Below are 109,270 nucleotides of genomic sequence, written 5' to 3' on the forward strand. Positions count from 1 at the left end.
GCGATGCACCGCATCTGACGCCGTGCGCTGATCCACCGGGGATTTACGGGACAGCCCTTAGCCCCGGTCGTCGGGCGCGGCCGGGGCCGGGGGTGCCGGGGAGGTCGCGATGCGGGGGAGGGCGTAGGGGTGGTGGGCGGCCAGCCAGGTGATCAGCCGCTCGCGGACGGCGCACCGCAGTGTCCAGAGGTCGTCGGCGTCCTTGGCCGTGACCACGCCGCGGACCTGGACGGTGTGCGGTGTGGTGTCCGTCACGGCCAGGCCGCCGCCGCGGCCGTCCCACTCGGGCAGTTCCGCGAGGATCTCCCCGAACCGCTCCCGCATCAGGTCCAGGGGCGCGCTGTGGTCCAGGTGCCAGAAGACCGTGCCGGTCATCTGGGCCCCGCCGCGCGACCAGTTCTCGTACGGCTTGCTCGTGAAATACGACACAGGCATCGTGATGCGGCGCTCGTCCCACGTGCGGACGGTCAGGAAGGTCAGCGTGATTTCCTCGACCCTGCCCCACTCCTTGTCGACGACCACGGTGTCCCCGATGCGGACGGTGTCGCCGAAGGCGATCTGGAGCCCGGCGAAGAGGTTGCTCAGCGAGGACTGGGCGGCGATGCCCGCCACGATGCCGAGGACGCCCGCGGAGGCCAGCACCGAGGCGCCGACCGCACGCATCGGGGGGAAGGTGAGCAGCATCGCCGCCGCGGCGACCACGACCACCATCGCCGTGACCACCCGCTGGATCAGCGTGACCTGGGTGCGCACCCGGCGGACCCGCGCCTCGTCCGCGGTCGCCGCGGCGTAGCGCGCGTACGCGGAGTCGACGGCGGCCGTCGCGATGCGCACCGCCAGCCAGGCCGCCGAGGCGATGAGCACCAGGGTGAGGAAGCGGCCGACGCCGACTGCATGGTCGGGCAGGATGCCCGCCCGGCGGTAGGAGCCTCTGAGCAGGGAGGTGCACAGCACCACCTGGAAGGGGAGCCGGCAGCGGCGCAGCAGTTCCCACAGCGGGGTCTCGGGGTGCCGGGCGTCGGCCCGGCGCAGCAGCAGGTCGAGCAGCCAGCCCGCGATCAGGGTGGCGACCAGCACGCCGCCGACGACCGTCACGGGGCGCAGGAAGTTCTCCGTCTCCATGGGGACGAACGTAGCGGGAAGCCGGGGCGCACCGGGGCCGGCGGCGGCTGGCACGATGGAGGCATGAACATCATGCTTTTCCACTCGACGTACGGGATGCGGCCCGCGGTGCACGCGGCGGCCGACCGGCTGCGCGCGGCCGGTCACCAGGTCCAGGTGCCGGACCTCTTCGAGGGGCGCACCTTCGAGACCGTCGAGGAGGGCATGGCCCACCAGGAGGAGATCGGCCGTGACGAGCTGCTGAAGCGGGCGGTGCTGGCCTCGGCCCCCCACTCCGACGAGGGCCTGGTCTACGCGGGCTTCTCCTTCGGCGGTTCCCTCGCCCAGCACCTGGCGCTGGCCGACGAGAAGGCGCGCGGACTGCTCCTCCTGCACGGGACGGCGGACCTGGAGGACAGCGCCTCGGTGGACGGGCTCCCGGTGCAGCTGCACATCGCCGACCCCGACCCCTTCGAGCCGCACGACTGGTTGACGGCCTGGTACCTGCGGATGCAGCGGGCCGGCGCGGACGTCGAGGTGCACAGCTACCCGGGCGCCGGGCACCTGTTCACCGACCCGGACCTCGACGACCACGACGCCGAGGCCGCGGAGCAGGCCTGGAAGGCCGCGATCGGCTTCCTCGACAGCCTGTAGCCGCGCGGTGCCCGCCCGAGCGGAAGGGCCCGGCCCGGCGGATGCCGGGCCGGGCCCTCCTCGTCGCTGGGGTCAGCCCGCCCGGTAGGCGGTCCAGTTGCTGCTCATGCGGGCCACCTGGCCGGCGGTGAACTGGTACATGCAGGAGTCGTACGTGTAGTCCATGAAGTTGCGGATCGGGTCCGCGCCCGGCTTGCTGGCGCAGCTGTCGCGACCGGTCGGGCACTCGTAGGCGGCGCTCTTCTCGGCCGGGGTGTCGGCGACGTAGTCGCCGTTGCCGTTACAGCCGCCCTGGAAGGTGTGGTACAGCCCGAGCCAGTGGCCGACCTCGTGGGTGGCGGTGTCGCCCTCGTTGTAGTTGGCGGAGGAGCCGCCGGGCAGCGAGCTGTCGAGCACGACAACGCCGTCCATCTTGGGGCTGGAGGCGTAGGAGGTCGGGAAGGTCGCCCAACCCAGCAGGCCGCCGGAGAGCTTGGCGGTGTAGAAGTTGAGCGCGCCCGGGCCGCCCTTGCGCAGGGTGTTCTTCATGTCCTTCTCGGCCTGGGAGCCGGAGGCCAGGTTGTACCAGGAGGCGTTGTCCGTGTAGTCGGTCGACGCCAGGGTGAACTGGAAGTTCGTGTTGACGTTGCCGGTGCCCTGGCCGCCGTAGGCCGCGTTGAGGACCGCGAGCTGCTTGCTGACGTCGGTGGACGTGAGCTTGCCGGTGGTGCCGGAGTGGATGACGTGGAAGTACACCGGGATGTTCACGACGGCCTCGGCCGCGGCGAGGCTGCGCTGCGGCTGGTTCTTGAGGGCCTTGTCCAGCTTCGCCTTGAGGTCGGCGTCCATGGCCTTCGCCTGCGCGTCGGTGACCTCGTTCGGCTCGTCCGCGTGCTCGTCGTGGGCGCGGGCCACCCGGGCGTTGGCGGGGGCGGCGGTCTCCTCGGCGCACACCTCGGCGGGGGTCTTCGCGGCCGCCAGCGTGGTGGGGGCGGCGAGCGGGGTGAAGGCCAGGGTTCCGGCCAGGACCGCAGTGCCCATCAGGCGGCGGCGGAGAAGGGGGGATATGCGGGCAGGCGCGCGCACGTGTGCTCCTCGCGGGTGGGGGGGTGGTGGGGGGTGGTGCCTGAAGGATCTTCTTCAGCTGGCGGGAAGCTTATGTGTGCATGACATATTCAGGTCAAGGGTCTTACGTAAAAGATTTGTTGCCGAGAACGCACAAGGGGTGTCTGGTACGTACCAGACACCCCCTGCGGCCGGAGAATTGACGGCCAATCAGGCGATCAGTGGACGGGCTGGTAGGAACGCTCCACCTTCTGGGTGCCGTTCGCGGTCCGGTAGGAACGGGACCATGCGGACGTGGCGCCCGGTCGGCGCTTGTCGGAAATGACGTAGTAGTCCATCTGCGAGCGCTCCGGCGTCACGTCCAGCACGCCGTAGCCGTGCGCGTCCATGTCCAGCCACTTCACATGCCAGTTGGCGGCCTTGATGGCGGTTTCGGCGACCAGCGAGACCGTGTCCGGCAGCACGTGCAGGATGTCGTCGAGGTTGTCGGAGGTCACCGACGTGACGACGAACTCGGTCGCCGCCGTGCCCGACCCCGGGTAGGTGGCCATGTTCACCGGCACCTCGTTCGCCCAGGCCATGTGGATGTCGCCGGTCAGGAACACCGTGTTCTTGACGTTGCGTTCCTTCAGGTGGCCCAGCAGCTCCTTGCGGTCGTCGGTGTACCCGTCCCACTGGTCCACGTTGATCGCGATGCCGCCCTCGGGCAGGCCGAGCAGCTCGGCGAGCGGCCCCAGCAGGTGCGCGGGCAGCGACCCGAAGGCCACCGGCGAGATCATCACCGAGGTGCCCACCAGCTTCCAGGTCGCGTTCGAGCCGGCCAGGCCCGCCTTGAGCCAGTCCAGCTGGGCCCGCCCGGTGATGCTGCGCTCCGGGTCGTCCACCGAACCGCTGCCGACCTTGGACTGCTGCGAGCGGAAGGAGCGCAGGTCCAGCAGGTGGAGGTCGGCGAGGGTGCCGAAGCGCAGCCTGCGGTAGACGGTGCCCGCGGTGGAGGTCCGTACCGGCATCCACTCGAAGTACGCCTGCTTGGCGGCCTCCGCGCGGCCGGCCCAGTCGCCCTCGGCGCCCGGGGTGTGGTTCTCGGCCCCGCCGGCCCACATGTCGTTCGCGAACTCGTGGTCGTCCCAGATGGCGATGACCGGGTGGGCGTGGTGCAGAGCCTGGAGGTCGGTGTCCGTCTTGTACTTGCCGTGCCGCGCGCGGTAATCGGCCAGCGAGACGATCTCGTGCTGCGGCTCGTGCCGGCGCACGGTGTACTTGGCCTCCGGGTAGCCCCCCGAGGCGTACTCGTAGATGTAGTCGCCCAGGTGCAGGACCGCGTGCAGGTCCGTGCGGGCGGCCAGGTGGCGGTAGGCCGAGAAGTAGCCGGACTCCCAGTTGGCGCAGGAGACCACCCCGAAGCGGACCCCCGGGGTCGTCACGTCGTGCCCGGGGGTGGTCAGCGTGCGCCCCACGGGGGAGGTGGCCGAGCCCGCGGTGAAGCGGTACCAGTACGGCGTCTGCGGCCGGAGCCCCCGCACGTCCACCTTGACCGTGTGGTCGGTGGCGGCGCTCGCCGTGACGGTTCCCCCGGCGACGATGCGGGAGAAAGCCTGGTCGGAGGCCACCTCCCAGTCCACCTGGACGGCGGGGCCGAGCCCGGAGCCGGGGACGGCCTCGGGGGACGGGGTGACGCGCGTCCACAGCAGGACGCCGTCGGGCAGCGGATCGCCGGAGGCGACGCCGTGGAGGAAGGCGGGCGCGGTGCCCGCGGCATGGGCGGTCCCGGCGCCCAGCGTGGCGAGGGGGGCCAGCGTGGCCGTGGCCGCCGCGGCGAGAACGACCGTACGGCGGCGGGGATTTGCCGCGGCCGGGTGAGGAGTGAGATGACTGGTCACGGATGATCATATTACCGACCGGTATACCGCTGGGAACAGACGTCGGAATGCAACGGGCGGGCGAACTCTGGGAGTTCGCCCGCCCGTCGGTGCGGCCGGTCCGGAAGGCTGTGTCCGGAATGCCCGGGATCAGCCCTGCAGGGCCTTGTCGATAGCCGCCGTGAACGCCTCCGCCGTCTGCGGGGTGTCGATCTTCTTGCCGTCCATCTTCAGGGTCGGCGTGCCCTTCACCCCGGACTTGTCGAAGACCTTCGACATCTCCAGCGCCCACCGGTCGTACGTGCCGTCCTCGACGGCCTTCTTGAACTCGGCGTTGCCCTTGAGCGCCGCAACGGTGTCCGCGACCTTCAGCAGGTAGTCGTCCTTGGCGAAGCTGTCGACGGTCTCCTCGGGGTGCTGCTCCTTGGAGTACAGCGCCCCCTTGTACTCCAGGAAGGCCTCCGGGCTGACGTTCAGCGCCGCGCCCAGCGCGCTCAGCGCGTTCTTCGAGCCCTCGCCGTTGACGGCGTTGTCGATGAAGGTGGCGCCGAAGTACTGGAGCTTGTACTTGCCCGCCTCGACGTCCTTCTTGATCTGCTCGCCCGCCGCCTGCTCGAAGGAGGCGCACGCCGGGCAGCGCGAGTCCTCGTACAGCTCCAGGGTCTTCTTCGCGTCGGCCTTGCCGACGACGACCGTGGTGCCGTCCTCGCCCGAGGTGTTCTTCGGCTTGACCAGCTCCGCCTTGGCGGCCTTCTCCCAGTGGTCGGGCTCGTTGGCCTTCATGACCCCGTAGGCGATACCGCCGGCCAGACCCAGCGCGGCCACGACGCCGACGCCGACTATGACCTGCCGGCGGATCCTGTCCTTCTTGGCCTGCGCCTCACGCTCGGCCCGCAGCCGCTCGCGGGCCGCCGCCTTGTTCGCCTGGCTGTTGCGTGAACTCATCATGATCTCCGTGGTGTGTGACGTGGGAAAGGGACTGCCGTACGTGCGTCAGGCGCGCGCGAGCGCGCCGAGCACGGGCGGTCCCCGCCGTCCCACGGAGTGCGCGGGGAAGCGCGTCCGGGCGTCGGCCCCGGCCGCGACCGGACCCGGCACCCGCCGCGCCGACCCGCGAGCCCCCGCCACCGCTGCGGCCGCCAGCCGCAGCGGCCGGAACGCGAAGGCGGCCACCGCCCGCAGCAGCCGGCCCAGCGCACGCTCGCCGTGGCGCAGCCAGGCGGCGGCGAGCAGCCCCACCGCGACGTGCACGCCGAGCAGCAGCCACGGCGTGTACGGGCCGGGCGAGGCCAGCAGCGCGGCCGCGTCGGCGGCCGGCCCGGTCACCTCGGTCAGCGGCCCGCCCACCGGCGTGCCCCCGCACAGCTCCTCCAGGCCCATGGCACGCAGCGGCCCCGAGACGGGGCCGCCGGCCGGGCCGTAGCACAGGTGCTGGCCGGCGGTGAAGACGGTGTCGGCGGCCAGCTCCAGCGGCACGAGCAGCCCCGCGATGGGGCCGAAGCCCCGCTCGCGGCCCGCGCACGCGAAGGCGATGGCGAACACCCCGGCGAAGGCCCCGGCCACCAGCGCGGGCGGCAGCGGGACCTGGGACATCAGGACGTGGGAGCCGGAGGAGAGCAGCACGACCACAGCGCTGAACAGCGCGGCACGCAGCCCTCTGAGTCCCGTCCCGGAAAAATCCATCCCGGCGAGTGTGCCATGTGTTCCTGTGGACGGGGTTTCAGGGGGTGAGACGCCCGTTGCGGAACAGGTCCACGAAGATCTGGTGGTCGGCGCGCGCCCGGGCCCCGTACGCGTGCGCGAAGTCCACCAGCAGCGCCGCGAAGCCGTCCTCGTCCGCCGCGATCGCCGCGTCGATGGCCCGCTCGGTGGAGAACGGCACCAGGGACTGCCCGCTCTCCGCCTCGTCGGCCGACGCGTGCATGGTCGCGGTGGCCCGCCCGAGGTCGGCGACCACGGCCGCGATCTCCTCCGGGTCGTCCAGGTCCGACCAGTCCAGGTCCACCGCGTACGGGGAGACCTCCGCCACCAGCTGGCCGGTGCCGTCCAGCTCGGTCCAGCCCAGCCACGGATCGGCGTGCGCCTGCAGGGCCCGCTGCGAGATCACCGTGCGGTGCCCCTCGTGCAGGAAGTACTCCCGCACCGCCCGGTCCGTGATGTGCCGGGAGGCCGCCGGGGTCTGCGCCTGCTTGAGGTAGATCACGACATCGTTCTCCAGGGCGTCGCTGTGCCCCTCCAGCAGGATGTTGTAGGAGGGCAGGCCCGCCGAGCCGATGCCGACGCCCCGGCGGCCGACCACGTCCTTGACCCGGTAGGAGTCCGGGCGCACGAGGGACTCGTCGGGCAGGGTCTCCAGGTACCCGTCGAAGGCGGCCAGCACCTTGTAGCGGGTCGCGGCGTCCAGCTCGATCGAGCCGCCGCCGGGGCTGAAGCGGCGCTCGTACTCCCGTATCTCCGTCATCGAGTCCAGCAGGGAGAAACGCGTCCGGGAGCGGGCCGAGCGCAGCGCGTCCAGCAGCGGGCCCTCGGCGGTGTCCAGGGTGAAGGAGGGGACCTCCTCGTCCTTGGCGCCCTTCGCGAGCAGGTGGATGCGCTCCCGGTAGGCGCCGGCGTAGATCCGCACCAGCTCGCCTATCTGGTCGTCGCTGAGGGCCTTGGTGTAGCCGATCAGCGCGACGGAGGCGGCGAAGCGCTTGAGGTCCCAGGTGAAGGGGCCGACGTAGGCCTCGTCGAAGTCGTTGACGTTGAAGATCAGCCGGCCGTTGGAGTCCATGTACGTGCCGAAGTTCTCGGCGTGGAGATCGCCGTGGATCCACACCCGGCCCGTCCGCTCGTCCAGGTACGGGCCGCCGTGCCGGTCCCGCTCCAGGTCGGAGTAGAACAGGCAGGCCGTGCCGCGGTAGAAGGCGAAGGCCGAGGCCGCCATCTTGCGGAACTTGACCTGGAAGGCAGCGGGGTCGGCGGCGAGCAGCTCACCGAACGCGGTGTCGAACACGTCGAGGATCTCCTCGGCGCGCTGCTCGTCGGTCGTCTCGGGGACCGCCATCGCGGGTTCCTCCTGGTGCACGGGGTGGTACGGGCTCTGCCGGACGGGACGCCGGGACCAGTGCCCCTGGTTCTGCAACGCCCGACCGTACCGCTGCGTGCCCGTGATCTGTCACCCGTGGGACGTAGGATTCGAAGCTGCCCCCCTCCCCCCGCCGCCAGGAGACCAGCGCCGTGACCAAGACGCCGTTCACGCACCTGCACGTCCACACCCAGTACTCGCTGCTGGACGGTGCCGCACGGCTGAAGGACATGTTCAACGCGTGCAACGAGATGGGCATGACGCACATCGCCATGTCCGACCACGGCAACCTGCACGGGGCCTACGACTTCTTCCACTCCGCGCAGAAGGCCGGGATCACACCGATCATCGGCATCGAGGCGTACGTCGCCCCCGAGTCCCGGCGCAACAAGCGCCGCATCCAGTGGGGCCAGCCCCACCAGAAGCGCGACGACGTCTCCGGCTCCGGCGGCTACACCCACAAGACGATCTGGGCGGCGAACGCCACCGGCCTGCACAACCTCTTCCGGCTGTCCTCCGACGCCTACGCCGAGGGCTGGCTCACCAAGTGGCCGCGCATGGACAAGGAGACCATCAGCAAGTGGTCCGAGGGGCTGATCGCCTCCACCGGCTGCCCCTCCGGCGAGCTGCAGACCCGCCTGCGCCTCGGCCAGTTCGACGAGGCCCTGAAGTCGGCCTCCGAATACCAGGACATCTTCGGCAAGGACCGCTACTTCCTGGAGCTGATGGACCACGGCATCGAGATCGAGCGCCGGGTCCGCGACGGACTGCTGGAGATCGGCAAGAAGCTCGGCATCCCGCCGCTGGTGACGAACGACTCGCACTACACCTACGCCAGCGAGGCCGCCGCCCACGACGCCCTGCTGTGCATCCAGACCGGCAAGAACCTCTCGGACCCCGACCGCTTCCGCTTCGACGGCTCCGGCTACTACCTGAAGTCGACCGACGAGATGTACGCCATCGACTCCTCGGACGCCTGGCAGGAGGGCTGCGCCAACACCAAGCTGGTCGCGGACCAGATCGACACCGAGGGCATGTTCACGTTCCGGAACCTGATGCCGAAGTTCGACATCCCGGAGGGCTACACCGAGGTCACCTGGTTCCGCGAGGAGACCATGCGCGGCATGCACCGCCGCTTCCCCGGGGGCATCCCCGAGGACCGCATGAAGCAGGTCGAGTACGAGATGGACACGATCATCTCGATGGGCTTCCCCGGCTACTTCCTCGTCGTCGCCGACTTCATCATGTGGGCCAAGAACCAGGGCATCGCCGTCGGCCCCGGCCGAGGCTCCGCGGCCGGCTCGATCGTCGCCTACGCCATGGGCATCACCGACCTCGACCCGATCCCGCACGGCCTGATCTTCGAGCGCTTCCTCAACCCCGAGCGCGTCTCCATGCCCGATGTCGACATCGACTTCGACGAGCGTCGGCGCGTCGAGGTGATCCGGTACGTCACCGAGAAGTACGGCCAGGACAAGGTCGCCATGATCGGCACCTACGGCACCATCAAGGCCAAGAACGCGATCAAGGACTCGGCCCGCGTCCTGGGCTACCCGTACGCCATGGGCGACCGCCTCACCAAGGCCATGCCCGCCGACGTCCTCGGCAAGGGCATCCCGCTCTCCGGCATCCTCGACCCCTCGCACCCCCGCTACAGCGAGGCCGGCGAGATCCGCAGCATGTACGAGAACGAACCCGACGTGAAGAAGGTCATCGACACCGCCCGCGGGGTGGAGGGCCTGGTCCGCCAGATGGGCGTGCACGCCGCCGGCGTGATCATGTCCAGCGAGACGATCACCGACCACGTACCCGTCTGGGTGCGGCACACCGACGGCGTCACCATCACCCAGTGGGACTACCCGAGCTGCGAGTCGCTCGGCCTGCTGAAGATGGACTTCCTCGGCCTGCGCAACCTCACGATCATGGACGACGCCGTCAAGATGGTGAAGGCCAACAAGGGGATCGACATCGACCTCCTGGCCCTCCCGCTCGACGACCCCAAGACCTTCGAGCTGCTCGGCCGCGGCGACACCCTCGGCGTCTTCCAGTTCGACGGCGGGCCCATGCGCTCCCTGCTGCGCCTGATGAAGCCCGACAACTTCGAAGACATCTCCGCCGTGTCGGCCCTGTACCGCCCAGGCCCGATGGGCATGAACTCGCACACGAACTACGCCCTGCGCAAGAACAAGCAGCAGGAGATCACCCCGATCCACCCCGAGCTGGAGAAGCCGCTCGAAGAGGTGCTCGCGGTCACCTACGGCCTGATCGTCTACCAGGAGCAGGTGCAGAAGGCCGCCCAGATCATCGCCGGCTACTCGCTCGGCGAGGCCGACATCCTGCGCCGCGTCATGGGCAAGAAGAAGCCCGAGGAGCTGGCGAAGAACTTCACGATCTTCCAGGCGGGCGCCCGGAAGAACGGCTACAGCGACGAGGCCATCCAGAAGCTGTGGGACGTCCTGGTCCCCTTCGCCGGCTACGCCTTCAACAAGGCCCACTCCGCCGCGTACGGCCTGGTCTCCTACTGGACCGCCTACCTCAAGGCGAACTACCCGGCCGAGTACATGGCCGGCCTGCTCACCTCGGTCAAGGACGACAAGGACAAGTCCGCGATCTACCTGAACGAGTGCCGCCGCATGGGCATCAAGGTGCTCCCGCCGAACGTCAACGAGTCCGAGTCGAACTTCGCCGCCCAGGGCGACGACGTGATCCTCTTCGGCCTCACCGCCGTCCGCAACGTCGGCCAGAACGTCGTCGACTCGATCATCAAGACCAGGAAGGCCAAGGGGAAGTACTCCTCCTTCCCCGACTTCCTCGACAAGGTCGAGGCCGTCGTCTGCAACAAGCGCACCATCGAGTCCCTGATCAAGGCCGGCGCCTACGACGAGATGGGCCACACCCGCAAGGGCCTGGTCGCCCACCACGAGTCGATGATCGACAACGTGGTCGCCGTCAAGCGCAAGGAGGCCGAGGGACAGTTCGACCTCTTCGGCGGAATGGGTGACGAGGGCGCCGGCGACGAGCCCGGCTTCGGCCTCGACGTGGAGTTCTCCGACGTCGAGTGGGAGAAGTCCTACCTGCTCGCCCAGGAGCGCGAGATGCTCGGCCTCTACGTCTCCGACCACCCGCTCTTCGGCCTGGAGCACGTGCTGTCCGACAAGACGGACGCCGGCATCTCCCAGCTGACCGGCGGCGAGCACTCCGACGGCGCCGTCGTCACCATCGGCGGCATCATCTCGGGCCTCCAGCGCAAGATGACCAAGCAGGGCAACGCCTGGGCCATCGCCACCGTCGAGGACCTGGCCGGCTCCATCGAGTGCATGTTCTTCCCCGCGACCTACCAGCTCGTCTCCACCCAGCTGGTCGAGGACACCGTCGTCTTCGTCAAGGGCCGCCTCGACAAGCGCGAGGACGTCCCCCGCCTGGTCGCCATGGAGATGATGGTCCCCGACCTCTCCTCGGCCGGCACCAACGCCCCCGTGGTCCTCACCATCCCGACGGTCAAGGTCACGCCCCCGATGGTGACCCGTCTGGGGGAGATCCTGCGCCACCACAAGGGCAACACCGAGGTCCGCATCAAGCTCCAGGGGCCCCGGACCACCACCGTGCTCCGCCTCGACCGGCACCGCGTCCAGCCCGACCCGGCCCTCTTCGGCGACCTGAAGGTCCTGCTCGGACCGTCCTGCCTGGCCGGATAACAGCGCCTGCCGCACGCACGGAAGGGCCTGCACGGCGATGCCGGGCAGGCCCTTCCGGTTCCGGTCGTCACAGACCGACGCGAAGGGCGTCAGTTGTGGCCGAACTTCTTCTGCTTGCTCTTGTGGGCCAGGTCCATGGGACTGGGCGCCTGGGACGCGTGCTCGGGGGAATCCGACGAGCGCGACGTGTCGGGCCCGGACGAGCGGGCCTGCTGCTTCGCCGGCTGCTTCTGATTTTTGTTCTTGGCCATGGTGGAGCCTCCGTGAGGGTCTAGGGGCCAGGACCGCCTTCACACTCACACAGCGCCAGAAACCGCGCATTTTGGATCATTACTGCGCGTAGCCGCGGGCGGTTCGCCGCCGCCGCGTGAGATCCGCCACGCCGATGATCGAGTTCCGGCCTTCAACACCCTTGAGGTCGGGCAGACTCGGGGAACCCGCGAAAACACATGGGGACCCCCAGGGAAGAGGGTGGAACGCGTGGACCGCTGCGTCGTCCTGGTGGACGCCGGCTACCTGCTGGGCGCCGCCGCCAGCCTTCTCGCCGGGGAGCCCTCCCGCTCCCGGATCACCGTCGACCATGCCGCCCTCATCCAGAACCTGCGCGAGCGGGCCGAGGCCGACACCCAGCAGCCCCTCCTGCGCATCTACTGGTTCGACGGCGCACCCGACCGGGTGCCGCAGCCCGAACACCGCAGGCTGCGCGTCATGCCCCGCGTCACCGTCCGCCTCGGCGCCCTGACCCGCAGCGACGGCCGCTGGGCCCAGAAGGGCGTCGACGCCGCCATGCACGCCGAGCTCACCGAGCTCGCCCGCAACCGCGCCTGTTCCGACGTGGTCCTCGTGACCGGCGACGGCGACCTGCTCCCCGGCCTGATGTCCGCGAAGGAGCACGGCGTCGCCGTCCACCTGTGGGCCGTCCAGGCCGCCGACGGCGACTACAACCAGTCCGAGGACCTCGTCGCCGAGGCCGACGAACGCCGCGTCCTCGACCGGGCCTGGATCACCCGCGCCGTCCGCGCCAAGGACCTCACCGGACTGTGCTCCCCGCCGCCCGCGCCCCGCCCCGACATCGCCGCCATCCTCTCGGCCCCGCTGCCCGAGGCCGCACTCGCCGAGGCCGCCCGCAACGGCGCCGCCGCCCCCGCGGACGACGACCGGGAGGGCTCCTCCGTACCCCCTCCCACCACCCCCGCCGGCAGAAGCGTCCCCACGCCCAAGGACCTCGCCGGAGCCCTGCGCGCCCCCGGACCGCACGGCGGCCAGCAGGCCGCGGCGAGCACCACGCCGTCCCCCGCCAGCGCCCTGCGCTGGTCCTCCGACAAGGGCTGGATCGACCGCGCCGGACCCCTCGGCGAACCCGCCGAGACCGCCTCGCTGCCCACCCTCGCCCAGCTCACCAGCGCCGAACAGCGCTGGGCCGACCGGGAGGAGGACATCACCACCGTCGGCGGCGACCCGTTCGAGGTGGGACAGGTGTTCGCCCGCCGCTGGATGGAACGCCTCCCCGAAACCGTGCACCTGCAGAAACTGGCCACCATGTACCCGCGCATCCCGCACCGGATCGACGGCGAGCTGCTGCGCTACGCCGCCCGGTTCGGCCTGCTCGCGCACAAGGACGACCAGATCGACGAACACGACCGGTACGCCATCCGCGCCGGGTTCTGGAGGGAGATCGACGTCCGCGCCGCCGCCGAGCACGTCGCCGCGGTCCCGGCCGCCGCGCCCGGAACCGGACCCGCCGACCTCGCCGCCCCGCTGACCCCGGCGGCCGAGTAGGGGCGGGAACCCCGTAGGCTGCTCCCTCGTGAGTACGGGCACAGCACAGGCGCAGAACGGCACGGCAGCGGCCGCGGGAGCGGCGCCGGACGTGGTCTGCGCGGTGCGTGACCTGGTCAAGACGTATCCCGCGGTACGCGGACGGCGCGGCGCCCCCGCCCTGCCCGAGACCCGCGCCAACGACGGCGTCAGCCTCGACGTCCGGCGCGGCGAGATCTTCGGCCTGCTCGGCCCCAACGGCGCCGGCAAGTCCACCCTGGTCCGCCAGCTCACCGGCCTGATGCGGCCCGACTCGGGCGCCGTGACCCTCCTCGGCCACGACCTCGTACGCCACCCCGGACGGGCCTCCCGGCTGCTCGCCTACCTCGGCCAGGAGTCCACCGCCCTCGACGAGCTCACGGTGGCACTGGCCGCCGAGACCACCGGACGGCTGCGCGGACTCGACGTACGGTCGGCACGCGCCGCGCGCGACGCCGTACTGGAGGAACTCGGCCTGACCGCCATCGCCGGGCGGCCCCTGAAGAAGCTCTCCGGCGGCCAGCGGCGCCTCGCCTGCTTCGCCACCGCGCTCGTCGGCGAGCGGCCCGTACTGGTCCTCGACGAGCCCACCACCGGCATGGACCCCGTGGCCCGCCGGGCCGTCTGGGCGGCCGTGGACCGGCGCCGCGCACAGCACGGCGCGACCGTCCTGCTCGTCACCCACAACGTCATCGAGGCCGAGACCGTCCTCGACCGGGTCGCCGTCATCGACCAGGGCAAGGTCATCGCCTGCGACACCCCCGCCGCGCTGAAGGCCCGGGTCTCCGGCGAGGTACGGCTGGAACTGGTGTGGCGCGAAGCCGCCCCGCTGGCGGTGCCCGAGGTCGCACGGCTGCGCGACCGGGCCGTCGAGTCGGGGCGCCGCTGGGTGCTCCGGCTGGCGCCCGACGAGGCCAGGGCGGCGGTGGCCTCGGTCACCGGCGGCCCGGCCTTCGCCGCGCTCGACGACTTCACCCTGGCCACCCCCAGCCTGGAAGACGTGTACCTGGCCCTCGGCGGCAAGACGAAAGGGCTGGTGAAGTCGTGAGCGACCGCACGACGGGAGCCGCCAGGGCCGCGCTCGCGCCCGACGCCCCACCGACACCCGCGCCCCAGGCCGTACCGGCCGGCGACACCCCGGCCCGCGCGCAGGCCGGGCAGCCCGCACCGCTGGCGCCCGCAGCGCGGTTCTTCCCCTCGCTGGCCGCGGTCTACCGGGCCCAGCTGTCCCGGGCCCGGGTGGCGCGGATACCGCTGCTGTTCGTGGCGACCTTCCAGTCCGTCGGGATCATGATCCTGATGCGGGGCGTCGTCGACGGAGGCTCGGAGGCCCGGGCCGTCGTGGCCGGCTCCTCGGTGCTCGTCGTCGCCTTCGTCGCGCTGAACCTGCTCGCGCAGTACTTCGGGCAGCTGCGGGCCGGCGGCGGACTCGACCACTACGCCACCCTGCCGGTGCCGCCCGCCTCGGTGGTGCTGGGCGCGGCCGCCGCGTACGCCTCCTTCACGCTGCCGGGGACGCTGGTCACCGCCGTCTTCGGGTGCCTGCTCTTCGGCCTGCCCCTGAGCGGCCTGTGGATCCTGGCCGCCGTGGTGCCGCTGGCCGGGGCCGCGCTGGCCGGGCTCGGTGCGGCGCTGGGGCTGCTGGCGCCGCGCCAGGAGCTCGCCACCCTCGCGGGACAGCTCGGCATGTCGGCCGCGCTGCTGCTGGGGGTGCTGCCGGCCGAGCGGATGCCGGCCGTGATCGTGTGGGCGCGGGACCTGCTGCCGTCCACGTACGGGGTGGAGGCGTTCGCCCGCACCTTCGAGGCGTCGCCGGACTGGGCCGCCGTCGTCTTCGACCTGGGCGTGTGCGCGGCCGTCGGGGTCCTCTCGCTCACCGTCGCGACCTGGGCGTACCGCCGGGCGGCCGTCCGCTGACGCCGCCGCCGGACACACCTGGCACGATGTGGGGGTGACCGAAGCCGTGACCCCGCAGTCCCCGTTCGACCCGCCGCCGTCGCCGCCCGAGAAGCCGGGCGGCACCGCCGCGGCCGTCCGCCCGGAGGACATCCGCGACGGGGCCGTCGTGGCCCTCGTGGTCGGCGTGACCGGGCTGCTCCTCGGGCTGCTGTGGTGGTGGCTGGCGCCCCGGGTGCAGTTCGTCTCCAACGGGGAGGCGGTGTTCCTGCGCAACAGCGAGAGCGAGGCGCGGATCGCCGCCGACGGCACCTTCTTCCTGCTGGCGCTCGGGCTGGGCGTGCTCAGCGCCGTCGGCACCTTCCTGTGGCGCAGGGCCGGGGGTGTGCCGCTGGTGATCGGGCTCGCCGTCGGGTCCTGCTTCGCCGCGCTGGCGGGGTGGCGGTTCGGGCTGTGGCTCGGCTCGTCGTCGAGGGACCTGGCGGCCGCCGCGGCCGCGGCCGGCAAGGGGGTGCCGTTCGACGCGCCGCTGGAGCTGCTGGCCTACGGGGCGCTGCTGGCCTGGCCGATGACCGCCGTGCTGCTGCACCTGGGGTTCACCGTGCTGTGGACGCCGCGGGATCCGGAGCCGGACCCGCTGTACGGATGGAGCGGCTCCTACCAGCCGGCGCCGCCGCTGGCCGAGCGGGCGCTGCCGCCGGCCGACACCGGTCCGACGGCGTCGGAAGCCCCGCGCGCCTGACCCCTCCGTGGTGGTCGGCCGCTGACCCCGCCCCTTCTCCGTCCCCCGGGAGCACGGGCGGGAGCCCGGTGGAGGCTGCCGGGCCGGAGGTCAAGGGCGGGCGATCGGGGCCAGGGTGGCTTCGGTGAGGGCGGCCAGGTCCGCCGGGGAGAGTTCGATCTCCAGGCCGCGGCGGCCCGCCGAGCAGCAGATCGTGGGGTGGACCGTCGCCGACTCGTCGATCACCGTGCGCAGCCGCTTGCGCTGTCCCAGCGGGGAGATGCCGCCGCGGACGTAGCCCGTGGTGCGTTCCGCCAGGGTCGGGTCCGCCATCGCCGCCCGCTTGCCGCCCACCGCCGTCGCCAGCGCCTTCAGGTCCAGCGACCCCGACACCGGGACCACCGCCACCGTCAGGGCGCCGTCCACGTCCGCCACGAGGGTCTTGAAGACCTGCGTCGGCGAGACGCCCATGGCCTCGGCCGCCTCCTCGCCGTACGAGGGATGAGCCGGGTCGTGCTCGTAGGCGTGCGTGGTGAAGGCGACCCCGGCCGCCGTCAGGGCCGCGATCGCCGGAGTGCCGGCCGCCTGCTTCGTCTTCTTCGCCATCGGTCCCCCATCGGGCAGGTCAGTTGGGGCTCGTCGGAGCCCGGGTCAGGTCCACCGCCGGCAGCGACGGCAGATGACGGATCACGGCGGTCTCCGTGCGCAGCAGTTTCAGTTCCTCCGCCAGCCGTGTCGCCGTGTCCGGGGCCTGGAGCAGCCGCTGCCTCGCCGGGATGTCCAGCACCGCCGCCGCGGCCACCAGGTACGACACCACCGACGGCTCGTCGGGGAGTTCTGCGCCCGTCAGGGACCGCTCGCGGGCCCCGGCCAGCCGCTTCTGGTAGGTGCGGAAGGCCCGCAGCACCCCCTCCGCGAGGACCCCGGCGCCATCGCCCGCGTCCTCCGCCAGCTCCTCCAGCTCCGCCGTCAGGAAGGGGCCCGAGGCGTCGACCGAGAGCAGCCTGACCCGCGTCGTCCCGGTCGCCAGGACCTCGAAGCTGCCGTCCTCCCGCTCCCGGATCGTCGCCGCCTCGGCCACGCAGCCCACCCGGTGGAACGCCTGGATCGGATCCGCGCCGAAGCCCGCGGCCGGGCCCCGCTCGGGCAGCGCCGTCGGGTCCGGCAGGCCGGGCGCGGTCGGGGCCACCTCCCGGCCGTCGCGGATCGCGACGACCGCGAAACGACGAGGCTCGTCCTCGCCCGCCTTCAGCAGCTCGCGCATCATGGCGCGATAACGCTCCTCGAAGACGTTCAGCGGGAGGACGAGTCCCGGGAACAGCACCGAGTTCAGCGGGAAGAGGGGCAGGCGAACGGTGGTCACGACGCACAGCGTAATCGTCCGAAGACGCCCCCCGTCACCCCCGCCGCAGCAGCCGGGAAGCCCCCGCCGCCACCGTCGTGGCCAGGATCCAGCCCATGATGACGAGGCCCGCCGCCCCCCACTGCCAGCCGCCCGCCAGTTTCCACTGACCCTGCTGCCCCAGGTCGATCACCGGCAGGAGCAGGTCCAGCGCGTACAGGGGGGCACTCCACTGCGGATGCTCGTCCTGCTTGATCGCCGGCGGGTCGAGCTGGGAGAACAGCAGCGTCCCCGCCGCCCACAGCACCGCCATCCACAGCGCGGCCCGGCCCGGCCGGTACCCGTAGACCACCGTCCAGTCCTGGAGGTACCCCCACGCCTTCGGCCCCGGCGGCAGCGTGGCCCGGCGCCGCCGCTGCTTGGCCAGCAGCACCTCCCGCGCCTCCGCGTCCTCGCCACTGGCCCGCAGTACGGCGGCCAGCCGCTCGTAGGGGCCCGGCGAGTACTCGGGCGTGGCCGCCTCCAGCCACGCCAGCCGGCGGGCGAGGGGGAAGTGGCCGCGGGGCGCGAGGTCGTCGTACTCGAACCCCTCGATGGACAGCCCGCCCGGGCCCGGCCAGCTCGTGGAGGTGTCGACGAGCTTGACCACCTTGGCCCCGGACACCACCACCCGCCCGCGCTCCGGCCCCTCCCCGACGAAACGGAACTCCGGGGTCTGGATCCGGCGCAGGGATATCTCCTGCTCGTCCGTGAGCTCGAAGCGGGCGCCGTAGAAGTCGATGGCGTCCCCGAACCGGCCGTCGTCCAGCCGCAGCCCGCCCCGGCACTCGAACGGCTGCGCCCGCTGCCCCCGCGTCGGCGTCCGGCCCAGCCCGTACGGGGGAGTGGAGGAGCCCGAGCCGCCCCGGCCGTAGTCCATGGCGATCGAGGTCAGGTACAGGGTGCGCTCCACGGTCAGCTGCGGGGCGTTCAGCGCGTACCGCCCGGCCGGATTGCGCAGCCGGGCCCCGCGCAGGTTCATCGACACCCCGACCTTCGCGCCGCGCAAACTCACCTCCCCGTACGTCTCCAGCAGCTCGCCCTGGAAGTCCTGGGCGACCGACATCCCGTCCGCGGCGATCGCCCGGCCCTTGTTGTCCCGCTGCACCACCGCCTGGCTCACCAGCAGGTCGGTGCCGATCTGCGCGTCGGTCAGCCGGATCCCCCGCGCCATCCGGCAGCGCGGCAGGTGCAGATCGCCCTCCGTGTGCAACCGGGACGCCTCCAGCCGCGGGATCGCACAGTTGACCAGGCGCAACGTGCCGAAGCGGGCCTCGGACAGCTGGATCTCGCTGTCGAAGCGGCACGACTGCAGCTCCACGTACGGAGCAACCGTGCCACCGGAAAGATCCAGCCGCCCGGTGATCCGTACGCCGCGCAGCTTCAGGGACGCCACCCGGCCCGGCACCGGCGGCGGACCGTGGAGCAGCAGCAGCGCCACCACCGCGGCGCGGACGCTGCGCCCGGGACCCCACACGTGGTCGGCGTGCGGATCGTCCCGGTCGGCGGCGCGGACACTGAGGTCGCAGACGCTGCCCGTCCGGAAGGCGTCCCACATCCGGCGCTCGGAAGCGCTGAGATCCCCCGGTTCCCCGTCCGGGCTCGCCTCGGTCACCGCGGTCCCCCTCCGCCTGTCATGTACGTGTAGGCGAACGCTAACGGGCGCCCGTGGCGTCCGGGGCGTGTATCAGCCAGTGATACGGGCGGACGGTGGCACGAAGCGGTCTGAGAGAATTGGGAGGTGATCTCTCGTATCGACCTGCGCGGTGACGCCCTCCCCGAGGGCGGCGCCCTGCGCGACCTGCTGCCCCGTGCCGAGTTCGACGTAGAAGCTGCCCTGGAGAAGGTGCGGCCCATCTGCGAGGACGTCCATCATCGTGGCACGGCGGCGCTGATCGAGTACGCGCAGAAGTTCGACGGGGTGACGCTGGAGCAGGTCAGGGTGCCCGCCGAGGCCCTCAAGGCCGCCCTCGACGAGCTCGACCCGGCCGTCCGCGCAGCCCTCGAGGAGTCGATCCGGCGCGCCCGGATCGTGCACCGCGAACAGCGCCGCACCGAGCACACCACCCAGGTGGTCCCCGGCGGCACCGTGACCGAGAAGTGGGTTCCGGTGGAGCGCGTGGGCCTGTACGCCCCGGGCGGCCGCTCGGTGTACCCGTCCTCCGTCGTCATGAACGTGGTGCCGGCCCAGGAGGCGGGCGTCGAGTCGATCGCGCTCGCGTCCCCGCCGCAGAAGGACTTCGGGGGGTTGCCGCACCCGACGATCCTCGCCGCGTGCGCCCTGCTCGGGGTGGACGAGGTGTACGCGGCCGGCGGCGCCCAGGCCGTCGCGATGTTCGCGTACGGAACGGAAGACTGCCTTCCGGCCAACATGGTCACCGGCCCCGGCAACATCTGGGTCGCCGCCGCCAAGCGCTACTTCACCGGCCGCATCGGCATCGACACCGAGGCCGGCCCGACCGAGATCGCCGTCCTCGCCGACTCCACCGCCGACCCGGTGCACGTCGCCGCCGACCTGATCAGCCAGGCCGAGCACGACCCGCTGGCCGCGGCCGTCCTCGTCACGGACTCCGCCGAGCTCGCGGACGCCGTCGAGCGGGAGCTGGAGCCGCAGATCGCCGCGACCAGGCACGTCGAGGACCGGATCAAGCCCGCCCTCGCCGGCAAGCAGTCCGCGATCGTCCTCGTCGACAGCCTGGAGGACGGCCTCAAGGTCGTCGACGCCTACGGCGCCGAACACCTGGAGATCCAGACCGCCGACGCCGCCGCCTGGGCCGCCCGCGTCCGCAACGCCGGCGCGATCTTCGTCGGCCCCTGGGCCCCGGTCTCCCTCGGCGACTACTGCGCCGGCTCCAACCACGTCCTGCCCACCGGCGGCTGCGCCTGCCACTCCTCGGGCCTGTCCGTGCAGTCCTTCCTGCGCGGCATCCACATCGTCGACTACACCCGCGACGCCCTCGCCGAGGTCACCCACCACGTGGTCACCCTCGCCGAGGCCGAGGACCTGCCCGCCCACGGCGCCGCCCTCAAGGCACGTTTCGGCGGAGCCGTACCGGACAAGCACAGCGGATGGAAGGTCCCCACCCCGTGAGCATCGGAATCGACGACCTCCCCATCCGGGACGAACTGCGCGGCAAGAGCCCGTACGGCGCCCCGCAGCTCGACGTGCCCGTCCAGCTGAACACCAACGAGAACCCCTACGAGCTGCCCGCCGAGCTCGTCGCGCGCATCGCCGAACGCGTCGCGGACGCCGCCCGCACCCTCAACCGCTACCCCGACCGGGACGCGGTCGAGCTGCGCACCGAGCTGGCCGCCTACCTCACCCGGACGGCGGGGCACCCGGTCGCGCGGGAGAACGTATGGGCCGCCAACGGCTCCAACGAGGTCATCCAGCAGCTGCTGCAGACCTTCGGCGGGCCCGGCCGCACCGCGATCGGCTTCGAGCCCTCCTACTCCATGCACGCGCTGATCTCCCGCGGCACCGGCACGGGCTGGATCTCCGGCCCGCGCCGCGCGGATTTCACCATCGACGTGGAGGCCGCCGAGCGGGCGATCGCCGAGCACGCCCCCGACGTCGTCTTCATCACCTCGCCCAACAACCCCACCGGCACCGCCGTCGACGCGGAGACCGTCCTGGCCCTCTACGAGGCGGCCCAGGCGGCCAAGCCCTCCCTCGTCATCGTCGACGAGGCCTACGTGGAGTTCAGCCACCGGGACTCGCTGCTGCCCCTCATCGAGGGCCGGCCCCACATGGTGATCTCCCGGACCATGTCCAAGGCCTTCGGCGCCGCCGGCCTGCGCCTGGGCTACCTGGCCGCCCACCCCGCCGTCGTCGACGCCGTACAGCTGGTGCGCCTGCCGTACCACCTGTCCGCCGTCACCCAGGCGACGGCCCTGGCCGCCCTGGAGCACACCGACACCCTGCTCGGCTACGTCGAGCAGCTCAAGGCCGAACGGGACCGCCTCGTCACCGAGCTGCGGGCCCTGGGCTACGAGGTCACCGAGTCCGACGCGAACTTCATCCAGTTCGGGAAGTTCGAGGACTCGCACACCGCCTGGCAGAAGATCCTCGACCACGGGGTCCTGGTCCGGGACAACGGCGTACCCGGCCGGCTGCGGGTCACCGCCGGCACCCCGGCAGAGAACGACGCGTTCCTGGAAGCGGTTCGCGCACTGAAGAAGGAGCAGCACGCATGAGCCGCATCGGACGGGTCGAACGGACCACCAAGGAGACCTCCGTCGTCGTCGAGATAAACCTCGACGGAACCGGCCGGGTCGACGTCTCGACGGGCGTGGGCTTCTACGACCACATGCTCGACCAGCTCGGCCGCCACGGCCTCTTCGACCTCACCGTCAAGACCGACGGCGACCTGCACATCGACTCCCACCACACCATCGAGGACACCGCCCTCGCGCTCGGCGCCGCCTTCAAGCAGGCCCTCGGCGACAAGGTGGGCATCTACCGCTTCGGCAACTGCACCGTGCCGCTCGACGAGTCCCTCGCCCAGGTCACCGTCGACCTGTCCGGGCGCCCCTACCTGGTGCACACCGAGCCCGAGAACATGGCGCCGATGATCGGCTCCTACGACACGACGATGACCCGGCACATCCTGGAGTCCTTCGTCGCCCAGGCGCAGATCGCCCTGCACGTCCACGTCCCGTACGGCCGCAACGCCCACCACATCGTGGAGTGCCAGTTCAAGGCCCTCGCCCGCGCGCTGCGCTACGCCGCCGAGTTCGACCCGCGCGCCGCCGGCATCCTGCCCTCCACGAAGGGCGCCCTCTAGCAGTGAACGGGCTGAACACCATCCTGATCGTCCTCGGCCTCTTCCTGGCCGGGGGCGTCTACTCCTTCCAGAAGCAGCAGATGCCCAAGTCGGTCATCATCCTGCTCGCCCTCGCCTCCGCGATGTGTCTGGCAGCCGGAGTCCTGCGAATCCAAGGAATCTGGGAATGAGCACAGCACGCCCCACCAAGAAGGTCGTCGTCTTCGACTACGGCTTCGGCAACGTCCGCTCCGCCGAACGCGCCCTCGCCCGCGTCGGCGCGGACGTCGAGATCACCCGCGACTACGACAAGGCCATGGACGCCGACGGACTCCTCGTCCCCGGCGTCGGCGCCTTCTCCGCCTGCATGCAGGGCCTCAAGGACGTCCGCGGCGACTGGATCATCGGCCGCCGCCTCTCCGGCGGCCGCCCCGTCATGGGCATCTGCGTCGGCATGCAGATCCTCTTCGAACGCGGCATCGAGCACGGTGTGGAGACCGAGGGCCTCGACGAGTGGCCCGGCACGGTCGGCCCGCTCAAGGCCCCGATCGTCCCCCACATGGGCTGGAACACCGTCGAGGCCCCGGCCGACAGCCAGGCCTTCGCCGGCCTGGACGCCGACGCCCGGTTCTACTTCGTGCACTCCTACGCGGCACGCGACTGGAGCCTGGAAGTCACCAACCCGCTGATCCGCGCCCCCAAGGTCACCTGGGCCACCCACGGCGAACGCTTCGTCGCGGCGGTGGAGAACGGGGCCCTGTGGGCCACCCAGTTCCACCCCGAGAAGTCCGGCGACGCCGGCGCCCAGCTCCTCACCAACTGGATCGAGACCCTCTGATGCCGAACACGCTTGAGCTCCTTCCCGCGGTCGACGTCCGCGACGGCCAGGCCGTCCGCCTCGTCCACGGCGTCTCCGGCAGCGAGACCTCCTACGGCTCCCCGCTGCAGGCGGCCCTCGCCTGGCAGGCCGCCGGCGCCCAGTGGCTCCACCTCGTCGACCTGGACGCCGCCTTCGGCACCGGCGACAACCGCGCCCTCGTCGCCGAGATCACCCGCGCCATGGACATCAAGGTCGAGCTGTCCGGCGGCATCCGCGACGACGCCTCGCTCGCCGCGGCCCTCGCCACCGGCTGCACCCGCGTCAACCTCGGCACCGCCGCCCTGGAAACCCCCGAGTGGGCCGCCAAGGCCATCGCCGAGCACGGCGACAAGATCGCCATCGGGCTCGACGTACGCGGCACCACCCTCAAGGGCCGCGGCTGGACCAGCGAGGGCGGCGACCTCTACGAGACCCTCGCCCGCCTCGACTCCGAGGGCTGCGCCCGCTACGTCGTCACCGACATCGGCAAGGACGGCACGCTCACCGGCCCCAACCTGGAGCTGCTGAAGAACGTCTGCGCCGCCACCGACCGGCCCGTCGTCGCCTCCGGCGGCGTCTCCTGCCTGGACGACCTGCGGGCCCTGTCCGAGCTGGTCCCGCTGGGCGTCGAGGGCGCCATCGTCGGCAAGGCCCTGTACGCCAAGGCCTTCACCCTGGAAGAAGCCCTGAAGGTGGTCTCCGCATGAGCAGCTCCCCCGACGCCGGCGCCGTCCGCCGCATCTCCTCCGGCGGCCCCTACGAGGACGTCATCGGCTACTCCCGCGCCGTGCAGCTGCCGAACGGCCTCGTCCTGGTCTCCGGCTGCACCGCGGCCGACGCGGGAGGCCCGTACGACCAGACCGTCGCCGCCTTCGACGTCGCCTTCAAGGCCCTCGCCCAGGCGGGTCTCGGCCCCGAGGACGTCGTCCGCACCCGCATGTACCTCACGCACGCCCGCGACGTGGAGGAGGTGGGCCGCGCCCACAAGGAGCTCTTCGACGCGGTCCGCCCGGCCGCGACGATGCTCATCGTCTCCGGCTTCGTCGACCCCTCGATGGTCGTCGAGGTGGAGGTAGAGGCGTACAAGGCGGTGTCCGCATGAGCCTCGCCGTACGCGTGATCCCCTGCCTCGACGTGGACAACGGCCGCGTCGTCAAGGGCGTCAACTTCCAGAACCTGCGCGACGCGGGCGACCCGGTGGAGATGGCCAAGCTGTACGACGCCGAAGGCGCCGACGAGCTGACCTTCCTCGACATCACCGCGTCCTCCGGGAACCGCGAGACCACCTACGACGTGGTGCGCCGCACCGCCGAGCAGGTCTTCATCCCGCTGACCGTGGGCGGTGGCGTCCGCACGGCCGACGACGTCGACAAGCTGCTGCGCGCCGGGGCGGACAAGGTGGGCGTGAACACGGCCGCCATCGCCCGCCCCGAGCTGATCCAGGAGATCGCGGAGCGGTTCGGCCGGCAGGTCCTCGTCCTGTCGGTCGACGCCCGCCGCACCGGGTCCGGCACGTTCGAGGTCACCACGCACGGCGGCCGCCGGGGCACCGGCATCGACGCCGTCGAGTGGGCCCACCGGGCCGCGGAGCTGGGCGCGGGCGAGATCCTGCTGAACTCGATGGACGCCGACGGCACGAAGGACGGCTACGACACCGAGATGATCGCGGCGGTCCGCAAGCACGTCACCGTGCCGGTGATCGCCTCCGGCGGCGCGGGCCGCCTCGGCGACTTCGCCCCGGCCATCGCCGCGGGCGCGGACGCGGTGCTCGCGGCGTCGGTGTTCCACTTCGGCGACCTCCGCATCTCCGAGGTCAAGACGGCCCTGCGCGAAGCGGGCCACCCGGTCCGCTAGTCCCGTTGCCCTGGCCGGGCGCTGCCTCTGCCCTGGCCGGGCGGTGCGGTGGTTTTCCGTCTGCGGGCCGGTGGCCGCGCCTCAATCGCCGGCGGGGCTGGATGGGTGGGGCGGTGCCCCTGCGGGGGCTCTCCTCGGCTCGGCGCGTGCGGCCCCGGCTGGAACGTACGGCCTGGGTTGCGCCTCGTCCTGCGGGGAGCCCCCGCAGTGTCCCCGCCTCACGGCCCGGCTGCGCAGGAGACGGCCCGACCCCGCCGAGGGAGGGCAGGGACCCGCCTCGTCCGGGGTGGGCGGGACCGGCCCGGTGGGGGTGTGGGGACGGTGGGGGGTGTCCCCGCAGGACGAGCGCGCAACCGGGGCCGTACGTCCGAGCCATGCCCGCACGCGCCGAGCCGAGGAGACACCCCCCGGCGGCCCCGCACCCCCACCCCCCTTGTCCCGCTCCGCCCCGGGACACCACCCAGCCCCGCCGGCGTTTGAGGCGCGGCCACCGGCCCGCAGACGGGGAAAACACCGGCAGCGCCCGGCCAGGGCACCGGCACCGCCCGGCCAGGGCAACGGCGGCCCGGCCGGCGAGGTCAGAGGCCCAGCTCCGCCACCGTCAGCTTCGCGACGGCCTCCTTCTCGCCGTCCAGCGTCACCGCGGCAGCCGCCTGCCGGCCGAAGCAGAACAGCGTCAGCTCCCCCGGCTCGCCGGTCACCGTCACCACCGGCGCACCCTTGTGCGCCACCGCCGTCTGCCCGTTCGGGCGCCTCAGCACCAGGCCCACCGGCGAGCGGCGCCCCGTCAGCCGGGCCATCCTCTCCAGGCGCGACCACAGCGCGTCCGAGAACACCCGGTCCAGCTCCCGCGGGGACCAGTCCGGCTGGGCGCGCCGGACGTCCTCCGCGTGGACGTAGAACTCCACCGCGTTCGCCGCCTCGTCGATCTGCTTCAGCGCGTACGGCGACAGCCGCGGCGGCCCCGTCCGGATCAGCCGGATGAGCTCCTCGTACGGCTTGGCCGTGTACTCGGCCATCGCCGCGTCCAGCCGCCCCTTCAGCACGTTCAGCAGCAGGCCGCCCGCCGCGTCCGGCCGCCGCTCCCGCACCACCACGTGCGCGGCCAGGTCGCGGCAACTCCAGCCGGTGCACAGCGTGGGGGCATCGGGACCGGCCGCCTCCAACAGGTCCGCCAGCAGCAGTCGTTCACGCTTCGCATGGGTAGACATGCGAGCCAGCCTACGGCGGGAACCCGCCGTACGCCCGCCCATCAGACGGACATGGATCACCACCCCCGGCCGCGCCCGGCACAATGGGCGCATGAGTACGACCCCCCGCCCCGGCAACCTCGACCCCGCCATCGCCGCGCGCCTCAAGCGCTCCGCCGACGGCCTGGTACCGGCCATCGCCCAGCAGTACGACACCGGTGAGGTGCTCATGCTCGGCTGGATGGACGACGAGGCCCTGCACCGCACCCTGACCACCGGCCGCTGCACGTACTGGTCCCGCAGCCGCCAGGAGTACTGGGTGAAGGGGGATACGTCCGGCCACTTCCAGCACGTCAAGTCCGTCGCCCTCGACTGCGACGCCGACACCGTGCTCGTCCGGGTCGACCAGGTCGGAGCCGCCTGCCACACCGGATCCCGCACCTGCTTCGACGACGACGTCCTCCTCCGCGCAGCCGACTAGGTAGGGGTCCCCACGCAATGGATCTTGAGACGTTCCGCAAGCTCGCGGCCGACCGCCGCGTCATCCCCGTGAGCCGCAAGCTGCTCGCCGACGGGGACACGCCCGTCGGGCTCTACCGCAAGCTGGCCGCCGAACGCCCCGGCACCTTCCTCCTGGAGTCCGCGGAGAACGGCCGGTCCTGGTCCCGGTACTCCTTCGTCGGGGTCCGCAGCGACGCGACCCTGACCGTCCGGGACGGCCGCGCGCACTGGATCGGCACCCCGCCCGTCGGCGTGCCCACCGACGGCGACCCCCTCGACGCCCTGCGTGCGACGGTCGAGGCCCTGCACACCCCCCGCGACCTCGCGGGCGACATGCCGCCCTTCACCGGCGGCATGGTCGGCTACCTCGGCTACGACATCGTGCGCCGCCTGGAGCGCATCGGCGAGCACGGCAGCGACGACCTGGAGCTGCCCGAGCTGACGATGCTGCTCACCTCCGACCTCGCGGTGCTGGACCACTGGGACGGCACCGTCCAGCTCATCGCCAACGCCATCAACCACAACGACCTCGACTCCGGGGTCGACGAGGCCTACGCGGACGCCGTGGCCCGCCTCGACGCCATGGAGGCGGACCTGGCCCGGCCCGCGCCCTACGCCCCGGCCCCGCTGCCCGCCTCCGAGCTGCCCGAGTTCTCCGCCCTGTGGGGCGGTGAGAAGTACCAGGCGGCCGTCGAGGACATCAAGGAGCGCATCCGGGCCGGCGAGGCCTTCCAGGTGGTGCCCTCGCAGCGGTTCGAGACCTCCTGCACGGCCTCCGCGCTGGACGTCTACCGGGTGCTGCGCGCCACCAACCCGTCCCCGTACATGTACCTCTTCCGCTTCGAGAACGGCTTCGACGTGGTCGGGTCGAGTCCCGAGGCGCTGGTCAAGGTCGAGGACGGGCGGGCCATGGTCCACCCGATCGCCGGCACCCGCCACCGGGGCGCGACCCCGCAGGAGGACAACGACCTCGCCGAGGAGCTGCTGGCCGACCCCAAGGAGCGCGCCGAGCACCTGATGCTCGTCGACCTCGGGCGCAACGACCTCGGCCGGGTCTGCGAGCCGGGATCGGTGGAGGTCGTCGACTTCATGTCCATCGAGCGGTACTCCCACGTCATGCACATCGTCTCCACCGTGACGGGGCGCGTGGCCGAGGGGAAGACCGCCTTCGACGTGCTGACCGCCTGCTTCCCCGCCGGCACCCTCTCCGGGGCGCCCAAGCCGCGCGCCATGCAGATCATCGAGGAGCTGGAGCCCTCCCGCCGCGGCCTCTACGGCGGCTGCGTGGGCTACCTGGACTTCGCCGGTGACTCCGACACCGCCATCGCCATCCGTACGGCGCTGCTGCGCGACGGCACCGCGTACGTGCAGGCCGGCGCCGGCGTCGTCGCCGACTCGGTGCCCGAGCTCGAGGACAACGAGTGCCGCAACAAGGCCGCCGCGGTGCTGCGCGCGGTGGCAGCGGCGAACCGCCTGAGCGGCGTCTGAGGGCGTAGGGGATAGTGGGGTACGTGAGTGCCGTACCCCCGCCCCGATCCGACGCCTCCGCCGAGCCCGAGTCCGAGGCCCCCGACAGCCGCAGCAGCCGCCGCAGCGTGGCCGCGGCGCTGCTGCTCGGCGCGCTCGGCGCCACCGTCGTCCTGCTCGCCTCCGGCCGGGTCTGGGCCCGGGGCACGGCCGCGATCGGCAGCGACTCGCTCCCGCTGAGCGCCGACGGTCGGGCCGTGACCGGGCTCCCGGCGGCCCTGGCCATCGTGGGCCTGGCCGCGCTGGTCGCCCTGTTCGCCGTACGCGGCAGGAGCCGGCTGCTGGTGTCGGGCCTGCTGGCGCTCAGCGGCCTCGGCGCGGCGCTGTCGGCCCTCTTCGGCTCCGACGGCCGCAGCGTCCTGGACGCGCAGGCCGTCCGTACGACCGCCGACAGCGCGGCGCAGGTGGCCGGCCTGACCCAGACCACGTGGCCGTACGTCACGGCCGCCGGGGCGGTCCTGATCCTCGCCGCCGGCCTGCTGGCGCTGCGCTTCGGCCGCGGCTGGCCGTCGATGGGCGGCCGCTACGAGCGTGACGGCGGCCGCCGTCCGCGGGCCGCCGCGGCGGTGGATCCGGACCGGCCGGAAGATCTGTGGAAGGCTCTGGACCGCGGCGAGGACCCGACCACGGGACCGAGCGGCGACCGGACCCGCTGACCGGCCCCCGAGCCGACCCCCCCTGGACGGCGAAGCCGCCCGGTGCGGGACAATGTCACCGAGCGTCCGACACAGACCGCACGTTCGACACAGCAGTGCGACAGAGCAACGAGGAGCAAACTCATGGCGGGCACTAGCCACGGACACACCCCGGCCGCCTGGACCGGTGTCATCATCGCCTTCATCGGTTTCTGCATCTCCGGCGCCTTCATGGTGCTCGCCAACCCCCTCGGCTTCTGGGCCGGCATGGTCGTCGTCGCGCTCGGCGGTGTCGTCGGCCTGGCCATGAGGGCCGCGGGCATGGGCGCGCCGAAGGCGGCCCACAAGGACCTCGCCGAGGTCATCGCCGCGAACAAGGTCCCCGCCAAGGCCTGAGCGCGCCACCTGCGCCGGTCCTGGAAGAGAGCCGAAAGGCGCGGCCCCGCCGGGCTGCGCCTTTTGTCGTGAGCGGAGAGAATCAGCAGGTGGACGCCTCCAGCACCCCCGACGCCGGGCCCGGTCCGCAGGCCGGGCCGGCCGCCCCCGCGGTGCCCGCCGAGCGGGCGTCCCGGGCCAGGCGGCTCGCCGCCCCGGCGCTCTACCTGGCCGCGGCCGGCGCGGCGTTCGCGTATGTGGGCGCCGTGGACCCCAACGAGCCGGGCCACTACCCGGTCTGCCCGCTGCTGCGGCTGACGGGCGTCCTGTGCCCGGGCTGCGGCGGGCTGCGCAGCGCGCACGCGTTCGCGCACGGGGATCTGGCCGCCGCCTTCGGGTCGAATGCCCTCGCGGTCGTCGGCTACTTCGTCTTCGCGGGGTTCATGGCCCTGTGGCTGGTTCGCGCCTTCCGCGGCGGGCCGGCTCCGAGGATCGTGTTGCGTCCCGCCCACTCGTGGGCGGTGGGTGCGGCGGTACTGGTTTTCGCCGTTGTCCGAAATCTCTCTTTCGGGGCGGCACTGGCGCCCTGAGCCCGGCGCACAGCCGGGATGAAGGGCGTATTCCGAATGTCCAGTTACTGGGACGCCGTCAACCGAGTGCGGAGGGCGACGCCTCCGCCGGATACCATTTGATTGCCGACCTTGCAGTGGTACGTGTCTGCAGGGCGGCCGACCGTCATCGACCCGGAAGGGGGCCGCTCGCGTGAGTGTGCTCGACGAGATCATCGAAGGGGTCCGCGAAGACCTTGCCGAACGGCAGGCCCGCGTGAGCCTCGACGAGCTCAAGGAGCGTGCCGCCAAGGCGCCCCAGGCCAAGGACGGCGTCGCGGCTCTGCGTGGCGACGGCGTCAAGGTGATCTGCGAGGTCAAGCGCTCCAGCCCCTCCAAGGGCGCGCTGGCCGCGATCGCGGATCCGGCCGGGCTCGCCGCGGACTACGAGGCGGGCGGTGCGGCGGTCATCTCCGTCCTCACCGAGCAGCGCCGGTTCGGCGGCTCGCTGGCCGACCTGGAGGCCGTCCGCGCCCGCGTGGACATCCCGATCCTGCGCAAGGACTTCATCGTCACGGCGTACCAGCTCTGGGAGGCCCGCGCCTACGGCGCCGACCTCGCGCTGCTGATCGTCGCGGCCCTGGAGCAGGAGGCCCTCGTCTCCCTCATCGAGCGGGCCGAGTCCATCGGCCTCACCCCGCTCGTCGAGGTCCACGACGAGGAAGAGGTGGAACGCGCGGTGGTCGCCGGCGCCAAGATCATCGGTGTCAACGCCCGCAACCTCAAGGACCTCAAGGTCGACCGCTCCACCTTCGAGCGCGTCGTCGGCGAGATCCCGGCCCACATCGTCAAGGTCGCCGAGTCCGGCATCCGCGGACCGCACGACCTGATCGCCTACGCGAACGAGGGCGCCGACGCCGTCCTCGTCGGCGAGTCCCTGGTCACCGGCCGCGACCCGAAGGCGGCCGTGGCCGACCTCGTCGCCGCCGGGGCCCACCCGGCCCTGCGCCACGGACGGAGCTGACCCGTTCCATGACCCCTGACCGCCCCTCCGTCCGCACGCGCCGCGTGCCGACGGCGTACGCGCCCCTGGCGCGCGGCTGCCGCCCCCGCGGCTGCCGCGCCCCGGCCCGGCGCGTCCACGGGCGGCGGGTCCGGTACGTGATCGGCTCCGAGCCCGGCCAGGTCAACGGCATGCGATGGCGCCGCGCAGGCGCGCCGTAACGAGGGCTGCCGCGGCCCGGTACGCGAGACGTACCGCGCCGCCAGGCGGTCCCGTACGGCCTGCTGCCCGGGCCGACCGGCTCCGGGAGCGGGCCGCTGCGCACCGTACGCACGACATCCCCCAGCGGGGTGCGCGCGGCACGGGCGGGCGGCGCAATACGGTGAAACCACCCGCCGCATCTCGCACCCGTAGGAGCACTGGACATGTCCAGCGAGTTCTTCATCCCGGACCCGGAGGGTCACGTTCCCAACGCCGAGGGCTACTTCGGCGACTTCGGCGGCAAGTTCATCCCGGAGGCGCTCGTCGCCGCCGTGGACGAGGTCGCCGTCGAGTACGAGAAGGCCAAGGACGACCCGTCCTTCGCGGCCGAGCTGGGCGACCTCATGGTCAACTACACCGGCCGCCCCAGCGCCCTCACCGAGGTGCCCCGCTTCGCCGAGCACGCCGGCGGCGCGCGGATCTTCCTCAAGCGCGAGGACCTCAACCACACCGGCTCGCACAAGATCAACAACGTGCTGGGCCAGGCGCTGCTCACCCGGCGCATGGGCAAGACCCGCGTGATCGCCGAGACCGGCGCCGGCCAGCACGGCGTGGCCACCGCCACCGCCTGCGCCCTCTTCGGCCTCGACTGCACCATCTACATGGGCGAGATCGACACCCAGCGCCAGGCGCTGAACGTCGCCCGCATGCGCATGCTCGGCGCCGAGGTCATCGCGGTGAAGTCCGGCTCGCGGACCTTGAAGGACGCGATCAACGAGGCGTTCCGCGACTGGGTCGCCAACGTGGACCGCACCCACTACCTCTTCGGCACGGTCGCCGGCCCGCACCCCTTCCCGGCGATGGTCCGCGACTTCCACCGCGTCATCGGCGTCGAGGCCCGCCGCCAGATCCTGGAGCGCGCCGGCCGGCTGCCCGACGCCGTCGCGGCCTGCGTCGGCGGCGGCTCCAACGCCATCGGCCTGTTCCACGCCTTCATCCCGGACACCGGCGTCCGCCTGGTCGGCTTCGAGCCCGCCGGGCACGGCGTCGAGACCGGCGAGCACGCGGCCACCCTCACCGCGGGCGAGCCCGGCATCCTGCACGGCTCCCGCTCCTACGTCCTCCAGGACGAGGAGGGCCAGATCACCGAGCCGTACTCCATCTCGGCCGGCCTGGACTACCCGGGCATCGGCCCGGAGCACTCCTACCTCAAGGACGCCGGCCGAGGCGAGTACCGCGCCGTCACCGACGACGCCGCGATGCAGGCCCTGCGCCTGCTCTCCCGCACCGAGGGCATCATCCCCGCGATCGAGTCGGCGCACGCCCTCGCAGGCGCCCTGGAGCTGGGCAAGGAGCTGGGCAAGGACGGCCTGCTGGTCGTCAACCTGTCCGGCCGCGGCGACAAGGACATGGACACGGCGGCCCGCTACTTCGGGCTGTACGACGGCGAGAGCGCCGAGGGGGAGTCGAAGTGAGCAACGCCAGCGAAAAGACCGGCAACATCCAGCTGCTGAGCGACACGCTCGCCAAGGCGAAGTCCGAGGACCGCGCCGCCCTCGTCGCCTACCTGCCGGCGGGCTTCCCGACCGTCGACGGCGCCATCGACGCGGTCAAGGCCGTCGTCGCGGGCGGCGCGGACATCGTCGAGATCGGCCTCCCGCACAGCGACCCGGTCCTCGACGGCGCCGTCATCCAGACCGCCGACGACATCGCCCTGCGCGGCGGGGTCAAGATCGCGGACGTGCTCCGCACCGTGCGCGAGGCCCACGAGGCGACCGGCGCGCCGATCCTGGTGATGACGTACTGGAACCCGATCGACCGTTATGGCGTCGAGCGGTTCACGGCCGAGCTGGCGGCGGCGGGCGGGGCCGGCTGCATCCTGCCCGACCTGCCGGTCCAGGAGTCCGCGCTGTGGCGCGAGCACGCCGAGAAGCACGCTCTGGCGACCGTCTTCGTCGTGGCGCCGAGCAGCAAGGACGAGCGCCTGGCCACCATCACGGCCGCCGGTTCCGGCTTCGTCTACGCCGCCTCGCTGATGGGCGTCACCGGCACCCGCGAATCGGTCGGCAACCAGGCGCAGGACCTGGTGCGCCGTACACGGGCCACGGACGGGGCCCGCCGCGGGCTCCCCGTCTGCGTCGGCCTCGGCGTCTCCAACGCCGCCCAGGCCAAGGAGGTGGCCGCCTTCGCCGACGGGGTGATCGTCGGCTCCGCCTTCGTCAAGCTGCTGCTGGACGCCCCGGACCTGCCCACCGGGCTGGACGCCGTACGGGCTCTGGCGGGCGAACTCGCGGCAGGCGTACGCAGGAGCTGAGACAAAACGGACACCTGATCGGGTTCTGTAGTCCGATCGGGTGGAATGGCGGACAGGGAGGCACGCGAGTGCCTCCCTGCTTCGTTTGGCGGAGCGTGAGCGACAAGAACGACGGTGCCAACCGCGATGCGATGAAACGATCGGCCCGGGAGCGACTCCAAGCGGAGCGCGAGCGGCAGAAGACCCGGGACAAGCGCCGGCGGACCCTGATCGTGGCGGCGGCGGTGGTCGGCGTCCTGGGGCTGGCGACGGTCGTGGGCGTGATCGCGGCCAACGCCGGCAAGGACACCAGCGCCAAGGGCGGCCCGGTCGTCGCCCCCAGCGGCGCCACCGGGAAGGACGCTCTCGCCATCCAGACGGGCAAGCCCGAGGCGAAGGCCACCCTCACCGTGTGGGAGGACTTCCGCTGCCCGGCCTGCAAGTCCTTCGAGGACAACTACCGGGAGACCATCCACGAGCTGGAGGCGAAGGGCCTGCTCAAGGTGGACTACCACCTGGTCACGCTCATCGACGGGAACATGGGCGGCAGCGGCTCCCTGAAGGGGGCGAACGCGGCGGCCTGCGCGCAGGACGCCGGCAAGTTCTCCGAGTACCACGACATCCTCTTCCAGAACCAGCCGGAGGAGATCGACGACGCCTACGGCAAGAACGCCAAGCTGCTGGAGCTGGCGGGCAAGGTCGACGGGCTGGTCACCCCCGAGTTCACGGCGTGCGTCGAGGAAGGCACGCACAACAGCTGGGTGGCCAAGTCGCACGAGGCCTTCGCCGCCGGGAACTTCCGCGGCACGCCGACCGTGCTGCTCGACGGCAAGGACATCTTCTCCGACCAGGCCGACCCGCTGACCCCGCAGAAGCTGAAGGAGAAGGTGGAGGCGGGCGCCCAGGGCTCCGGCGGGGCCGGGGCCAAGGGCGCCGGCAAGGAGACCGGCAAGGAGTCGGGCAACGACACCGGGAAGAGCGAGGCGAAGGCCTCACCCTCGGCATCGAGGACGGCGTCGAAGAATCCCGCGAGCAGTTCCGGGAACGGGTCCGGGAACGGCACGGGGATCGGCTCCGGGAACGGGCCCGGGAACGGGTCCTCGGGGGACTGACTTCCGCCGATCCATGTCTGGATTTGGTTTCGACCCTGCCGGGCGGGTTGCGGTACGCACCGTGCGGCAGGGTAGCGTCAGGTCTGCCATGGACATTGCTTACATCCCCAGTCCGTCGACCGGCGTGATCCATCTCGGACCGATCCCGCTCCGCGGCTACGCGTTCTGCATCATCATCGGCGTCTTCGTCGCCGTCTGGCTCGGCAACAAGCGCTGGATCGCGCGCGGCGGAAAGCCGGGCACGGTCGCGGACATCGCCGTGTGGGCGGTGCCGTTCGGGCTGGTCGGCGGTCGCCTCTACCACGTGATCACCGACTACCAGCTCTACTTCGGCGAGGGCCGCAACTGGGTCGACGCCTTCAAGATCTGGGAGGGCGGCCTCGGCATCTGGGGCGCGATCGCGCTGGGCGCGGTCGGTGCCTGGATCGGCTGTCGGCTGCGCGGCATCCCGCTGCCGGCCTGGGCCGACGCCCTGGCCCCCGGCATCGCGCTGGCCCAGGCGATCGGCCGCTGGGGCAACTGGTTCAACCAGGAGCTCTACGGCCGGGCCACCGACCTGCCCTGGGCGGTGGAGATCAGCGCCGGCCCGAACCGGGACGCCGGGACCTACCACCCGACCTTCCTGTACGAGTCGCTGTGGTGCATCGGCGTCGCCGTCTTGGTGATCTGGGCCGACCGCCGCTTCAAGCTCGGCCACGGACGGGCCTTCGCCCTGTACGTCGCCGCGTACTGCGTCGGCCGCGGCTGGATCGAGTACATGCGCGTCGACGAGGCCCACCACATCCTGGGTGTGCGGCTGAACGTCTGGACCTCGATCGCCGTCTTCGTCCTCGCGGTCGTCTACTTCGTCCTCTCGGCGAAGCTGCGGCCGGGCCGCGAGGAGGTCGTCGAGCCGGACCGCTCCGGCGGCGGTGACGGAAAGGACAAGGCCAAGGCCAAGGCCGAGGCCGAGGCCGACGACAAGGCCAAGGCCGAGGTTGACGACAAGGCCCAGGCTGCGGTCGAGGCGGCCGACGCCGGGCCCAAGGACTCCGCGCCGGCCCTCGCCCCGCGCACCGACACCACGGTGGCGCAGGGAGCCGTCAAGGCCGACCTGCGCAAGCCGGCCGTGGACGCCGAGGCCCCGGAGGCCGACAAGTCCTGACCGCGCAGCGGTCGAGAGGGGGGTGCCGCGCACGACGCGGCACCCCCCTCTCGCTATACCCACCCGTCACCGGCGCGCCCGGGGCCGGGGGCGGGGTGCGGCGGGCGGGGGAGGGCCGCCGGGCGCGGGCATGCCGGTGGCGACCTTGCGCGGCGGCGGGGGCGGTCGTCCGGGACCTTCGCGCGGTGAGCGCAGCGTGGTGCGGTCGCCGGGGCCGGCGGCCGCATCGCACGAATCGGGCCGGCCGGTTCGGGTTCGGCGCAGGGGAGCCTGAACCCGTGTGTCTGCGGGACACGGAAGGTGAGCAGCCCGGTTGTCGGCGGGGACGTGCCCGGCGGTGGACCGGCGCGACCGCCGGGGGCCGCGGCGGCGGCCGGGTGCGGGGCGGCCCCCGGGTCCCGCGGGGCGGCGCACCCGGGGTGTGTGCCGGGTGCGTGCGGGGCGCGGAGGGTGGGCCGGCGGGGCCGGAGCCCGCAGGCCGGGTCCCGCGGGGTCGGCGCACCCGGGGTGTGTGTACCGGAGGCGTGCGGGGCGCGGAGGGTGGGCCGACGGCCCGGAGCCCGTAGGCCGGGTCCTGCGGGGTCGGCGCACCCGGGGTGTGTGTGCCGGGTGCGTGCGGGGCGCGGAGGGTGGGCCGACGGCCCGGAGCCCGTAGGCCGGGTCCTGCGGGGGCGGCGCACCCGGGGAGTCTGCCGCGGATCGACACCCGCGCGGCGAGCGCAGGGTCAGTGGACCCGTACCCGCGCGGCCAGCGCAAGCGTGCGGTGCGCCGACGCCACCACGGCCGGATCCACGAACCGGCCGTCGGGCAGCGCCAGCGCGCCCGGCGCGGCCCGCGCCGCGCTGAGCACCTCCACCGCGGCGCTCACCTCCTCCGGCGCCGGGAGATAGGCCCGCTCGATCACCGGGAGCTGCCGCGGGTGGATCGCGGCCCGGCCGAGGAAGCCGAGGGACCGGCCGCGCGCGCAGGAGACCGCCAGCGCCTCCAGGTCCCGGATGTCGGGGAAGACCGACTGCGAAGGGGGCGCCAGCCCGGCCGCGCGCGCCGCGACCACCACCCGGGAGCGGCACCAGTCCAGGCCCTCCTGCGCGCTGACGGCCAGGTCCGCCCGCAGGTCCGCCTCCCCGAGGGACAGCCCGCGCAGGGCCGGGTGCGCTCGGGCGATCTCGTACGCGCGCTCCACGCCCAGCGCCGACTCCAGCAGCGCGTACAGCCCCACCCCGCCCGTGCGGTCGGCGGCCGCGGCGATCTGCTCCGGCGCGCAGATCTTGGGCAGCCGCAGTCCCGCGAGGCCGCGCAGACCGGCGAGCGCGGTGAGGTCCGCGCCGCCCCAGGGGGAGTCGAGGGCGTTGACGCGGACGTGGACGGGGACCGGCGGCCGCTCGGCGAGCAGCTCGACGGTGGCGGCGCGGGCGTACTCCTTGCGGGAGGCCGCCACCGCGTCCTCCAGGTCGACGATGACGGCGTCCGCCCCGCAGCCCAGCGCCTTGCCGACCACCGCCGGGCGGTCGCCCGGCGCGTACAGCCAGGTCAGGATCACAGGGCCCCCTCGGTGCGCAGCGCGGCGATCTCGGCCCCGCTCAGTCCGAGCTCGACCAGGACCTCGGTCGTGTCCGCGCCGTGCGGGCGGCCCGCCCAGCGGATCCCACCGGGGGTCTCGGACAGCCGGAAGAGGATGTTCTGCATCCGCAGGGGTCCCAGTTCCGGATCGTCGACCTCGGTCACCGTGTCGAGGGCCGCGAACTGCGGATCGGCCATCACGTCGCGGACGTCGTAGACGAGCGCGACCGCCGCCTCGGCTTCCTCGAAGGCGCACAGGACCTCCTCCGCCTTGCGGTCGGCGATCCAGCCGCCGACCGCGTCGTCGAGGACGTCGGCGTGCCGGGCCCGCCCGGCGCCGGTGGCGAACCAGGGCTCGGTGATCAGCTCCGGCCGGCCGACCAGCCGCATCACCCGCTCGGCGACGGACTGGGCGGAGGCGGAGACCGCCAGCCAGCGGCCGTCGGCGCTGCGGTAGGTGTTGCGGGGCGCGTTGTTGGCGGAGCGGTTCCCCGTGCGGGGCTGGACGTGGCCCAGCTGGTCGTACCAGAGCGGCTGCGGGCCGAGCACGGTGAGGATCGGCTCGATGATGGCGAGGTCCACGACCTGCCCGTGTCCGGTGCGCTCCCGTCCCGCGAGCGCTGTCATCACCGCGTACGCGCAGGTCAGCGCGGCAATCGAGTCGGCGAGCCCGAAGGGCGGCAGGGTCGGCGGCCCGTCCGGCTCCCCGGTGACCGCGGCGAAGCCGCTCATCGCCTCGGCGAGGGTGCCGAAGCCGGGGCGGTGGGCGTACGGTCCCTGCTGGCCGAAAGCGGTGACGCGGGCCAGGACCAGGCGCGGGTTGGCGGCGGACAGCTCGGGCCAGCCCAGGCCCCACTTCTCCAGGGTGCCGGGGCGGAAGTTCTCGACGATCACGTCGGCGGTGGCGGCGAGCCGCAGCAGCGTGTCCCGGCCGCCGGGGGTGGACAGGTCGAGGGTGATGGTCCGCTTGTTCCGGCCGAGGAGTTTCCACCACAGGCCGATGCCGTCCTTGGCGGGGCCGTGGCCGCGGGAGGGGTCGGGGACGGCCGGGTGCTCGACCTTGACGACGTCGGCGCCGAAGTCCCCGAGCAGGGTCGCGGCGAGCGGCCCGGCGAAGAGGGTGGCGAGATCGAGCACCCGCAGCCCGCGCAGTGGCCCCATTCCGTGCCCTGGCCGGGCGGTGTCCGAGGGGGGCCGGGGCCCCTCGGGGGTCACGAGGCGGCTCCGGTTCCGGCGTCGCCGGAGCCTGCGGGACGGCCGTCGCCGGCCCGGCCGACGGCCGCCTGCCCCTGGTCCGCCTGCCACCCGGCCAGCGCGAACGCGTCGGTCTCGGACCGGGTCGGCATCGAGTCCTGGGCGCCGTGGCGCTGCACCGAGAGCGCGGCCGCCGCCGAGGCCCAGCGCAGCGACTCCGGCATCGGACGGCCCTCGCCCAGTGCCACGGCCAGGGCCCCGACGAAGGTGTCCCCGGCGGCGGTGGTGTCCACGGCCCGGACCCGGGGCGCGGGCACGCTCAGCGGGTCCCGGCCGCGTGCCGCATGGAGGACCCCGGCCGCGCCGAGGGTGATGACCACCTCGGGCACGGTGGCCAGCAGTGCCTCGGCGGCCTGCCGGGGGTCGGTCAGCCCGGTCAGGGCGGCCGCCTCGTGCTCGTTGGGCACCAGCAGGTCGGTCGCGGCGAGGAGTTCCGCGGGCAGGGGCTGGACGGGCGCCGGGGTGAGCACCGTACGCACGCCGTGCGCGCGGGCGGCGCGGGCCCCGGCGAGCACGGCGGGCATGGGCAGTTCCAGCTGGAGGAGGAGGGCGCCGGCGGCGGCGATCCGGGCCTCGTCCCCCGCCTCCAGGCCGGTGACGCTGCCGTTCGCCCCGGGGATGACCACGATGCGGTTGCCGCCCTCGTCGTCCACGGTGATGTGCGCGGTGCCGCTGGCGCCCTCGACGGTGCGCAGGGCCGCCGTCTCGACGCCGGCGGCGGTGAGCGCGGAGCGCAGCCGTACGCCGAACTCGTCGGCCCCGACCGCGCCGATCATCACCACCTTCCCGCCGGAGCGGGCGGCGGCGACGGCCTGGTTGGCGCCCTTGCCGCCGGGGACGGTCCGGAAGGCGCGGCCGGTGACCGTCTCCCCGGGGAGGGGTGCCTTGGGTACGTAGGCGACGAGGTCCATGTTGGTGCTGCCGAGCACGGCGATGACCGTCATGAGCGTGCTGCCTCCTGTGCGGTGAGGTGGGCGAGGGTGTCGAAACCGATGCCGTCGAAGCCGGGGACGGTGGTGGCGAGGCGGTTCTTGAGGGGGGCGGTCCAGCGGTGCGGGATCCGGTCCGGGGAGCCGGTGAGCAGCCCGGCGAGGGCACCGGCCGTGGCCCCGTTGGAGTCGGTGTCCCAGCCGCCGGACACGGCACGGCAGACGGAGTGGGTGAAGTCCCCGTCGGCGTGGGTGAGGGCGGCGGCGATCAGGGCGGTGTTCGGGACGGCGTGCACCCAGTGGTAGTGCCCGTAGCGGCCGTGCAGCCGGTCGACGACGACGTCGAAGTCGGCCTCGTCGGCGGCCGTGCGGATCCCGAAGCGGACCGCCTCGGCGAGGCGGGAGCGGGGCGGTACGGCGGCCAGACCGGTCCGCAGCGCGGTGTGGACGTCCGCACGGCCGGTGGCGGCCTCGGCGGTGGCGGCGGCGACGAAGAGGGCTGCGTAGACGCCGTTGCCGGTGTGGGTCAGGACGGCGTCCCGGTATGCCTGGGCCGCGGCGGCGGCCGGGTCGCCGGGGTTGGTCCAGCCGTGCACGTCGGCGCGGATCAGGGCGCCGATCCACTCGCGGAAGGGGTTGTGGTGGGTGGCGGTGGCGGGGGGCTCCAGGCCGAGCAGGAGGTTGCGGTACGCGACGCGCTCGGCGGTGAAGGTACGCCCGGCCGGCAGCTCGTCGAGCCACAGGCGGGCGACGTCGGCGGTGGTGAAGGCCTTGCCGTGGCGTTGGAGCAGGAGGAGGCCGAGGAGGGGGTAGTTGAGGTCGTCGTCCTCGGGCATGCCGTCGATGTTCTCGGCGAGGGAGGTGGGGGCGGAGCGGCGGTTCCACGGGTGGGCGGCGAGAAGGTCCGGGGGGACACCGCGGGCGGTGAACCAGTCGCCGAGCGGCCAGTTGCCGGCGGCGCGGGCCAGGGCCCGGATCCCCTCCAGGGGCAGCTTCTCGACGGGCTTCCCGAGCAGGCACCCGACGGCCCGCCCCACCCAGGCGGCCTCGAGACGCCCCCGCAACCCGCCCCCGCCGGACCGACCGGCCCCGGCCGCGGTCCCGCCCCCGGGGCCGGCTGCGGCATGGGCCTTGGGCCGGACCGCGGTGCCGCCCCCGGGCCGGGCCGTGGTGTGGACCTCGGTCCGGGCTGCGGTGTGGACCTCGGGTCCGGGCGGGGTGGCCTGCGGGCGGGCCGGTCCGGCTGCCGCAGGGGAGGGGGAGCCGGCCGTCGAGCAGGCGGCGACGATGGCCTCCCAGGCGGTGGGCTCGTAGGCGGCCCATGGGGAGGGAAGGCGGGCGAGTTCGTCCAGCAGGCGGGCCGCCAAGGCCCGCAGGTGCGGGGGCGCCGGGGTGGGGGAGGCCCCGGCACGCTCGGGCGCCGGGTGGCCGCCGGCGGCCACCCAGGCCCGCCGGGCGGGACCGGGGTCCCGGCCGTCCTCCGCGGCCTGACGCAGCTCGTGCCCGACGAGATCCTCGGGCTGCGCCCAGGTCAGGCGCACCGCAGAGCCGGGCGGCGACGGCTCCGGCCGGCCGCTCCCCACCGGACCGGGCCCGGCCCCACCGGGCCGTTCGCCGCCCAGGCCGGCGCCCGCCGTGCCGGCCGCTGCGCGCAGCACGGGTGTCGGTGGCTCCGGTGCGGTGTCGGGTTGCGGGTGGGAAGCGGTCGGCCCCGTGGCCGAACGGGGGCCGGTGGAGGGGGCGGGGCGTTCGCTGGGGGCGGCGGCGTCGGTAACGGGCGCCGTCGGCGACGGTGGTGCAGCGCCCGAGTCCTCGCTCGCGTGCAGGCCGGCGGCCGCGGGCGGCGCCGCCGGTCCGGGGCGGAGGGGGTCGCAGGGAGGCGGGGGCATCAGGAGGTCGCGATCGCGGCGAAGGCTGATTCGTGGGCGCGGCGGCGGGCCATGTCCCGGGCGAAGATCTCCCGGGCCACGGCGGCCAGCGCAACGGCCGGGGCGTGCAGGTCCAGCCGGCTGGCCTCGGCCACCTGCTTCGCCCAGACGGCCGGGATCGCGGCCTCGCCGCCCAGGGCCCCGGCCACCGCCCCTGCCATGGTGGCGATGGAGTCGCAGTCCCGCCCGTAGTTGACCGCCCCGAGCACGGCCGTCTCGTACCGTCCGTCCGCGACGAGCAGCATCCCCAGCGCGATCGGCAGCTCCTCGATGGCGTGGAGGCGGGAGGGGCGGCGGGCATCCAGCGACGGGTTGCGGTAGTCCGGGCCGACCGAGTCGTACGGGGCCACCGCCGCCCGCAGCGGCGCCAGCGCCGACTCGAAGTCCCGGTGGCCGACGGCCACTTCGCAGACGGCCGAGATCGCCGCGCGCGTGCCGTCCTTGGCCAGGGACAGGGCCGTCTCCACCACGGAGGCCGCCGTCGCCCCCGGCACGCACGCCGCCGCCACCGCCGCCGCGAACACCCCCGCCGCCTCCCGCCCGTACGAGGACTGGTGCGCGCCCGCGATGTCGAGGGCCTCGGCGTAGGCTCCCGCCGGGTTCCCCGCGTTGGCGATGCCCACCGGGGCCATGTACATGGCGGCGCCGCAGTTGACGATGTTGCCGGTGCCGGCCTCGCGCGGGTCGGCGTGCGCGTAGTGCAGGCGGGTCACCATCCACTTCTCCGCCAGGAAGATCCGCTGCAACGGCAGTGCCTCGGCCTCCAGTTCGGGGATCCAGCGCGGGGTGGACATCAGGTCCGGGACCAGGTGATCGGCGACGGCGTACGCGTCGAGGTGGTCCCGTACCGCCTCGTAGACCCGCACCAGCGCGTGCGTCATCAAGGTGTCGTCCGTGACGTGTCCGTCGCCCTTGTGGTAGGGGGCGATGGGGCGGGCCGTGCGCCAGTTCTCGTGCCACGGGCCGACGATGCCGTGGACGCGTCCGCCGTGCCGTTCGACGATCTGGTCCGGGGTCCAGCCCTCCACCGGGCCGCCGAGCGCGTCGCCGACGGCGGCGCCGACGAGGGCCCCGCGGGCCCGGTCCTCCAACGTGAGCGTCATGTCCGAATCATCCTTTGGGTGAGGTGAGTTCCGTGTGCGCGAGGAGCGCGGCGAGTTCCACGAGGTCGGTGCCGGCGAGGCGGGGGAGGGCGCAGCCGGAGAGGGTGCGGCAGGCGTCGCGCCAGGCTGGGGGGATGGAGTCGCCGCCGCCGATCGCGCCGGTGAGCGCGCCGGCGAGGGCGGGGGCGGAGTCCGCGACGCGCGACAGGCAGGCGGCGGCCGGTACGGCCTCGGTCGCCCTGCCGCGGGCGGCCGTCGCGAGGGCGAGGGCCACGGGGACGGTCTCGGCGGCGGCGATGCCGTAGCTGTACACGTGGTCCACGATCTCGTGCTCGAGCGTCGGGACGATGGCGAACGCGCCGCCGTCCGCGTGGGCGCGGGCCAGTCCGACGGCGTGGCGGGCGTTGCGGCCGATCTCGGTGGCTTCGGGGAGCTGGGCGAGGGCGGCGTCCACGGCGGCGTCGACGTCCGCGGTGGCGAGGGCGGTGGCGACGGCGGCGGCCATGGCGCGGGCGCCGTGCACGCCGTCGCCGTCCTGGGTGTAGCGGGCGTCGAACTCGGCGAGGTCGGCGGCGGCCCGGGCGTCGCCGGGGTGGACGACGGCGAGGACGCAGGCGCGGACGCAGGCGGCGTCGTCGAAGTAGTGCGGGTTGTCATGGCCGGTGGCCGGCGGGCGCAGGCCGGTGGCGAGGTTGCCGAGGCCGGCGCGGACGGAGATGCGGGCGCGGAGGGGGAGCACGGCGGACTCCACCTCGGGTGCGCGTTCCGCGGCCGCGGCGACCTCGGAGGCGAGGGCGTTCCAGGCCAGGTCGATGGCGGCGCGCATGCGGCGGGACCGGGAGAGGTCGCTGAGGAGGACGCCGGCGGCGGTGAGCACGGACTCGGCGACGAAGGCCGCCCATTCGGCGTCGTCGGACGGGCCGAGCCGGAGCGGCTCCGGGGGCTGGTTGAGGGCGATGGGGACGGGGAGGGTGGTGGTGGCGTTCTGCTCGGCGAAGGTGTCGAGCTCGCGGGTGAGGCGGCGGGTCCATTCGGGCATCCGGCTGGCGCGGTGGCGGGCCGCGGGCCAGCCGGCCGCGTCGCCTGCGGCGAGCCCGAGGAGGAGGCCTTCGATGGGGCGGCGGTCCTCCACGGCCGGCCCGGTCCGGGCCTCGCCGGTCCGCGCCGCGGCCCGGATGACGGCCCGCAGCGGACCGTCCGCCCGTGCCGTCGAATCGGCCACGAACCCGACCGGACCGTCCGGTACGGGCCCCGGCCGCCCACCCTGTCCGCGCGCCGTGACGAGGGCCGCGCCTGCCACCCGGTCGCCGTCGCCGCACACGGGGCCCGGGCCCGCCGGTGCGTTCTGCGGGCGGGCCTCCGGCCCGCGGTCCGGGGTGGCCGGGTCGGTCGCCGGGCCGGCGGCCACGGCCTCCGGTGCCGCGGGGGCCCGGCCCGCGCCGCCGCCCGGCCCGTGCCGTGCGAGGCGCGTTTCCCGGATGGCCGGAACCGGCTGCATCCGTGTCCCCGCGCCGGGGCCGGCCGGTGCGTTCTGCGGGCGGGCCTCCGGCCCACGGCCCGGGGTGGCCGGGTCGGTCGGTGCGGCTTCCCGGGGCCCGGGCGCCGGCTGCGCGAGGGCCGTCTCCCGGGTGGCCGGAACCGGCTGCGGCCGGGCGCCCGTCTCGGGGCCCGCCGGTGCGGGGCGGGGCGGCCGACCGCTCGGGGCGGCGGCGAGGGGGGCCGGTGGGCCGGGGGGCTCGGGAGCCGAGGTGGACGGGGTGGTCTCGTCGGGGGAGTGGACGGTCATCGGGCTGCCTCGCATTCGGGGGTGAGGAGGTCCGCGATGTCCAGGACGTGGTAGCCCCGCATCGACGGCAGGCAGCTGCCGCGCACCGGGCCGATGGCCGAGCCCCATGCGGCCGGGATCGCCGCGGCCCCCGACATCGCGCCGGCCAGGGCGCCCGCCACCGCGGCCGTGGTGTCCGCGTCGCGGCCCATGTTCACGGCGGTGAGCACCGAGGACGGGAAGTCGCCGCGGCAGGCGGCGAAGGCCCCGAAGGCCAGGCCCACCGCCTCCGGCGCGAGGTCCGTCCACGGGTAGCCGCCGATGACCACCGCCGAGCGGACCGCCCGTTCCCCGCGCGGGGCGGCGGTGACCGCGCGGCGCAGGGAGCGGGCCGTCCAGGAGTCGGACGGGATCACCGAGAGCGCGGCGGAGACCACGGACGCCGGGCTGCCGCCCGCCATGGCCGCCGCGACGCCCGCCGCCACCGCCTGGCCGCCGTAGATGCCCTCGCCGTCGTGGCTGACCGTGCCGTCGATGGCCACCAGGCGCGCCGCCTCGGCGGGCCGTCCCGCCGCGAACACGCCGAACGGCGCCGCCCGCATGGCCAGTCCGTCCGACCAGGCATGCCGGTGCTGTGCGGAGATGGGGGCGGCCAGGCCCCGGCGGAGGTTCTCCAGGGTGCCGCGCTCGGAGAAGCCGGCGCCCCGGAAGGGGCCTTCGTCGAGGTCCGCGATCCAGTGGTGCCACGCCCGTTCGACGTGGGAGACGGTGAGCGCCGAGCCGTGGCGGGCCAGGAGCAGCCCCGAGAAGATCGCGTACTCGGTGTCGTCCGTCCCCGCCGGGTCGTCCGACACGAAGCCCTCGATGCGGCCCCACTTCGCGCGGATCTGCGACGGCTTCATGTTCTCCGCGGGGGCGCCGAGCGCGTCGCCCACCGCGAGACCCATGAGGGCGCCCCGGGCCCGTTCGAGGAGGACCTGCGGATTGCATGCAATCTGCTTCACCGGCTCCATTGGCGCGCCTCTCCCACGTGGATGGGGCTCATCATGAGCCCTTGGGGGATTTGTTCCATGTCATGCGGTTTGTCGCGCGTCGCGAAACACCCCGGGAACTCCGGCGTCACCCGGTCGCCGAGGCGCAAAACCGCAGGTAAGTACGGCCTTCCTTGCTGGCGGGCCACGAAAATCGTGCGTAGTTTCGAGGCGTTCAGGGCAAGCGGGACGCGTCATGGCGTCCGTTCGCACCAATGGGGAGATAAGGGGAGGCACCACGCATGTCCATCATCGACATCGACGCACCGCTGCACACCGCCCACCGCGACAACCACACCCACCGCGACGTCAACGGTGGATGGCTGCGGCCGGCCGTCTTCGGCGCGATGGACGGGCTCGTCTCCAACCTCGCCCTCATGACCGGCGTGGCCGGCGGAGCCGTCGCCCCGCAGACCATCGTGATCACCGGACTCGCCGGACTCGCCGCCGGAGCCTTCTCGATGGCCGCCGGCGAGTACACCTCCGTGGCCTCGCAGCGCGAGCTGGTCCTCGCCGAGCTCGACGTCGAGCGGCAGCAGCTGCGCAAGCACCCCGTCGACGAGATGGAGGAGCTCGCCGAGCTCTACGTCTCCCGCGGTGTCGAGCCGGCGCTCGCCCGCGAAGTCGCCATGCAGCTGTCCCGCGACCCGGAGCAGGCTCTGGAGATCCACGCCCGCGAGGAGCTCGGCATCGACCCCGACGACCTCCCGTCGCCGCTCGTGGCCGCCGTCTCGTCCTTCGGCTCCTTCGCGCTGGGCGCGCTGCTGCCCGTACTGCCCTACCTGCTCGGCGCCACGGCCCTGTGGCCGGCGGTGCTGCTCGCGCTGGCCGGGCTCTTCGCCTGCGGCGCGGTCGTCGCCCGGGTCACCGCCCGGTCCTGGTGGTACAGCGGCCTGCGCCAGCTCCTGCTCGGCGGAGCGGCGGCCGGTGTGACGTACGTCCTGGGAACCTGGATCGGCGCAGCCATAGGCTGACCGCCTTCGGAGTGAGACACTATGCAGTACGCAACATAAGTAGTCCGTTACTCGGCGGTTTCGATCCCGTGTCCGCCGGGCATTACTCCAGGACTCCGGGCGGGCAACGATGCTCGCCCTGTGCCGGGACCTTCGCCCCACGTGCTACGCCGGGATAGCGCGGGAACACGCCGGGATTGCCCCCAGCCGCCCCGCGATCCGCCCGTAGAGCGCCGCGAGAGTCCCCTCTTTCCGCCTCGCGCAGTGTCCGCATGCTGGAATGGCATATCCGCTTCTCGGGATTGTCGTCATCATGTAATCTGCACGAAATTTCGCAGAGGGCCAACGTCGTCCCTCGGCTATGCACATATGCCACGACGACGACGGGAGAGCCGATGCGTTCCGCATCCACGCACTCCGCGACCGGCCTGAACACCGCCTGGTCGCCCATGGACGGTCGCCCCGCCCAGCAGGGCATGTACGACCCGCGCAACGAGAAGGACGCCTGCGGCGTCGGATTCGTGGCGAACCTCACCGGCGAGGCCACCCACACCCTCGTTGAGCAGGCCCTGACCGTTCTGCGGAACCTCGAGCACCGTGGCGCCACCGGCTCCGAGCCGGACTCCGGCGACGGCGCGGGAATCCTGTCCCAGGTGCCGGACGCCTTCCTGCGCGAGGTCGCCGGATTCGACCTCCCCGAGGCCGGCGCCTACGCCGTCGGCATCGCCTTCCTCCCCGCCGACGGCACCGCACAGGCCGTCGCCGCGGAGCAGATCGAGGCCATCGCCGCCGAGGAGGACCTCACGGTCCTCGGCTGGCGCGAGGTCCCGGTCACCCCCGACCTGCTTGGCAACGGCGCCCGCGCCACCATGCCCGCCTTCCGCCAGCTGTTCGTCAGCAACGGCAGCACCGGCATCGAGCTGGACCGCAAGGCGTTCGTGCTGCGCAAGCGCGCCGAGCGCGAGGCCGGCGTGTACTTCCCGTCGCTCTCCGCCCGCACCATCGTCTACAAGGGCATGCTGACCACCGGCCAGCTGGAGCCCTTCTTCCCCGACCTCTCCGACCGCCGCTTCGCCTCGGCGCTCGCCCTGGTCCACTCGCGCTTCTCCACCAACACCTTCCCGTCCTGGCCGCTCGCCCACCCGTACCGCTTCGTCGCGCACAACGGCGAGATCAACACGGTCAAGGGCAACCGGAACTGGATGAAGGCCCGCGAGTCCCAGCTTGCGTCGACCGCCTTCGGCGAGGGCGCACTCGACCGCATCTTCCCCATCTGCACCCCGGACGCCTCCGACTCGGCCTCCTTCGACGAGGTCCTGGAGCTGCTCCACCTCGGCGGCCGGTCGCTGCCGCACAGCGTGCTGATGATGATCCCCGAGGCGTGGGAGAACCACACCTCCATGGACCCGGCCCGCCGCGCGTTCTACCAGTACCACTCCACGCTGATGGAGCCCTGGGACGGCCCGGCCTGCGTCACCTTCACCGACGGCACCCAGGTCGGCGCGGTCCTCGACCGCAACGGCCTGCGCCCCGGCCGCTACTGGGTCACCGACGACGGCCTCGTCGTCCTCGGCTCCGAGGTCGGCGTCCTCGACATCGACCCGGCCAAGGTCGTCCGCAAGGGCCGCCTGCAGCCCGGCAAGATGTTCCTCGTCGACACCGCCCAGAAGCGGATCGTCGAGGACGACGAGATCAAGAACGAGCTCGCCTCCGCCGCCCCCTACGCCGAATGGCTGGAGACCGGCGAGATCGAGCTGACGGACCTGCCCGAGCGCGAGCACATCGTGCACACGCACGCCTCCGTCACCCGCCGCCAGCAGACCTTCGGCTACACCGAGGAAGAGCTGCGTGTCATCCTCGCGCCGATGGCCCGTACCGGCGGCGAGCCGCTCGGCTCCATGGGCACGGACTCCCCGATCGCGGCCCTGTCCGAGCGCCCCCGGCTGCTCTTCGACTACTTCACCCAGCTGTTCGCGCAGGTCACCAACCCGCCGCTGGACGCCATCCGCGAGGAGCTCGTCACCTCGCTGCTGTCCTCGATCGGCCCGCAGTCCAACCTGCTGGAGCCGACCGCCGCGTCCTGCCGCAGCGTCACCCTGCCGTTCCCGGTGATCGACAACGACGAGCTGGCCAAGCTCATCCACATCAACGCCGACGGCGACATGCCCGGCATGAAGGCCGCCACGCTCTCCGGCCTCTACCGGGTCTCCGGCGGCGGCGACGCACTCGCCGCCCGCATCGAGGAGATCCGCGCCGAGGCCGACGCGGCCATCGCGGGCGGCGCCCGCCTCATCGTCCTCTCGGACCGCCACTCCGACGCCGAGCACGCGCCGATTCCCTCGCTGCTGCTCACCGCCGCCGTGCACCACCACCTCATCGCCACCAAGCAGCGCACCCAGGTGGGCCTGCTCGTCGAGGCCGGCGACGTCCGCGAGGTCCACCACGTCGCCCTGCTCATCGGCTACGGCGCCGCCGCGGTCAACCCGTACCTCGCCATGGAGTCCGTCGAGGACCTGCTGCGCGCCGGTACCTTCCTGTCCGGCCTGGAGCCGGAGCAGGCCATCAAGAACCTGATCTACGCGCTCGGCAAGGGCGTCCTGAAGGTCATGTCCAAGATGGGCATCTCCACCGTCGCCTCCTACCGCGGCGCCCAGGTCTTCGAGGCCGTCGGCCTGAACGACGAGTTCGTCGAAACCTACTTCAACGGCACCGCCACCAAGATCGGCGGCGCCGGCCTGGACGTCATCGCCAAGGAGGTGGCCGCCCGCCACGCCAAGGCGTACCCGGTCTCCGGCGTCGCGGCCACGCACCGCGCCCTGGAGATCGGCGGCGAGTACCAGTGGCGCCGCGAGGGCGAGCCGCACCTGTTCGACCCGGAGACGGTCTTCCGCCTCCAGCACGCCACCCGCAACCGCCGGTACGACATCTTCCGGCAGTACACCGACCGCGTGAACGAGCAGTCCGAGCGCCTGATGACGCTCCGCGGCCTGTTCGGCTTCAAGTCCGACCGCCCGTCGATCTCGATCGACGAGGTCGAGCCGGTCTCCGAGATCGTCAAGCGCTTCTCCACCGGCGCCATGTCGTACGGCTCCATCTCCAAGGAGGCGCACGAGACCCTCGCCATCGCCATGAACCAGCTGGGCGCCAAGTCCAACACCGGTGAGGGCGGCGAGGACCCGGAGCGCCTGTACGACCCGGCGCGCCGCTCCTCCATCAAGCAGGTCGCCTCCGGCCGCTTCGGTGTGACGAGCGAGTACCTGGTCAACGCGGACGACATCCAGATCAAGATGGCGCAGGGCGCCAAGCCCGGCGAGGGCGGCCAGCTGCCCGGCCACAAGGTCTACCCGTGGGTCGCCAAGACCCGGCACTCCACCCCGGGCGTGGGCCTGATCTCCCCGCCGCCGCACCACGACATCTACTCCATCGAGGACCTCGCCCAGCTCATCCACGACCTCAAGAACGCCAACCCGGTCGCCCGCATCCACGTGAAGCTGGTCTCCGAAGTCGGCGTCGGCACGGTCGCGGCGGGCGTCTCCAAGGCCCACGCGGACGTCGTCCTGATCTCCGGCCACGACGGCGGTACGGGCGCCTCCCCGCTCACCTCGCTCAAGCACGCGGGCGGCCCCTGGGAGCTCGGCCTCGCCGAGACCCAGCAGACCCTGCTGCTCAACGGCCTGCGCGACCGCATCGTCGTCCAGACCGACGGCCAGCTCAAGACCGGCCGCGACGTCGTCATCGCCGCGCTGCTCGGCGCCGAGGAGTTCGGTTTCGCGACCGCGCCGCTCGTCGTCTCCGGCTGCGTCATGATGCGCGTCTGCCACCTGGACACCTGCCCGGTCGGCATCGCCACGCAGAACCCGGTCCTGCGGGACCGCTTCTCCGGCAAGCCCGAATTCGTCGTGAACTTCTTCGAGTTCATCGCGGAGGAGGTGCGCGAGATCCTCGCCGAGCTGGGCTTCCGCACGATCGAGGAGGCCGTCGGCCACGCCGAACTCCTCGACACCACCAAGGCCGTCTCGCACTGGAAGGCGCAGGGCCTCGACCTGGAGCCGCTCTTCTACGTGCCCGAGCTGCCCGAGGGCGCGGTCCGCCACGCCCTGATCGAGCAGGACCACGGCCTGGAGAAGGCCCTCGACAACGAGCTGATCGAGCTCGCGGCCGACGCGCTGAACGCCGAGACCGCCGAGGCGGCCCTGCCGGTCCGCGCCCAGGTCTCGATCCGGAACATCAACCGGACCGTCGGCACGATGCTCGGCCACCATGTCACCAAGAAGTTCGGCGGTGCGGGCCTGCCCGACAACACCATCGACCTGACCTTCACCGGCAGCGCGGGCCAGTCCTTCGGCGCCTTCGTCCCGAAGGGCATCACCCTCCGCCTGGAGGGCGACGCCAACGACTACGTCGGCAAGGGCCTCTCCGGCGGCCGGATCGTCGTCCGCCCGGACCGCGGCGCCGACCACCTCGCCGAATACTCCACCATCGCCGGCAACACCATCGGCTACGGAGCCACCGGCGGCGAGATGTTCCTGCGCGGCCGCACCGGCGAGCGCTTCTGCGTCCGCAACTCCGGTGCCCTGGTCGTCTCGGAGGGCGTGGGCGACCACGGCTGCGAGTACATGACCGGCGGCACGGCCGTCGTCCTCGGCGAGACGGGCCGCAACTTCGCGGCCGGCATGTCGGGCGGCGTCGCGTACGTCATCGACCTCGACCCCAACAACGTCAACGTCGGCAACGCGGGCGCGGTCGAGGCCCTGTCCGACGCGGACAAGCAGTGGCTGCACGATGTGGTGCGCCGCCACGAGGAGGAGACCGGCTCGACCGTGGCCGCGAAGCTCCTGGCTGACTGGTCCGTCGCGGTGGACCGCTTCAGCAAGATCATCCCGACCACGTACAAGGCAGTGCTCGCCGCCAAGGACGCCGCTGAGCTCGCCGGACTCTCGGAATCCGAGACCACGGAGAAGATGATGGAGGCGGCGACCAATGGCTGACCCGAAGGGCTTCCTCACCACGACGCGCGAGACCGCCTGCTCCCGTCCCGTCGCCGACCGGCTGAAGGACTGGAACGAGGTCTACGTCCCGGGCTCGCTGCTGCCGATCATCAGCAAGCAGGCCGGCCGCTGCATGGACTGCGGCATCCCGTTCTGCCACAACGGCTGCCCGCTCGGGAACCTGATCCCCGAGTGGAACGACTACGCCTACCGCGACGACTGGGCGGCGGCGTCGGAGCGACTGCACGCGACGAACAACTTCCCGGAGTTCACCGGCCGCCTGTGCCCGGCCCCGTGCGAGTCGGCCTGCGTGCTCGGCATCAACCAGCCGGCCGTCACCATCAAGAACGTCGAGGTCTCGATCATCGACAAGGCGTGGGACAACGGGGACGTCACCCCGCAGGCCCCCGAGCGCCTGTCCGGCAAGACCGTCGCCGTGATCGGCTCGGGCCCGGCCGGCCTGGCCGCCGCCCAGCAGCTGACCCGGGCCGGCCACACCGTCGTCGTGTACGAGCGCGCCGACCGCATCGGCGGCCTGCTGCGCTACGGCATCCCCGAGTTCAAGATGGAGAAGGTGCACATCAACCGCCGCATCGAGCAGATGCGCGCGGAGGGCACCAAGTTCCGCACGGGCATCGAGGTCGGCCGTGACATCACGGCGACCGACCTGCGCAAGCGGTTCGACGCGGTCGTCGTCGCGGCCGGCGCCACCGTCTCGCGCGACCTGCCGGTCCCGGGCCGCGAGCTGAACGGCATCCACTTCGCGATGGAGTACCTGCCGCTCGCGAACAAGGTCCAGGAGGGCGACTTCCTGGCCCCGCCCATCACCGCCGAGGGCAAGCACGTCGTCGTCATCGGCGGCGGCGACACCGGCGCGGACTGCGTGGGCACCGCCCACCGCCAGGGCGCGGCCTCCGTCACGCAGCTGGAGATCATGCCGAAGCCGGGCGAGGAGCGCAGCGCCAACCAGCCGTGGCCGACCTTCCCGATGCTCTACAAGGTCACCTCGGCCCACGAGGAGGGCGGCGAGCGGGTCTACTCCGTCTCCACCACCCACTTCGAGGGCGACGAGGACGGCAACGTCCAGGCCCTGCACCTGGTCGAGGTCGAGTTCGTCGACGGCAAGCTCGTCCAGAAGCCCGGCACCGAGCGCGTCCTCCCCGCGCAGCTGGTGACCCTGGCGATGGGCTTCACGGGCACCGACCAGGCCAACGGCCTGGTCCAGCAGTTCGGCGTCGAGCTGGACGCCCGCGGCAACATCGACCGCGACGCCTCCTACGCGACCAACGTCGACGGCGTCTTCGTCGCCGGCGACGCGGGCCGCGGCCAGTCGCTCATCGTCTGGGCCATCGCGGAGGGCCGCTCGGCCGCCCGCGGCGTGGACCGCTTCCTGACCGGCAGCAGCACCCTCCCGTACCCGGTCAAGCCGACGGACCGCTCGCTGACGGTGTAGCCACCGGCAGCACCCCCGCCCCGCGAAGGGCGGGACCCCTCATACGGTCCGTACAACGGCGTACGGAACACCCGACACGGCGCCCGCCACGTCCCCGACCAGGGGTGGCGGGCGCCGTGGCGTTCCGTAGTCGTATCAATGCGTTCCGCTGAACCGCGGGCGGGGCGAGGACTACGCTTTCCGCGGAGCGAGGGGCACCACTGCGGACGCGGGGAGTTGGCTCATGGCGAAGCCGAATGACGAGGGTGGGGCGCAGACGCCGGAGGAGTTCGCCCGCGAGGAACTGCGGGGGAAGCGCGAGGCGGCAGGCCTGACCCAGGAGGGGCTGGGCGAGCGCATCTTCGCCACGGGGGCGTACGTCGGGATGATGGAGAGCGGCCGCCGTCGACTGCGCCCGGAGATCGCGAAACTCATCGACCGGGAGCTGAACACGGGGGACTACTTCTTCCGCCTGGCCAGGGCGTTCAAGTCCAAGCACAGCGAGTACTTCGCCAACGCGGCCGAGTTGGAGGGGTTGGCGACGGCCATCTACGAATACGCTCCCACTCTGGTTCCGGGGCTGCTCCAGACCGAGGCCTACGCCCGAGCGGTAATCCGGGCCACGAGTCCCACCGCGCTCAAAGAGCGTGTCGATGCCCTGGTCGCGGCCCGCACCGAACGGGCGCGGCTCCTCAGCGATCCAGAGGCACCCGAGATGTGGATCGTCCTGCACGAGGCGGTCCTGCGGACGGCAGTCGGGGGACCTGAGGTGATGGCAGCCCAACTGCGGCAGATCGCTTCATACGCCCATGCCCACCGGATCCTGGTGCAGGTCGTGCCGTTCACTGCCGGGGCCCACGGGGCAGTCGGGTCGATGATGGCCATCATGCAGTTCGCCGAAGCGCCCGACGTGGCGTACACGGAAGGCCCCTACGCGGGGCAACTGCTCGACTATCCGGCCCTGGTACAGCGCCATTGGAAGTCGTACGATCTTGCCAGGGCTGCTGCGTTGTCGCCGGAGGTGTCCCTGACCCTGGTCGAGTCGGTGGCGGAGGAGTACGCGACATGCGTGCGGACGTAAACCAGGTGACGTGGCGCAAGTCCTCTTACAGCAATGGGGACGGCGGCAGCTGTGTAGAGGTGTCAGACGACCTCCCCGGTATCGTCCCCGTCCGCGACAGCAAGCTGGCCGACACCAGCCCGGTGATCGTCTTCGCCGCCGCCCCGTGGGTGTCGTTCATCCGGACCGTTCAGCACTGCCCCTGAAGCGCCCGCCGGGTGTGGCGGGCGCTTCGATCCCTGCCGGGTTACTCGGGCTGGGTGACCGTGGCGCCCCAGTGGGTGGTCGGGGTCGAGGCGGTCACCCGGGCTCCGAAGCCGCCGTGGAGGCCGGTGCCGAGGGGGACGGTGACGCGGGCCGGGTCGGTCTCGGGGCAGTCGACCGTGAAGGGCGCCGGGTCGCGGTCCGGGTGGTTGTCGAGGTGGAAGGCCACCTCTATGGTGCCGCCGCCCGCGCATCCGAAGGTGATGAACGTGTCCAGACGCGAGGAGAGGCCGCCCGAGACGAAGCCGCCGGAGCCGGCCTGGTCGGCGATCCAGATCAGGCCGTCCGGGCCCGGGTAGCCGATGATCTCGCCCGTCGGCGCGGCCTGCGCCGGGGTGGCCGCCAGGGCCAGGGCGAACGCCGGTGCCAGGGCGGCCAGGGCTGCGGTGCGCTTCTTCATGTCGTCCCCCAGGTTCTCGTACCGTCCGTCCGTCGGACAGTCGCGACGCTACCCAGCGGTACTGACATCCGCCTGAGTACGCGTACTCAGGGCCCCCGCCCCGGCGGCCGGGCTCAGCGGTTGAACAGCGGTGACGCCGCGTTCTCCGAGGTGCTCTGCCAGTACGTCACGCGTGCCTGGTCGTCCATGTACACCCCGCCGGAGGGCAGTTGGAGGAGCGTTCCCTCACCCGTGTCCTCCTCGGGGCTCTGGCCGTGCGGGGCGAGCGCGAGGTCGGTCGTGCGCGTGCCGGCTCCCTTGCCGCCCTGCCGGGCGAGCAGGCCCGCGTAGGCCTCCTTGCCGGGGCCGAGGACCACCGGGGTCTCGGGCTTGCTGTTTTCGAAGACGGCCACCAGCCGGCCGTGCCCGTCCTTGACCCGCAGTACCGGGTAGGTGGTCAGCAGGCAGGTCCTGGGGCCGGTGTTGACCACGGTGAGCAGGAGCTTGGAGTCGTCCTTCGCCGGCGGGACGGCCCACTCCACCGACACGTGGGCGTACTCGTCGGAGCAGTTGTTGTTCTTGCCCACCGGTTCGCCCTCCGCCTCGCCCGGTCGGGGCACGGGAGAGGTGGCCGGGGGCGAGGCGGCTCCCGGGGTGGGGGCGGGGGCGGAGGGCTTCGGAGGGGCCGTGGTGGCCGGCTTGTCGTCGGTTCCGGGCCCGCAGGCCGTGGTCGCCGCGAGGAGCGCGGCGGCCGTCAGGCTCAGGAACGCCGGTGTCCGGGTGTGTCCGGGTGTCTTGCGGTCGGTGTGCATCACGATCCCCCGTGGCGGCTCTCCGGTTGGTCGGCCGGGTGCCCGGCCGATCGGCTGACATGGGTTCAGCCCGGTGCGGTCAGGATGCCCGCCGTGGCATCGGATGCACGCCGCACGGGAGATCGTTACAGCTCGCGCATCTGAATGCCACGCTCCCGTCACGGGGCCGTCGGCGCCGGGTCCTCGCGCGGTGGTTCGTCGTCGTTGCCGCGGCGCTGGGTGCGCAGGCCGTGGTCCGGGAGCCACGTCCGCACCACCAGGTCGTCGCCCTCGATGCCGACGTGGACGACCTCCGTCAGGTCGGCGTAGAAGAGATGGAAGGGGTGCGGGGTCTCCGTCTCCTCCGCGTACCGGTGCAGCTCCGGCGGGTCGACGAGCTCCACCGCACGCCCGGAGATCCGTACGTCCCCGTCCGGCATGGTCTCGCCCTCGCCCGGATTGGTGTGCAGGGCGAAGCGGGGGTCGCGCTGGAGGTCCCTGGCCTTCATCGAGCCGGCCATCATCCCGAGCCACAGCTCCCCGCCCCGGATGTCGACGTTCAGGCCGCTCACCCGGGGGGAGCCGTCCTTGCGCAGGGTGGCCAGGACGTGGTGCGGGTACTGCGCGAAGCGGGCCCGGACGGCCGCCGCGAGGTCCGGTTCCGCCTTCTCGAAGACTGCCCAACTGGTATGCGTCATACGTCCATCAAAGCGCGGGCACCGGCGGGCCCGGGTCAGGCGCGCACGATGCCCGCACGGCGTGCCGCCGCCAGCCAGGCGGGGAACTCCCCGACGAGCCGGTCGTACAGTTCGCCGTCCGGTACGGCGCGGGGGTCCTGGCCGGCGTGGAAGTAGCCCGCGTTGTCCACGGGCCGCTTCGCGGGCACCGGCAGCTCGTCCAGCCGGCGCAGGAAGTCGAACTGCGTGCTGCGGGTGTTGCCGAAGCCGACGAACTGCCAGAAGAGCGGCAGCCGGGCCGCCTTGCACAGGTACTTCTCGGCCGCGAGCTTGTTGATCGGCCCGCCGTCGGTCTGGAAGACGACGAGGGCGGGTGTGGTGGACCCGGAGTCGAGGTAGTGGTCGATCACCGCGTCCATCGCCGCGTGGTAGGCGGTCTTGCCCATGTGGCCCAGGCGGGACGCGATCTCGGTGACTCGGCCCTCGTGTCCGGGGAGGGAGATCTCCTCCACCGCGTCGACCTCGGTGGAGAAGAACACCACCGGTACGCGGGCGTCGTCGTCCAGGTGCGCGGACAGTCCCAGCACCCGGTCCGCGAGGGCCTGCACGCTGCCGTCCTGGTAGTACGGGCGCATCGACCCGGAGTAGTCCAGGACCAGGTAGACGGCCGCCCGTCCGCCCTCCATGCCGTGCTTGCGCAGGGATATCCCGGCGCTCTTGTAGAGGTTCACGAGGGCCGGAGCCGACTCCTCGACCTTGCGGAGGCTGATGGCGCTGCTCGTCATGGGGCGAGGGTACGGGGCTGGCCGCGGGCCCCGGTCACTTCGGGCGCTTGGCCTGGGCCTCCTTGAGGAGCTGCGCGTACGGCGTCTGGATGAACGAGCCGCGTATGAAGGCCAGGCCGTACCGGTCGATCGCCTGTGCCTGCTGCGAAATTTTGTCGAACTTGAAGACCTTCGTTTTTTCGCCCGGACTGCCGACATCGACATAGACGACCGGCAGGGGGCGATACAGCCACCAGACCGTCACGCGTTCTCGCCCACGCGTCAAATTAAGAAGTTCGCTGCTCTGGGATATTTTTGACTGGTACCTGAAATATTCCCTTTTGTCCGGGACTGGGCTCGGTGGGTCGTTCTCTTTCCCTTCCTTTTCGAGTTTTTCCCGCCACTTTCCGGTGGCGAACTCGCTGTCCAGTTTCATCCTGTCCTGTCTGAACGCGTAAGCCTCCACTTGGGCTGCGACCGCTTCGTAGTCGGCGTCCTCGGGGTTTTTGATTTCGGCGACAATGTCCGTCGAAACCTCCTCCCCCGGAGCCAGCTCCCGCCCCGGTGGTTTGACCAGCTCGCCGGGTCTGATCAGTTTGTAGTCGTCTTGCGGGTCTTTGGCGAGTTTGACGTGGATCCAATAGATGCTGCCGAGGATGTGAACCGGGACCTCGCCGGAGTTCTTGAGGTGTAGGCGGACTCGCAGGTACATCTTCGTGCCTGCCCTGTTCAGGCTCGGCATTCCGATTTCAGCGGTGCCCTGCACCAGCGGGCGCGAGATGGAGGGCAGGTAAATCTGGGTGTAGGCCAAGTTAGTAGTGACGAGGGCGGTGGAGACGACCGCCCCGATCGCGATGCGGCCAGGATTGCGTAGCGCCTTCCAGACCCGCTGGCGACAGAGGAGCCAAAGGGACCATGTGGCGCAGACTATAAGGGCTATCCAGAGCAGCAGACACAACACATTTGTCGGTCTGCCCTCGTTGGCGAGGAGCAGCAGGAGCAGCGTCGCACCGACGAAGAACTCGACCACCGCTCCGAGGAGAAGGGCCGGCCCGGAGTGGTCCATTTGCCGCTTGCGCCAGTAGTCGAAGCTGGCCACGAAGGCGATCACTTCCACGATGGCCATGAGTAGGAAGAGGAAGCCTGTCACCCGACCGGCGAAGGTGAGGGCGTCGAAGGAATCCTTCATCCCTATCCAGGCGCACATGCCTGCAGTCGCGAGGAAGCCGAGTGCCATGACGGAGCCGGTGAGGCGTCGCCCCAAGGTGTGAGCCGGCCACACGCTGATGTCTCCGCCCTGCCAATCGATGTCGCCCTTGGGTGATACGCCGGAGCGACGCAGGACCTTCTGCAGTTCGTGGTGGCTCCACACTTTGCCTTTGCTCTTGCCGTCGATCACGACCTTCCGCAGGCCGTCGTCATCCGGTGGCCCTACGGCCACCTCGGGCTTGATGTCCATGGCGCCAGCCTGCGCCCACACTCGGGGGCACGCCGCTGGAGGGCCTCTGCCAGGAGCGCCTCCCGTGCAATGGCGGGTGCGGAGCCGTCACTCGAATGGAGTAACAGGGTGCGCGCCTCGACAGGGGCAAGACGAGGGTGGTAATGACCGGGTCGCGCGTCCTCGTGGGAGGTTCTGATGCGTACACGACTGCTCGGGATGGTTGTCTGCGTTGTGTTGGCCGCTGTTGGCGCCGGGACCCCTGTCGCGCAAGCTGCGGTGCCCGCGATCGGCGGGCAGAGATGTGTGGACGGTGGCGGGAGCGTGGAGTACGAGTCCACCAGGGGCTCGTGGATCTGCGTCGACGGCAAGTACGACGGCGAGCCGATCGACTGACCCCGCCCCGCCCCCCCGCTCGCGGCGGCCCGGTGGCGCCCTTCCCCCCGAGGGATACGACTGCTAGAGATATGACTGGTAGTCATACAGGGGGAGGGGCTCCATGGTGCGCGCCGGGCTCGACGGGAAGGTCGTCGTCATCACCGGCGCCGGGCGCGGGCAGGGGGCCGCCGGGGCCCGGCTGTTCGCGGAGGCCGGGGCGCGGGTCGTCGTCACCGACGTACGGGAGGACGAGGGCCGGGCCGTCGCCGCCGAGCTGGGCGGTGACGGGCTGTACGTCCGCCACGACGTCGCGGACCCCGCGAGCTGGGCGGCGGTGGTCACCGCGTCGGTCCGGGCCTTCGGCACGGTGTCGGCGCTGGTCAACAACGCCGCCCTGTGGCGCACCGCCCACGTGGAGGAGCAGCGGCTCGACGACTTCGAGGCCCTGCTGCGCGTCAACCTGCTGGGGCCCTTCCTCGGGATCCAGGCGCTCGCCCCCGTACTGCGGGCGGCAGGCGGCGGCTCCGTCGTCAACGTCTCCTCCACCGCCGGACTGGTCGGGATCCCGGGCCACGCGGCCTACGGATCCACCAAGTTCGGGCTGCGCGGACTGACCCGGTCGGCGGCGCTCGATCTCGCCGGGGACCGGATCCGCGTGAACTCGGTGCACCCCGGGGCCATCGACACCCCGATGGTCGCCGGAGCCGTCGAGGGCCGGGACTTCTCGCACCTGCCCCTGGGCCGGATCGGGCGGCCCGAGGAGGTCGCCGAGCTCGTCCTCTTCCTCTGCTCGGACGCGTCCTCGTACGTGACGGGCGCCGAGTTCACCGTCGACGGCGGAATGACGACCGCCTGACGGACAGGGCACCCCCCGGCCCGCCGGGCCCGTGCATGATGTGTCCATGGCTGATCGAATACGGCGACTGCCCGGAGCGGTCCTGCGCAACTGCCTGCTCCTGGCAGTGGAGTTCGGTGCGATCTGGATGCTGCGCGGCCCGGAAGGGCTCTGGGTCCCGGTCCTGCTGGCCGTCTTCGTCGCCGGCGCGGCCGTACCGCACGGCACCGACGCCGAGTTCGTGGCCCGCACCGCCGTCGCCCTCACCGCCGTCGGGATCGCCGTGCTCGGCGGCATCACCTGGGACCGGCACGTCCTGCACGACCGGGGCCGGGAGGAGACCGCGGTGGTCGCGCAGCGGACGATGGTGGAGGACGGTGCAGGACTGTCCCCGTCCCTGCGCCTGCGCACCGAGGCGGGCCGCGACCTGCCCGGCCCGGTCACCCTCGACCTCGCGGTCGGCGCACGGCTGACGGTGACGGTAGACCCCCACGGGCCGGCCTGGGCCCCGGGCGGCCGCCCCGAACGGCCGCTGTGGCAGGCCACCGGCACCGGCGCCCTCCTCCTGCTCCAGAGCGCGCTCCTGGTCCGGATCTCCCTGCGCCGCTCCCGGACCTGACGACGCGGACTCCCGAGGGGCCGGCCGGCCGGCTAGTGCTTGATCTTGTACGAGCAGCCCTTGGCGTTCGTGACGCCGTCGCTCTCCGCGACCACCTTGCCGTCGACCTTGATGGTGCAGGGGGCCTGCTGGAGCTTGCCGTCGGAGCCCGTGATCGTGCCGGGGACGACGCTGACCAGGTAGCCCACCTTCTGCTCCGCGGCGGTGAGTTCGGCCGTGCCCGACTTCGACCACGGCAGGGTCTGCTGCTCGAAACCGCTGCCGATGCCGCTGTACATGACGGCCGTCTTCCCCGTGCCGCCGACCTCCAGGGTCACCTCGTGCCTCGCGCCCCCGCCCGAGCCGGCCGGCGCCGACGAGGGGCTCTGGCCCTGCTGCTGGGAGGCGGCGGGCTGCGGCTGCTGCTTCCCGCCCTCCGGGGCGGGCTTGGGGTCCGCGCTCCCGCAGCCGGTGAGCAGCAGCGCCGCCGCGGCGCACAGCGTCATGGCGGAGATGGTCCTGCGCATGTCCTGATACCTCGATCTTGTCGCCTGGTACGTGTGATCGAAAACGCGTGATCGAAAACAATGGACGCATGACGACCCGCGCCCGTTCCTTCGACGCCGCAGCCGCTTCCTACGCCGCCCACCGGCCCGGCTACCCGCCGGCCCTCTTCGACGCCGTCGAGGAGCTCGCCGGGCGCCCGCTCGCCGGGGCGCGCGTGGCCGACGTGGGCGCGGGCACCGGGATCGCCACCGCCCTGCTGCACGAGCGCGGCGCCGAGGTGCTCGCCGTGGAGCCCGGGGACGGGATGGCCGCCCAGCTGCGCAGGGGCGCACCCCCAGATCCCGGTCGTGCGCGGCGACGGCGACCGGCTCCCGCTGGCCACCGGCGCGTTCGACCTGCTCACCTACGCCCAGGCCTGGCACTGGACCGACCCGGCCCGCTCGGTCCCCGAGGCCCGCCGCGTGCTGCGGCCCGGCGGCGCGCTCTGCATCTGGTGGAACGACGCGGACCTCACCGTGCCCTGGATCGCCGAGCAGGAGGCACGCCTGGCGGACTTCTTCGGGGCGGCCAAGGGCAGCGGATTCCGTACGCTGCCCCGCGGGCTCGGCGCGTTCACCACCCGCTCCGTGCGCTGGTCCCGGCGCATTCCGCTGGACGCGCACCTCGCCAATCTCGCCAGCCACTCCGCCTTCCTGATGCTGGGCGAGGCCGGCACGCGCGCGTATTTCGCAGCGGAACGGCAGCGGCTGGCCCCGCTCTTCCCCGACGGCACCGTCGAGGAGAGCTACGTGGTCGGCCTCCACGTCACCCGGGTGTGACCGACCGCAGCACCTCCGCGCGGCAGGCCGACGGCGTGCCCCAGGCGTCCCGCAGCGGGCGTGCCTTGCGCAGCCACAGCGACAGGTCCAGCTCCTCGGTGTAGCCGACCGCGCCGTGGAGCTGGAGCGCCGTCATGGCCGCCCGGTACGCGGCCTCGCCGCAGCGCAGCTTCGCGGCCGCCACGTCGCCGGGGGCCGTCGACAGCGCCGCCGCCCACAGCAGCGGGCGGGCGAACTCCAGGGCCAGGAGGGTGTCCGCCAGCCGGTGCTTGACCGCCTGGAAGGAGCCGATCGGCGCCCCGAACTGCGTGCGCTGCTTCACGTACCCGACCGTCCGTGCCAACAGGGCCTCGCCCACCCCCAGGCACTGGGCCGCCGTCAGCAGCCGGGCCCAGCGCCCGGCCGCCGCTGCCGCCCGCGCCACCGCCGGTCCCGCCGCGAGGAGTTCGCCCCCGGCCGCCGAGGGCCGCGACAGCCGCCGCGCGGGGTCCGTCGACCGCAGTACCTCCCCCGTCCCCGGGGCCGCCAGCCGCAGCTCGCCCGCCGCCGAGACGGTGAGGCAGTGCGCCGCCGCGTCCGCGTCCAGGGCGTACGGGCTCCCGCCCGGCAGCGTCAGCGTGGCCCAGGCCTCGCCCGCGACCAGGCCCGGCAGGAACCGCTTGGCGAGCGCCTCGTCCCCCAGCTCCGACAGCAGCACCGACACCGCCGCGCTCTCCACCACCGGACCCGGCATCCCCGCCCGGCCCAGCTCCACGAAGCCGAGCGACAGCTCCAGGGGGAGCAGGCCGGCGCCCTCGTACGCCTCGGGCGCGGCCAGCGCGAAAAGGCCCGTCGCCGCCAGCCGCGACCGCAGCTCGTGGCCGGGCCCGTGATCGCCGTCCGCCCAGGCCCGTACCGCCGCCGGGACCTGCGCCGAGCCCAGCAGCGAGCGCAGCGTACGGGCGAAGTCCGACTGCTCGTCGGTCGGCAGGAAACGCATCAGCGGCGGCCCTTCGGCAGGCCGAGCAGCCGCTCGGCGATGATGTCGCGCTGGATCTCGTTCGTCCCCGCGTAGATCGGCCCGGCCAGCGAGAAGATCCAGGGCTCGGCCCATTCCCCGTCCGCGAGCTCGGCGTCCGCCCCCAGCAGGTCCAGCGCCGTCTCGTGCAGGGCGATGTCGTACTCCGACCAGAACACCTTGTTCAGGCTGGACTCGGCACCGGCGGCCCCGCCCGCGGCGAACCGGGAGGCGCCGGCCCAGGTGAACAGCTCGTAGGCGCGCGCCCCGACCACCGCGTCGGCCACCCGGTCGCGCAGCGCCGTGTCGGCCGGATCGCCCTGCTCCCGCCACAGCGCGGCCAGCCGGCCGGCCGCCGCCAGGAAACGGCCGGGGGAGCGCAGGGTCAGCCCGCGTTCGCTGCCGGTGGTCGACATCGCGATCCGCCAGCCCTGCCCGGGCTCCCCGATCACGTCCTCGTCCGGTACGAAGACCTCGTCGAGGAAGAGCTCCGCGAACGCCGGCTTGCCGTCGAGGCGGCCGATGGGCCGCACCGTGACCCCGGCCGCCCGCAGGTCGAACATCAGGTACGTCAGCCCCTGGTGCGGTTTCGGGGCGTCCGGGTCGGTGCGGAAGATCCCGAAGGCCCGGTCGGCGAACGCCGCCCGCGAGGACCAGGTCTTCTGCCCGGACAGCAGCCAGCCGCCCTCCGTGCGGACCGCGCGCGACGTCAGCGAGGCCAGGTCCGAGCCCGACTCCGGCTCCGACCAGGCCTGAGCCCAGACCACCTCGCCGCTCGCCATCGGCGGCAGCACGCGCGCCCGCTGCTCGGCCGTCGCATGGTCGAAGAGCGTCGGCGCGAGGAGGCTGATGCCGTTCTGCGAGACCCGGCCGGGTGCGCCCGCCGCCCAGTACTCCTCCTCGAAGACCAGCCACTTCACGAGGTCGACGCCGCGGCCGCCGTACTCCTCGGGCCAGGACACCGCCGACCAGCGGTCCGCGTGCAGCACGGCCTCCCACTCCCGGTGCGCGGCGAAGCCCTCCCGCGTCTCCAGCGAGGGCAGGGGGGAGGCGGGCACGTGGTCGGCCAGCCAGGCGCGCGCTTCGGCCCGGAAGGCCTCCACCTCCGCCGTCTGGGTCAGGTCCATCGGATGCCCGCCTCCTCGAACGCCGCCACTTCCCTAACAAGTGTTTGGTAGGTTAACGTACGGCCATGAGCAGCGTCGAGGAGTTCGCATGAACGAGCCCCGGTACACCGCCGGCCACCGCCTGCTGCACGACCGCACCGCCGTCATCACCGCCGCCGCCGGGGCCGGGATCGGCGGGGCCACCGCCCGCCGCTTCCTCGAGGAGGGCGCTCGCGTCGTCATCGGCGACGCACACGCCCGCCGGCTGAAAGAGACCGAGGACGCGCTCACCGCCGAGTTCGGAGCCGGCCGTGTCACCTCCCTGCCCTGCGACGTCACCGACGAGGAGCAGGTCCGCGCCCTGTTCTCGCTCGCCGAACAGGCCCACGGCCGCCTCGACATCGTCGTCAACAACGCCGGGCTCGGCGGCACCGCCGCCCTCGTCGACATGACCGACGAACAGTGGACCCGCGTCCTCGACGTCACCCTGAACGGCACCTTCCGCTGCACCCGCGCCGCCCTGCGCTCCTTCAAGGCCTCGGGCGCCGGCGGAGTCGTCGTCAACAACGCCTCCGTCGTCGGCTGGCGCGCCCAGGCCGGCCAGGCCCACTACGCCGCCGCCAAGGCCGCGGTCATGGCACTCACCCGCTGCGCGGCCCTGGAGGCCGCGGAGTTCGGCGTACGCGTCAACGCCGTCGCCCCCAGCCTGGCCATGCACCCGCACCTGGCGAAGGTCACCAGCGAGGAGCTCCTCGCCGAACTCACCGCCCGCGAGGCCTTCGGCCGGTACGCCGAGCCCTGGGAGATCGCCAACGTCATCGTCTTCCTGGCCAGCGGCTATTCGTCGTACATGACGGGCGAGACGGTGTCCGTCAGCAGCCAGCACCCGTAGCCCGACAATGGACGCGTGCCCACGAACAAGCCGGAAGCCCAGCGCGAAGCCCAGCCCGAAGCCCAGCCCGAAGCCAAGCGCGGCGCCCAGCCGGCGGCCGCGCCGCGAGCCAAGCCGGCGGCCAGGAAGAAGCCGCAGGTGACGCCCTCGCCCGAGCGGCGCCGTGAACTCCTCGACACCGCCGCCGAGGTGTTCGCCGCCCAGGGCTACAACGCCACCACCGTCCGCAAGATCGCCGACGCGGCCGGGATGCTCGCCGGCAGCCTCTACTACCACTTCGACTCCAAGGAGTCGATGCTCGACGAGATCCTCTCCGCCTTCCTCACCGAGCTGTGGGACGGCTACGACGCCGTACTCGCCGCCGATCTCGGCCCCAGGGAGACCATCGAGGCCCTCGTCACCGAGTCCTTCCGCGAGATCGACCGGCACCGCGCCGCCGTCGCGATCTACCAGAAGGAATCCCGCACCCTCTCCGCCCAGCCCCGCTTCCACTACCTGTCCGACTCGCAAGTGAAGTTCGAGAAGGCCTGGCTGGGCACGCTGGAACGGGGAGTCGCCGCCCAGGTCTTCCGGGCCGACCTCGACATCCGCCTCACCTACCGCTTCGTGCGCGACACGGTGTGGGTGGCGGCGTCCTGGTACCGGCCCGGCGGACAGCACAGCCCCGACGAGATCGCCCGCCAGTACCTGTCGATGGTCCTGGACGGGATCGCCCTGCGCCCCACCTGACCGACCCGACCGACCCGACCGTCCGAGGAGTCCCGATGCCCGAGGCCTACATAGTCGACGCCGTACGCACCCCCGTCGGGCGGCGCGGCGGCGGACTGTCCGCCGTCCACCCGGCCGACCTCGGCGCACACGTCCTCAAGGCACTGGTCGAACGCACCGGGGTGGACCCCGCCGCCGTGGAGGACGTGGTCTTCGGCTGCCTCGACACCGTCGGCCCGCAGGCCGGGGACATCGCACGCACCGCATGGCTCGCCGCCGGCCTGCCCGAGGAGGTCCCCGGCGTCACCGTCGACCGCCAGTGCGGCTCCTCCCAGCAGGCGGTGCACTTCGCAGCACAGGGCGTGCTCTCCGGCACCCAGGACCTCGTGGTCGCCGGCGGCACCCAGAACATGTCCATGATCCCCATCGCCTTCGCCTCACGGCAGGCGGCCGAACCCCTCGGCCTCACCGAGGGCCCCTACGCGGGCTCCGCCGGCTGGCGCGCCCGGTACGGCGACGCCCCCGTCAACCAGTTCCACGGCGCCCAGCTGATCGCGCAGCAGTGGGGGATCTCGCGCCGCGACATGGAGGAGTTCGCGCTCACCTCCCACCGGCGGGCCGTGCGCGCCGCCGACGAGGGCCGCTTCGACCGCGAGATCACGCCCTACGGGGACGTGGTCGCCGACGAGGGACCGCGCCGGGACACCACCTTGGAGAAGATGGCGGCCCTCAAGCCCGTCGTCGAGGGCGGCACCATCACCGCCGCGGTCTCCTCCCAGGTCTCCGACGGCGCGGCGGCCATGCTGCTCGCCTCCGAGCGTGCGGTCCGCGTACACGGCCTGCGGCCGCGGGCCCGCGTCCACCACCTCTCCGTGCGCGGCGAGGACCCCATCCGCATGCTGTCCGCGCCCATCCCGGCGACGGCGTACGCGCTGAAGAAGACCGGCATGTCGCCGGCCGACATCGACCTGGTGGAGATCAACGAGGCCTTCGCCCCCGTGGTGCTGGCCTGGCTGAAGGAGACCGGCGCCGACCCGGACCGCGTCAACGTCAACGGCGGCGCCATCGCCCTGGGCCACCCGCTGGGCGCGACCGGGGTCAGGCTGATGACCACCCTCCTGCACGAGCTGGAGCGCACCGGCGGCCGCTTCGGCCTCCAGACCATGTGCGAGGGCGGCGGCCAGGCCAACGTGACGATCATCGAACGCCTGTAGCCGCCGGCCGGCCGCCCCCGCGGCGGAAGTCAGGAGGCGGGCAGCAGGGCGAAGCCGAGGAGGACCGCGGCGTCGACGCGCACCGAGCCAGGCGACAGCGTGCCGTCGTGCTCGTGGTCCGCGCGCCCGGCGCTGCGGCCGTGGCCGCCGACCGACTCCGGGTTCACGTCCTCGATGTGGATCACTGTCCCCAGATCGATCCCGCAGGCCTCCGCGTACACCTCGGCCTTGCGGCGGGCGGCCTCGACCGCACGGGCCCGCGCCTCGTCGCGCATCGCGGGCTTGTCGCGGACCTCGAAGCGGACGTCGTCGACACGGTTCGCACCGGCCGTGACGGCGTCCTCGATCAGCAGCTCGAGCCGGTCCAGCGCCTCCGTCCGCACCGTGTACTTCGCCTCGCAGGTGTAGCCGAGGAAGGTCCGCTCCGCGCCGTACCCGCTGTACTGCGAGGTCAGCCGGAGCCGGGAGCCGGATACGTCCGCGTCCGGTATCCCGTGCTCCCGCAGGGTCTCCCGCAGCCGCGCCACCGCCGCCCCCGCCTCGGCGAAGGCCACCTTCGGCGTCGGGGCGAGGAGGTCGACCGCGAGGTCCACGAAGGCGAGACTGGGTTCGGCGGACACGCTGCCCGCGCCGAGCACACTGAGCCCCCAGGGCTCTCTGATCGCTGCCATCCCATGATCAAACCAGGCGGCGGAGCCCGCCACCAGGGGCTTTCGGTACCACCGGGGGCGGAGGTCACACCCACCCGTCCGCACCTCGGGACCGAGGTGTGCTAGCTTAGGGAGCGTTGCAGTTGTGGTACCCATGAACTTTATGTGCGCCTGACGGGAATGTTCCTCAGGCGCTTTTATTGTTTTTTTGCCGGAATCTCCGGATGGGGCCCTTTGCCGCCTATTCAGGAGATTTAAAATGGCACTTGGCACCGTGAAGTGGTTCAACTCGGAAAAGGGCTTCGGCTTCATCGAGCAGGACGGTGGCGGTCCGGACGTCTTCGCCCACTACTCGAACATCGCCACCCAGGGCTTCCGTGAGCTCACCGAGGGCCAGCGCGTGTCCTTCGACGTGACGCAGGGCCAGAAGGGCCCCCAGGCGGAGAACATCCTCCCCGCCTAATTCCTTCAGCATGCCGGGGTCCGCACCGAGAGGTGCGGGCCCCGGCTTGTCTGCTGTCTCGACTTTTGTTTTACCTGCCGGTTTCAGGAGGGCTTTCTCGCATGACCAGCTCCAGCTCCGCACGACCCAGCCGCCGCCCCAACCGGGGACGAGGAGCGGCCCAGGGACGTCCGAAGGCTGGCGCGGGACGGCAGAAGTCCGCCCCGCCCGCACCCCGGCCCCAGGAATTCACCATGCCCGAGCCGGCCGTCCCGGCGCTGCCGCCGGTCGCCGCGTTCGAGGACATGGACATGCCCGAGGCGCTGCTGAAGACCCTCGCGGCCCAGGGCGTCACCGAGCCGTTCCCCATCCAGGCCGCGACCCTGCCGAACTCCCTCGCCGGCCGCGACCTGCTCGGCCGCGGCCGCACCGGCTCCGGCAAGACCCTCGCCTTCGGCCTGGCGCTGCTGGCCCGTACCGCCGGCCGCCGCGCGGAGCCGAAGGCGCCGCTCGCGATGGTCCTCGTACCGACCCGCGAGCTCGCGCAGCAGGTCACCGACTCCCTCGCCCCGTACGCCACGGCCGTCAACCTGCGCATCGCCACCGTCGTCGGCGGCATGTCGATCAACCGGCAGTCGGGCGCCCTGCGCCGCGGCGCCGAGGTGCTCGTCGCCACCCCCGGCCGCCTGAAGGACCTCATCGACCGCGGTGACGCGGACCTCTCGCAGGTGTCGATCACCGTCCTCGACGAGGCCGACCAGATGACCGACATGGGCTTCATGCCGCAGGTCACCGCGCTGCTCAAGCAGGTCCGGCCGGAGGGCCAGACCATGCTCTTCTCGGCGACCCTCGACAAGAACATCGACAAGCTCGTCAAGATGTTCCTCAGCGACCCGGTCGGCCACTCCGTCGACCCGTCGGCCGGCGCGGTCACCACCATGGAGCACCACGTCCTGTACGTCATGGACGAGACCGACAAGAAGGCCGTGGCGACGCGCATAGCCGCCCGCGACGGCCGGGTGATCATGTTCGTGGACACCAAGCGCGGCGTGGACCGCATGGTCAAGAAGCTCCTGGCGGACGGCGTGCGCGCCTCCGGCCTGCACGGCGGCCGCTCGCAGCCGCAGCGCAACCGCACCCTGGACTGGTTCAAGACGGGCGAGGTCACCGCGCTGATCGCCACCAACGTGGCGGCCCGCGGCATCCACATCGACGACCTCGACCTCGTCGTCAACGTGGACCCGCCCACCGACCACAAGGACTACCTGCACCGCGGCGGCCGCACCGCGCGCGCCGGCGAGTCCGGCAGCGTGGTCACCCTCGTGCTGCCCGACCAGAAGCGGGACATGACCCGGCTGATGTCGGACGCCGGGATCTCCCCGCGCACCGCGCAGATCAAGTCCTCCGACGAGGAACTGGCCCGGCTGACCGGCGCCAAGGAGCCCTCGGGCATCCCGGTGGTGCTGGAGGTGCCGCAGCAGCCCGCACCGAAGGCACGCAACGGCTCCGGCTCCGGTTCGGGCTCCGGCTCGCGCCGCCGCTCCGGCGGTCCGCGCACCGGTGCCGCCACCGGCGGCGCCCCGGCGGCCGGCGGCCGCGGCCGCCGCTCCGGCGGCGGCTCCGGCCAGGCCCCCGCGGCCTCCGCCCCGGGCCAGGCCCGTCGCGGCGGCCAGGGCGCCGGTCAGGCCGGCGCGGCCGGCGGCTCCGGCGAGCGCGGCCGACGCGGCGCGGGCGGCTCCGGCGGCGGCGCCGCCGCGGCCTCCGCGCGCAGCCGGGTCGGCACCGGCAGCCAGGGCCGCCGCCGCACCGGCTGACCTGGACCCCGTGTCGTAGGCCGACGGGCAGTGCCTCGCGCACTGCCCGTCGGCGTATCCGCTACCGGACCAGCCTGGTCTGGAGCTTCGCCAGCGTCCGCAGGTCCAGGCCGAGGCCCTGCGTCAGGTAGCCGTAGAGGCCGCCGTAGTCCGCCTCCATCTGCGCCGTCGCCGAGTCCAGGTAGTCCTGGCGGACCTCCTGGAGCGGGATCAGCAGGTCCGGGTTCTGCATCAGGCCCGACTGCTTCAGGCCCGCCCGCACCTTCGCGTCGTAGGCGGCGCGGAAGGTGTTCGACGCCAGGTAGTCGCGCCCGGCGGTTTCCTCGGGCACGGCGAGGGCCCGCAGCAGCACGTAACTCATCCAGCCGGTCCGGTCCTTGCCGGACGTGCAGTGGTACAGGACCGGGCCCTGCCGGCCGTCCGCGAGCTCCCGCAGGGTCGCCGCGAACTGCGCCCGGTTCTCGGGGCTGGTCACGAAGGTGCGGTAGATGTCGCGCATGTAGGCCTCGGCGCGGCCGCCGCCCAGCATCTGCTCCTGGGTGACGGGGTCGCCGCTGCCGATGGCCCCAACGAGCGTGCCGTAGAGGCCGAGATCGCTGACCGGGCGGGCGGTGGCGGAGAGGCCGGCCGGCAGCCTGTCGGCGCCGTCGTACCGGACCTCCATCGGGATGCGGAAGTCGACGACCTTCGTGAGGCCGAGACCGGAGACGGTGGTGACGTCCGCGTCGGTCAGCTTGCTCAGTGCGTCGGAGCGGTAGACGAGGCCCTGGCGGACCTGCCCGCCGGTCCAGGTGCGGTAGCCGCCGAGGTCGCGGACGTTGACGGCGCCCTGGAGGACGATCTGGCGAATCGTTTCGTCCTGCTGCTGGTGGTACCGGGCACCGGTCCCGGCTGCGGGCGCCGCCGCCGCGTACGCGGCGCTCGGCAGGGCGGCGAGGGCGAAGGCGGCGACGGCCGCTGCGACCCCTCTGCGGATGCTGACACGGCTCATGGGAGCGACTCCTGTGAGGGAGAACGGGGGATCACCCTGGTGGTGGCAGGGCGTCGAGCGAGTGCGGCCCGTGCGGCCCGTGCGACCCGTGGAGGCTGTCCAGCACGCAGTGGGCCTCGGCCATGACGCGGCGGACGAGCTCCGCACAGGACGGAAGGTCGTCGATCACCCCCGCGACCTGGCCCGATGCCATGACGCCGAGGTCCGTACGGCCCTCGACCATGGACGCCTTGAGGAGCATAGGAGTGTTCGCGGCGAGCAGGACCTGGCTCCAGGACAGGTCCTTGCCGTGCTTCATCGCCAGGCCGTCGCGGACCATCTGCGGCCAGCTCAGACCGGACAGCTTCCGCAGGCCCGCCGCGTGCCGGACCGCCCGGACCAGCGCCCGGGCCCGGCCGGCCCGCTCCAGGGACTCCACCAGCTCCGTCCGCAGCATGCGGTGCGGGAGCCCGTCGACGGCCGTGGTGACCGTGACGTCCCGGACCGTCGCCTTCAGGTATGCGGCCTTCACCGCGTCCGGGACGGTCGAGTCCGACGTCAGCAGGAACCGGGTGCCCATCGCGATGCCCGCCGCCCCGTACGCCAGGGCCGCCACCAGGCCGCGGCCGTCCGCGAAGCCGCCCGCCGCGACCACCGGGATGTCCACGGCATCCACGACCTGCGGCAACAGCACGGTCGTGGCCACGTCACCGGTGTGCCCGCCGCCCTCGCCGCCCTGCACGATCACCGCGTCGGCGCCCCAGGCCGCCACCTTCTCGGCATGCCGCCGGGCCCCGACCGACGGGATGACGACGACGCCCGCGTCCTTCAGCCGGCCGATCAGCTCCCGGGAGGGCGCGAGCGCGAAGGAGGCGACCCGCACGCCCTCGTCGATGACGAGCCGGACGCGCTCGGGCGCGTCCCCGGCGTCCGCGCGCAGGTTGACGCCGAAGGGGGTCCCCTCCGGGACGCGGGAGCGGACCTCGCGGACCGCCGACCGCAGCTGCTCCGTCGTCATCGTCGCCGAGGCCAGGATGCCCAGGGCGCCGGCGTTCGCCGCGGCCGACACCAGTCGGGGGCCGGCGACCCACCCCATGCCCGTCTGCACCACGGGGTGTTCGACCCCGACCAGCCTCGTGAACGCCGTCTCCACCGGATCAGCCCCGCACTTCCCGGTCGCGCAGACCCTGCGGATCGATCACCTCGCGGATCAGCCGCAACTCGTGCCCGGTCGGCTCCCGCGTGTACGGGACCTCGTCCGGCAGCGCCAGCTCGAAGCCGGTCGCCGCCCGGACCTCCTCGACGGTGACCCCCGGGTGCAGGGAGGCCAGCCGCATCGTGCGGCCCGGGCCGGCGAAGTCGAGGACGCCCAGGTCGCTGACGACCCGCGGCAGCCGGTGGAACCGGGTGACCCCGGCCTGCGCGGCCCGGTCGTGGCCGACGCCGCTGACCATGTCGACGCGCTCGACGAACACCCGCGTCGAATGCTTCGGGATCCAGTAACTCACCGGATTGTTCAGGGTGTTCACGGGCGCGCCGCGCACCCCGAGGAGCTGGCGGGCCGGCCGCTCCCAGTCCCCGATGCAGGAGATGTTCTGGTTGCCGAACCGGTCGATCTGGCTCGCGCCCATCATCACGTGCCGCCGGCCGCCGGTGACCATGGTCAGGTGGCGCCGGTACGGGAGCCACCCCTCGACCGTGCCGTCGAGCCCGACGAGCATGGCCTCCCCGTCCGTCAGCAGCAGGTCGGGGGAGAAGGTCCGCTTGGCCAGCCGCGCCCCGAACGAGGGAATCAGGCCCATCGGGCTGGCGAGCACCTCGCCGTCGCCCCGCCAGGCCTCGGCGCACGCGATCACGCAGTACTCGGCGCGGGTGGCGGTCGTCGCGGTCACTGCTGCTCCTCGTGCCAGGCCCGGACGGCCAGCTGGTAGTCGCGCTCGGACGCGCCGGACAGGAAGCGGGCCGAGAACTCGGGCCAGGGGGTGCCCGCGTAGAGCTTCTGGAAGGCCTCGTCGCGGCCGTGGTCGGGGACGCAGGAGGTGAAGTGCGCGCCGTTCGGGGTCTCCACCACCCCGGTGACGGAGTGTCGGCTGACCAGGAGGGACTGCGGCGGGCCGGCCTTGGCGAGCTCGGCGGTCTCGACGAGCTGCTCGCAGGAGACGTAGGCGGCGTCGGCGGCCTCGCAGAACAGGTCGTCGAAGTACGGGTCGGGACCCAGGTACTGGGCGTTGCCGAGGCGGTCGGCGCGGTTGAGGTGGACCAGGGCGGCGTCCATGCGCAGGGCGGGGACGGCGACGAGCTCCTCGCCGTCGCCGTAGGGGGAGGTCACCGTGCGCAGCTCGGGGTTGACCCGCATCACGTCGGAGCCGAGGCCGGCCCGGACCGGCAGGAAGGGCAGCCGGTTGGCGGCGGCGTGCAGGCCCCACATGAACATGGCCTCGTCGTACTCGGTGAGCGCGAAGGCGGCCCCCTCGCGTGCGGCCCGGAAATGGGGCTCCAGCGCGATGGAGTCGAGGGTGGCGAAAGGGGCGACGAGCCGGCGGATCCGGCCCGCGGCCGCCAGCAGCCCGACGTCGGGCCCACCGTAGGAGACCACGGTGAGATCGGTGATCTCGGATCGGAGCAGGGCTCTGACCAGGGCCATGGGCTTGCGCCGGGACCCCCAGCCGCCGATCCCGAGGGTCATCCCGCTCCTCAGCTGCCCGACCACCTCTTCGACGGTCATGGACTTGTCGCTCATGCGCGGTCCTCCTTCCCGAAGGTGTCGCGGACCCGGCCGGCCACCCCGCTCAGGTTGGCCTCGAAGGTGAAGCCCTGCTCGAAGCGGTAGCTGCGGCGCACGTCCACGGGGTCGATGCCGTTGATTGCCGCCTTCGCCAGCCGGATCAGGCAGCCGTCCTTCTGCGCGATCTCGGCGGCCAGGTCCAGGGCGGCCCCGCGCAGCGCTCCGGGCGGCACCACGCTCCAGACCGAGCCGTGGGCGTGCAGTTCGGCGGCGGTGGCGGTGCGCGAGGTGTAGTAGAGGGCGCGCATCAGGTGCTGGGGGACCAGCCGGGCCAGATGGGTGGCCGCGCCGAGCGCGCCCCGGTCGAGCTCGGGCAGGCCGAAGACGGCGTCGTCGGAGGCGACGATCGCGTCGGCGTTGCCGACCAGGCCGATCCCGCCGCCCAGGCAGAAGCCGTTGACGGCCGCGACGACCGGCACCTCGCACTCGTAGACGGCGGCGAACGCCTCGTAGCAGCCCCGGTTGGCGCCGAGGAGGGCCGCGTGGCCGGTGTCGCGCTGCATCTCCTTGATGTCGACACCCGCGTTGAAGCCGCGGCCGTCGGCGGCGAGGACCACGCAGCGGACCTCGGGGTCGCGGCCGGCGGTCCGCAGAGCGTCGGCGAGGTCGTACCAGCCCTGCACGGGCAGCGCGTTGACGGGCGGGAAGTCGACCGTGACCAGTGCGACGCCCTTGTCCGGGCGGGAGGTGGAGACACCCATGAGAGGATCAGCTACCTTTCCACCAAACATTTGTTAGGTGAGGAAGGTAGCAGCCGATGGAGCTCGACGGGAGGGTTGTCGTCGTCACCGGCGGAACCAGGGGCGTGGGCGCCGGCATCGCCCGGTCGTTCCTCGCGGCCGGCGCGGAGGTCGCCGTCTGCGCCCGGCGGCCCCCGGACGAACCGGTGTCGGCGGACGGCCGGCAGGCCTCCTTCACCCCGCTCGACCTGCGCGACCAGGGCGCCGTGCGGGACTTCTTCGACGCGGTCGCCGACCGGTACGGGCGCCTCGACTGCCTGGTCAACAACGCGGGCGGAACCCCCTACCGCCTCCTCGGCGAGGGCGAGGCCGAACGCCACGCACGGGTCGTCGAACTCAACCTGCTCGCCCCGATGACGGCCGCACTGGCGGCCCGCCCCTGGCTCGGGCGGACCCGGGGCTCGGTGGTGATGATCGGCAGCGTCAGCGGGACCCGCCCCTCACCGGGGACGGCGGCCTACGGGGCCGCCAAGGCGGGCCTGGAGAATTTGGCCCGCTCGATGGCCGTCGAGTGGGCCCCCGACATCCGGGTGAACACCCTGGTCCTCGGCATGGTGCGGACCGAACTCGCCCACCTGCACTACGGGGACGACGCCGGGATCGAAGCGGTCGGGGCGACCGTCCCGCTGGGGCGGCTCGCCGAACCGGCCGACGTCGGCGACGCGGCGGTCTTCCTCGCCTCCGACCGGGCGCGGTACGTCAGCGGGGCGAGCCTGCTGGTGCACGGCGGCGGGGAGCGCCCGGCGTTCCTGGATGCGGCAACTGTCAACAAGGAGAGCTGAGATGGCGGGACTGTGCGAGGGCCGGGTCGTGGTCGTGACGGGCGCGGGGCGGGGACTGGGCCGGGCCCACGCCCTGGCCTTCGCCGCGGAAGGGGCGAAGGTCGTCGTCAACGACCTGGGCGTGGGCCTGGACGGGCTGCCCGGGCCCGAGAGCCCGGCGGCGCAGGTGGTGCGGGAGATCGAGGAGCAGGGCGGCGAAGCCGTGGCGCACGGCGGGGACATCGCGACACCGCAGGGCGCGGACTCCCTGGTCGAGGCCGCCCTCGACGCGTTCGGACGGCTGGACACCCTCGTCAACAACGCCGGTTTCCTACGGGACCGGATGCTGGTCAACCTGGACGAGGACGACTGGGACGCCGTCATGCGGGTCCACCTCAAGGGGCACTTCCTGCCGCTGCGGGCCGCCGCCGCGTGGTGGCGGGCGCAGGCGAAGGCGGGCCGCCCGGCGGCCGCCCGGGTGGTCAACACCTCCTCCGGGGCGGGGCTGCTGGGCTCCGTCGGCCAGGGCAACTACAGCGCCGCCAAGGCGGGCATCCTCGGCCTGACCCTGGTCGCGGCCGCCGAGATGGGCCGGTACGGGGTCCAGGTCAACGCGATCGCCCCGGCCGCCCGGACGCGCATGACCGAGCGGACCTTCGCGCAGACCATGGCCGCCCCCGAGGACGGCGGCTTCGACGCGATGGCCCCCGAGAACGTCTCACCGCTCGTGGTCTGGCTCGGCGCGGACGCCTCGGCCGGGGTCACCGGACGGGTCTTCGAGACCGAAGGCGGCCGGATCACGGTCATGGAGGGCTGGCGGCCGGGCCCCACCGCCGACCGCGGCACCCGCCGCACCCCCGCCGAAGCGGGCGAGACGACACTCGAACTCCTGGCCTCCGCCGAACCGCCGCTCCCGGCCTACGGATCCGGCCCGGCCCGGGGGTGACCGGCCGATCAGGGCCGGACGGCCCGGGCCCGTCCACGATCCACCGACCCCCTCGGGGGCGTCTCGCCGGCCGGGCCGGGCCCGGGCCACCCGGGCTGTCCGAACCCGGTCCGCCGGACACCGCCCGGCGGTGTCCGGCCGACCCGGCCGGGTTCCCGGCCCGCGGGTCGTCGGGCGGCGCTCCGCCCGGCCGTCCTGCGGCGCTCCGGCGCTCCGGCGCTCCGGCGCTACGGCGCGGGCACGGTCCGGGTCGCGTCCGCGGGCGGCTTCTCCAGGCCGAGCATCTCCAGGGCCGAGTCCATCTCCGCCTGGAACAGCACCCGCGGGTTCGCGTCCGGGCCGAACTGGCGGTACACCTCCAGCGCTACGGGGCCGTACATCCGGCCCCACACCCGCAGCGACGCCAGCAGCGCCTGCGGCGGGAGGTGGGGGAAGCACTCGCGGGCGAGCGCGGCCAGGGAGGGGACGAAGTCGGCCCACTCCGCCTCGGCCCGCTTGAGCTGCTCGGGCGCCTGCGGCCAGGCGGCGTCGACCAGGCCGAGGAGGATCATGCAGCATCGGCGGGCGGCCGCCACGACGATGTCGGCCGTCGGGGCGTACCCGGGGGAGCTGTCGCCGTAGGTGAGGCGGAACTCCGCCGGGTGGGTGCGGGCCCACTCCCGGAAGGTGCCCGCGACCGCGAGCAGCCGGGCCGCGGTCGCGTCCTCGGGGAGCGCGTCCCGGGCCGCCTCCTGCTGGTCGGCCAGCCGGTTGTAGGTGTCCGCGGCCAGCGTCGCCAGCAGGTCGTCCCGGGTGTCGAAGTAGCCGTACAGGGCCGCCGCCGTCATGCCCATCTCGCGGGCGATGCCGCGCAGGGTGATCCCCGCGACGTCGCCGGCGGCGAGCAGGCCGAGCGCGACCTCCTTGATCTGCGCGGTGGTCTCGATCCGAAGGCGTTCGCGGCGGGACAGGGTCTGCATGGCGGGGGCTCCTCCTCAAGGACTGGGCGAGAGAGTGTCGCACCCCCCGTACAAACACCGTTTACTTACCTTACCGTGTTGACGAACGGCAACTCGCCGGTCCTGCGCCGCCCCCGCGTCAGGACGCACGCCGCCAGCACCACCCCCAGACTGCCCAGGCTCATCAGCAGTTGAGGCCGCGTCTGCGCGGTGAACAGCATGGAGCACAGGACCGCCGACAGCGCCAGCACCACCAGCACCGTCAGGTACGGGAACCCCCACATCCGGAAGGTCAGCCTCTCCGGCTCGGTCCGCTCGGTCCGGATCCGCAGCACGAACTGGGAGAGGGCGATCCCCAGATACATGATGACCAGCACGGCGCCGGTCGAGTTGAGCAGGAAGGGGAACGTCCGCCCGGGGCTCACCGCCTGCGCCACGACCGCCCCGCAGCCCACCACGGTGCCGAGCAGGACCGCCCGCCGCGGCACGGCCGCCCAGCGCGGCGCGTCCCCGTGCCCGGCCAGCGTGTGCAGCATGCGCGAGGAGGCGTACAGCGTGGAGCCCAGTACGGACAGCAGCGCGGTCAGGATCACCGCGCTCATCGCGGACGCCGCGTAGGGCACCCCGATCCGGTCCAGCGCCGTCACGTACGGGCTCTCCCCGCCGGTGATCTGCGGCCAGGGCACGATCGCGACCACCAGCAGCACCGAGCCGAGGAAGAACACCAGGATCCGCCAGACGATCTGACGGGTCGCCCGCGCGACGGCCCGGCCCGGATCGGGGCACTCGGCGGCCGCGACCGCCACGATCTCCGTCCCGCCGAAAGCGAAGACGACGCCGACGGTCGCGGTGAGGACGGCGCCGAACCCGTGCGGGGCGAAACCCCCGTGCGCCGTGAGGTTCCCCAGCGCCGGACCGGACGTCCCGCCGCCCAGCAGGTACGCCCCGCCCAGGACGAGGAACGCGAGGATCGCACCGATCTTGACGATCGCGAACCAGAACTCCGCCGTCCCGAAGGACCGGCTGGAGCGCAGGTTCACCGCCGTCAGCGCCCCCAGCAGCACCAGGCTGCACGTCCACGCCGGCACCTGCGGCAGCCACCCGTGCACGATCTGCCCGCCCGCGATCGCCTCGATGGCCACGATCGCGACGAAGGCGTACCAGTAGAGCCAGCCGACCGTGAAGCCCGCCCAGTCGCCGAAGGCGAGGCGGGCGTAGTCGGCGAAGGAGCCGGCCATCGGGCGGGCCGCCACCATCTCGCCGAGCATCCGCATGACCAGCAGCACCAGCAGCCCGGCCAGCGCGTAGCTGACCAGGGCGGCCGGGCCGGCCGCCCGGACGGTCTCCGCCGAGCCGACGAAGAGGCCGGTGCCGACCGCGCCGCCCATGGCCATCATGGTCAGGTGGCGGCTGCGGAACGTCTGCCCGCCGCCGTCCGTCACAGCGCGACCGGCAGCTTGTGGCGGAAGGCTGTTCCGGCGCCCGCGGCGACGGCGGAGGCGGCGAGGAATCCGCGGCGGTCCAGATGCGGCATGACAGGTTCCCTTGCGTGCGCGAGTGCGGTACGTGGTGCGGTGCGTGGGGGAGGGGGGAGGGGGAGCCGGGCCCCGGGGCGGAGCAGGGGGCTCGATGCGGATCCGGGGCCCGGCGTCAGGGGGCGGGGCCGTCAGGCGTTGGCGCCGCCGTCGACGGTCAGCGTGGTGCCCGTGACGAACGAAGCCTCGTCGCTCGCCAGGTAGAGGACGGCGCTCGCGATCTCCTCGGCGCGGCCGTAGCGCCCGAAGACGTTCAGGCCGCGCTGGAAGTCGGCGGACGGGCCGTCGGCCGGGTTCATGTCGGTGTCGATCGAGCCGGGCGCCACCTGGTTCACGGTGATGGCGCGCTCGCCCAGGTCCCGGGCGAGGCCCACGGTCAGGCCGTGGACGGCCGCCTTCGACATGGCGTACGGGGTGAAGCCCGGAGCGGGCACCTGCGTGGCGAGGCAGGAGCCGATGTTCACGATGCGGCCGCCGTCGGGCATGGACCGCGCGACGGCCTGGGCGGTGAGGAAGGCGCCGCGGACGTTGATGTCCAGGGTCCGGTCGAGGGTGGCGAGCGGCACCTCGGCGAGGGGCGGGCAGGTCATGTCCGCGTAACCGGCGTTGTTGACGAGGATCCGCACCGGGCCGAGTTCGCGCACGACCCGGTCCACGGCCGCGGTGACGGCCTCGGCGTCGGCGGCGTCGGCCTCGACGGTCACGGCGCGCCGGCCCAGCGCCCGCACCTGGTCGGCGACCTCCTCGGCCTGTTCCTTGTTCGAGCGGTAGGTGACCGCGACGTCGGCGCCGTGGGCGGCGAGCGTACGGGCGATCTCGGCGCCGATGCCGCGGGAGCCGCCGGTCACCAGGGCCACGCCGTGGAGTGTGGTCGTCACATTGATTCCTCTTCTGTGCGGGGGTGTCGGGCGATCCGGAAGGGTGCCGGGCTCAGGCCGTGGCCGGCTGCCGCTCGGTGGCGGCAGGGGAGGAGCCGTCGGTGCCGCCCTTCGCGCTCCGCAGGTCCGGAAGGAGGGTGAACAGACCGAGGAAGGCCATGACCACGCCCAGTACGAGCGGCGCCCGGAGCCCGTAGGCGTTGATCCCGACACCGCCGAGCCAGGAGCCGATGACGATGCCGAGGGTGATGAAGGACGAGTGCACGGTGTTGACCAGCGGGCGGGCGTTCGCGGTGCGCTGGACCCGGGTGATCATGCAGGGGTTCATCGTGACGCCGACCAGGCCGATGCCCATCATGAAGATCAGGGCGGGCGCGGTGACCTCGGCGAAGAGGGCGAAGCCGGCGAGGAAGACCATGTTCAGGCCGAGCCCGACGAGCTGGGTCACGATGGTGTGCCGGTCGGCGAAGCGGCCCACGATGTTGTTGCCGACGACGGTCGCGGCGCCGTAGGCGACGAGCAGCCAGGGCACCGCTCCCTCGCTGAAGCCCGTGAGCTCGGTGAGGATCGGGGTGAAGTAGCTGAACGCCGAGAAGGTCGCGCCGATGATCAGCGTGGAGGTGGAGAACACCAGCCACAGCCGGGGGTTCTTGAAGGCGCGCATCTCCTCCCTGACGGAGGAGCCGCCCTCCGACTCGGCGCCGGTCACGGACGGTACGCCGAAGACCGTGGCCAGGGCCGCGACCACGGTCAGGGCGGAGATCGCCCAGAACGCGGCCCGCCAGCCCAGCTGCCCGCCCACGAAGGTGGAGATGGGCAGGCCGAGCAGGGTGCCGAGCATCAGGCCGTTCATGGCGGCGCCGATGGCCTTGCCGCGTATCTCGGGTTCGGTGATCTCGGCGACGACCGAGAGCGACACGCCGAAGAAGGCGGAGGAGGCGACACCGGTGATGACGCGGCCGACGGCCATCGTCGTGTAGTCGGTGGACAGCGCGGCCAGGATGTTGCCGCCGAGGAAGACGGCGAAGAGGACCATCAGGGCGCTCTTGTGCGGGAGCTTCAGCACGGCGGTCGCCAGGAACGGCCCGCCGAGGGCCATGGCGACGGCGAACGCCGTGATGAGGTAGCCGACTTGGGGGATGGTGGCACCCAGCCCCTCGGAGATCTGGGGCATCAGGCCGGCCACCACGAATTCGCTGGTGACCATGGCGAAGATGCCGAGGGCGAGGACGTACACGGCCTTGGGCACGGCCGTCACCACCTTTCTGTAAATAAACGATCGTTCCAGAACTTGGGCAGGCGCAACCCGGGTGCGGAGCAGCCGAATTGAAGGTCAGCCGGTCAGCCGGACGGCCGGGGTGGCCGTCAGGCGGTGCTGGACAGGCCCCTGAGGGCCTGGTCGACGACCTGCGCCAGGTAGTCCCGGCCCGCGGTCCGCTCCATCACGCGCAGCCCCTGGGTGAGGGTGACGAGGAAGCGGGCGGTGGCCCGGACGTCGGTACCGGGCGCCAGCTCGCCGCCGGCCCGGGCCCGCAGCAGGAGGTAGGCGAAGGCCTCCTCCAGTGAGCCCAGCGCACCGCCGAGCCGCTCGGCCGCCTTCTCGTCCCCCGGCAGCCGCTCCAGCACGCCGTGCGTGACCATGCACCCGCCGCGCAGCGGGTCGGCCAGCGCGGAATCGACGTACGAGAGGAGGAAGGCGCGCAGGACCGGCAGGGCCGGGCCGGTGCCGGACTCGGCGAGGTTCACCCGGGCCCGGTCCGCCTCGACGGCGCAGTACAGGTCCAGGGCCTTGAGGTACAGGTCGTGCTTGGAGCCGTAGGCGGAGTACATGCTGGAGCGGTTGATGCCCAGCGCGTCCACCAGGTCCTGGATCGAGGTGGCCTCGTACCCCTGGCGGCGGAAGAGTTCCATCGCCGCCACCAGGGCGGTCTGCGGGTCGAACTCCTTGGGCCTGGCCATGGGCACGAGGCTACCCCTCCCAACCGGTCGTTTCAGAACGGCGGCGCGGCAGTCGGGATCAGTCGAAACCGGCCGGGATCACACCGTGGCGCGCCCCCGCCTCGGCCACGCCGGGCGGGTCCTCCACCGGCACCGGCATGCCCGCGGTGGGCTCCGTGCCGGCCTCCAGGAAGAAGTTCTCCACGCCGCCCGGAGTGAAGATGAGCAGCAGCTTCGCCGAGTGCAGGGAGTGGTTGTGGAACTGGTGCGCGGTGCCGCGCGGCACGAACACGAAGTCCCCGGTGCCCGCCTCGTAGGTGTGCTCGGCCACCCGGATGGTCAGCCGGCCGTCCAGGACGTAGAACGCCTCGTCCTCGTCGGCGTGCCGGTGCGGGGGCGGACCCCCGCCGGGCGGGACCGAGGCCTCCAGTACGGCGATGGACCCGCCCGTCTCGGCCGCGCCGGCCTTGACGCTGTAGACGTCACCGGACAGCCAGACGGCCTTCCCGCCGCCGGCCGGCACGTGCAGCACCCGCCGCACCTGCGTCGGCACCTCGGCCTGCTGTGTCGCTTCGAACAAGGACATCGTTCACCCCACCGTCGTCGCTTCGCCGAGGAGCGCGAGGGCCGGGTCGTCGACGGCCACCTCGCGTCCACCGCACTCCACCGTGACCAGCCGCAGCCAGTCGCCGTCCGCGCACGCCACGTACAGCCCGCCGCCGTCGCACACCAGCGTGCCCGGCGGCCGCGCGCCGAGCGCCGGGCGGTCGTCCTCGCCGTACGCCGCCGACAGCAGCCGGATGCGCTGCCCGCCGGGCGCGGTGAACCAGGCGCCGGGGCTGCGGTAGGCGGCCCGGACGTGGCGCTCCACGACGGCGGCCGGCAGGGAGAAGTCCAGCCGGTAGTGCTCGTCCCGCGGCCGCCCGTAGTAGGAGCGGCGGGAGACGTCCTGGGGCGTGCGCTCCAGGGTGTCCTCCACCAGGTGCGGGATCAGGTCGAGGAGCATCAGGACGTTGGCCCGCTCCTGCATGGTGCGCAGCTCCAGCCCGGTCTCGCGTCCCGAGAGCGGGATGTGGTGCTGCATCAGCAGGTCGCCGTCGTCGAGCTTGCGACCCATCTCGATGGCGGACACGGAGCTGGCCGAGGCGCCCTCGCGGACCATCCAGTAGAACGGCGCGAGCCCGGCGAACTCGGGCAGCGGCGAGGGGTGGAAGTTGACGGCGGTGCGCCGCGGCAGGTCCAGCAGCGGCGGCTTGAGGAGCTGCTGGAAGTTGCCGACGAGGAAGTAGTCGGCCTCCAGGGCGGCCAGCGCCGCCACCGCGTCGGGGTCGTTGACCGAGCGCGGGCGCAGGACGCGTACGCCCAGGGCGCGCGCCTGGTCGGCGACGTCGACGGCCTCCTCGTCGTCGGTGAAGTACGAGCACAGCTTCCCGGGCGGCGAGGTGACCACGGCGGCCAGTTCCACGTCCGGGTGGCCGTGCAGGATGCTCAGGAACGGTGATCCGAGTTTGGAGTTGACTTCGGTGAACAGCACAACACGTATGGAATCCATGACGGTTGGACGCTTTCTCGTCTTGTGTCTTTAGAAGAAGGGGGAGGTGGACCGGCCGCCCAGGAGGACGTTCCCGGTCAGCTGCAGGACGGAGTCCTGGGCGACCGCGTGCTGGCACATGGTGTTGGCGTCGCGCAGCCAGCGGTCGAGCGGGTTCGGCTTGTAGACGGACGACCCGCCGACGAGGTCGAACAGCTCGTGGACGATCGACCGGGCGGTGCGGAAGGCGTGGCGCCGGGCGATCGCGGTGGCCACCCGGGCGTCGTCGCTCAGCGCGCCGCCCGAGGAGAGCGCGTCCCACTGCACCTGGAGCGTGCTGAACACCCCGGCGCGGGCGGCGATCAGCTCGCCCTCCAGGCGGGCGATCGCCGACTGGATCCGGTAGTCGTCCCGCCACGGCGTGCCGGTCTCGCGGTCGGTGCGCTGCGCGGCCAGTTCCCGTACGTGGTCCAGCGCGGCGCGTGCCATGCCGAGCGGGATGCCGGGCATCTTGCGCAGGATGGCGTCCGGGGTGGCGTGCAGCGGACCGGTCCGCCGGGGGTCGGAGAAGGAGAAGGACCGCTCCTCGGGCACGAACAGGTCGGTGCAGGAGTAGTCCTGCGAGCCGGAGCCGGCCAGGCCGGTCGTGTGCCAGGTGTCGTGGAACTCGTACGCGCCGGGCCGGGCGATCATCACCCGCCAGTGCCGCGGCGCTCCCGTGACCGGGTCGCTCTCCGGCTGCCCGTCCTCGTCGAAGACGTGCACGCCGGCGCCCAGCCAGTCGCAGTGCGAGGAGCCGGAGCCGAACTTCCACCGGCCGGTGACGCGGAAGCCGCCGGGGACCCGGACGGCCCTGCCCTGCGGGTAGATCCAGCCGGAGTTGGCCAGGTCCAGGGTCGGCCACATCTCGCGGGCCACCTCGTCGTCGAGGTAGCCGGAGTAGATCCCGGAGTCCATGCCGATCATCGCGCACCAGCCGACGGAGACGTCGCCGGTGGAGAGGACCTCCAGGAGTTCGGCCTGCTGCATCGACGTCAGCTCCGGTCCGCCCCACGTCTTGGGCATGGCGGCACGGAACACCCCGGCGCCGCGGAGCAGGTCCACGATGTCCTCGGGCAGCCGGCGCTCGGCCTCGATGCGCGCGGAGCTCTCCCGCAGGACCGGTACGAGCTCGCGGGCGCGGTCCAGGATCGCCTCGGCGGTGTCGGGTACGTACGGCGTCGTCGTCATCACGTTCTCATCAGGGGTGCGGGTCGGGTGGGACGGGGCGGGGGCGCTCACGCGTAGCGTCCGGCGGCCATGACCCCGAGGGGGTCGACGGCGGCGCGCAGGGCGCGCTGGAGGGCGGCCTCGGCGGCGGCGCCCCCCACGACGGAGCGGGCGTGCCCGGAGTCGAGGCGGTAGGGGCGCAGGCCGGCCTCGCCGAACCAGGTGTGGGCGAGGTCGAGGGCGCTGTGGGCCGCCCCGGCCTGCGTGGCCCGGTCGAACGGGAAGGACACGACGAGGTCGATGACGTCGGCGTCCAGGGCGTTGACCGTGGAGCCGGGCCGGATGCCGGTGGCGAGGTGGATGCGGTCCAGGATGTCCAGGGCCCGCACCACCGAGGCGCCGTCGAAGGGCAGGAACGGCAGGAAGAACAGCCAGCCGTTGCCGTCGGCGTCCACCCGGTCGGCGGTCACGCCGGTGGCGGAGGCGAGCATGCGCTCGTTGTGCGCGACCGAACCGCGGTAGGCGGCGTCCACCACATGGGCGACGACGTCGTCGTCGGCGGGAGGCTGCTCGTCGTCGCCGGGTGCGGCGGAGGTGAACAGGCCCGTCTCGGCCATCTCGGCCAGCAGGGCCGCCTTGAGGGCGCCGGCCGAGCGGTCGGTGCCCTCCACGCTCATGTGGGCGACGTAGCCGCCGGCGGTGTCCCCGCCGCCGTAGGTCGCCGTCGAAGCGGTGTCGTAGACCTTGACCACACCGGAGACCAGGCCGTTCGCCTTCCACGTGCGCAGCGCGTCGACCGCCTCGGCCAGCGCCTCGCGGTGGAACCGTGCGCGGACGGTGCTCTGGCGCCGCGGGCGCGGCAGCAGCCGGACCACGGCGGCGGTCACGATCCCGAAGTCGGACTGCGTGAACAGGTGCAGCAGGCTGGGCCCGAGACCGAGCGGGTTGAAGCCGTCGCCCTTGCCGTGCGAGGTGTCGCCCGGCCACCAGCCGATGTGCGCGACCGAGCCGTCGGGCAGCACGACCTCCAGGCCGAGCAGGTCCTCGGTGCGCTGGTGGCGCAGTCCGACCCCGCGGTCCACCGTGTTGCCCACGACGCTGGTGTGGCCGGAGGAGGCGGTGACGTTCAGCATCCGGCCGGTGCCGGCGAGCCGTTCGGAGAGCTCCTTCTGCGTGACGCCCGGCTCGACGACGGCGTAGCCGGCCTCGGTGTCGAGCTCGCGCAGGGCGCCGAGTCCGTCCAGTTCGACGCGTACGACGGGTCCGGCGGCCGGCTCCTTGGATCCCAGCCCCCAGTTGCGGCCGGTGGACACGGCCTGTAGGCCGGGGAGTTCGCCGCCGGAGGCCTTGGCGTGGTGGAAGGCCCCGACGAGGGCGCGGACGTCGGCGACGGAGCCGGGCCGCAGCACGGCGCGGGTGTCGCGGGACGTGAAGGCGGACACGTTGGGGGCCGGGGGCAGCGGCGCCGTGGCGTCGTGCCGCACGCGCTCCGCGCCGAGCGCCTCCTTCAGCTCCTCCAGGACGGCCTTGAGATCCGGGTACAGGGACGGGTCTTGCATGTCTCGACCTCGATCGTGATGTGGGTGGTCGGTGAGGTGGACGACGGGCTGGTACGGGCTACGCCGGGGACTGCACGGGACGGGTGGGCGCGCAGTCGCCGAGGTAGACGGGTGCGAGCGGACCGCACGAGGTGACGTGGGCCAGGACGCGTACGGTGCGGGCGGGTGCTCCGGACCAGGCGGTGTCGGCCGCGCACAGCGCGGGCACCTCCCAGCCGTCCTCGCGCAGGGCGAGGGCCGGGGTGTCGCTGGTGAGGTCCAGGCTGCAGGTGAAGATCAGGCTGATGACGGCGTCGCGTTCCAGTCCGTTGCGGACGAGGAGTTCGCCGACGAGCGTGCGGGTGGCGTCCGCGATCTGCCGCGGGCTGTCCTCGGCCACCGTGATCCCCCCGCGCACGGCCCGTACGGCCGCGGGGCCGGGGGCGGGGCTCACTGCGCGGCCGCGGGGGCGGGCGTCAGCCGGCCCCGGTGGAACAGCAGCGCGCCGCCGGTGTCCTCGCCGGGCCGCACGTGCTCCACGCGGGCGAGGAAAAGCGTGTGGTCCCCGCCGGGGAACCGCTCCTCGATCCGGCAGTCGAGCGAGGCCAGGGCGCCGGGCAGGTACGGGCGGGAGGTCTCGCCGTCGGTGGCGAAGTGCCCCTCCAGGGCGTGCCCGAAGGGCTTGTCGCGGGCGGCGAACAGCCGCGCCACCTCGTCCTGCCGGTCGGAGAGCAGGTGGACCTGGAACTCCCCGCTCGAGTCGATCGACGGATACGTGCGGGACGACTTCATGACGGAGACCAGCACGCGGGGCGGTTCGAGCGAGATCGAGACGAACGAGTTCGCGGTCATCGCCGCCGCGCGGGCGCCCCGACCGGACGACACCACGGTGACGCCCGTCGGGAACAGCCGCATCACGGCCCGGAGATCGTCCGGCGGCGCGGATGCGGATCGGGCTACGGGCCTGGCTGGGCCCAGAGTTGTGGCCATGTCCCCCTCCTCAGGAGTTATCGGCGGAAGAAAACTTAACAGAGTTTAGTAACGATGGAAACCCAGGTCAGGGGCCTGTGGATCGCCTTTAACGCAATCGAAATTGGCTTTGGACCATGGAGTTAACGGAGGGGGTTGGCTCGGTGGCCAGGCCTGCAACGCCGGCGGCCCGGAGGGGCCCGCCCGCGGAGGCCGGAAACGGAAGCGGGCCCGGCCCCCTGGCGAGGGGTCGGGCCCGAGTCTTCGTCGGTGCGTTGGGGTATGACTACCCGCTGGGTCCACCGGCTGAACCGCAATCAGGCCATCATGTTGTGCGCGATCGTCCGCGCGAAGATCGTGCGTGAAGGGGAACCGGGCGGTTCCCCCCGCGCGTCAGGAGAGCTTGCCGCCGTAGTCCGGGAGCTTGACGGTGCGCTCGGCGTGACCGCCGACCAGGTCGGTGGGGCTGTTGCCGATGTTGGCGATGATCGTGTAACCGCGGGCCTCGATCTCCGTGCGCTTGGCCGTCTTGTACCGGCTGACCTCCTCGAAGAGGTCGGGCAGGTCGCGGACGTAGAGCCCCGACACCGGGTAGCCGACGGCCTTGAGGTTGTACTCGGTGAGGGAGTGGATGATGCCGGGGCGGGCCGTGACGAAGAAGACGGCCACGCCGCGCTCGTGGGCGTACTGGGTCAGCGCGCGGACCTTGGCGATCGCCGGCGTCGGGTAGGTCCAGAACCAGTGGAAGTCCGTCTCCAGCGAGGTGTTGTCGATGTCGAGGACGAGGGCCGGCTTCTCGCCGGCGGGCGAGTTCGCGATGCGCTGCTCGATGGCCGGACGGGCCGCGTCGACGATGGCGGCCACCTCCCGCTGCCAGGCGGCGTAGTCGATGCCGAGGATCGCCGCGTTCCCGCCGGGTGCGGACGTGTTCGCCGACGCGGAGACGGGTGCGGGCGCGGGCGCGGCGGCGGGGGCCGCCTCGGCCGCGGTGGCCGGAACGAGCGTCAGGACGGCGGCCGCTGCGGCGAGGCCGGCGGCGGCGGTACGGGGCGTTCGGGTGCGGCGGGACAGGCGCATGTGGGGTGCTCCTCGGTCACGAATTGACATGGACGTGACCAGAGTTGGCGAGAACCGCACCCATGTCTACTGGCCGGTAGGAAACTTTTCGCGACCGAACGGTGAATGATCAAGCCAAGTCCGCCCGGGCCGGCCCCCGGGGCCCGCCGGGACTACGTCTCGCACTCCAGCACCGTGCGGCACAGGCCGCACCGCGCCCGCAGCCGTCCGCGCACCGGCACCCGCACCCGCTGCTCGCACACCGGGCAGGGGAAGCTGACCCGCAGCCCGGGGCCGGCGGGCTCGCGCTCGAAGCGGTACCCCGACCCGCCCGCCGGGGCGGCCCCGGTGCGCCGCGCCTTCGCGTACCGCCGCCGCGCGAGCGGGCCGGCGCCGGCGAGCGGCGCCCGGCGGTGGTCCCGGTCCGCCAGCGCGCGCCCGCGCACGTAGGCCTCGTACGCCTGGGGGCTGGTGAACCACGGGGAGGGGTCCTCGCCCAGCAGCGCGGCCCGCTTGGCGAGCACGTAGCCGAACTCCTCCGGCGTCAGGTAGCCGAACCTCTGGTGGGTGAGGGCGTCCTCCCGGTAGGCGTCCAGGAGCAGCCAGCCCGCCCCCAGGTAGGCGGCGGCGGTGTCCGTGAGGATCTCGTTGTCCGCCGGATCGGGGAAGGCGAGTTCCAGCCGGTGCAGCAGCACATGGGCGACCTCGTGCGACAGCGCGGCCGCCAGGTCCCGCCGATGGGTGCGGAAACGGTCGTTGACCTCGATGAAGTACTCCGGCCCCGCGGTCAGTTCCACCGTGGCCGCCTCCTCCATGGGTCGGAAGGCGACCACCATGCGCGCGTCCGGGAGCCGCAGCGCGCGCACCACCGCCGAGGCCACCCGCTGGGCCCCCAGGTGCAGGTCGTCGGAGGCGTCGAAGGCCGCGTCGGCGGGGGAGAGGCTGGTGGCGTAGGCGCGGATCCCGTCGGCCGACATGCGGCGGAAGAGCGCGGTGATCGAGGCGCGCACGATCGCCAGATGCGGAAAACCGTGCTCGACGGCCCCGCCCGGCCCGCCGTTCTCCTGCATCGGATCCTCCTTACCGCAATCCCTGTCGCCCTGGAGGGGCTTGGCCGAAACTGCGTTCTTGTTGGCCGCCGCTCTCCCGTTGTGTCATGGACCCGTCATTCCCCGATGACGCGCACGGCCCAACCCCCCACGAAAGGCAGTGTGTTGACTGTGTCCAGCCTTGTGCGATTCATGAAGCGCACCCTCGCCGTCGGCGCCGTAGCCCTCGCAGCCGTCAGCCTCCAGCCCGGCACCGCCACCGCCGGCCCGGCACCCGTCGTAGGCGGCACCCGAGCCGCCCAGGGCGAGTTCCCCTTCATGGTCCGCCTCTCCATGGGCTGCGGCGGCGCCCTCTACACCCAGCAGATCGTCCTCACCGCCGCCCACTGCGTGAGCGGCTCCGGCAACAACACCTCCATCACCGCCACCGCCGGAGTCGTCGACCTCAACAGCTCCAGCGCCATCAAGGTCAAGTCCACCAAGGTCCTGCGGGCCCCCGGCTACAACGGCACCGGCAAGGACTGGGCCCTCATCAAGCTCGCCAGGCCCATCAACCTGCCCACCCTCAAGATCGCCGAGACCAAGGCCTACGACAACGGCACCTTCACCGTCGCCGGCTGGGGCGCCACCCGCGAGGGCGGCAGCCAGCAGCGCTACCTCATGAAGGCCACCGTCCCCTTCGTCTCCGACGCCGCCTGCAACGCCGCCTACAGCGACCTCGTCCCCAGCGAGGAAATCTGCGCCGGCTACCTCGACCAGGGCGGCGTCGACACCTGCCAGGGCGACTCCGGCGGCCCCATGTTCCGCCGCGACAACGCCGGAGCCTGGATCCAGGTCGGCATCGTCAGCTGGGGCATAGGCTGCGCCCGCCCCGACTACCCCGGCGTCTACACCGAGGTCTCCACCTTCGCCGCCCAGATCAAGAGCGCCGCGGCGACCCTGTAGCCCCCACGGTCCACGCACCGCCCCGTCCTTCCGGCCCGGCACCGACCGGCCGGAAGGACGGGGCACACCCGCTTGCGACGTGGCACACGGCCGGACCGCCGCCCGGCCCCCGCGACACCCGCCCCCGCCGGTCCCGGGGGAGGAAACCGGCGACAGCGGGCGACGGTGGTGCACGGTGACCAGCGCGGCTGTCGCGGACACCACCGGCTGCCCGATGATCATCGCAAGCCGGCCGGACACCGAAGCCTCCGCCGACGTCGGCGCCGGAGCAGCCGCCCTCGCCACCCGCCACCGGGCAGGGCTCGACGGCCTCGAAGCCACCCCGCGCCGGTCCGGAAGCGACCGGCCGCGCATCGTCACCGTCACCGTCACCACCTTCGACCTCGACGAGTACGTCCCCGCCGCCCTCCACGGCGGATCGTCCGGCTTCCTCCCCACCTTCGAAGACGCGAGCCCGGCCACGCTGGTTGAGCCCGTACGGGGCGGGCAGCCGCCGCCCCTCGCTCGTCCCGCCGGCCTGGCCACCGCCCCCCGGCCCGGTGACTGTGGGCCGGTGCCCGTGGGTGGTGGCGGAGTCCGGCGGCACCACCCCGCGGCCGGGTCGCGGCCCGGCGGCAGCACCCCGCGGCCGGGTCGGCGTCCGGCGGTGACTGCTCCAGCGGGTCGGGGCCCGTGGGTCGGCGGCGACCGCACCCGTAGGCCGGCGCCCCGTCCGTGGGTCGGTGCCCCGCCCGTGGGCCGGTGCCCCGCCCGTGGGCCGGCGCCCCGGGTCGGGGCCGGCGTCCTGCGGCGACCGCCCCCAGTTCGGGTCGCGGGGCGGCGGCGACTGCTCCAGCGGCCCGGCGCCCCGGGCCCGGGCCGGGGCGCGGCGGCGACCGTGCCGCGGCCCGTTGGCTGAGGGCCGGCGCCCGTGGGTGGTGGCGGAGTCCGGCGGCACCACCCCGGGTCCGGCCGGCGTCCGGCGGCGACTGCTCCAGTGGGCCGGTGCCCGTGGGTCTGCGGCGACCGCACCCGGGGGCCGGCGCCCCGTCCGTGGGTCGGCGCCCCAGGGCGGGGACGCGGCCCGCCGCCGCCCACCCCCGGCCCGGCGGCTGTGGGCCGGCCCCCCGGGTCCGGGCCGGAGTCCGGCGGCACCACCCCGCGGCCGGGTCGCGGCCCGGCGGTGACTGCTCCAGCGGGCCGGTGCCCGTGGTTCGGCGGCGACCGCACCCGTGGGCCGGTGCCCCGGGTCGGGGCCGGCGTCCTGCGGCGACCGCCCCCAGTTCGGGTCGCGGGGCGGCGGCGACTGCTCCAACGGCCCGGCGCCCCGGGCCCGGGCCCGGGCCGGAGCGCGGCGGCGAGCGTCCCGCGGCCCGTTGGCTGTGGGCCGGTGCCCGTGGGTCGGGCGGAGTCCGGCGGCACCGCCCCGCGGCCGGGCCGGCGTCCGGCGGCGACTGCACCCGGCGCCCCGGCGCCCGGGCGCCCCGGGTCGGGGCCGGAGCGCGGCTGCGACCGCCCCGCGGCGCGAGCTTCGACGGGGGCCACCCCGTCGCGTACGCCACCCTCGCCGACGCGCCGCACCGGCTGCCCCGCCCCCGCCTCTCCGCAAGGCCCGCGGCGGCTACGGCCCCCGCCCGCACGACCGAACGCGCCGAAGCCCTCGACGGCCGCCTCACCGCGAGCCCCGCCCCCCCCACGGACGCTGGTCGTCACCGCCCTCCTGCCCCTGTGACCGGCCGCCGTCTCACAGGCCGACTACCCCCGCGACCTGCGGGCCCGCGCCACGTATTCTCGACAACCATGAACATCAGCGACCTCGACAACGGCACGGGCAACGGCACGGGCAACGGCACGGGCCGCGCCGCCGACGGCATCGACGAGAGCGTCACCGCCGAACTCGCCCGCCTGCGGGACAGCATCGACAACATCGACGCGGCCGTGGTCCACATGCTCGCCGAACGCTTCAAGTGCACCCAGCAGGTCGGCCACCTCAAGGCACGCCACCAGCTGCCCCCCGCCGACCCCGGCCGCGAGGCGAGCCAGATCGCCCGGCTCCGCCAGCTCGCCGAGAACGCCAAGCTCGACCCCGCCTTCGCCGAGAAGCTCCTCAACTTCATCATCGCTGAAGTAATTCGTCACCACGAGACGATTGCGGAGGAGGCTGTGACCAGCGAGGGAACCTCCAGCTGATCACTCGGAAGCCTCTCCAGGAAGATCATTTAGGAGAGATTTAGGGGATTCGGTCCGCTCCCAGACCGAGTCCCACCCGAGGTTGCCCATCGCCCGCTCGTACAGCTTCTGGAGCCCGTCGAGGCGCTCCTGCCGCATGGTGGGCGTGGGGTGCCGGTACGTGCCCTTGATGCCAGGGTACTTATGCCCCATCTGCTCGTACCCCAACACCGGCCGCACGTCGATCTGCTCCTGCCAGGTGTCGTGGGTGTGCCGCAGGTCGCGCATCGTCAGCCCCGGCATGATCGGCTCCCACTTCTCCTTGAGCGCCGTACCGCGCGCCTTCGGCCTGGCCTCCCGCCCGTCCGCCGCCGGCCGGATGATGCGGAACCACTCGGAGCGCCACCACCACTTGCCGGTCGGCGTGCAGAACACGAAGTCGTACTTCCACTCCTTCAGGTGCTCCTTCATCAGCTGCGCGAGGAACGGCGGCAGGTCCACGTCTCGGGCCGACGGGCCGTTCTTCGGAGGCTCCAGCCCCCGGAAGATCTTCCGCTTCCCCTCCTCGTTCCGCACGTAGTACTCGGCCAGCGCGCCCTCCTCCTCGTCTACCCGGATGATCGGGCAGGAGAAGACGCCCCCGTCGTGCCGCTGCTTCCGAGTGAGGAGCGCGTTCCGCCGCTGGAGGCCGACGAGTTCCTCCCAGCGGAGCCCCGTGAAGGCCGTCGTCAGGATGTGCATCCCGTAGGCGGGCCCTAGCCGGCGCGAGAGCTGCAGCACGACCTCGGGCGTGGCCCACCGCTCCTCGTCCGGCTTCTTCTTCGCCGTGTCCGCGGGCAGGCCGGTGAGCCGCCGCCCGGCCAGGGGGTTCACGGCCAAGTGCTTCGCGTCCACGGCCCCGTTCAGGATTCGGGCCATGAGCTGGACGCAGTCCTTCACGGTGCTGCGGGCCGCCGTCTTGGCGACCTTCCTAGCCCAGGCCTCCACGTCGAACCAGTTGAAGGCGATCAAGGGGGTGTGCTCCCACTCGGGGAGGATGTGCGCCTCCAGGCGCTCCCACTGGTTCATCGTGGTCCGGCCGCGGACGGCCTGGGCCTTCATCCACTGGTCCTTCGCGAAGGTCCCGAACTTCTTGGAGGACAGGTTCGGGTCGATCCAACGACCCTCCCGCATCGCCGTTTCCTGGGCGTCGCCCCACTCCTCGGCGAGCTTCTTCGTGGGGAATCCCGGCTGGCTTCCCCACTTCCCATCGGGCAGCAGGTACCGGCATCGCCAAGTGAACTGCTTGGTCTGCTTGCCGGCCCGGACCTTGTAGACCTTCTCCGCGTAAGCCATTGCGCTGTCCTTCCAGCTCGTCAGCCGGCCACGGCGTGAAGGAGTGGGCGCTGGCACGGCGCGGCCGACTTCAGGGTGAGTCCGGGCGTCCGGACACCGAGGGCCTCGTCGATCACCGCCAAGGCCGCGGGCGTCAGCCGGCCCGCTTTGAACAGCCCCGGGTCGACGTACACGCAGGTGTGGGAACTGCAGTGGTCAACCCAGACGAGGGCATCGTTCGGCATCGACGATGGAACTCGGAAAACGTGGACACACATCGGCCACCCCGCTCGTCTTTTTGGTGGCCCCATGGTCGACGTTCGGTCATGAAACCACACCAAAGGGTCACTTGGGGAGGGGGTGTGTGCGGCCTGTGTGATTTGTGGCTACGCCTCGTGCACGGCGGGCGAGGGGTCCTCGCCGTCGCCCTGCTCGAGTTCGATGGCCTCGATGAGGTGCTGCTCCGCCGCGCGCCACGCCTCGAGGTTCCGCCGGATCTGCTCGGGGCTGGCGGTCGCTGAGCCCTTGATGACCACGACCATGCGCGCGTCGCCGCCCAGCGGGACGACTGCCGTGTCGAGCAGCGCTCCGTCGTCGGTGAGTTCGTGCACGATCCGCAGGGGCAGACCCGGGAACGGCGAGGGGGGTTCGGCGGCAGGCGCCGCCGAGTCGACGGCCGTTTGCAGGGTGGGCGTGCCGCCCGCGAGCACGGCCTCGACGGAGCTGTCCGTCCAGCCCACCCGGCGCGCGAACGCCTTGATGGTGGCCGTCGGCTTCTTGAACTCCTTGCCGGCCTCGATCTGCTGCACTGCGGAACGGCTGGCGTCGAGCTCGCTCGCCAGCTCGTCCTGACTAACTCCGGCGGCCTTGCGGGCGGCCTGGAGTGCCTTCCCTAGCAGTGCCCAGTCACGGTCCATGGGGCCACTATGCCCCACCCGCGTGCAACCAAGAAGCCCACTTACCGAGCTTTGACCTGCTGGTTAGTAGGCATTTCGGCCTTTCTTGGTTGCATCGCGCGCGCCCTATGTACGCCCCGTGCGCGCCTGTCACGCCGTGTCGAGCTTAGAAAGTGTGCTGAGAGTATGCGCAGAGTGCTTGCATCTGCGCCCAGGGTGAGCGTACTTTCTAAGCGTGAGACCGAACGGACCCGCAATTCGGGCCATACGGGAGGCTCAGAAAATGGGCATCCGTGCGCTCGAACGCACCACCGGATTGGACCGCAGCACTCTCTCCCGCATCGAGAGGGGGCTGATCCAGGACTCGGCTGAGCCCTCGGTCAGAGCCATCGCCGCCGCGCTCCACGTGCAAGTGGACGCCATCACCCGTGAGGAGAAGACGTGACCGCCGACGTCAGCAAGACGCCCCCGGCCAAGTCCAGGACCGCCAGCACCGCCAAGCAGAAGGCTGCCGCCGCCCTCGCGGCCCTTGAGCTGGTGCGCTGGACCCCCGAAGAGGTGGTCGCGCTCCGGCTCCTGCCGTACACCAGCGCCCGGGTCCTCCGCCGGAAGTGCAACCGGCGCGAGGTCTACCACCACGGCGACGGTGGCCGGATCACGTTCACGCCGGAGGACATCCGCCGCGAGAACGAGCGCCGCACGGTTCGACCGTTCGACTCCGCCGCCTAGTAGCGGCCCGGCCCCCGACGCCGGTTTCTTCCCGGTCCCCGGCGACCGAGGGCCTACCGAGAACCCCTCACCTGCAACCAGATGCAGAGAGCGAGAACCCGATGCCTGACATCATCTCCGGTTCGCCCAACGACACCAACCCCGCCGCCCGCCCCACCCTCACCGAGGCGGCCGAGCAGCTGCTCGCAACGCCGTCGCTGCGGATGCGCCTCCTCGACGCCGCCCGCTCCCTCGCCCAGGCGGTCGCCGGGTTCAAGGCGCTCGGCAGGAAGCGCGAGGCCGCCGAGCGCGCGGCCCGACTCCAGGACGGCATCCGCGCCGAGAACAGCCACCTGCTGCACGACGCCGACACCGACGCGATGACCCGCCCCTTCCCCTACATGCGCAAGGGCACCACCGCCCGCGCGGCTTCCGGGAGGGCAGCGTGAGCACCGTCGTCGAGCCCCACCTCCTGGACCTGATGGAGGACCAGCTGGTCCTCGTGGAGGGCGAGTACCTGCGCCACTTCGGCCAGGACATGGCCGCATGGCCGGCGGAGGTCTGGAACCTCTACCGGACCGCGACCCGCGAGGTGTGCGAGCCCGAGCTCCTGCTGCCCGCCCGGCGGGCATCGGCCCACACCCGACGCCACCACCTGGCCCGGCTGCCGTACCGGATCGACCAGATCGCTCCCGGAACGGCGACCATCCTCCTCGCCCAGCAGAAGGACGGAACGCCTCAGGCCCTGGTCCGGGACGAGACCGGCCGCCGCATCGACCTCCCCCGCGGCGCGTCCCGCCACATCGCCGCCCGGCTGCGAGCCGCGTACTCCGCCGACTGGACGGTGCCGCAGACCTGGCGGGCCGCCACCAACCGGCTGACGGCGTGGGGCCACCGGCCCCCGCACGGCGGGGCGCTCTGCCCCCGCGAGGACATCCAGCACGGGCACGCCTGCGGCGAACTGGCCGCATGAGACCGCCCGCCGCGCCGACGGTGTCACGTCCCCCGGCCGGCGGGCCCAACAAACCGCAGGAGAAACCGATGTTCGAACAGCTCGCGCTCTTCCCCGACTCCGCCATCACCGGCCCCCGCCGCGTGGTCGCCCGGTCGAAGCCGGAGCAGCCCGCCGCCATCGAGACCACCCCGGCCGCCGTGCAGGAGCTGCTGCCCTTCGAAGAGGACGCCGCCTGATGCACGTCACCATTCCCCAGCAGGAGCTCGCCCCGGCCGTCGCGTGGGCCGCCAAGCAGCTCCCCGCCAAGCCCCTCAACCCGGTCCTCGCCGGCATGCGGCTGCACGCCGCCGACGGCCGCCTGCAGCTGAGCGTCTGGGACGGGACGACCGCCGCGCACGCCGATGTCAACGCCGACACCGCCGGACCCGGGACCGTCATCGCCCCCGGCCAGATGCTGCAGCACATCGTCGGAGCCCTCCGCAAGGGGGAGGTCACCTTCACCGACGCCAGCGGCGAGCTGGAGATCAGCACCCCCGGGGCCCACTTCGCCCTCAGCGCCCTGGACGACCGGGACTACCCCGTCCTCCCGTCCATGCCGGACGCCACGGGGTCGGTCGACGGTGCCGAGTTCGCCGCGGCGTTCAAGCGGGTCAAGACCGCCATGGACCCCAAGGCCGACGGCGCGTTCGCCGGGATGGGCGGGATCCGCCTTCGGATCGACGCCGGCGTGCTCAGCCTCACCGCCACCGACCGCTACCGGATCGCGACCGCCACCCTGCCCTGGACCTCCGACCAACCGGTCACCGCCATGGGCGTCTTCCCCGGCAAGACCCTTGCCGACAACGCCGCCGCCATCGACGGCCGCTTGCACCTCACCCTGCCCGCCGACGGCACCGGCACCGCCGCGCTCTCCGGAGCCCGCCGCCAGGTCTCCACCATGCTCATCGACCCCACCCTGTTCCCCCACAAGGTCGACCAGCTGGCCATCACGAAGAGCGGCCGCATCGTCGGAGACGCCGGCGACTTCGCCGAGGCGGTGCGCGCGGCCATGGCGGTGACCGAGCCGGGCAAGCCCGTGTGGATCAACGCGAGTCCCGACCGGGTGACGCTGCGCGCCGGCCGGGACGCCCGGTCGGTCATCGAGGTCGACGCCCAGTACGAGGGCGATCACGACGAGTTCGAAGCGGCCTTCAACTCCGTGTACCTCCTCGACGGGCTGGCCCCGCTGGGCGGCGTCGTGCACCTCGAACTGTCGACGCCGAAGACCCCGGCGCTCATCCACGACCCCGGCGACGACACCTACCGGTACGTCGTCGTCCCGATCCGCGACCCGCACAAGAGCGCCTGACCGACCCACCCAGACCGGCCGTCGAGCGCAGCCCCGCGCTCCGGCTACGGGCCCCGCCCCAGCCTCCCCCCGACGGGGGCGGGGCCCACCCCACTCGAGAGAGGAGACGACATGCCCACCGCCCTCACCCTCGGCCGCTGGCGCATCGACCTGTACGAGCGCGCGCTCTACCTCCAGCGCCAGCCCGACCCCAAGTGCGCCGAGTGCCACGGCGAAGGAACCGTCGAGACGCCCGCCGAGCACGCCCTCCTGCCCGACGCGCAGGTCGAGCCCTGCGCGTGCTGGGACCCCTTCAAGAACATCCGGATCCCGCTCGGCCGCCGCCTGGTCATCACGGAGAGGTGGCCCCTCTGATGGCCCGCATTTGGTGCATCACCGACAGCTGCCGGGACGAGGGCGGCCCCTTCGTCCGCACCCCGAACGGCCCGCTCTGCGAGGACTGCCACGACGGCGACACCGCCGACGCCAGGACGACGCCGGTCCCGCCCGCCGAGTCGGGGCAGCCGCCCCGCCCCGACGTCGGGGCCCAGGAGCGCGGAGCCACCCCGGACGACGGCCAGTAACAGCACGCCGGCGGCCCCGCGGGAACCGGGGCCGCCCCACCCCAGGACAGCACACGCGAGAGGACACGTCATGACCCTCACCCCTGACGAGGCGCGCGAGCCGGCCAACGCGCTCCTCGCCTCCCTCTACGCCAACCTCTCCGACTGGACCGAGGCACGCTACGACCAGGCCGTCGCGGCCATAGCCGGCGACGGCCAGCCGTTCTCCATGAACGACATCCGCGCCGTACTCCCCGGATCCCAGCACCACCAGGCGGGCCTGTACTTCCACAGCCTCCTGATGCGGAAGGCCTCCCCCCTGGTGCACGTCGGCTACGTGCGGTCGATCAACCCGAAGGCCCGCGGCAAGGTCGTCAACACCTACCGACTGACCATGTCGGGCCGGGAGTTCATGAAGACCCGCCGTGCCGAGCGCGCCCAGCACGACGCCCGGATGGCCGCACGGCAGGAGCTGGCGGCGTGAGCGGCGGAGAGTCCCTCGCGTCCGCCCTCACCCTGGCCGCCCTGGCTGTCCTGTGGATCTGGTGCATGCGGGGTCCGACGGCCGACGAGGACGCGGACCGGCGGCGTTGGAAGCGGACCGCCGGGGCCGCCGCCCGGAACCCCGAGGCCACGGCCAGCGCCAGCGACCTCGACATCTGCAACGCCATCTTGGCCGCCACCAAGCGCATCCCGCGCCAGGCCCGAAGGAGGGGGGAAGGCCGATGAACCGCACCGCCCGTATCGACCCGCTCGTCGATGCTGAGCCCGCCCGCCGGCACATCAGGGCCCTCATGGCCGCCGGGGTCTCCGCCGACCGGGCAGCCCACCACGCCGGTCTGAAGCGCTGCGACGTGACGGATCTCCTCTACAGCATCAAGGGCAGGCCCCCCTCGCGGCGCATCCGGGAGACGAAGGCGCAGAAGATCCTCGCCGTCGAAGCCCGCAACGTGGTGACGGGGCGCGTCAACGCGACCGGTACCCGTCGCCGCATCCAGGCGCTCATGGCGATGGGCTGGCCGCAGGTGCACCTCGCCGCCCAGATCCCCTGCCACGACCGGTACGTGAGCGAGATCGTCCGCTGCCAGGACGGCGTCCTCTCCAGGACCGCCCACCGGGTGGCGACGGCCTACGACCGGCTCTGGAACCAGGACCCGGTCCAGCACGGCGTCCCGGCCGACAGGGCGAACTACGTCCGGCGCCTGGCGGCGCGACGCGGCTGGCCCCCGCCAGCGGCCTGGGACGACGACGTCATCGACGACCCGCAGGCCTCGCCCGCCGCGGTGACGGAGATGAACCGCCGCGAACTCGCCGCCTACCGCCGGCAGGAGATCGCGCACCTCACCTCCTACGGCGTGGCCGAAGCCGAGATCGCCGCCCGCCTCGACCTCGGCGCCGAGTACGTCCACGACCTGATCCGAGACCTGCGAAAGGCTGCCTGATGAACAACCTCGTCCCTGCTGGGTTCGCGGGCCCCGGAGGCTGGGCCGCGGGCCTCCGCGCTTTGGGGCTGACCCCTGCTGAACTCTCCAGTCCCCGACTTGCCCCGGAACGCGTAGAGCGGCGTTTCATGAAGATGGTTCGCATGACCCCGGCGTGCTGGGAGTGGTCCGGCGCACGGACTGCTCGCGGCTACGGGCGGGTCCGCATCGGGAGGCGGGAATTCGGAGCCCACCGAGTAGCTCTCGTCGTCGCGACGGGCAAGCCTCTCGGCGACGGTGCTCATGCGTGCCACGCGTGCGACACCCCGCCTTGTGTCAACCCCGGCCATCTGTTTCACGGGGACGCCAAGGTCAACGCGCTGGACATGATCAGCAAGGGCCGCCGCGTCATCACCCCTTGCGTCGGTGAGAACAACGGGCAGTCCAAGCTCACCGAAGCGGATGTTCGCTGGATGCGGGCCCACCCCGAAGTCGACCACTCGTCAGTCGCGTCTGCGCTTGGTGTGAGCGTCTCGCTGGTACGCCAGGTCCGCCGAGGCGTGGGCTGGAGGTGGGTCGCGTGATCGTGGATCTCTTCGCTGGCCCCGGGGGATGGTCGGAGGGACTTCGCCTTCTGCAGTTGTCCGACGTCGGTCTCGAGTGGTGCGGCGCGGCCTGCAACACCCGCGCTGCAGCCCAGCACTTGACGGTGCAGTGCGATGTCGCTCAGTACCCCACTCGTCCGTTCGACGGGCGAATCTCCGGCCTGATCGCTTCGCCCCCCTGCCAGGCCTGGTCCCGTGCGGGTAAGGGTTTGGGCCTCCTCGACCAGCCCCTCGTCCGCCAGGCGGTGCACGAGCTGGCCCGCGGTCGCGACTCCCGGGCTGAGCTCCGTTCCCAGTGCAGGGACGAGCGTTCGATCCTTGCCGCCGAGCCGATGCGGTGGATGTACGACCTCCGGCCTGAGTGGGTCTGCATGGAGGAGGTGCCTGACGTGCTTCCCCTGTGGAAGGAGTACGCCGGATACCTGACCGCTTGGGGCTACAGCGTGTGGACCGGCATCCTCAACGCCGCCGACTATGGCGTCCCCCAGACCCGCAAGCGGGCCATCCTCATCGCTTCCCGGGTACGGACCGTCACGGCCCCCGTCCCCTCCCACGCCGAGGACCCGGAATACGACCTGTTCGGTGAGTGCCTGGCGCCCTGGGTCTCCATGGCCGACGCGCTCGGCTGGGGAGCCACGGACCGCCCGGTCCCCACCGTCACCGCCGGCGGCGGCAAAACGGGAGGCGCGGAACCGTTCCCGAGCCAGGCACGCGCCGCCCTGGAAGCCTCCCGAGACCGCGGGGACTGGGCCCTGCGGAACGGCACCCAGAAGAACGCCGCCGTCCGCAGCGCCGACGAGCCGGCCGGGACGCTCTTCTTCGGCGCCCGCTGCAACGACGTCTCGTGGGTCCTGCGGAACGGCAACCAGCCGAACGCCGCGGTACGGAACGGTGACGAGCCCGCCCCCACCATGGCGTTCGGGAATAACGCCGCGCGCGTCGAATGGGTGTTGCACACCAACCGCAACCAGCAGGCCGACGGCACCCGCCAGACGGCGGGCCCGCACGACGCGCCGGCCCCCACCTTCACGGCCAAGTCCGGCGGCCAGTGGGTCCTCAAGCGGCCCGCGACCACGGTCTGCGCCACGGACCGGATCGCTCCGCCTGGGCACAGGGACCGGTCGCCGAAGGGCGAGTCGCAGTTCGCGAACCCCGACACGGTTCGTATCACCCAGGCCGAGGCCGCTGTCCTCCAGTCCTTCCGCGCTGACTACCCGTGGCAGGGCACGAAGACCAAGCAGTTCGAACAGATCGGCAACGCGATCCCGCCGCGGCTGGCCCTGCACATCGTCTCCGCCGCGACCGGCATCCCCGTACCGGCCGGCTTCAGCCCCCGGGCCTGACCGCCCCCACCTGCACCCCGCCAGAGAGAAGACCACACCATGGCACGAGGCCACGGCCGGATCCTCACCAGCATCTGGGAGGACGACGAGTTCCTCGACCTCGAGGAGCGAGAGCAGCGGCTGTACCTGTTCCTGATCTCGCAGCCGAACCTGAACCACGCCGGGCTGCTGGACCTCACTCTGCGCCGCTGGGCCCGCAAGTCCCGCGGCCTCACCTCCTCCAAGCTCGAAGAGCTGCTCCACTCCCTGGAGGCCGCCCGGTTCATCGTCATGGACGACGACACCGAGGAGCTCCTCATCCGCTCCTTCGTCCGCAACGACGGCGTCTGGCGGATGCCGAAGGTCATGGGCGCCATGGTGTCCGGCGCCCTTGAGATCTCCTCCAAGAAGCTGCGCCGCGCGCTGCTGGCCGAGATGGACCGCGTCCCGCTCCACGAGCTGAACGACGAGCCGGCCAAGCTCCGCAACGGGACTGAGGGCCCCTCGGTCCGCCAGCAGATCGAGAGCCACATCGCGGTCCTCCGCCGTGCCTTCGCCGACCCGACCACGGACCCCACCGGAGGGGGTTCGGGAACCCCCTCGGAAACCCCCTCCGATACCCCTGACGAGGGGGGTCCGAAAGGCTCTACGCGTGGGCGCGCGGGCGCGCACGTGCACGCGGCCCCTGCCCCTGCCCCTACCCCTACCCCAGCCCCGGAAAAGAGGTTGGTGGCTCCCGCCGAGGGCCACGCGGTGGACGACATCGTGGACGTCGACTTCGTCGAATCGGCTGACGCCGATCAAGACGAACCGACCACGGCGCAGACGATCGTCGCCGAATACCTCGACCGCGTCGCCAAGCGGCCGCCGAGCCAGATCATCGGCCAGGTCGCCAAGCACGCCAAGACGATGCTCGCCGAAGGCATCCACCCGGACGACATCCGCCGCGGCATCGCCCTCTGGATGACCAAGGGTCTCCACCCCAACACGCTGCCCAGCGTCGTGAACGAGGCGATGAACGCCCACCCGGCCGGCAGCAACGTCTTCGCCCTCTCCACCGGCGGCCGCATGTCCACCGCCGACCAGCGCTACTCCGCCGCTGCGGCCCTGGCCGCCGAACTCGCAGCAGAGGACAACCAGTGAACCGATCCGAAGCGGCCCTCCTGCTGGGCCACTGCGCCGCCTTCGACAACCGCACCGTCGGCAAGGCCGACGCCACCGCCTGGGCCGCCGCCCTTGGCGACATCCCCTACGACGACGACGCCCGCAACGCGGTCGCCCGCTTCTACGGCACCGCGCCGAGGAAGGAGGGCGAGAAGCTGTGGATCCAGCCCCACCACGTCCGCGCCGTCCGCCGCACCATCCGCTCCGAGCGGCTGGAGAACTTCCTCTACGAGCCCGCCGGCGACGAGACCCCCGCCCAGTACCTCCTCCGCCTCCGAGACCAGCAGGACGCCATCGCCTCCGGCCGCGTACCGCAGCCCGCCCGCCAGGCCATCAAGGGCGGCCCGCACCTGTCCGTGCTCCTCGCCATCGAAGGCGCCCGCATCGGCAACCCCGACGAGGACCAGGCCGTCGCCGCAGTCCGCCGCGCCGGACCCCTCGGCATCGTCTGCCCCCAGTGCGACGCCGCGATCGGCCGCCCCTGCCGCATGGCCGGCGGCACCGAGAAGCAGCCCCTGGGCAAGCCCCGGAAGAACCCGCACCCCGACCGGATCGCGGCCGCCACCGGCAAGCCGTACCCGACCGCCGAGGAACGGCGCCAGCAGGAAGAGCGCACACGGCAGATGTCCATCGCCGCGCTCGCCCGGCTCCAGGCCGACAACGAACTCCACGACGACGAACTCATCGAGCCCGAGCGCCAGGCCTCGTGACCGCGGCCAGGTACCCGGTCATCCGCTGCGACGGCCCCGACTGCGGCGCCGAGACCAGCCACCTGAACGCCACCACCTCCACCGAGGTCCGCCGCCTGACCGACTGGCACCAGCGCCCCGAAGGCCGCGACCTGTGCCCCGACTGCTGGAAGGCAGGACACCGATGACCAACGCCCCCATGCCCGCCGGACTCCGCACCGGCCGCCGAGCCCCGCACCCCGCGCGCGCCGTCCGCTGTCCCCACTGCGGCGCCGCCCCCGGAGACCGCTGCACCACCCGCGCCGGCCGCACCCGCGTCCAGCGCCTCGACCCCTGCGACGCCCGCCTCGCCGCCTGGGCGGACCGGGCCACCGCCACCGCCTGCTGCCCCACCTGCCAGAGCGCGCCCGGCTACGCCTGCCACAACGACGGGACCGCCAGCCCCGTACACGACGCCCGCTACACCGAAGCGAAGGGAAAGACCGCATGAGCCCCATGCCGCGACCGTGCCGCATCGACGGATGCCCGGACGCCGCCGCCCGACACAAGACCGCCTGCCACCGGCACCGCACCCGCATCCGCCGCTACGGCGACCCGCACTTCACCACCTGGACCGTCGCCGACGAGACCGACATCCAGATCGCCGTGGCCCGCCGCGAACTCCCGCCCGGGATGACCCGACTCGAACGACGCCTCGTCGGCGAGCAGCTCACCCGCCGCGGCGCCTCCGCCACCGAGATCGCCCGCATCGCCGGCGTCACCCCCCGCACCGTCGTCCGCTGGCGCACCACCGAACGAAAGGCCGCCTGATGAGCTCCGGCCAGTACATCCGCCGCTACTACGGCGTCGCCGTCCGACGCGGCATGGAGATCACCTTCGACGGCAAGCCTGCCAGGATCGTTGGCTACCGGGGCCAGTACCTGCGCGTCCGCACCCCCGAGTACACGCGCCCCGTCTCCATCCACCCCACCTGGCACGTCGTCTACCCGCCGCTGCCCGAGCCGGCCACCCCGCGCGGCTGGTGCAACTGGTGCGGCGAGGACCGGGCCCTGAACTCCGACGGCACCGTCCGCGCGCACGGCTTCCCCGGCCTCTGGCACGGCGAGGTCATCCCCTGCCAGGGAGCCGGCGAGCCGCCCACCCACCCGGTCCGCCACCGCACCCACCCCGGCCAGGACACCCCGTGACGCAGATGGTCGCCCCCGTCGATACCGGGGGCGACCACCCGAAGAGCAAACCACAGCCGAAGGAGAACTCCGTGTCCTACCCCGAACTCCGCACCCCGGAAGAGAAGCTCGCCGACGCCAAGGAGCGGCTCGCCATCCCGAGGATCGTCTGCATCTGCGGCAGCACCCGCTTCATGGCCCTCATGGCCGAGGCGGCGTGGCGCGAGACGACGGAGGGCAAGATCGTGGTCAAGCCCGAGGTCGACATGAAGGGCGCGCACCCGCTTTGGGCGGACCCCGCCGAGGCGGAAAGCCTCAAGACCGTCCTCGACGAACTGCACCGGGCGAAGCTGCGCCTGGCCGACGAAGTCCTCGTCGTCGGCCCGTACATCGGCGACTCCACTCGCGCCGAAATCCACTACGCCCGACGGCTCGGCAGGTCCGTCCGCTTCACGCACCCCGAGGTCGACCCGGACGCCGAGTCGTGAGCGACCCCGCCCTGCAGTCGTCGGCGCTCACCGACCGCGAACTGCTGGTCCTCCTACGGGCGGCCGACGGCGACACCTACGAGCGGATCGCCGCGGACCTGGCCATCACCCCGCACGCCGTCGGAAAGCTCGCGTCCCGGATGTTCCAGAAGCTCGGCGCCAAGTCCATGCCGAACGCGGTACTCCTCGCCTGCCACGCCGGCCACCTCGACGGACGCCGCCAGCACCACGGTGACCACAACGGCTACACCGCCCACATCCGACGCCGCGATCGGATCTGTGACCGATGCCGCGCGGGGGAGAAGGCCTACCGCGAGGAGAGGCGTCAAGCGCAGCAGGCCCACGAAGGGCCCCCAGTGCCCGTCTAAGGCGCGAACAGCACACCGATGCCCTCTCGGGCGTCGGGGTCCGCAAACGCCAGCGAGAGAGGCGGCAGGGCCGCGCATCCAACCTGAGCCGCAGGAGGCCCAGTTGACCGAGTTCCACTCCGAGCCGTGGCTGCCCGAAGAGCAGGCGTACAGCACTGACCCGCCACCGCCCAACAGCCGTGGCCACGGCAACCCCTACGCCTCGATCGACGAAGGCCGCGACATCGACACCGTGATCATCAAAGGAGGGTTGCTGTGACCGGCCAGCCCACCCCCGCCTCCGGCTCGGAGGCCGCCTCCGAGCGGCGGGTCCCCGCCTACCGCGCCGTCCGCGAGTACATCCAGACCTGGCCCCCCCGGCACGGCGGACCCCACCACCGTCACCCGCATCTGGCACGCCGTCGAGAAGGCGCTCGACGCCGTAGAAGGCGTCACCAGCCGGACGGCCCCGGCCCCCGACTGGACGCTCACCATCGGCCCCGGGCAGACCGCGACGGAGCCGGACAGCGCCGTCGGCAGCGGCCCGCGCCAGCTCCGCCCCTCACTCGCTGCACCGACCCAAGGAGCCCCGCCCGTGACGTCCCGCATCCGCGCCACTGACGTCGCCGGCCACCTCGCCAGCTCCAAGCACGCCCACTCCGAGGGCGGCACCACCTGGCAGCCCGGATATCGCTGCCGCCAGGACAGCCCCCGCACCGTGCGGGTCCTCCACGACGGGCACGACGAAGCCAGCCACCTCGCCGCCTACGCCGAGGACTTGAAGGCGCGCGGCTACACCGTCACCCCCGAACGGCCGACCGGCCGGCGGCCCCGCCTCCGCGTCACCCATCCCTGACCCACCCGCACCACTCGCACAGGAGAACTCGTGACCGATGACCTCGTCCGGTGCGTCAACTGCCGCCGAGCCCTCTGGGGAGACGAGCGCGCCGCCGGCTGCCGGGCCTGCCGGCGCTGCGAGGAGGACGCCGCCCGCGACCTCCGCGAGCTCCCCGGCCTGTTCCGGGGCGCCGACCAGACCAACGCCCTGATCAAAGGCGGCCGCACCGAAACCGGCGCCCGGCAGCCCTCCACCTCCTCCGCCCCCGTCAATCTCTTCGTGCTCAGCCTCACCGCCGTCGGCGGCGCCGTCACCACGCTCCAGGCCATTGAGGACTCCTGGCGGCGCGCGCTCGGCTGGTCCATGGGTCTCACCCGGCACCGCGCCGACATCGACGGCGCCACCAGCTTCCTCATCAACAACCTGCGCTGGGCCTGCGAGAACTACGACGAGGTCGCCCACGACCTCCGGACCATCGCCCGCACCCACGCCGCCCTCAGCAACATCCAGACCGGCCAGCGCGCGCCCCGGCTGTACTCCCTCAGCTGCTCCACCATCGACTGCGCTGGCCGGATGCGGGTCACCCTCTTCGATCCGCGCGCGACCTGCCCCGACTGCGGCCAGCTGTACGAGCGGCAGCAGCTCGACCAGCTCGACAGTGAGTTCGGCCCCAACCCCACCCGTACCGGCAAGGCCGCATGATGAAGCCCCCCGCTGCCTTGAGGCAGCGGGGGGCTTTCCGTCGTGTCGCCTCAGCTGACGAGGATGCCGTCGAGGTACTCCTGGACGGGTTCGAACAGGCCGTAAGGGACTCGCTCGGGGATCTCCCCATGCGACACCCACTCGACTTCGGCGATCTCTTCCGTGTCCCCGACGATCGCCACCCCCTCGATCAGCGAGCAGGCCGTGTACGACATGCTGCGCCCCGTCTTCGGGTGGACCCGCTCGCCGAGCAGCTTCACCGCCTCAACCGTGAGCCCGGTCTCCTCAAGGGTCTCCCGGACCGCTGCCTCTTCGGGCGACTCGCCGTGCTCGATGCCGCCAGCAGGGAACTGCCACGACAGCTCTCCCTCCTTCACGCGCCGTTTGATCATGAGCACGCGGCCATTGGCCACGATGATCGCGGCGGAGATACCCGGCTGATCAGTCGTCTCGGTCATGCAGCTACCCCCAGGGCGTCGAGGACGGGCCGGTAGATCCGGTCCGGCGAGATGAAGCGAGTCAGGCTGGTGATAGGAACCCATGCGACCTCGGCGTTCTCGGCTTGATCGAGATTCGAGGCCTCGCCCATCAGGTGGTCGCAGAGTAGATAGTCCGCTTGGACGCCGGTCGTGGGATGGAGACGGGAGCCGAGTGGCTGGCGCACCGTGCAGTGCACGCCCGTTTCCGCCCGAGTCTCTTGAACGGCCACCACCTCGGAGTCCGCCCCGGGCTTGACCACGCCGGCGGGGAACTGCCAGTGCAGGGCACCGCCGTCCCGACGCTGCACGAGGAGCACCTCCGCCTGGCGAACCACGATGGCAATCGCAACACGTAGGGCCTGGACGGCGGAGGCGTCAACGGGTGGGCGGACGAGGCGGGTGAAGCGAAGAAGCACGGGCGGCGGGGCTTTCTCGTAGACGGTGTCGAGCGCGGCCTGGATCTCTGGCCGCGGCACGATACCTGGCCGCGAGTGCCAGCCGGCCACAGTCTGCGGGTGCACCCCGAGGCGGTCGGCGAACTCCTCGCGGTTCATCCGGTGCGCGGCCTGCAGGTGACAGGCCAGCTCGCCCGTCCAGGTGTCGATAACCTCCACAATCGCGCCCCCTGGCGTCCCGTGTCCGGCGATCTATACAGGCACTGATCGTCTCCTGTGCGGCGGCTATACGGCAGCCTCTCGTCGGCCAGACCCTGGCCGACTTGACTCGAGGCATGCAGACAACGTCCTCACCGGCTGCGAGCAATAGCCTCCGCCCGAGACCCGGTGAACCCAAGGATCTCGCCGACCTGCTTCCAGGTGCGCCCCTCGTAGAGGGTCCACACCACATCCTTCTCGACGGCCTTAAGGCTGCGATCTTCCAGGGCAATCTCGGCGCGACGTGCGCGGGCGATACGGAAGCGCTCGGCCAGGTCTTCGACAGATGGCGGCGTGGCGGCGTCCTCGATAGGGGTGTCGGTCATGACCTCAGGGTAGAGCCGAAATCGGACGTCTTCAATGGGGGCGTTGACACGAAGCCCCGATGGGTCTTCAATGGGGTTATTGAAGGCGACGGCGCTCCACCGCCGGAGGGCTTCGAAGTGCCGCTCCACCGGCACGCCACAAACGAAAAACAGAACGGCCCCAGCACCGGGACTCCACTCCCAGGCCAGGGCCTCACCACGAGGAATCTCTGAAGGGTCCCCTCATGGATGTGCAACAGCTTAGCTCCACCGTGGCCGTGAACCAGGCGGTCATTTCCGCAGGGCCCCGTCTCGCCCCCGTGTTCGTTCAGGGGCAGCGGATCCTCATCGAGTGCCCGGCCTGGTGCACCGTCGACCACATCGCATCGGACGAGATTTCCCTCGCCGACGTGTGGCACGGCAGCGACTACGCCAACCTCTCCGCCCCGCGGATGGGCATGGACCCGGAACTCGTCCTCTTCGCCCGGCTCGGCATCGACTCCTACTCCTCCAAGCCGGAGCTGAGGGACTCGTTCGTCGTCATCGGTGACGGCGCCGAGGGCTACTACATGGCCCCCGACCAGGCCGACCAGTTCGCCGCCAACCTCGTCGCCTTCGCGGCGCAGATCCAGGCCATGGCCGACACGGCGCGGGGGGTGGCGTGATGGTGCAGATCCAGCTGTCCGCCGCCGGTCTGCTGCTCTCGGCGGCCGACCGCATCGACGCCAACCCGCACCTCACCGCGACGGCCGCCGTCAGTGCCGCCTTCCCCCGCGGCATCCTCACCATGACCGTCCGCGCCGAACTCGCCGGACTCCGCGAAGAACTCGCGGCGGCCGAGCGGTCGGAGCACGCCTCGGGACTCGCGGCCAGCTACCACGGCCGCCGCGACCGGGGCAGCGCCGCCCACCACGACGCCGCCCGGTACGCCAGCAGCACGAGCCAGCGGGCCACCGCCGCCCGCCGGGCCCTGCGAGAGGCCGAGTACGCGGCTGAGCGGCACATCGTCGCCGCCCTCGGCTTCGTCGGCCCGGTCGAAGTCGGTACCACCCGGGGTCAGCTGGCCGACCTGCTCCGGGCCGCCGCTTCCCTCGCTCGCTCCATCCGAACGGCGGCCGCGGCATGAGCGCCGCCCAGCCGTCGGGTCACAGCATCGTCGACCAGCCGGCCACGCCTTCCGCCTGCGCCCAGGACTACCGACCGCCGACCCAGGCCGCCGCCGCGCAGGCCGACACCCGCAACGCAGTCGGCGCCCTCGGGACCGGCCAGCAGCACACCCACCGATGACCGCGCTCCTTGCCCGCTGGCGGTGTCGTCACTGCGACACCTGGAACGGCATTCGACACGTCCTCCGCTGCCAGTGCTGCGGCACATTCCGCACCCGCTAATCCACCCGCCCGGCACGACCGCTAAGGAGCACCGGCATGCCCGGCTGGCACCCCAACATCGACGGACGAGGCATCACCCGTCACATCGAGCCTGACAGGTGGACCGATACCTGGACGGTCGAAGGGCTGACCGAGCAGCAGAAGCTGCGTAGCACGGCCACCCACGAGGCGGCGCACGCCGTCCTCATGAGCCTCGCCAGGGTGCCCGTCCTGTCGATCACTGTCTGCACCTACAGCGACCTCAAGTACTGCGATGCCGGAAGCATGGGGGCCGTCGACATCGGCCCCTACGACACCGACCTCCTCCAGCTGTGCCACGCCCTTGCCGCCGGCGAGCGCGCCGAGGAGTGCCTGCTCCGCGAGTCCGGCCTGTGGAGCGTCGACCGGGCCTGGACCGTCGAACGTCACGCCTCCAGCGACCGTCACGAGATCGCCACCGTCATCCGCAAGCACAGCAGCCAGATCCTCACCTACGGGCAGAGCGAGGACTGGAACGACCTCGCCACCATCCACCGCAACACCGACGCCACCATCGCCCGCCACTGGGCTCCGATCCGTGAACTCGCCGACGAACTGGTAGTTCACCGCCAGCTCACCGCCGAGCGAGTGCAGGACATCACCAAGATCCCCAACCCCGCCCCGCCCGCCTGACCACCGGAAGGACCATTCGCATGAGCCTCAACCTGATCGAAACCCCGTCCGAGGCCGAGGCGGCCTGGGCCGAGCACCAGGTCCGCCAGGGCATCGCCACCCGCTACTTCGACGCCCTCCACCGCGGCGACCGCGACGAGGCCGCCACCGTCTGGCTGGAGGCCGCCGACTACGACGAGGCGAACGCCGGCCTCAGCAGCAGCCTCCGCGACGAGCTCGACGGTACGTACCACCGCAGCGCCGCCTGATCCAGACCGTCGACTCCACGCACACCAGGAGGAATCGTGAAGCTCAACACGACCGGACTCCGCCGCTGGCGCCCGGACATCTTCGCCGTCGTCGAGAAGCTCCTCACCGCCGCAGCCCTGGCTCTGATGGCAGTCACCGTCGGGGGGCAGCTCGGCCAGATGATCGGCCTGCACGGCAAGGCAGCACTCGCCGTCGGCTGGTCGATCGCCATCGTCTACGACGCCCTCTGGATCGGGGCGCTGCGCATGTCCGAGGTCGCGATCCGGCAGCGGTCCAGGATCGGCATGGCCGTCATGCTCGGCACGTCGGCCGTCGCGATCAGCGTCTCCGTCGCGACTCTGCTCATCCTCGGGCACGCCAAGGTCTTCGCGTTCGTACCGGTTGCCGCCGCAGTGTTCATGGGACTGCGCCTGTTCGCCAGCAACGTGCTCGCCGACGGAGACACGGCCAACAGGATCGCCGAGCAGTCCGCCGCCGACCGCAACGCCCGAGCGCTGGCCGAGGCCGATGCCCGGCACCTGGCCTCCGAGGCCCGCACCGATGTCGTCACCGAGACCGCCGAGCACCTCGCCGAGATGAGCCGGCAGATCGCCCGCGCCGGGGTA

121 protein-coding genes and 2 pseudogenes (1 of these 123 cut by a window edge) are annotated in these 109,270 nt (G+C 72.5%); 72 read left to right on the plus strand and 51 right to left on the minus strand.

The features are described from left to right. Positions 1 to 57 precede the first annotated feature (57 nt). Positions 58 to 1,122 (minus strand): mechanosensitive ion channel family protein, encoded by a 1,065-nt coding sequence (locus tag AVW11_RS03330; protein ID WP_076043162.1) that lies wholly within the window; start codon positions 1,120 to 1,122, stop codon positions 58 to 60. Positions 1,123 to 1,185: 63 nt separating this feature from the next. On the opposite strand from AVW11_RS03330, the gene AVW11_RS03335 reads away from it, so the two are divergent. After that, positions 1,186 to 1,755 carry a dienelactone hydrolase family protein gene (locus AVW11_RS03335; RefSeq protein ID WP_076043163.1) on the plus strand — a complete coding sequence of 190 codons (570 nt, stop codon included), beginning with the start codon at positions 1,186 to 1,188 and terminating at the stop codon, positions 1,753 to 1,755. A 72-nt stretch (positions 1,756 to 1,827) separates the two neighbouring features. Here AVW11_RS03335 and AVW11_RS03340 read toward each other — a convergent pair whose 3' ends face one another. The 5 genes from AVW11_RS03340 to AVW11_RS03360 form a co-directional block, all read right to left on the minus strand. Further along, positions 1,828 to 2,775, minus strand: a complete 948-nt coding sequence (locus tag AVW11_RS03340; RefSeq protein WP_060179000.1) for a zinc metalloprotease — start codon at positions 2,773 to 2,775, stop codon at positions 1,828 to 1,830. Between the two features lie 242 nt (positions 2,776 to 3,017). Further along, positions 3,018 to 4,679 carry an alkaline phosphatase D family protein gene (locus tag AVW11_RS03345; RefSeq protein WP_060178922.1) on the minus strand — a complete coding sequence of 554 codons (1,662 nt, stop codon included), beginning with the start codon at positions 4,677 to 4,679 and terminating at the stop codon, positions 3,018 to 3,020. A 129-nt stretch (positions 4,680 to 4,808) separates the two neighbouring features. After that, entirely contained in the window at positions 4,809 to 5,603 is a 795-nt protein-coding gene (locus AVW11_RS03350; protein ID WP_076043164.1) for a DsbA family protein, read from the minus strand. Between the two features lie 48 nt (positions 5,604 to 5,651). Continuing rightward, positions 5,652 to 6,341: a hypothetical protein gene (locus AVW11_RS03355; protein WP_060178923.1), complete on the minus strand. Its 690-nt coding sequence runs from the start codon at positions 6,339 to 6,341 to the stop codon at positions 5,652 to 5,654. A gap of 37 nt (positions 6,342 to 6,378) precedes the next feature. Next, positions 6,379 to 7,704 carry a DUF2252 domain-containing protein gene (locus AVW11_RS03360; RefSeq protein WP_030855518.1) on the minus strand — a complete coding sequence of 442 codons (1,326 nt, stop codon included), beginning with the start codon at positions 7,702 to 7,704 and terminating at the stop codon, positions 6,379 to 6,381. 173 nt (positions 7,705 to 7,877) lie between these two features. On the opposite strand from AVW11_RS03360, the gene dnaE reads away from it, so the two are divergent. Next, the gene (gene dnaE, locus AVW11_RS03365; protein ID WP_030855516.1) at positions 7,878 to 11,420 is read left to right on the plus strand and encodes a DNA polymerase III subunit alpha; all 3,543 of its coding nucleotides are present in this window, start codon (positions 7,878 to 7,880) and stop codon (positions 11,418 to 11,420) included. A gap of 89 nt (positions 11,421 to 11,509) precedes the next feature. Here dnaE and AVW11_RS37640 read toward each other — a convergent pair whose 3' ends face one another. Continuing rightward, a complete protein-coding gene (locus tag AVW11_RS37640) occupies positions 11,510 to 11,671 on the minus strand; it encodes a hypothetical protein (RefSeq protein ID WP_167389203.1) in 162 nt (53 codons plus the stop codon). A 220-nt stretch (positions 11,672 to 11,891) separates the two neighbouring features. Here AVW11_RS37640 and AVW11_RS03370 point away from each other — a divergent pair, with 220 nt between their 5' ends. From AVW11_RS03370 to AVW11_RS03385, 4 genes are read left to right on the plus strand one after another with little or no spacing between them, the layout of a single operon-like run. Beyond that, entirely contained in the window at positions 11,892 to 13,199 is a 1,308-nt protein-coding gene (locus AVW11_RS03370) for an NYN domain-containing protein (protein WP_060178924.1), read from the plus strand. A gap of 28 nt (positions 13,200 to 13,227) precedes the next feature. After that, positions 13,228 to 14,265 (plus strand): ABC transporter ATP-binding protein, encoded by a 1,038-nt coding sequence (locus AVW11_RS03375; protein WP_078094050.1) that lies wholly within the window; start codon positions 13,228 to 13,230, stop codon positions 14,263 to 14,265. Further along, positions 14,262 to 15,134 carry an ABC transporter permease gene (locus AVW11_RS03380; RefSeq protein ID WP_076043165.1) on the plus strand — a complete coding sequence of 291 codons (873 nt, stop codon included), beginning with the start codon at positions 14,262 to 14,264 and terminating at the stop codon, positions 15,132 to 15,134. The genes AVW11_RS03375 and AVW11_RS03380 overlap by 4 nt, the downstream gene beginning before the upstream one ends. A 34-nt stretch (positions 15,135 to 15,168) precedes the next feature. Beyond that, positions 15,169 to 15,855, plus strand: coding sequence for a hypothetical protein (locus tag AVW11_RS03385; RefSeq protein WP_076043166.1), 687 nt, complete (start codon positions 15,169 to 15,171; stop codon positions 15,853 to 15,855). A gap of 90 nt (positions 15,856 to 15,945) precedes the next feature. On the opposite strand, the gene ybaK is transcribed toward AVW11_RS03385, so the two are convergent. From ybaK to AVW11_RS03400, 3 genes are read right to left on the minus strand one after another with little or no spacing between them, the layout of a single operon-like run. Next, complete coding sequence (gene ybaK / locus AVW11_RS03390) at positions 15,946 to 16,440, minus strand: Cys-tRNA(Pro) deacylase (RefSeq protein ID WP_030855506.1); 495 nt, start codon at positions 16,438 to 16,440, stop codon at positions 15,946 to 15,948. A 19-nt stretch (positions 16,441 to 16,459) separates the two neighbouring features. Then, positions 16,460 to 17,197 carry an LON peptidase substrate-binding domain-containing protein gene (locus AVW11_RS03395; protein ID WP_030855504.1) on the minus strand — a complete coding sequence of 246 codons (738 nt, stop codon included), beginning with the start codon at positions 17,195 to 17,197 and terminating at the stop codon, positions 16,460 to 16,462. Positions 17,198 to 17,231: 34 nt separating this feature from the next. Then, positions 17,232 to 18,830, minus strand: a complete 1,599-nt coding sequence (locus tag AVW11_RS03400) for a hypothetical protein (RefSeq protein ID WP_030855502.1) — start codon at positions 18,828 to 18,830, stop codon at positions 17,232 to 17,234. 126 nt (positions 18,831 to 18,956) lie between these two features. Between AVW11_RS03400 and hisD the strand changes: the two genes are divergently transcribed. From hisD to hisF, 8 genes are read left to right on the plus strand one after another with little or no spacing between them, the layout of a single operon-like run. Beyond that, positions 18,957 to 20,306 carry a histidinol dehydrogenase gene (gene hisD / locus AVW11_RS03405; protein WP_076043167.1) on the plus strand — a complete coding sequence of 450 codons (1,350 nt, stop codon included), beginning with the start codon at positions 18,957 to 18,959 and terminating at the stop codon, positions 20,304 to 20,306. Further along, positions 20,285 to 21,412, plus strand: a complete 1,128-nt coding sequence (locus tag AVW11_RS03410; RefSeq protein ID WP_173675218.1) for a histidinol-phosphate transaminase — start codon at positions 20,285 to 20,287, stop codon at positions 21,410 to 21,412. The genes hisD and AVW11_RS03410 overlap by 22 nt, the downstream gene beginning before the upstream one ends. After that, on the plus strand, positions 21,409 to 22,002 hold the full coding sequence (hisB, locus tag AVW11_RS03415; protein WP_030665603.1) for an imidazoleglycerol-phosphate dehydratase HisB: 594 nt from the start codon (positions 21,409 to 21,411) through the stop codon (positions 22,000 to 22,002). Before AVW11_RS03410 ends, hisB begins: the two co-directional genes overlap by 4 nt. A 2-nt stretch (positions 22,003 to 22,004) precedes the next feature. Then, positions 22,005 to 22,172, plus strand: a complete 168-nt coding sequence (locus AVW11_RS37645; protein WP_030855494.1) for a hypothetical protein — start codon at positions 22,005 to 22,007, stop codon at positions 22,170 to 22,172. Then, a complete protein-coding gene (gene hisH / locus AVW11_RS03420; RefSeq protein ID WP_060178927.1) occupies positions 22,169 to 22,819 on the plus strand; it encodes an imidazole glycerol phosphate synthase subunit HisH in 651 nt (216 codons plus the stop codon). Before AVW11_RS37645 ends, hisH begins: the two co-directional genes overlap by 4 nt. Continuing rightward, positions 22,819 to 23,547, plus strand: coding sequence for a bifunctional 1-(5-phosphoribosyl)-5-((5-phosphoribosylamino)methylideneamino)imidazole-4-carboxamide isomerase/phosphoribosylanthranilate isomerase PriA (gene priA, locus AVW11_RS03425; RefSeq protein WP_030855490.1), 729 nt, complete (start codon positions 22,819 to 22,821; stop codon positions 23,545 to 23,547). Before hisH ends, priA begins: the two co-directional genes overlap by 1 nt. After that, positions 23,544 to 23,942 (plus strand): RidA family protein, encoded by a 399-nt coding sequence (locus AVW11_RS03430; RefSeq protein ID WP_030855488.1) that lies wholly within the window; start codon positions 23,544 to 23,546, stop codon positions 23,940 to 23,942. Before priA ends, AVW11_RS03430 begins: the two co-directional genes overlap by 4 nt. Continuing rightward, positions 23,939 to 24,694 (plus strand): imidazole glycerol phosphate synthase subunit HisF, encoded by a 756-nt coding sequence (gene hisF, locus AVW11_RS03435; protein WP_076043168.1) that lies wholly within the window; start codon positions 23,939 to 23,941, stop codon positions 24,692 to 24,694. Before AVW11_RS03430 ends, hisF begins: the two co-directional genes overlap by 4 nt. A 578-nt stretch (positions 24,695 to 25,272) precedes the next feature. On the opposite strand, the gene AVW11_RS03440 is transcribed toward hisF, so the two are convergent. After that, on the minus strand, positions 25,273 to 25,905 hold the full coding sequence (locus tag AVW11_RS03440) for a TIGR03085 family metal-binding protein (protein WP_076043169.1): 633 nt from the start codon (positions 25,903 to 25,905) through the stop codon (positions 25,273 to 25,275). 91 nt (positions 25,906 to 25,996) lie between these two features. Between AVW11_RS03440 and hisI the strand changes: the two genes are divergently transcribed. From hisI to lgt, 11 genes and pseudogenes are all read left to right on the plus strand, one after another. Beyond that, positions 25,997 to 26,365: a phosphoribosyl-AMP cyclohydrolase gene (hisI, locus tag AVW11_RS03445; protein ID WP_030850960.1), complete on the plus strand. Its 369-nt coding sequence runs from the start codon at positions 25,997 to 25,999 to the stop codon at positions 26,363 to 26,365. A gap of 17 nt (positions 26,366 to 26,382) precedes the next feature. Then, on the plus strand, positions 26,383 to 27,873 hold the full coding sequence (locus tag AVW11_RS03450) for an anthranilate synthase component I (protein WP_030850957.1): 1,491 nt from the start codon (positions 26,383 to 26,385) through the stop codon (positions 27,871 to 27,873). Between the two features lie 14 nt (positions 27,874 to 27,887). Continuing rightward, a complete protein-coding gene (locus tag AVW11_RS03455; RefSeq protein ID WP_030850954.1) occupies positions 27,888 to 28,568 on the plus strand; it encodes a TIGR02234 family membrane protein in 681 nt (226 codons plus the stop codon). A gap of 123 nt (positions 28,569 to 28,691) precedes the next feature. Then, entirely contained in the window at positions 28,692 to 28,943 is a 252-nt protein-coding gene (locus tag AVW11_RS03460) for an HGxxPAAW family protein (RefSeq protein WP_030850950.1), read from the plus strand. A gap of 68 nt (positions 28,944 to 29,011) precedes the next feature. Continuing rightward, positions 29,012 to 29,512, plus strand: a complete 501-nt coding sequence (locus AVW11_RS03465) for a DUF2752 domain-containing protein (RefSeq protein WP_107277630.1) — start codon at positions 29,012 to 29,014, stop codon at positions 29,510 to 29,512. Between the two features lie 172 nt (positions 29,513 to 29,684). Next, on the plus strand, positions 29,685 to 30,494 hold the full coding sequence (gene trpC / locus AVW11_RS03470) for an indole-3-glycerol phosphate synthase TrpC (protein ID WP_076043170.1): 810 nt from the start codon (positions 29,685 to 29,687) through the stop codon (positions 30,492 to 30,494). An 8-nt stretch (positions 30,495 to 30,502) separates the two neighbouring features. Continuing rightward, the gene (gene trpM / locus AVW11_RS03475) at positions 30,503 to 30,694 is read left to right on the plus strand and encodes a tryptophan biosynthesis modulator TrpM (RefSeq protein ID WP_030850940.1); all 192 of its coding nucleotides are present in this window, start codon (positions 30,503 to 30,505) and stop codon (positions 30,692 to 30,694) included. A gap of 204 nt (positions 30,695 to 30,898) precedes the next feature. Next, positions 30,899 to 32,149 (plus strand): tryptophan synthase subunit beta, encoded by a 1,251-nt coding sequence (gene trpB / locus AVW11_RS03480; protein WP_030850937.1) that lies wholly within the window; start codon positions 30,899 to 30,901, stop codon positions 32,147 to 32,149. Then, the gene (gene trpA, locus AVW11_RS03485; RefSeq protein WP_076043171.1) at positions 32,146 to 32,988 is read left to right on the plus strand and encodes a tryptophan synthase subunit alpha; all 843 of its coding nucleotides are present in this window, start codon (positions 32,146 to 32,148) and stop codon (positions 32,986 to 32,988) included. The genes trpB and trpA overlap by 4 nt, the downstream gene beginning before the upstream one ends. 131 nt (positions 32,989 to 33,119) lie before the next feature. After that, positions 33,120 to 33,875: pseudogene (locus AVW11_RS03490) on the plus strand (DsbA family protein); the annotation flags it as partial. 292 nt (positions 33,876 to 34,167) lie between these two features. Then, on the plus strand, positions 34,168 to 35,223 hold the full coding sequence (lgt, locus tag AVW11_RS03495) for a prolipoprotein diacylglyceryl transferase (protein WP_079250492.1): 1,056 nt from the start codon (positions 34,168 to 34,170) through the stop codon (positions 35,221 to 35,223). A 725-nt stretch (positions 35,224 to 35,948) separates the two neighbouring features. On the opposite strand, the gene AVW11_RS03500 is transcribed toward lgt, so the two are convergent. The 7 genes from AVW11_RS03500 to AVW11_RS03530 all read right to left on the minus strand — a co-directional run bounded on the left by AVW11_RS03500 (position 35,949) and on the right by AVW11_RS03530 (position 44,776). Further along, on the minus strand, positions 35,949 to 36,764 hold the full coding sequence (locus AVW11_RS03500; protein WP_030850923.1) for an HpcH/HpaI aldolase/citrate lyase family protein: 816 nt from the start codon (positions 36,762 to 36,764) through the stop codon (positions 35,949 to 35,951). Continuing rightward, entirely contained in the window at positions 36,761 to 37,945 is a 1,185-nt protein-coding gene (locus AVW11_RS03505; RefSeq protein WP_060178930.1) for a CaiB/BaiF CoA transferase family protein, read from the minus strand. The genes AVW11_RS03500 and AVW11_RS03505 overlap by 4 nt, the downstream gene beginning before the upstream one ends. Before the next feature lie 50 nt (positions 37,946 to 37,995). After that, positions 37,996 to 38,982 carry a ribokinase gene (rbsK, locus tag AVW11_RS03510; protein ID WP_079250493.1) on the minus strand — a complete coding sequence of 329 codons (987 nt, stop codon included), beginning with the start codon at positions 38,980 to 38,982 and terminating at the stop codon, positions 37,996 to 37,998. Beyond that, complete coding sequence (locus tag AVW11_RS03515; protein ID WP_240528121.1) at positions 38,979 to 40,508, minus strand: ADP-ribosylglycohydrolase family protein; 1,530 nt, start codon at positions 40,506 to 40,508, stop codon at positions 38,979 to 38,981. The genes rbsK and AVW11_RS03515 overlap by 4 nt, the downstream gene beginning before the upstream one ends. A gap of 347 nt (positions 40,509 to 40,855) precedes the next feature. Then, positions 40,856 to 41,998 (minus strand): ADP-ribosylglycohydrolase family protein, encoded by a 1,143-nt coding sequence (locus AVW11_RS03520; RefSeq protein WP_076043173.1) that lies wholly within the window; start codon positions 41,996 to 41,998, stop codon positions 40,856 to 40,858. Between the two features lie 7 nt (positions 41,999 to 42,005). Continuing rightward, a complete protein-coding gene (locus AVW11_RS03525; RefSeq protein ID WP_079250501.1) occupies positions 42,006 to 43,220 on the minus strand; it encodes an ADP-ribosylglycohydrolase family protein in 1,215 nt (404 codons plus the stop codon). 560 nt (positions 43,221 to 43,780) lie between these two features. Further along, positions 43,781 to 44,776: an ADP-ribosylglycohydrolase family protein gene (locus tag AVW11_RS03530; protein ID WP_051700535.1), complete on the minus strand. Its 996-nt coding sequence runs from the start codon at positions 44,774 to 44,776 to the stop codon at positions 43,781 to 43,783. Positions 44,777 to 45,036: 260 nt separating this feature from the next. Between AVW11_RS03530 and AVW11_RS03535 the strand changes: the two genes are divergently transcribed. The 5 genes from AVW11_RS03535 to AVW11_RS03555 all read left to right on the plus strand — a co-directional run bounded on the left by AVW11_RS03535 (position 45,037) and on the right by AVW11_RS03555 (position 53,433). After that, positions 45,037 to 45,768: a VIT1/CCC1 transporter family protein gene (locus AVW11_RS03535; protein ID WP_030850909.1), complete on the plus strand. Its 732-nt coding sequence runs from the start codon at positions 45,037 to 45,039 to the stop codon at positions 45,766 to 45,768. A gap of 428 nt (positions 45,769 to 46,196) precedes the next feature. Then, a complete protein-coding gene (gltB, locus tag AVW11_RS03540; protein ID WP_030850906.1) occupies positions 46,197 to 50,735 on the plus strand; it encodes a glutamate synthase large subunit in 4,539 nt (1,512 codons plus the stop codon). Next, positions 50,728 to 52,188, plus strand: coding sequence for a glutamate synthase subunit beta (locus tag AVW11_RS03545; RefSeq protein ID WP_060178933.1), 1,461 nt, complete (start codon positions 50,728 to 50,730; stop codon positions 52,186 to 52,188). The genes gltB and AVW11_RS03545 overlap by 8 nt, the downstream gene beginning before the upstream one ends. A 223-nt stretch (positions 52,189 to 52,411) precedes the next feature. Beyond that, positions 52,412 to 53,248, plus strand: a complete 837-nt coding sequence (locus tag AVW11_RS03550; RefSeq protein ID WP_076043174.1) for a helix-turn-helix domain-containing protein — start codon at positions 52,412 to 52,414, stop codon at positions 53,246 to 53,248. Further along, complete coding sequence (locus tag AVW11_RS03555; RefSeq protein ID WP_076043175.1) at positions 53,233 to 53,433, plus strand: DUF397 domain-containing protein; 201 nt, start codon at positions 53,233 to 53,235, stop codon at positions 53,431 to 53,433. The genes AVW11_RS03550 and AVW11_RS03555 overlap by 16 nt, the downstream gene beginning before the upstream one ends. A 41-nt stretch (positions 53,434 to 53,474) precedes the next feature. Here AVW11_RS03555 and AVW11_RS03560 read toward each other — a convergent pair whose 3' ends face one another. The 5 genes from AVW11_RS03560 to AVW11_RS03585 all read right to left on the minus strand — a co-directional run bounded on the left by AVW11_RS03560 (position 53,475) and on the right by AVW11_RS03585 (position 57,561). Continuing rightward, the gene (locus AVW11_RS03560) at positions 53,475 to 53,891 is read right to left on the minus strand and encodes a hypothetical protein (protein ID WP_076043176.1); all 417 of its coding nucleotides are present in this window, start codon (positions 53,889 to 53,891) and stop codon (positions 53,475 to 53,477) included. A 113-nt stretch (positions 53,892 to 54,004) separates the two neighbouring features. Beyond that, positions 54,005 to 54,682, minus strand: a complete 678-nt coding sequence (locus tag AVW11_RS03565) for a DUF4232 domain-containing protein (RefSeq protein ID WP_158076109.1) — start codon at positions 54,680 to 54,682, stop codon at positions 54,005 to 54,007. 158 nt (positions 54,683 to 54,840) lie between these two features. Continuing rightward, entirely contained in the window at positions 54,841 to 55,359 is a 519-nt protein-coding gene (locus AVW11_RS03575; protein ID WP_060178937.1) for a pyridoxamine 5'-phosphate oxidase family protein, read from the minus strand. A 35-nt stretch (positions 55,360 to 55,394) separates the two neighbouring features. Next, positions 55,395 to 56,123, minus strand: coding sequence for a VWA domain-containing protein (locus AVW11_RS03580; protein WP_030850882.1), 729 nt, complete (start codon positions 56,121 to 56,123; stop codon positions 55,395 to 55,397). Positions 56,124 to 56,157: 34 nt separating this feature from the next. Next, positions 56,158 to 57,561 (minus strand): hypothetical protein, encoded by a 1,404-nt coding sequence (locus AVW11_RS03585; RefSeq protein ID WP_143568795.1) that lies wholly within the window; start codon positions 57,559 to 57,561, stop codon positions 56,158 to 56,160. Between the two features lie 478 nt (positions 57,562 to 58,039). On the opposite strand from AVW11_RS03585, the gene AVW11_RS03590 reads away from it, so the two are divergent. Then, positions 58,040 to 58,774, plus strand: coding sequence for a glucose 1-dehydrogenase (locus AVW11_RS03590; RefSeq protein WP_060178940.1), 735 nt, complete (start codon positions 58,040 to 58,042; stop codon positions 58,772 to 58,774). 46 nt (positions 58,775 to 58,820) lie between these two features. Then, the gene (locus AVW11_RS03595; RefSeq protein ID WP_143568796.1) at positions 58,821 to 59,372 is read left to right on the plus strand and encodes a hypothetical protein; all 552 of its coding nucleotides are present in this window, start codon (positions 58,821 to 58,823) and stop codon (positions 59,370 to 59,372) included. A gap of 32 nt (positions 59,373 to 59,404) precedes the next feature. On the opposite strand, the gene AVW11_RS37305 is transcribed toward AVW11_RS03595, so the two are convergent. Continuing rightward, a complete protein-coding gene (locus tag AVW11_RS37305) occupies positions 59,405 to 59,878 on the minus strand; it encodes a hypothetical protein (RefSeq protein WP_030850867.1) in 474 nt (157 codons plus the stop codon). Positions 59,879 to 59,946: 68 nt separating this feature from the next. Here AVW11_RS37305 and AVW11_RS03605 point away from each other — a divergent pair. Beyond that, a pseudogene (locus AVW11_RS03605) lies at positions 59,947 to 60,676 on the plus strand (class I SAM-dependent methyltransferase). Here the strand turns inward: AVW11_RS03605 and AVW11_RS03610 are convergent. Both AVW11_RS03610 and AVW11_RS03615 read right to left on the minus strand, forming a co-directional pair. Then, on the minus strand, positions 60,663 to 61,655 hold the full coding sequence (locus AVW11_RS03610) for an acyl-CoA dehydrogenase family protein (protein WP_076043179.1): 993 nt from the start codon (positions 61,653 to 61,655) through the stop codon (positions 60,663 to 60,665). The pseudogene AVW11_RS03605 and the gene AVW11_RS03610 overlap by 14 nt on opposite strands. Beyond that, the gene (locus AVW11_RS03615) at positions 61,655 to 62,800 is read right to left on the minus strand and encodes an acyl-CoA dehydrogenase family protein (protein ID WP_076043180.1); all 1,146 of its coding nucleotides are present in this window, start codon (positions 62,798 to 62,800) and stop codon (positions 61,655 to 61,657) included. Before AVW11_RS03615 ends, AVW11_RS03610 begins: the two co-directional genes overlap by 1 nt. Before the next feature lie 88 nt (positions 62,801 to 62,888). Here AVW11_RS03615 and AVW11_RS03620 point away from each other — a divergent pair, with 88 nt between their 5' ends. The 3 genes from AVW11_RS03620 (at position 62,889) to AVW11_RS03630 (ending at position 65,593) form a co-directional block, all read left to right on the plus strand. Beyond that, complete coding sequence (locus tag AVW11_RS03620) at positions 62,889 to 63,671, plus strand: SDR family oxidoreductase (RefSeq protein ID WP_076043181.1); 783 nt, start codon at positions 62,889 to 62,891, stop codon at positions 63,669 to 63,671. Between the two features lie 138 nt (positions 63,672 to 63,809). Then, positions 63,810 to 64,400, plus strand: coding sequence for a TetR/AcrR family transcriptional regulator (locus tag AVW11_RS03625; protein WP_030850853.1), 591 nt, complete (start codon positions 63,810 to 63,812; stop codon positions 64,398 to 64,400). A gap of 35 nt (positions 64,401 to 64,435) precedes the next feature. Continuing rightward, the gene (locus AVW11_RS03630) at positions 64,436 to 65,593 is read left to right on the plus strand and encodes an acetyl-CoA C-acetyltransferase (protein WP_076043182.1); all 1,158 of its coding nucleotides are present in this window, start codon (positions 64,436 to 64,438) and stop codon (positions 65,591 to 65,593) included. Between the two features lie 29 nt (positions 65,594 to 65,622). Here the strand turns inward: AVW11_RS03630 and AVW11_RS03635 are convergent, their stop codons facing one another. Then, a complete protein-coding gene (locus AVW11_RS03635) occupies positions 65,623 to 66,264 on the minus strand; it encodes an SIMPL domain-containing protein (protein WP_060178946.1) in 642 nt (213 codons plus the stop codon). 238 nt (positions 66,265 to 66,502) lie between these two features. Between AVW11_RS03635 and AVW11_RS03640 the strand changes: the two genes are divergently transcribed. Both AVW11_RS03640 and AVW11_RS03645 read left to right on the plus strand, forming a co-directional pair. Continuing rightward, the gene (locus tag AVW11_RS03640) at positions 66,503 to 66,706 is read left to right on the plus strand and encodes a cold-shock protein (RefSeq protein ID WP_008743912.1); all 204 of its coding nucleotides are present in this window, start codon (positions 66,503 to 66,505) and stop codon (positions 66,704 to 66,706) included. Positions 66,707 to 66,807: 101 nt separating this feature from the next. Beyond that, positions 66,808 to 68,499, plus strand: coding sequence for a DEAD/DEAH box helicase (locus tag AVW11_RS03645; protein ID WP_076043183.1), 1,692 nt, complete (start codon positions 66,808 to 66,810; stop codon positions 68,497 to 68,499). Positions 68,500 to 68,560: 61 nt separating this feature from the next. Here AVW11_RS03645 and AVW11_RS03650 read toward each other — a convergent pair whose 3' ends face one another. The 5 genes from AVW11_RS03650 to AVW11_RS03670 are packed head-to-tail and all read right to left on the minus strand — an operon-like array spanning position 68,561 to position 72,955. Beyond that, positions 68,561 to 69,490: a tyrosine-protein phosphatase gene (locus tag AVW11_RS03650; RefSeq protein ID WP_076043184.1), complete on the minus strand. Its 930-nt coding sequence runs from the start codon at positions 69,488 to 69,490 to the stop codon at positions 68,561 to 68,563. A gap of 31 nt (positions 69,491 to 69,521) precedes the next feature. Further along, positions 69,522 to 70,622, minus strand: a complete 1,101-nt coding sequence (locus tag AVW11_RS03655; protein WP_060178948.1) for an NAD(P)H-dependent flavin oxidoreductase — start codon at positions 70,620 to 70,622, stop codon at positions 69,522 to 69,524. Between the two features lie 4 nt (positions 70,623 to 70,626). Further along, a complete protein-coding gene (locus AVW11_RS03660; protein WP_030850840.1) occupies positions 70,627 to 71,361 on the minus strand; it encodes a CoA-transferase subunit beta in 735 nt (244 codons plus the stop codon). After that, a complete protein-coding gene (locus tag AVW11_RS03665; RefSeq protein ID WP_030850837.1) occupies positions 71,358 to 72,209 on the minus strand; it encodes a CoA transferase subunit A in 852 nt (283 codons plus the stop codon). Before AVW11_RS03665 ends, AVW11_RS03660 begins: the two co-directional genes overlap by 4 nt. Next, positions 72,206 to 72,955 (minus strand): enoyl-CoA hydratase family protein, encoded by a 750-nt coding sequence (locus AVW11_RS03670; RefSeq protein WP_076043185.1) that lies wholly within the window; start codon positions 72,953 to 72,955, stop codon positions 72,206 to 72,208. The genes AVW11_RS03665 and AVW11_RS03670 overlap by 4 nt, the downstream gene beginning before the upstream one ends. 56 nt (positions 72,956 to 73,011) lie before the next feature. On the opposite strand from AVW11_RS03670, the gene AVW11_RS03675 reads away from it, so the two are divergent. Then, entirely contained in the window at positions 73,012 to 73,776 is a 765-nt protein-coding gene (locus AVW11_RS03675; RefSeq protein ID WP_060178950.1) for an SDR family oxidoreductase, read from the plus strand. Position 73,777: 1 nt separating this feature from the next. Then, positions 73,778 to 74,701, plus strand: coding sequence for an SDR family oxidoreductase (locus AVW11_RS03680; RefSeq protein WP_076043186.1), 924 nt, complete (start codon positions 73,778 to 73,780; stop codon positions 74,699 to 74,701). A 227-nt stretch (positions 74,702 to 74,928) separates the two neighbouring features. On the opposite strand, the gene AVW11_RS03685 is transcribed toward AVW11_RS03680, so the two are convergent. The 14 genes from AVW11_RS03685 to AVW11_RS03745 all read right to left on the minus strand — a co-directional run bounded on the left by AVW11_RS03685 (position 74,929) and on the right by AVW11_RS03745 (position 87,363). Continuing rightward, positions 74,929 to 75,660 (minus strand): TetR/AcrR family transcriptional regulator, encoded by a 732-nt coding sequence (locus tag AVW11_RS03685; RefSeq protein WP_037833826.1) that lies wholly within the window; start codon positions 75,658 to 75,660, stop codon positions 74,929 to 74,931. A 65-nt stretch (positions 75,661 to 75,725) separates the two neighbouring features. Further along, entirely contained in the window at positions 75,726 to 77,081 is a 1,356-nt protein-coding gene (locus AVW11_RS03690) for an amino acid permease (protein ID WP_206281871.1), read from the minus strand. Continuing rightward, a complete protein-coding gene (locus AVW11_RS36340; RefSeq protein ID WP_107423229.1) occupies positions 77,078 to 77,173 on the minus strand; it encodes a twin-arginine translocation signal domain-containing protein in 96 nt (31 codons plus the stop codon). The genes AVW11_RS03690 and AVW11_RS36340 overlap by 4 nt, the downstream gene beginning before the upstream one ends. A gap of 132 nt (positions 77,174 to 77,305) precedes the next feature. After that, the gene (locus AVW11_RS03695) at positions 77,306 to 78,052 is read right to left on the minus strand and encodes an SDR family NAD(P)-dependent oxidoreductase (RefSeq protein WP_030850819.1); all 747 of its coding nucleotides are present in this window, start codon (positions 78,050 to 78,052) and stop codon (positions 77,306 to 77,308) included. Positions 78,053 to 78,104: 52 nt separating this feature from the next. After that, positions 78,105 to 79,301, minus strand: a complete 1,197-nt coding sequence (locus tag AVW11_RS03700; RefSeq protein WP_076043269.1) for an MFS transporter — start codon at positions 79,299 to 79,301, stop codon at positions 78,105 to 78,107. A 116-nt stretch (positions 79,302 to 79,417) separates the two neighbouring features. Beyond that, positions 79,418 to 80,011, minus strand: coding sequence for a TetR/AcrR family transcriptional regulator (locus AVW11_RS03705; protein ID WP_076043187.1), 594 nt, complete (start codon positions 80,009 to 80,011; stop codon positions 79,418 to 79,420). 58 nt (positions 80,012 to 80,069) lie between these two features. Beyond that, positions 80,070 to 80,576 carry a cupin domain-containing protein gene (locus tag AVW11_RS03710; protein ID WP_030850811.1) on the minus strand — a complete coding sequence of 169 codons (507 nt, stop codon included), beginning with the start codon at positions 80,574 to 80,576 and terminating at the stop codon, positions 80,070 to 80,072. Positions 80,577 to 80,579: 3 nt separating this feature from the next. After that, complete coding sequence (locus AVW11_RS03715) at positions 80,580 to 81,524, minus strand: methionyl-tRNA formyltransferase (protein ID WP_076043188.1); 945 nt, start codon at positions 81,522 to 81,524, stop codon at positions 80,580 to 80,582. 48 nt (positions 81,525 to 81,572) lie between these two features. Continuing rightward, entirely contained in the window at positions 81,573 to 82,751 is a 1,179-nt protein-coding gene (locus tag AVW11_RS03720; RefSeq protein ID WP_060178954.1) for an acyl-CoA dehydrogenase family protein, read from the minus strand. 47 nt (positions 82,752 to 82,798) lie between these two features. Beyond that, positions 82,799 to 84,289, minus strand: a complete 1,491-nt coding sequence (locus tag AVW11_RS03725) for an FAD-binding oxidoreductase (protein WP_076043189.1) — start codon at positions 84,287 to 84,289, stop codon at positions 82,799 to 82,801. 58 nt (positions 84,290 to 84,347) lie between these two features. Further along, a complete protein-coding gene (locus AVW11_RS03730) occupies positions 84,348 to 84,722 on the minus strand; it encodes a chorismate mutase (protein ID WP_076043190.1) in 375 nt (124 codons plus the stop codon). Beyond that, positions 84,719 to 85,183: a flavin reductase family protein gene (locus AVW11_RS03735; protein WP_037833823.1), complete on the minus strand. Its 465-nt coding sequence runs from the start codon at positions 85,181 to 85,183 to the stop codon at positions 84,719 to 84,721. Before AVW11_RS03735 ends, AVW11_RS03730 begins: the two co-directional genes overlap by 4 nt. A gap of 447 nt (positions 85,184 to 85,630) precedes the next feature. Then, positions 85,631 to 86,314: an HAD family acid phosphatase gene (locus tag AVW11_RS03740; protein WP_076043191.1), complete on the minus strand. Its 684-nt coding sequence runs from the start codon at positions 86,312 to 86,314 to the stop codon at positions 85,631 to 85,633. 152 nt (positions 86,315 to 86,466) lie between these two features. After that, positions 86,467 to 87,363, minus strand: a complete 897-nt coding sequence (locus AVW11_RS03745; protein ID WP_030850789.1) for a hypothetical protein — start codon at positions 87,361 to 87,363, stop codon at positions 86,467 to 86,469. A 171-nt stretch (positions 87,364 to 87,534) separates the two neighbouring features. Between AVW11_RS03745 and AVW11_RS03750 the strand changes: the two genes are divergently transcribed. Both AVW11_RS03750 and AVW11_RS03755 read left to right on the plus strand, forming a co-directional pair. Next, positions 87,535 to 88,287 (plus strand): S1 family peptidase, encoded by a 753-nt coding sequence (locus tag AVW11_RS03750; protein WP_030850786.1) that lies wholly within the window; start codon positions 87,535 to 87,537, stop codon positions 88,285 to 88,287. Positions 88,288 to 90,066: 1,779 nt separating this feature from the next. After that, positions 90,067 to 90,456 carry a chorismate mutase gene (locus AVW11_RS03755; protein ID WP_079250495.1) on the plus strand — a complete coding sequence of 130 codons (390 nt, stop codon included), beginning with the start codon at positions 90,067 to 90,069 and terminating at the stop codon, positions 90,454 to 90,456. Here AVW11_RS03755 and AVW11_RS03760 read toward each other — a convergent pair whose 3' ends face one another. Together AVW11_RS03760 and AVW11_RS03770 are read right to left on the minus strand one after the other, a co-directional pair. Continuing rightward, positions 90,457 to 91,770, minus strand: coding sequence for a site-specific integrase (locus tag AVW11_RS03760; RefSeq protein ID WP_076043192.1), 1,314 nt, complete (start codon positions 91,768 to 91,770; stop codon positions 90,457 to 90,459). Between the two features lie 365 nt (positions 91,771 to 92,135). After that, complete coding sequence (locus AVW11_RS03770) at positions 92,136 to 92,666, minus strand: helix-turn-helix domain-containing protein (RefSeq protein ID WP_076043194.1); 531 nt, start codon at positions 92,664 to 92,666, stop codon at positions 92,136 to 92,138. A gap of 214 nt (positions 92,667 to 92,880) precedes the next feature. Here AVW11_RS03770 and AVW11_RS03775 point away from each other — a divergent pair, with 214 nt between their 5' ends. From AVW11_RS03775 to AVW11_RS03875, 24 genes are all read left to right on the plus strand, one after another. Next, a complete protein-coding gene (locus AVW11_RS03775) occupies positions 92,881 to 93,090 on the plus strand; it encodes a helix-turn-helix domain-containing protein (protein ID WP_076043195.1) in 210 nt (69 codons plus the stop codon). After that, positions 93,087 to 93,374: a hypothetical protein gene (locus AVW11_RS03780; protein WP_076043196.1), complete on the plus strand. Its 288-nt coding sequence runs from the start codon at positions 93,087 to 93,089 to the stop codon at positions 93,372 to 93,374. The genes AVW11_RS03775 and AVW11_RS03780 overlap by 4 nt, the downstream gene beginning before the upstream one ends. Positions 93,375 to 93,475: 101 nt before the next feature. Next, on the plus strand, positions 93,476 to 93,802 hold the full coding sequence (locus AVW11_RS03785; RefSeq protein WP_076043197.1) for a hypothetical protein: 327 nt from the start codon (positions 93,476 to 93,478) through the stop codon (positions 93,800 to 93,802). Then, positions 93,799 to 94,326 (plus strand): hypothetical protein, encoded by a 528-nt coding sequence (locus AVW11_RS03790; RefSeq protein WP_076043198.1) that lies wholly within the window; start codon positions 93,799 to 93,801, stop codon positions 94,324 to 94,326. The genes AVW11_RS03785 and AVW11_RS03790 overlap by 4 nt, the downstream gene beginning before the upstream one ends. Before the next feature lie 68 nt (positions 94,327 to 94,394). After that, positions 94,395 to 94,544: a hypothetical protein gene (locus tag AVW11_RS37310; protein ID WP_158076110.1), complete on the plus strand. Its 150-nt coding sequence runs from the start codon at positions 94,395 to 94,397 to the stop codon at positions 94,542 to 94,544. Continuing rightward, positions 94,544 to 95,656 (plus strand): DNA polymerase III subunit beta, encoded by a 1,113-nt coding sequence (locus tag AVW11_RS03795; protein WP_076043199.1) that lies wholly within the window; start codon positions 94,544 to 94,546, stop codon positions 95,654 to 95,656. Before AVW11_RS37310 ends, AVW11_RS03795 begins: the two co-directional genes overlap by 1 nt. A gap of 111 nt (positions 95,657 to 95,767) precedes the next feature. Then, on the plus strand, positions 95,768 to 96,010 hold the full coding sequence (locus tag AVW11_RS03800; protein WP_076043200.1) for a hypothetical protein: 243 nt from the start codon (positions 95,768 to 95,770) through the stop codon (positions 96,008 to 96,010). Further along, the gene (locus AVW11_RS03805) at positions 96,010 to 96,219 is read left to right on the plus strand and encodes a hypothetical protein (RefSeq protein WP_076043201.1); all 210 of its coding nucleotides are present in this window, start codon (positions 96,010 to 96,012) and stop codon (positions 96,217 to 96,219) included. Before AVW11_RS03800 ends, AVW11_RS03805 begins: the two co-directional genes overlap by 1 nt. 70 nt (positions 96,220 to 96,289) lie before the next feature. Next, positions 96,290 to 96,682, plus strand: a complete 393-nt coding sequence (locus AVW11_RS03810) for a hypothetical protein (RefSeq protein ID WP_076043202.1) — start codon at positions 96,290 to 96,292, stop codon at positions 96,680 to 96,682. Next, positions 96,679 to 96,927: a hypothetical protein gene (locus AVW11_RS03815; protein WP_076043203.1), complete on the plus strand. Its 249-nt coding sequence runs from the start codon at positions 96,679 to 96,681 to the stop codon at positions 96,925 to 96,927. Before AVW11_RS03810 ends, AVW11_RS03815 begins: the two co-directional genes overlap by 4 nt. After that, positions 96,924 to 97,640, plus strand: coding sequence for a hypothetical protein (locus AVW11_RS03820; protein WP_076043204.1), 717 nt, complete (start codon positions 96,924 to 96,926; stop codon positions 97,638 to 97,640). The genes AVW11_RS03815 and AVW11_RS03820 overlap by 4 nt, the downstream gene beginning before the upstream one ends. Beyond that, entirely contained in the window at positions 97,640 to 98,203 is a 564-nt protein-coding gene (locus AVW11_RS37975; protein WP_143568797.1) for a hypothetical protein, read from the plus strand. Before AVW11_RS03820 ends, AVW11_RS37975 begins: the two co-directional genes overlap by 1 nt. Then, positions 98,200 to 99,567 carry a DNA cytosine methyltransferase gene (locus AVW11_RS03830; protein ID WP_076043206.1) on the plus strand — a complete coding sequence of 456 codons (1,368 nt, stop codon included), beginning with the start codon at positions 98,200 to 98,202 and terminating at the stop codon, positions 99,565 to 99,567. The genes AVW11_RS37975 and AVW11_RS03830 overlap by 4 nt, the downstream gene beginning before the upstream one ends. Before the next feature lie 39 nt (positions 99,568 to 99,606). After that, on the plus strand, positions 99,607 to 100,689 hold the full coding sequence (locus AVW11_RS03835) for a hypothetical protein (RefSeq protein ID WP_076043207.1): 1,083 nt from the start codon (positions 99,607 to 99,609) through the stop codon (positions 100,687 to 100,689). After that, the gene (locus tag AVW11_RS03840; RefSeq protein ID WP_076043208.1) at positions 100,686 to 101,420 is read left to right on the plus strand and encodes a zinc finger domain-containing protein; all 735 of its coding nucleotides are present in this window, start codon (positions 100,686 to 100,688) and stop codon (positions 101,418 to 101,420) included. The genes AVW11_RS03835 and AVW11_RS03840 overlap by 4 nt, the downstream gene beginning before the upstream one ends. Next, positions 101,417 to 101,587 (plus strand): hypothetical protein, encoded by a 171-nt coding sequence (locus AVW11_RS37315; protein WP_158076111.1) that lies wholly within the window; start codon positions 101,417 to 101,419, stop codon positions 101,585 to 101,587. Before AVW11_RS03840 ends, AVW11_RS37315 begins: the two co-directional genes overlap by 4 nt. After that, positions 101,584 to 101,889, plus strand: coding sequence for a zinc finger domain-containing protein (locus AVW11_RS03845; RefSeq protein ID WP_076043209.1), 306 nt, complete (start codon positions 101,584 to 101,586; stop codon positions 101,887 to 101,889). Before AVW11_RS37315 ends, AVW11_RS03845 begins: the two co-directional genes overlap by 4 nt. Beyond that, positions 101,886 to 102,209 carry a hypothetical protein gene (locus AVW11_RS03850; protein WP_076043210.1) on the plus strand — a complete coding sequence of 108 codons (324 nt, stop codon included), beginning with the start codon at positions 101,886 to 101,888 and terminating at the stop codon, positions 102,207 to 102,209. The genes AVW11_RS03845 and AVW11_RS03850 overlap by 4 nt, the downstream gene beginning before the upstream one ends. Beyond that, entirely contained in the window at positions 102,209 to 102,586 is a 378-nt protein-coding gene (locus AVW11_RS03855; protein ID WP_076043211.1) for a hypothetical protein, read from the plus strand. The genes AVW11_RS03850 and AVW11_RS03855 overlap by 1 nt, the downstream gene beginning before the upstream one ends. A gap of 71 nt (positions 102,587 to 102,657) precedes the next feature. Beyond that, on the plus strand, positions 102,658 to 103,053 hold the full coding sequence (locus tag AVW11_RS03860) for a hypothetical protein (RefSeq protein WP_076043271.1): 396 nt from the start codon (positions 102,658 to 102,660) through the stop codon (positions 103,051 to 103,053). Next, positions 103,050 to 103,421: a helix-turn-helix domain-containing protein gene (locus tag AVW11_RS03865; protein WP_076043212.1), complete on the plus strand. Its 372-nt coding sequence runs from the start codon at positions 103,050 to 103,052 to the stop codon at positions 103,419 to 103,421. The genes AVW11_RS03860 and AVW11_RS03865 overlap by 4 nt, the downstream gene beginning before the upstream one ends. A gap of 103 nt (positions 103,422 to 103,524) precedes the next feature. Beyond that, entirely contained in the window at positions 103,525 to 103,680 is a 156-nt protein-coding gene (locus tag AVW11_RS37320; protein ID WP_158076112.1) for a hypothetical protein, read from the plus strand. Positions 103,681 to 103,995: 315 nt separating this feature from the next. Further along, the gene (locus tag AVW11_RS03870) at positions 103,996 to 104,256 is read left to right on the plus strand and encodes a hypothetical protein (RefSeq protein ID WP_079250497.1); all 261 of its coding nucleotides are present in this window, start codon (positions 103,996 to 103,998) and stop codon (positions 104,254 to 104,256) included. 30 nt (positions 104,257 to 104,286) lie between these two features. Further along, positions 104,287 to 104,940 (plus strand): hypothetical protein, encoded by a 654-nt coding sequence (locus AVW11_RS03875; protein WP_076043213.1) that lies wholly within the window; start codon positions 104,287 to 104,289, stop codon positions 104,938 to 104,940. 50 nt (positions 104,941 to 104,990) lie between these two features. Here the strand turns inward: AVW11_RS03875 and AVW11_RS03880 are convergent, their stop codons facing one another. The 3 genes from AVW11_RS03880 to AVW11_RS37055 all read right to left on the minus strand — a co-directional run bounded on the left by AVW11_RS03880 (position 104,991) and on the right by AVW11_RS37055 (position 106,398). After that, positions 104,991 to 105,398 carry an NUDIX hydrolase gene (locus AVW11_RS03880; protein ID WP_076043214.1) on the minus strand — a complete coding sequence of 136 codons (408 nt, stop codon included), beginning with the start codon at positions 105,396 to 105,398 and terminating at the stop codon, positions 104,991 to 104,993. Then, positions 105,395 to 106,033: an NUDIX hydrolase gene (locus AVW11_RS03885; RefSeq protein WP_076043215.1), complete on the minus strand. Its 639-nt coding sequence runs from the start codon at positions 106,031 to 106,033 to the stop codon at positions 105,395 to 105,397. The genes AVW11_RS03880 and AVW11_RS03885 overlap by 4 nt, the downstream gene beginning before the upstream one ends. A 131-nt stretch (positions 106,034 to 106,164) precedes the next feature. Next, the gene (locus AVW11_RS37055) at positions 106,165 to 106,398 is read right to left on the minus strand and encodes a hypothetical protein (RefSeq protein ID WP_143568798.1); all 234 of its coding nucleotides are present in this window, start codon (positions 106,396 to 106,398) and stop codon (positions 106,165 to 106,167) included. A gap of 224 nt (positions 106,399 to 106,622) precedes the next feature. On the opposite strand from AVW11_RS37055, the gene AVW11_RS03895 reads away from it, so the two are divergent. The 6 genes from AVW11_RS03895 to AVW11_RS03915 form a co-directional block, all read left to right on the plus strand. After that, a complete protein-coding gene (locus AVW11_RS03895; RefSeq protein ID WP_143568799.1) occupies positions 106,623 to 107,042 on the plus strand; it encodes a DUF6907 domain-containing protein in 420 nt (139 codons plus the stop codon). Further along, complete coding sequence (locus tag AVW11_RS03900) at positions 107,042 to 107,503, plus strand: hypothetical protein (RefSeq protein ID WP_076043218.1); 462 nt, start codon at positions 107,042 to 107,044, stop codon at positions 107,501 to 107,503. Before AVW11_RS03895 ends, AVW11_RS03900 begins: the two co-directional genes overlap by 1 nt. Further along, a complete protein-coding gene (locus tag AVW11_RS37325; protein ID WP_158076113.1) occupies positions 107,500 to 107,664 on the plus strand; it encodes a hypothetical protein in 165 nt (54 codons plus the stop codon). The genes AVW11_RS03900 and AVW11_RS37325 overlap by 4 nt, the downstream gene beginning before the upstream one ends. Before the next feature lie 137 nt (positions 107,665 to 107,801). After that, positions 107,802 to 108,416: a hypothetical protein gene (locus AVW11_RS03905; protein WP_076043219.1), complete on the plus strand. Its 615-nt coding sequence runs from the start codon at positions 107,802 to 107,804 to the stop codon at positions 108,414 to 108,416. 20 nt (positions 108,417 to 108,436) lie between these two features. Further along, positions 108,437 to 108,664, plus strand: a complete 228-nt coding sequence (locus AVW11_RS03910) for a hypothetical protein (protein ID WP_076043220.1) — start codon at positions 108,437 to 108,439, stop codon at positions 108,662 to 108,664. A 36-nt stretch (positions 108,665 to 108,700) separates the two neighbouring features. Continuing rightward, positions 108,701 to 109,270, plus strand: partial view of an ATP synthase subunit B family protein gene (locus AVW11_RS03915; RefSeq protein WP_076043221.1) — the 5' portion only. 531 nt of this gene lie beyond the right edge of the window; only the first 570 of its 1,101 coding nucleotides appear in the window; it begins with the start codon at positions 108,701 to 108,703; its stop codon lies off the right edge, out of view.

The sequence above is a fragment of the Streptomyces amritsarensis genome, from assembly GCF_001953875.1.
Lineage (GTDB): Bacteria > Actinomycetota > Actinomycetes > Streptomycetales > Streptomycetaceae > Streptomyces > Streptomyces amritsarensis.

Excerpts from the sequence above, each read along its gene's own strand:
- AVW11_RS03460 (WP_030850950.1), top strand. The coding sequence starts at position 28,692 with ATGGCGGGCACTAGCCACGGACACACCCCGGCCGCCTGGACCGGTGTC.
- AVW11_RS03330 (WP_076043162.1), bottom strand. The coding sequence starts at position 1,122 with ATGGAGACGGAGAACTTCCTGCGCCCCGTGACGGTCGTCGGCGGCGTG.
- AVW11_RS03720 (WP_060178954.1), bottom strand. The coding sequence starts at position 82,751 with ATGACGACGACGCCGTACGTACCCGACACCGCCGAGGCGATCCTGGAC.
- AVW11_RS03725 (WP_076043189.1), bottom strand. The coding sequence starts at position 84,289 with ATGCAAGACCCGTCCCTGTACCCGGATCTCAAGGCCGTCCTGGAGGAG.
- hisI (WP_030850960.1), top strand. The coding sequence starts at position 25,997 with ATGAGTACGACCCCCCGCCCCGGCAACCTCGACCCCGCCATCGCCGCG.
- AVW11_RS03640 (WP_008743912.1), top strand. The coding sequence starts at position 66,503 with ATGGCACTTGGCACCGTGAAGTGGTTCAACTCGGAAAAGGGCTTCGGC.
- AVW11_RS36340 (WP_107423229.1), bottom strand. The coding sequence starts at position 77,173 with ATGCCGCATCTGGACCGCCGCGGATTCCTCGCCGCCTCCGCCGTCGCC.
- hisB (WP_030665603.1), top strand. The coding sequence starts at position 21,409 with ATGAGCCGCATCGGACGGGTCGAACGGACCACCAAGGAGACCTCCGTC.
- AVW11_RS03740 (WP_076043191.1), bottom strand. The coding sequence starts at position 86,314 with ATGCGCCTGTCCCGCCGCACCCGAACGCCCCGTACCGCCGCCGCCGGC.
- AVW11_RS03670 (WP_076043185.1), bottom strand. The coding sequence starts at position 72,955 with ATGGGTGTCTCCACCTCCCGCCCGGACAAGGGCGTCGCACTGGTCACG.
- AVW11_RS37305 (WP_030850867.1), bottom strand. The coding sequence starts at position 59,878 with ATGCGCAGGACCATCTCCGCCATGACGCTGTGCGCCGCGGCGGCGCTG.
- AVW11_RS03800 (WP_076043200.1), top strand. The coding sequence starts at position 95,768 with ATGCCCACCGCCCTCACCCTCGGCCGCTGGCGCATCGACCTGTACGAG.
- AVW11_RS03530 (WP_051700535.1), bottom strand. The coding sequence starts at position 44,776 with ATGGAGCCGGTGAAGCAGATTGCATGCAATCCGCAGGTCCTCCTCGAA.
- AVW11_RS03680 (WP_076043186.1), top strand. The coding sequence starts at position 73,778 with ATGGCGGGACTGTGCGAGGGCCGGGTCGTGGTCGTGACGGGCGCGGGG.
- AVW11_RS03785 (WP_076043197.1), top strand. The coding sequence starts at position 93,476 with ATGCCTGACATCATCTCCGGTTCGCCCAACGACACCAACCCCGCCGCC.
- AVW11_RS03550 (WP_076043174.1), top strand. The coding sequence starts at position 52,412 with ATGGCGAAGCCGAATGACGAGGGTGGGGCGCAGACGCCGGAGGAGTTC.
- AVW11_RS03850 (WP_076043210.1), top strand. The coding sequence starts at position 101,886 with ATGAGCCCCATGCCGCGACCGTGCCGCATCGACGGATGCCCGGACGCC.
- AVW11_RS03675 (WP_060178950.1), top strand. The coding sequence starts at position 73,012 with ATGGAGCTCGACGGGAGGGTTGTCGTCGTCACCGGCGGAACCAGGGGC.
- AVW11_RS03575 (WP_060178937.1), bottom strand. The coding sequence starts at position 55,359 with ATGACGCATACCAGTTGGGCAGTCTTCGAGAAGGCGGAACCGGACCTC.
- lgt (WP_079250492.1), top strand. The coding sequence starts at position 34,168 with ATGGACATTGCTTACATCCCCAGTCCGTCGACCGGCGTGATCCATCTC.
- hisF (WP_076043168.1), top strand. The coding sequence starts at position 23,939 with ATGAGCCTCGCCGTACGCGTGATCCCCTGCCTCGACGTGGACAACGGC.
- AVW11_RS03760 (WP_076043192.1), bottom strand. The coding sequence starts at position 91,770 with ATGGCTTACGCGGAGAAGGTCTACAAGGTCCGGGCCGGCAAGCAGACC.
- AVW11_RS03810 (WP_076043202.1), top strand. The coding sequence starts at position 96,290 with ATGACCCTCACCCCTGACGAGGCGCGCGAGCCGGCCAACGCGCTCCTC.
- AVW11_RS03820 (WP_076043204.1), top strand. The coding sequence starts at position 96,924 with ATGAACCGCACCGCCCGTATCGACCCGCTCGTCGATGCTGAGCCCGCC.
- AVW11_RS03910 (WP_076043220.1), top strand. The coding sequence starts at position 108,437 with ATGAGCCTCAACCTGATCGAAACCCCGTCCGAGGCCGAGGCGGCCTGG.
- AVW11_RS03770 (WP_076043194.1), bottom strand. The coding sequence starts at position 92,666 with ATGGACCGTGACTGGGCACTGCTAGGGAAGGCACTCCAGGCCGCCCGC.
- AVW11_RS03565 (WP_158076109.1), bottom strand. The coding sequence starts at position 54,682 with ATGCACACCGACCGCAAGACACCCGGACACACCCGGACACCGGCGTTC.
- AVW11_RS03585 (WP_143568795.1), bottom strand. The coding sequence starts at position 57,561 with ATGGACATCAAGCCCGAGGTGGCCGTAGGGCCACCGGATGACGACGGC.
- AVW11_RS03615 (WP_076043180.1), bottom strand. The coding sequence starts at position 62,800 with ATGGACCTGACCCAGACGGCGGAGGTGGAGGCCTTCCGGGCCGAAGCG.
- AVW11_RS37975 (WP_143568797.1), top strand. The coding sequence starts at position 97,640 with ATGAACAACCTCGTCCCTGCTGGGTTCGCGGGCCCCGGAGGCTGGGCC.
- AVW11_RS03505 (WP_060178930.1), bottom strand. The coding sequence starts at position 37,945 with ATGGGGCCACTGCGCGGGCTGCGGGTGCTCGATCTCGCCACCCTCTTC.
- trpB (WP_030850937.1), top strand. The coding sequence starts at position 30,899 with ATGTCCAGCGAGTTCTTCATCCCGGACCCGGAGGGTCACGTTCCCAAC.
- AVW11_RS03350 (WP_076043164.1), bottom strand. The coding sequence starts at position 5,603 with ATGAGTTCACGCAACAGCCAGGCGAACAAGGCGGCGGCCCGCGAGCGG.
- AVW11_RS03855 (WP_076043211.1), top strand. The coding sequence starts at position 102,209 with ATGAGCTCCGGCCAGTACATCCGCCGCTACTACGGCGTCGCCGTCCGA.
- AVW11_RS03440 (WP_076043169.1), bottom strand. The coding sequence starts at position 25,905 with ATGTCTACCCATGCGAAGCGTGAACGACTGCTGCTGGCGGACCTGTTG.
- AVW11_RS03535 (WP_030850909.1), top strand. The coding sequence starts at position 45,037 with ATGTCCATCATCGACATCGACGCACCGCTGCACACCGCCCACCGCGAC.
- AVW11_RS03595 (WP_143568796.1), top strand. The coding sequence starts at position 58,821 with ATGGCTGATCGAATACGGCGACTGCCCGGAGCGGTCCTGCGCAACTGC.
- trpM (WP_030850940.1), top strand. The coding sequence starts at position 30,503 with ATGACCCCTGACCGCCCCTCCGTCCGCACGCGCCGCGTGCCGACGGCG.
- AVW11_RS03520 (WP_076043173.1), bottom strand. The coding sequence starts at position 41,998 with ATGACGCTCACGTTGGAGGACCGGGCCCGCGGGGCCCTCGTCGGCGCC.
- AVW11_RS03845 (WP_076043209.1), top strand. The coding sequence starts at position 101,584 with ATGACCAACGCCCCCATGCCCGCCGGACTCCGCACCGGCCGCCGAGCC.
- AVW11_RS03590 (WP_060178940.1), top strand. The coding sequence starts at position 58,040 with ATGGTGCGCGCCGGGCTCGACGGGAAGGTCGTCGTCATCACCGGCGCC.
- AVW11_RS03835 (WP_076043207.1), top strand. The coding sequence starts at position 99,607 with ATGGCACGAGGCCACGGCCGGATCCTCACCAGCATCTGGGAGGACGAC.
- AVW11_RS03355 (WP_060178923.1), bottom strand. The coding sequence starts at position 6,341 with ATGGATTTTTCCGGGACGGGACTCAGAGGGCTGCGTGCCGCGCTGTTC.
- AVW11_RS03685 (WP_037833826.1), bottom strand. The coding sequence starts at position 75,660 with ATGCAGACCCTGTCCCGCCGCGAACGCCTTCGGATCGAGACCACCGCG.
- ybaK (WP_030855506.1), bottom strand. The coding sequence starts at position 16,440 with ATGGCGAAGAAGACGAAGCAGGCGGCCGGCACTCCGGCGATCGCGGCC.
- AVW11_RS03880 (WP_076043214.1), bottom strand. The coding sequence starts at position 105,398 with ATGACCGAGACGACTGATCAGCCGGGTATCTCCGCCGCGATCATCGTG.
- priA (WP_030855490.1), top strand. The coding sequence starts at position 22,819 with ATGCCGAACACGCTTGAGCTCCTTCCCGCGGTCGACGTCCGCGACGGC.
- AVW11_RS03905 (WP_076043219.1), top strand. The coding sequence starts at position 107,802 with ATGCCCGGCTGGCACCCCAACATCGACGGACGAGGCATCACCCGTCAC.
- AVW11_RS37325 (WP_158076113.1), top strand. The coding sequence starts at position 107,500 with ATGAGCGCCGCCCAGCCGTCGGGTCACAGCATCGTCGACCAGCCGGCC.
- AVW11_RS03560 (WP_076043176.1), bottom strand. The coding sequence starts at position 53,891 with ATGAAGAAGCGCACCGCAGCCCTGGCCGCCCTGGCACCGGCGTTCGCC.
- AVW11_RS03665 (WP_030850837.1), bottom strand. The coding sequence starts at position 72,209 with ATGAGCGACAAGTCCATGACCGTCGAAGAGGTGGTCGGGCAGCTGAGG.
- AVW11_RS03710 (WP_030850811.1), bottom strand. The coding sequence starts at position 80,576 with ATGTCCTTGTTCGAAGCGACACAGCAGGCCGAGGTGCCGACGCAGGTG.
- AVW11_RS03705 (WP_076043187.1), bottom strand. The coding sequence starts at position 80,011 with ATGGCCAGGCCCAAGGAGTTCGACCCGCAGACCGCCCTGGTGGCGGCG.
- AVW11_RS03335 (WP_076043163.1), top strand. The coding sequence starts at position 1,186 with ATGAACATCATGCTTTTCCACTCGACGTACGGGATGCGGCCCGCGGTG.
- AVW11_RS03795 (WP_076043199.1), top strand. The coding sequence starts at position 94,544 with ATGCACGTCACCATTCCCCAGCAGGAGCTCGCCCCGGCCGTCGCGTGG.
- rbsK (WP_079250493.1), bottom strand. The coding sequence starts at position 38,982 with ATGACGGTCATCGCCGTGCTCGGCAGCACCAACATGGACCTCGTCGCC.
- AVW11_RS37055 (WP_143568798.1), bottom strand. The coding sequence starts at position 106,398 with ATGACCGACACCCCTATCGAGGACGCCGCCACGCCGCCATCTGTCGAA.
- AVW11_RS03620 (WP_076043181.1), top strand. The coding sequence starts at position 62,889 with ATGAACGAGCCCCGGTACACCGCCGGCCACCGCCTGCTGCACGACCGC.
- AVW11_RS03650 (WP_076043184.1), bottom strand. The coding sequence starts at position 69,490 with ATGAGCCGTGTCAGCATCCGCAGAGGGGTCGCAGCGGCCGTCGCCGCC.
- AVW11_RS03410 (WP_173675218.1), top strand. The coding sequence starts at position 20,285 with ATGGAAGGTCCCCACCCCGTGAGCATCGGAATCGACGACCTCCCCATC.
- AVW11_RS03610 (WP_076043179.1), bottom strand. The coding sequence starts at position 61,655 with ATGCGTTTCCTGCCGACCGACGAGCAGTCGGACTTCGCCCGTACGCTG.
- AVW11_RS37640 (WP_167389203.1), bottom strand. The coding sequence starts at position 11,671 with ATGGCCAAGAACAAAAATCAGAAGCAGCCGGCGAAGCAGCAGGCCCGC.
- AVW11_RS03895 (WP_143568799.1), top strand. The coding sequence starts at position 106,623 with ATGGATGTGCAACAGCTTAGCTCCACCGTGGCCGTGAACCAGGCGGTC.
- AVW11_RS03745 (WP_030850789.1), bottom strand. The coding sequence starts at position 87,363 with ATGCAGGAGAACGGCGGGCCGGGCGGGGCCGTCGAGCACGGTTTTCCG.
- AVW11_RS03580 (WP_030850882.1), bottom strand. The coding sequence starts at position 56,123 with ATGACGAGCAGCGCCATCAGCCTCCGCAAGGTCGAGGAGTCGGCTCCG.
- AVW11_RS03900 (WP_076043218.1), top strand. The coding sequence starts at position 107,042 with ATGGTGCAGATCCAGCTGTCCGCCGCCGGTCTGCTGCTCTCGGCGGCC.
- AVW11_RS03360 (WP_030855518.1), bottom strand. The coding sequence starts at position 7,704 with ATGGCGGTCCCCGAGACGACCGACGAGCAGCGCGCCGAGGAGATCCTC.
- AVW11_RS03450 (WP_030850957.1), top strand. The coding sequence starts at position 26,383 with ATGGATCTTGAGACGTTCCGCAAGCTCGCGGCCGACCGCCGCGTCATC.
- AVW11_RS37310 (WP_158076110.1), top strand. The coding sequence starts at position 94,395 with ATGTTCGAACAGCTCGCGCTCTTCCCCGACTCCGCCATCACCGGCCCC.
- AVW11_RS03750 (WP_030850786.1), top strand. The coding sequence starts at position 87,535 with ATGAAGCGCACCCTCGCCGTCGGCGCCGTAGCCCTCGCAGCCGTCAGC.
- AVW11_RS03340 (WP_060179000.1), bottom strand. The coding sequence starts at position 2,775 with ATGGGCACTGCGGTCCTGGCCGGAACCCTGGCCTTCACCCCGCTCGCC.
- hisH (WP_060178927.1), top strand. The coding sequence starts at position 22,169 with ATGAGCACAGCACGCCCCACCAAGAAGGTCGTCGTCTTCGACTACGGC.
- AVW11_RS03635 (WP_060178946.1), bottom strand. The coding sequence starts at position 66,264 with ATGGCAGCGATCAGAGAGCCCTGGGGGCTCAGTGTGCTCGGCGCGGGC.
- AVW11_RS03735 (WP_037833823.1), bottom strand. The coding sequence starts at position 85,183 with ATGCGGCTGTTCCCGACGGGCGTCACCGTGGTGTCGTCCGGTCGGGGC.
- AVW11_RS03555 (WP_076043175.1), top strand. The coding sequence starts at position 53,233 with ATGCGTGCGGACGTAAACCAGGTGACGTGGCGCAAGTCCTCTTACAGC.
- AVW11_RS03645 (WP_076043183.1), top strand. The coding sequence starts at position 66,808 with ATGACCAGCTCCAGCTCCGCACGACCCAGCCGCCGCCCCAACCGGGGA.
- gltB (WP_030850906.1), top strand. The coding sequence starts at position 46,197 with ATGGACGGTCGCCCCGCCCAGCAGGGCATGTACGACCCGCGCAACGAG.
- AVW11_RS03430 (WP_030855488.1), top strand. The coding sequence starts at position 23,544 with ATGAGCAGCTCCCCCGACGCCGGCGCCGTCCGCCGCATCTCCTCCGGC.
- AVW11_RS03630 (WP_076043182.1), top strand. The coding sequence starts at position 64,436 with ATGCCCGAGGCCTACATAGTCGACGCCGTACGCACCCCCGTCGGGCGG.
- AVW11_RS03545 (WP_060178933.1), top strand. The coding sequence starts at position 50,728 with ATGGCTGACCCGAAGGGCTTCCTCACCACGACGCGCGAGACCGCCTGC.
- AVW11_RS03755 (WP_079250495.1), top strand. The coding sequence starts at position 90,067 with ATGAACATCAGCGACCTCGACAACGGCACGGGCAACGGCACGGGCAAC.
- AVW11_RS03805 (WP_076043201.1), top strand. The coding sequence starts at position 96,010 with ATGGCCCGCATTTGGTGCATCACCGACAGCTGCCGGGACGAGGGCGGC.